Raw genomic sequence first — 115343 nt, 5'->3', positions numbered from 1 at the left:
GGGGGTACTCGGCGGTGAACCAGCCGACGGTCCGGGACAGGTCCACGTCCTCGAAGAGTTCCTCCCGGCCGTGGCCCTCCACGCCCAGCAGGACGGTGTCGCGTCCGCACCAGCGGGCCAGGGTGCGGCCGAGGGCGCCGAGCAGGACGTCGTTGACCTGGGTGCGGTAGGTCTCCGGGACCCGGCGCAGCAGGGCGTCGGTGGTGGGCTGGTCCAGGGTGACGGTGAGGGTGGCGGCGGTGCCGTGGGTGTTCGGTCCGGGGCGTCCGGCGGGCAGCTCGGCGGGGGCCGCGCCGGTGCGGATCCAGTACGGCAGGTCGGCGTCCAGGGCGCCGGAGCGGGTGTGCCGCTCCAGGCGGGCGGCCCAGTGGCCGTAGGGGGTGCCGGGGGCGGGCGGGTCGGCGGGCCGGCCGGCCGCCGCCGCCCGGTGGGCGGCCTCCAGGTCCGCGAGCAGGATCCGCCAGGACACCCCGTCGATGACCAGGTGGTGGGCGGTGACGACGAGTTGGCCGGGACGGTCCGGGCCCCGGTCGAGGAACAGGACGCGGACGACGCGCCCGGCCGTGGGATCGAGGGCGGCCTGCGCCTCCTGGGTGAGCCGCTGGGCCTCGCTCTCCAGCGCCGGGCCGTCCAGCGCGGCCACGTCGTGCCGGGTGAACACGCCGTCCGGGGCCTCGGGCAGCGCCTCCTGGCGCCAGCCGCCGGGGGTGTGGCGGAACCGGGTGCGCAGGGCCGCGTGCGCGCGGACGACCGCGTCGGTGGCCCGCTCCAGTGCCGGGGAGCGGGTTCCGGCGGCGAGTTCCAGGCGCTGGGTCATGGTGAACCGCAGCGGCCGGGCGGGGTCGCGGCCGTCCAGGTACCAGTGCTGGATCGGGGTCAGCGGTGCCTCGCCGGCCTCCTCGACGACCGGTCGGGGCGTGGACTGCTTCGCGCACAGGGCGAGTTCGGCGACGGTCTGGTGCCGGAAGACGTCCTTGGTGGTGAGGGCGTATCCGGCCTGCCGGGCGCGGGAGACGATCTGGATGCTCAGGATGGAGTCGCCGCCTAGGGCGAAGAAGTTGTCGCGGGCGCCGACGCGTTCGACGCCGAGTACCTCGGCCCAGATCGCGGCCAGGCGTTCCTCGGTGCCGGGCCGGGGGGCGACGTACGGGGTGGCGCTGTCGGGCCGCGCGGGCGGGGCGGGCAGGGCGCGCCGGTCGGTCTTGCCGCTGGTGGTGCGCGGGATACGGGCGAGCGGGACGAACGCGGCGGGCACCATGTGGTCGGGCAGGGTGCGGCGCAGCGCGAGGCGCAGGGCGTCGGCGGACGGGACGCGTCCGGCGGCGGGCACCACATAGCCGACGAGCATGAGCCGGCCGGCGTGTTCCCGGGCGGCCACCGCGGCGTCGGCGACATCGGGGTGGTCCAGCAGGGCGGCCTCCACCTCGCCGGGCTCGATGCGGAACCCGCGGATCTTGACCTGTTCGTCCACCCGGCCCAGGAACTCCAGCAGCCCGTCCCCGTCCCAGCGGGCCCGGTCCCCGGTGCGGTACATCCGCTCCCCCGGCGCCCCGAACGGGTCGGCGGGGAAGCGGGCGGCGGTCAGGCCGGGCCGGTTCAGGTAGCCGCGGGCCACCTGCGCCCCGGCCAGGTACAGCTCGCCGGGCACACCGGGCGGCACCGGGCGCAGGGCGCCGTCGAGGACGTAGGCGCGCAGCCTTCCGCCGGGGCGGCCGATGACCGGGCGGTCGGGGCGGTCCGCAACGCGGCCGTAGACGGCGTCGACGGTGCACTCGGTGGGCCCGTACATGTTGTACACGGCCACGCCCGTATCCCGTTCGGCGCGGGCGAGTTCGCGCCAGACCGCCGGGGTGACGGCCTCGCCGCCGACGAGCAGCAGGCGCGGGTGGTGGCGGCCGGGGGCGAGCAGTCCGGCGGCGGTGAGTTCGCGCAGGAAGGAGGGGGTGACGTTGACCAGGTCCAGGCGGTGCTCGGCGACCTGGGCGCAGAACGCCTCCGGGTCCAGGCGGACGTCCTCGTCGATGAGGTGCACCTCGTGGCCGAGGGCGAGCAGCAGGGGCCCCTCCCAGGAGGTGTCGAAGGAGAAGGAGGCGCTGAGCGCGGCCCGCAGCCGCCGTCCGTCCGTGGTGTGCGGGGCGAGCAGGCCCGCGCGGTGGTCGTGGCAGAGGTTGACCAGCTGCCGGTGTTCCACGGCGACGCCCTTGGGGCGGCCGGTGGAGCCGGAGGTGTAGACGAGGTAGGCGGTGTGTCCGGGCAGCAGGGGCCGGATGCGGTCGGCGTCGGTCGGGTCGTGGTCGGGCAGCCGGTCCCAGGGCACCTCGTCCAGGTGGGTCAGCAGGATGTGCGGGCGGGCGTCGGCGAGCAGGAGGTCCTGCCGGTGCCGGGGCAGTTCCGGGTCCAGGCAGAGCAGGGTGGCGCCCGCCTTCAGGACCGCGAGCAGGGTGACCATCAGGTCGGTGGTGCGTGGCAGGCGTACGGCGACGACGTCCTCGGGGCCGGCGCCCTGGGCGATGAGGTGGTGGGCGAGCCGGTTGGCGCGCCGGTTGAGCGCGGCGAAGCCGAGGGTGGTGTCGCGGGCGGCGAGCGCGGTGTGGTGGGGGGTGCGGGCGGCCTGGGCCTGGAAGAGGGCGGGGAAGGTGGTGTCCGGCGCGGGCAGCGGGGCGCCCCGGCCGTGGCGGAGCACCTGGCGGTGTTCGTCGCCGGTCATCAGCGGCAGCCGGCCGACGGGCTGCCCGGGGTCCTCGGCGGCGGCCTCCAGCAGGACGCGCAGCCGGGCGGCGAGGCGTCCGGCGGTGTCGGCGTCGAACAGGCCGGTGCTGTACTCCAGGTGGCCGGTGAGGCCGTCGTCGGTCTCCACGAAGTCGAAGGCGAGGTCGAAGGTGGCGGTGCGGACCGGCGGGGTGACCGGTGTCACCGTCAGGCCGGGCAGCCGGGGTGGTTCGGCGTCGAGGTTGTGCAGGGCGACCATGACCTGGAACAGCGGGGTACGGCTGGTGTCCCGCTCGGGCTGGACGGCGTCCACGACGCGTTCGAAGGGCACTTCCTGGTGGGCGAACGCGTCCAGGACGGTGGTGCGCACCCCGGCCAGCAGTTCCCTGAAGGGCAGTTCGGGGCGGACCCGGGCGCGCAGCACCAGCGTGTTGACGAACATGCCGACCACGTCGTGCAGTTCGGGCTTCTCGCGGCCGGCGGTGACGGTGCCGACGGTGACGTCCTCCTGGCCCGCCCAGCGCGCGAGCAGCACCTGGCAGGCCGTCACCAGGGTCATGTACAAGGTGGCGTCGGCTTCCCGGCCGCGCTCGCGCAGCCGCTCGGTGAGCGCGGCGGGCAGGGTGAACGTCAGCAGGGCGCCGTCCCGGGTGCGGACGGCGGGGCGCGGCCGGTCGGTGGGCAGTTCCAGCGGGGTCACGCCGTCCAGGGTCCGACGCCAGTAGGCGAGGTGGGAGTCGGCGCGTTCGGCGCGGGCGCGCTGCCAGGCGGCGTAGTCGGCGTAGCGCACGGGCAGTGCGGGCAGGGTGGGGCGGCGGTCCTCCAGGGCGGCCGTGTACAGCTCGCCCAGGTCCCGGGCCAGCACTCCGCCGGACCAGCCGTCGGTGACGATGTGGTGGACGGCCAGCACCAGGACGTGCTCGCCGGCGGCGAGCCGGGCCAGGCGGGCCCGCAGCAGCGGCCCGGCGGCCAGGTCGAAGGGGGTGCCGGCTTCCCGCTCCAGGAGGGCGTCCAGGGCGGTGGTGTCCGCCAGGTCGTCCACCGGGAGGTCCACGGGCCGCGGCGGGTGTACGAACTGCCGGGCCTGGCCGTCGTGTTCGGCGAAGGTGGTGCGCAGCGCCTCGTGCCGGGCGACCAGGCCGTCCAGCGCGGTGCGCAGCGCGGTGGTGTCCAGGGTGCCGCGCAGCCGCAGCACGGACAGGGTGGTGTACGCGGTACCGCCCGGCTCGAACCGGTCGAGGAACCACAGGCGTTGCTGGGCGTACGACAGGGGGGCCGGGGCGTCCGGATCGGTGGCCGGGATGGTGGCGGCGGCCGGGTCCGCCCCGGCCACGGCCGCGGTCCGGGGCTCGCCCAGTTCGGCGGCGAGACGGGACAGCGTGGAGTGGGTGAACAGCAGCCGGGGCGAGATGTCCGTGCCGAAGGCGGCGCGCAGCCGGGAGGTGACGCGGACGGCGAGGATGGAGTCGCCGCCGAGGGCGAAGAAGTCGTCGTCGGCGCCGACCTCGCCGGTGTCCAGGACGTCCGTCCAGGCGGCGGCGACCAGCCGTTCGGCGGCGGTGCGCGGCGGGGTCCGGGTGGCGTCGGCGGCGAAGCCGTCGGGGCCGGGCGCAGGCAGGGCGCGCCGGTCGAGCTTGCCGTTGGCGGTGAGCGGCAGCGCGGCCAGCGGCACATACGCGGCCGGCACCATGTGCGCGGGCAGCAGCCCGGCCAGGTGGGCGCGGAGTTCCGCGGCGGGCGGGGGTGGTACGGCACGGTCGCCGGTTCCGGTGCCGACGACGTGGGCGACGAGGCGGCGGGTGCCGGCGGCGTCCTCGTACACGCCGACGGTGGCCGCGCCCACGCCGGGGTGGCGGTGCAGGGCGGCCTCGATCTCGCCGGGCTCGATGCGGTAGCCGCGGATCTTCACCTGCTGGTCGGCGCGGCCCAGGTACTCCAGGGTGCCGTCGGCCCGCCAGCGGGCCCGGTCGCCGGTGCGGTACATGCGGGTGCCGGGCGGGCCGAAGGGGTCGGCGGGGAAGCGGGTGGCGGTGAGTCCGGGGCGGTCGAGGTAGCCGCGGGCCAGGCCCTCGCCGGCGACGTACAGTTCGCCGACGGCGCCGGGCGGCACCGGTGTCAGGCGGCCGTCGAGGACGTAGAGCCTGAGGTCGGGGATGCCGGTGCCGATGGGGCTGGCGGTGCCGGCGCGGGCCGCCGGGGCGTCCAGCGGCGCGTAGGTGACGTGCACGGTGGTCTCGGTGATGCCGTACATGTTCACCAGGCGGGGCGCGGTGTCCGGGTGGCGGGCGTACCAGTCGGCGAGCCGGGCGACGTCCAGTGCCTCGCCGCCGAACACCACCGTGCGCAGCGCCAGCCGCCGGCTCGCTTCGGGGAGTTCTGCGTCGGCGCGGATCAGCGGGTAGAAGGCGGAGGGGGTCTGGTTGAGGACGGTGACCCGTTCGTCGGCGAGCAGGCGCAGGAAGTCCTCCGGGGAGCGGGCGGTGTCCTCGGGGACGATCACCAGCCGGCCGCCGTGCAGCAGCGGACCCCACAGCTCCCACACCGAGAAGTCGAAGGCGTAGGAGTGGAACAGCGTCCACACGTCGTCGGGGCCGAAGCCGAACCAGTCCCGGGTGCGGGTGAACAGCCGGACGACGTTCGCGTGCGGGACGACGACGCCCTTGGGGCGGCCGGTGGAGCCGGAGGTGTAGATGGCGTAGGCGGGGCTGTCGGGGTGCGCGCGGCGGGGCGGGCCGGCGGCCGGGCGGCGGGCCAGGTCGGCGCGCACGTCCGGGTCGTCCAGCGGTACCCGGGGCACGCCGGTGTCCGCCAGGGTCTGCCCGGTGGTGACGAGCGCGACCGGTCGGGCGTCCGCCAGCAGGTGCCGGACGCGTTCGGCGGGCAGGGCGGGGTCGACGGGCAGGTAGGCGGCGCCGGTCTTGAGGACGGCGAGGACGGCCACGACGAGGTCGGTGGAGCGGGGCAGGGCGAGCGCGACGAACGTCTCGGGGCCGGCGCCGAGTTCGGCGAGCCGGTGCGCGAGCCGTCCGGAGCGTGCGTCCAGGGTGGCGTAGTCGAGCCGTTCGCCGCCGCAGGTGACGGCCTCGGCGCCGGGGGTGCGGGCGGCCTGGGCGGTGAACAGGGCGTCCAGGGTGTCGGCGGGCCGGCCCTCGGCGGTGCCGTTCCAGTCCGTGAGGATGCGGTGCCGCTCCTCGGCGGTGGTCCAGGCGAGGGCGCGCACGGGCCGGTCGGGGTCGTCGGCGAGCTCGGTGAGCAGCAGGCACAGCCGGTCGGCGAGGGAGCGTACGGTCGGGGCGTCGAACAGCTCGGGGTCGTAGCCGAGGTCGAAGCCGAACCGCTCGCCCTGCCAAGCGCGCAGCACGAGCGGGTAGTTGGTGGCGTCGCGGGCCGAGACGTCGGCCAGGCGGATGCCGGTCGCGACGGAACGCGCCTGGTCGAAGGGGTAGTTCTCGAAGGCGACCATGCTGTCGAACAGCGGGCTGCCGGCGGGTATGTCGCTCAGCGCGGTCAGTTCGGCGAGGGACACCTCGGCGAACCGGCGGGCTGCGGCCTGCTCTTCCTGGAGTCCGCGGAGCCAGTCGGCGGCGGTGCCGGCGTCGTCCACGCGGACCCGGGTGGGCAGGGTGTTGATGAACATGCCCACCATGGACTCGGCGCCGGGCAGGTCGTCGGGGCGTCCGGAGACGGTGGTGCCGAACAGCACGTCCGGCTCGCCGGCGTAGCGGGACAGCAGCAGGGCCCAGGCGCCCTGCACCACGGTGCCCAGGGTGAGTCCGGCCGCCCGTGCGGTGCGGGCCAGGCGCGCGGAGACCTCGTCGGACAGGGCGGCGGTGTGCACCCGGCCGGAGCGGGTCTCGTGGCCGGGGCGGCGGACGCGGTCGGCGGGCAGCGGGGTGGGGGTGGCGAACCCGGCGAGGACGGTCCGCCAGTGCGCGCGGGCGGCCTCGGTGTCCCGGCCGGCCAGCCAGCGCACGTAGTCGCCGAACGGCCGCCGCGCCGGGGGCCGGGGCGCGGTGCCGGCGGTGAGGGCCGCGTACTCCTCGAACACGTCGGTGAGCACCTGGGCGAGGCTCCAGCCGTCCAGGATCAGATGGTGGGAGGTCCACAGCAGGTGCAGCCGGGCGTCGGGCAGCCGGACGAGGGTGAGCCGCATCAGCGGTGCCGTGCCCAGGTCCAGGCCGCGCGCGAGGTCGTCGGCGCGCAGCCGCTCCAGCCGTGCGGCCCGCTCCCGCGCGTCCAGCTCCCGCCAGTCCGACTGCCGTATGGGTACGGCGACTTGCCGGTGGACGACCTGGAGCGGCACCGGTACGCCCTCCCACACCACCGAGGTGCGCAGTGCCGGGGTGCGGTCGGTGACCCGCTGCCAGGCCAGGGCGAGGGCGTCGGGGTCGGTGACGCCGTCCAGCAGGAGGGCGGCCTGGTCCACGTACACGTCGTCCGGTCCGCCGACCAGCCGGTGGAAGAGCATGCCCTCCTGGAGCGGGGTGAGCGGCAGCAGGTCCTCCACGTCCCGGCCGTCGCCCACGAGACGGTCGACTCCGGTCTGGTCCAGGCGGGCCAGCGGGAAGTCGGAGGGGGTGCGGCCGCCCGCTTCGGGCCGGGCGCAGTGCTCGGCGATGCCGGCGAGCGCGGCCACCATGGCGTCGGCCAGCCGCCGTACGGTGCCGGTGTGGTGCACCTGGTCGCTGTAGTACCAGGTGATCTCCAGCTCGCCGTCGGCGACCAGGGCGGACACGTCCAGGAGGTGGTCCAGGGGCGCGCCGGGGTCCATGTCGGTGCCGGGGACGTCGGCGACGGGCGCGAAGTCGCCTCCGGCGGGCGCCTCCCACTGGCCGTGGTAGGTGAAGCACACCTGGGGCAGCGGGAGCCGGCCGAGCGCCCGGGCCTCGGGCCGGGGCGAGCCGAGGTGGCCGAGGGCCTGGTAGCCGAGGCCGCGCCGGGGCACGGCCCGCAGCCGTTCCTTGACGGCCTTGAGGGTGGTCCCCCAGTCGTCCGGGCCCGCCGGGGTGAGAGTGACCGGGTACTGGGTGGTGAACCAGCCGACCGTGCGGGCCAGGTCGGCGCCCGCGGCGAGGTCCTCCTCGCGGCCGTGGCCCTCCAGGGCGACGGTCACCCGGTCGGTGCCCGTCCAGTCGGCCAGCACCCGGCCCAGCGCGCTCAGCAGCACGTCGTTGACCTGGGTGCGGTAGACGCCGGGCACCTTGCGCAGCAGGGCCTCGGTGGTGGCCCGGTCCACCCGGGTGCGGACCGTGCGCACGGATCCGGCGAGCGGGGCGCCGGGCAGGTCGACGGGGAGCGGGGTGCGCGGCTCGGCGGTCTCCCGCGTCCAGTAGGGCAGGTCGTCGTCCAGGCCGCCGGCCCGGACCCGCTCGGCGAGCGCGCGCGCCCAGGCGGTGAACGGGGTGTGTTCGGGCTCCAGACGCGGCTGCTCGCCCGCCGCCGCCTGCCGGTAGGCGGTCTCCAGGTCGGCGAGCAGGATCCGCCAGGAGACGCTGTCGACGGCCAGGTGGTGGGCGGCGAGGAAGAGTCGCGGGCGGTCCGGGCCGGTGAGCAGGGCGGCGCGCAGCAGGGTGCCGGTGGCCGGGTCCAGGGCGGCGCGGGCGGCGCGGGCCGCCTCGGCGGGCGGGGTGCCGGGGGCGCAGCGGGTCAGCAGCCCGCCGGCCGGGCCGGTGCCGGGGTGCTGCCGCCAGGTGTCCTTGGTGCGGGTGAAGCGGGTGCGCAGGGCGGGATGGCGGGCGGCCACCGCCTCCAGCGCCTGTTCCAGTGCCCGCGTATCGAGGTCGTGGGGCAGGTCGAGCAGCATCGACATACTGAAGTGGCGCAACGGCCCGTGCGTGGCGAAGAACCACTCCTGGACCGGGGTGAGCGGGGCGGGCCCGTCCTCGTGCGGGCGCCGGGGCGCGGGTACGGCGGCGGTGCGGCGGGGCGCGGCGGCGGCCAGGTCGGCGACCGTCTGGTGCCGGAAGACGTCCTGGGAGCCGATGCCGAGCCCGGCGGCGCGGGCCCGGGAGACGGCCTGGATGCTGAGGATGGAGTCGCCGCCCAGTTCGAAGAAGTTGTCGGTGACGCCCACCCGGTCCACCCCGAGCACCTCGGCCCAGATACCGGCGAGGATCTCCTCCTCCGGGGTGCGCGGTGCGGTGAACTCCCGTTCCTCCCCAGGGTGTTCGGGGGCCGGGAGGGCGCGGCGGTCCAGTTTGCCGCTGGTGGTCAGCGGCAGCGCCTCAAGCGGGGTGAAGGAGGACGGCACCAGCGCCTCGGGCAGCACCCGGCGCAGCGCCGCCCGCAGGCCGGCGGGGGCGGGCCGGGCCGCGCCGGGCGCGGGGACGACGTAGGCGGCCAGCCGGGTGTGGCCGTGCGGGTCGGGCACGGGGACGACCGCGGCGGCGGCGATGCCGTCCAGGGCGAGCAGGGCGGCCTCGATCTCGCCGGGCTCGATACGGTGGCCGCGCACCTTGACCTGGTCGTCGGCGCGCCCGAGGTAGTCGAGGCGGCCGTCGGCGGTCCAGCGGGCCAGGTCGCCGGTGCGGTACATCCGCTCCCCCGGCGCCCCGAACGGGTCGGCGAGGAAGCGGGCCGCGGTCAGCCCCGGCCGGCCGGTGTAGCCCCGGGCGAGCTGCGGACCCGCCAGGTACAGCTCGCCGCCGACGCCGGGCGGCACCGGCCGCAGCCGGGCGTCGAGCACATACGCCCGCAGCCCGGGCAGGGGGCGGCCCACCAGCGGGCGGTCGCGGCCGTCGATCCGGCAGGACAGCGCGTCGACCGTGCACTCGGTGGGGCCGTAGAAGTTGTGCGCGGTCACCTCCGGGTGGGCGGCCAGCTCCCGCCACAGCGCGGGTCCGACCGGCTCGCCGCCGAGCATGAGGACGCGGGGGCGGTGCCGGGGGTCGGTGAGCAGCCCGGCGGGCAGCAGCTGCCGCAGATAGGAGGGGGTGAGGTCGAGGAAGTCGATGCGGTGCTCGACCACGTACTCGACCAGGGCGGCCGGGTCCATCCGGGTGTCCTCGTCCACCAGGTGCAGCGGGTGGCCGTCGGCGAGCAGCAGCACGCCTTCGAGGGAGGTGTCGAAGGAGAAGGACGCGGTGAGCGCGACCCGCAGCGGGCCGCCGCCCGCCTCGGCGACGAAGCCGGACCGGTGCGCGGCCAGCAGGTGGGCCGCCGCGCGGTGGGGCACGGCGACGCCCTTGGGACGGCCGGTGGAGCCGGAGGTGTGGATGACGTACGCGGTGTGCTCCGGATCCAGTGGGGCCTGCCGGTCGGCGTCGGTGGGGTCGGTGTCCGGGGCGGTCGCCGGTACGGCGCGCAGCGCGGCCTCGTCCAGCACCAGCGCCGGGCGCACGTCGTCCAGCAGGAACCGGACCCGTTCCTCGGGCAGCGCCGGGTCCAGCGGGAGGTAGCCGGCGCCCGCCTTCCACACGGCGAGGATCGCGGTGATCATGTCGGCGGTGCGCGGCAGCCGCAGCGCGACCAGCCGTTCGGGGCCGGCGCCGAGCGCGATGAGGTGGTGGGCGAGCCGGTTGGCGCGGGCGTTGAGCGTGGCGTAGTCCAGCCGTTCGCCGCCCGCGACGAGGGCGAGGGCGGTCGGGGTGCGGGCCGCGCGCCGCTGGAAGATCTCCGGGTGGGTGGCCTCGGGCACGGTCTGCCGGGGGCCGGCGCTCCAGTCGCGCAGGACGTGCCGCAGTTCGTCCCGCGAGAGCAGCGGCAGGCTGTCCAGCGGGCGGTCCGGTGCCTCGGCCGCGCCCTGGAACAGGCGCAGCAGTTGTCCGGCCAGCCGCTCGGCCGTGCCGGCGTCGAACAGGTCGGTGCGGTACTCCAGCAGTCCGGTCAGGCCGGCGCCGTCCGGCACGAACTCGATGCTCAGGTCGAAGGTGGCCGCCCGCCGGGGCACGGTGACCGGGGTGGCGGCGAGCCCGTGCGGGGCGGTCGCGGTGGGCGGGGCGGGGTGCAGCAGCACCATCACGTCGAACAGCGGGTTGCGGCCCGCCTCGCGGGGCGCGCCGACCGCCTCCACGATCCGTTCGAACGGCGTGTCGCCGTGGGCGAAGGCGTCGCTCACCGTGTCGGCGGCCTTGGCCAGCAGGTCGCGGAAGGAGCCGGAGGCGTCCACTCGGGTGCGCAGCACGACGGTGTTCACGAAGAACCCGACGGTCCGTTCGAGGTCGGTGCGGGGCCGGCCGGGGGTGAGGGAGCCCACGGCGATGTCGTCCTGCCCGGACCAGCGGGCCAGCAGCGCCTGCACGGCGGCGACCAGGGCGGTGTGCAGGGTGCTGTGCCGTTCGGCCGCGAGGTCGCGCAGCCGCGCGGTCAGCGGGGCGGGGACGGTGAAGGTGTGCACGGCGCCCTCGCCCGCCTCCTCGCCGCGCCGAGGCCGGTCCAGGGGCAGCTCGGGGGCCGCCGTCCCGGCCAGCTTCTCCTTCCAGTGGGCGAGTTCGCGGTCCAGGCGGGGCCCGGAGAGCTGGGCGCGCTGCCACACCGCGAAGTCCGGGTACTGCGTCGGCACCGGGGGCAGCCCGGGGGCGGCGCCGCGTGCCAGGGCGTCGTAGGCGGTGCGCAGTTCGTCCAGGACGATGCCCATCGACCATCCGTCGGTGACGATGTGATGGGCCGTCAGCAGCAGGACGTGCGCGGTCGCCGACTCGCGCAGCAGCAGGGCGCGCAGCAGCGGTCCGTGCCGCAGGTCGAAGGGGCGGGAGTACTCCGCCAGCAGGTCCGCGTCGAGGTCGCTGGTGTCCCGGACCGGGAGCGGGACCGGGCCCGCCGGGCGGACGCGCTGCGCCGGGCGGCCGTCGGTCTCCTCGAAGGTGGTGCGCAGGGCCTCGTGCCGGGCCACGACGGTGGCGAGGGCCGCGCGCAGCGCCTCGTGGTCCGGCGCCCCGGTGAAGCGGACCGCGACCGCGCTGTTGTAGCGGGCGTCGCCGGGCCGCAGCCGGTCCAGGAACCACAGGCGCTGCTGGGCGAACGACAGCGGCAGCGGGCGGTCCCGGTCGGCGCGCGGGATGCCCCGCCGGGCGGCCGGGGCGCCGTCGGCGGCCCGGCCGGCGAGGCGCCGCCGCAGTGCCTCCCGCATCTCCTCGGGCAGCGCCTGGGCACGGTCCCGCCGGGACGGACCGGAGGGACGGGCGGGCCGGGAGGAGGGGTCGGGGGTGTCGGAGGAGCCGGAGGGGTTCGAAGGGGTCGAAGACGTCATGGTCGTCGGATCCTCACCGTTCGTCGTGGTCGGGGCCGCCGTACGCGGCGTCTTCGTCATCGGGTCCGCCGTGGGCGGGGTCTGGTCCGTCATCGCCGTACGCGGCCGCTTCCAGTTCGCTCAGCACCTGTTCCTCCACGAGTTCCGCCAGCGCGGCGACCGTGCGGGAGACCAGGACGTCGCGGGGTGTGAGCGCCACGCCGAACGCGTCGTTGGCGCGGGAGGCGATGAGCAGGGCGCGCAGGGAGTCGCCGCCGAGCAGGAAGTAGTCGTCCTCGGCGCCCACGGCCGTCTGGAGGGCCTCCTCCCACAGGGCGGCCAGCGCCTCCTCGGTCGGCGTGCGGGGCGCCACGTACTCCGGCCGCTCCCGCTCCCGGGCCGGTGCGGGGGCGGGCAGCGCGGCCCGGTCGGTCTTGCCGTTCTCGGTGAGCGGGAAGCGGTCCAGCACCACGAACGCCGACGGCACCATGTACCCGGGCAGCGAACGGGCGGCCAGCTCGCGCAGTCCGGTGGCGGTGGGCGGTTCGGCGCCGGGGGCCGCGAGCAGGTGGGCGACCAGGCGCGGCAGGCCCGGTTCGTCCTCCCGTACGGTCACCACGGCGTCCAGTACGCCCGGATGGCGCGTGAGCACCGCCTCGACCTCGCCCGCCTCGATGCGGTGGCCGCGCAGTTTCAGCTGGTGGTCGGTGCGGCCCAGGTAGTGCAGTTCGCCCGCGCCGTCCCGGCGCACCAGGTCGCCGGTGCGGTACATGCGGGTGCCGGGCGGCCCGAACGGGTCGGCGCGGAAGCGGGCGGCGGTCAGTCCGGGCCGGCCTAGGTAGCCGCGGGCCAACGCCGGTCCGCTCAGCCACAGTTCGCCGGGTACGCCGTCGGGGACCGGGCGCAGCCGGGCGTCGAGGACGTAGGCGCCGGTGGCGGGCAGCGGGCGGCCGATGGGCGGTGCCGCGCCGTCCGGCTCCAGCGGGGCGGACCAGGTGGCGACGACGGTGGCCTCGGTGGGGCCGTAGGAGTTGACCATGCGGTGGTGCGGGGCCCAGCGGGCGACGAGTTCCGCGCCGCAGGCGTCGGCGCCGACGATCAGGGTCTTCAGGTCCGGCAGGGTGCCGGGGGTGCCGGCGGGCAGGGTGGCGAGCGCGGCCGGCGGCAGCAGGGTGTGCGTGACGCGTTCGGCGCGCAGTACGCCGGCGAGTTCGGCGCCGAGCAGCGGGCCGGGCCGGGGTACGACGAGCCGGGCGCCGTGCGGCAGGGACATGCACAGCTCCAGCACGGAGGCGTCGAAGCTGGGCGTGGCGAAGGCCAGCACCCGGTCTTGGGGGGCGACTTGGTAGTGGGCGGCCTCGGCGGCGCTGAACGCGGCGAGGCCCCGGTGGGTGACGACGACGCCCTTGGGGGTGCCGGTGGAGCCGGAGGTGTAGATGACGTAGGCCGCGTCGTCCGGGTCGAGCGGGCGGGTCCGGTCGGCGTCGGTGGGCCGGTGTCCGGGGGTGCCGTCCGGCGGGGCGGCGAGCAGGCCGGCGATCTCCTTGGCGTCCAGGGTGAGGGCGGGGGCGGCGTCGCGCAGCATCAGGGCGATCCGCTCCTCGGGGTAGGCGGGGTCCACCGGCAGGAAGGCGGCGCCGGACTTGGCCACCGCGAGCTGGGCCAGCACCATGTCCGCCGAGCGGGGCAGCAGCAGTGCGACGAGGTCGCCGGGCCCGGCGCCCCGGGCGATGAGCCGGTGCGCCAGCCGGTTGGCCCGCGCCTCGGCCTCGGCGAAGGTGAGCAGGGTGCCGGGCGCCTGGAGGGCGGGCTCGGCGGGCCACCGGTCGACGGCGGCCTCCACGAGCGCCGGCAGGGTGGCGGCGGACACCGGGCCGAGCGCGGGCCGGGACGGGCCGCGCAGCAGCCGCCGGCGGTGCGCGGGCGGGAGCACGTCCAGGTCGTCCAGGCGGGCGGTGCCGTCCGAGCCGGCCAGCGCGTGCAGGGTGTGCAGCAGCTGTCCGGCCATCGAGGCGGCGGTCTCCGGCTCGAAGTACCGGGGGTCGTAGCCGAGTTCCACGGTGAGCCGGTCGCCGGGCGAGACGACCACGGTGAGCGGGTAGTTGGTGGCCTCCCGGGCGTCCAGGTCGCGCAGCGCGAGCCCGTGCGCGCCCGCGGTCGCCTCGCCGACCGGATAGTTCTCGAACACCACCAGGCTGTCGAACAGCTCGGTTCCCGGCGGGAGCTGGGTGTAGGAGTGCAGTTCGCTCAGGGGCAGGTGACCGTGGCGGCGGTCCTCGGCCCGCGCCTCCTGGAGGGCGCGCAGCCAGGTGTCGCAGCGGGCCGTGCCGTCGACTTCGGTGCGGGCGGGCAGCGTGGTGATGAACAGGCCGGTGATGGTGTCGGCGCCGGGCAGTCCGGCGGGCCGTCCGGAGACGGTGGTGCCGAAGCAGACCTCCCGTTCCCCGCTCCACCTCGCCAGCAGCAGCGCCCAGGCGCCCTGCACCAGGGTGTTGAGGGTGAGGCGGTGACGGCGGGCGAACTCCTGAAGCCGCCGCGTCCGTCCGGGGTCGAGCCGCCGGGACAGCCAGGTGCCGGAGCGGGCGGTGGCGTCGGGGGCGGGCCGCCGGTCGTACGGCAGCGGGGTCGGGGCGGCGAGTCCGGCCAGGGCGCCGCGCCAGTGGTCCTCGGCGGCGGCGGTGTCGCGGGCGGCGAGCCAGGCGGCGTAGTCCGCGAACGGCCGGCGCTCGGGCAGCCGGGGTCGCTCGCCCCGGGCGAGGGCGGCGTACACGGCCATGACGTCGGACAGGACGTGGAAGACGCTCCAGCCGTCCAGCAGGACGTGGTGGAAGGTCCACACCACCCGTACCGCGTCCGGGCCGAGCCGGACCAGCGCGAGCCGCAGCAGCGGGGCCCGGTCCAGGGCGAGGCCCCGGGCCCGCTCGTCGGCGAGCAGCCGCTCCAGCTCCGCGGCGTGCCGCTTCGCCGGCAGCGCGCTCCAGTCGTGCTCGGTGACCGGCAGGGTGACGTGCCGGTGGACGATCTGGAGCGGCACCGGTACGCCGCGCAGGGCGACGGAGGTGCGCAGTACGGGGGTGCGGTCGACCACGTGCCGCCAGGCCGCGGCCAGCGTCGCGGGGTCGTGGGCGCCGTCGGCCACGAAGGTGATCTGCTCGACGTACAGGCCGTGTTCGGCCTCGTCCAGGCCGTGCATCACCATGCCGGTCTGGGTGGGGGTGAGCGGGTACATGTCCGTGACGCCGGCTCCGTCGCCGACGAGCCGGTCCACGGCCGCCTGGTCCAGCGGGGCGAGCGGGAAGTCGGACGGCGTACGGCCGCCCGCGCCGGGCTCGGCGCAGTGCCGGACGATCGCGCGCAGTTCCCCGGTCAGCTCGGCCGCCAGCCGGGCGACGGTCTCCCGCCGGTGCAGTCCGCGCGAGTACGACCAGGTGAACTCCAGCCGGTCGTCGGTGACTTGGCCGAGGATGTCCAGGAGGTGCGGTCGGCCGGCCGAGCGGTCCATGCCGCCGGTGAGGCCGCCGTGCGGTGCGTGCAGCAGGCCGCCGGGGGCGGGGGTTCCGTCCGGCCGGCCCAGGTAGTTGAAGCAGACCGGCGGCAGGGCGGGCAGTTCACGGCCGGCGGTGCGGTGCAGGTGGCGCAGCGCGCCGTAGCCGAGTCCGCCGTGCGGTACGGCCCGCAGGGTCTCCTTGACGGACTTCAGCGCGGTGCCGGGTCCGGCGTCCCGGGGCAGGTCCAGGGTCACCGGGTACATCGCGGTGAACCAGCCGGTGGTGCGGGCCAGGTCGGTGTCCTCGAACAGGTCCTCGCGGCCGTGGCTCTCCAGGGTCACCGCCACCCGGTCCCGGCCGGTCCACCGGGCCAGGACCCGGCCCAGCGCGGTGAGCAGCACGTCGTTGACGCGGGTGCGGTAGGCCTCCGGCACGTCCTGGAGCAGCCGGCGGGTCTCCTCGGCGTCGAGTCCGGCGGTGACGCTGTCCTCGTCGGCGACGGTGTCGGCGCCGCCGGGGTGGTCGACGGGCAGCGTGGCGTCGGCCGCCGTCCCTTGCCAGTAAGGGAGTTCACCGTCGAAGCCGCCCGCCTCGGTGTGTGCGGCGAGCCGTCGCGCCCAGTCCCGGAACGAGGTGCTCTTCGGTGCGAGGGCGGGCCGGCCGCCGTCCCGCAGCGCGCGGTAGGCGGTGTCCAGGTCCTCCAGGATCAGCCGCCAGGACACGGCGTCCACGACCAGGTGGTGTGCGGCCAGCAGCAGCACCGGCCGCACACCGCCGGCCGGGCGGGCTTCGCCGGCCGGGCGTGCCTCGTCGGCCGGGCGGCACAGCGCGGCCCGCAGCAGCGGCCCGGCGGCCAGGTCGAACCCGGCGCCGAGGGTCTCGGCCACCGCCGCGGGGTCCGCCCCGTGGTGCACCTCCAGATACGGCTCCCGGTCGCCGGGCGCGGTGCCACACTGCCGCCAACCGCCGTCCGCCGCCCGCTCATAGCGCATCCGCAGCGCGTCGTGGTGCTCCAGTACGACGGCCAGGGAGGCCCGCAGCAGGGTCTCGTCGGGGTCGGCGGCCAGCTCGTGGGCGACCGTCTGGCTGAAGTGGGCGGGGTCGCCGGTGAGGGTGGACAGCAGCCAGTGCTGTACGGGGGTGAGCGGGGTGTCGCCGGTCACCGGGCCCTGCTCGGCGGTGACGGCGGTGACCGGCAGCCGTTCGGCCGCGGAGGCCAGTTCGGCCAGGGTCTGGTGGGTGAACAGGTGCCGGGGGGTCAGCGCGAGACCGGCCCGGCGGGCGGCGGACACGATCCGGATACCGAGGACGGAGTCCCCACCGAGCGTGAAGTAGTTGTCGTCCGCGCCGACTTCGGATACGCCCAGCACCTCGGTCCAGATCGCGGCGAGCGTCCGCTCGGCCTCGGTACGCGGCGGCCGCCCGCCCGTCCCGGTGGCCGGCGCGGCCCACTCGGGCACGGGCAGCGCCCGCCGGTCGAGCTTGCCGGTGGCCCCGAGCGGCAGCCGCTCCAGCGGGACGACGAGGGCGGGGACGAGGTGGTCGGGCAGACTGCGGGCGAGGAACGCACGCAGTTCGGCGGTGTCGGGGACGGCCGGGCGGGACTCGGTGGGGCCGGACAGACCGACCCCGCCGGAACGCTCCGCCCCGACGGAGACCCCTGCCACCGGCGCACCGGGCGCCTCGAAGCCGACAGCACCCGGCGCGCCGGCCGCACCGGACGCCTGGGAGTCGGCAGATGCCGGCGCACTCGCCACACCCGACGCCCCGGAACCGACAGCACCCGGCGCACTCGCCGCACCCGGTGTCCCGCCGCCGTCCGCCGGGGCAGGTGTACGTGGCACCACGTACCCCACGAGGCGGCGGTGGCCGGCGTGTTCGACGACCCGGGCCGCCGCCGCGGCCACGGCCGGGTGGCGGGCCAGCGCGGCCTCGACCTCGCCCAGTTCGATGCGGAAGCCGCGCACCTTCACCTGGTCGTCGCCGCGGCCGAGGTAGACGAGGTCGCCGTCGGCCGTCCAGCGGACCAGGTCGCCGGTGCGGTACATACGGCTGCCCGGCGGGCCGAACGGATCGGGCAGGAAGCGGGCGGCGGTCAGGCCGGGACGGCCCAGATAGCCGCGGGCGACACCGGTCCCGGCGAGGAACAGCTCACCGGGCACGCCCACCGGCACCGGGCGCATCCGCTCGTCCAGGACATGGGCGCGGGCACCGCCGAGCGGCCGGCCGATCGGCGGGTCCCGGTCGGGGTCGGCCGGGTCGCAGGTGAAGGCGGTGGCGTAGACGGTGGCTTCGGTGGGGCCGTAGATGTTGCGCACCTCGCAGCCGGGGACGGCGTCGCGGACCCGGCGTACGGTCCGGGCGGGCAGCCCCTCCCCGGCGAGGACGACGGTGTCGGCGGTGATCCGTACGGCGTCCTCGGCGAGCAGCCGGTCCAGGGCCGAGGGCACCGCGCTGAGCAGTCCGGCCCGCCAGGGTCCGGGGCGCTCGGCGAGGGCCAGCAGATCGCGGACGATCTCCACGCAGCCGCCGTTCAGCAGCGGCGCGAAGATCTCGAAGACCGACACGTCGAAGTTGAGCGAGGTGGAGGCCACCACGTGGTCCAGTCCCCGTCCGGCGAACTCGGCCGCCGCCCAGTCGGCGAGGGCGAGCACGGAGGCGTGGTGGACGACGACGCCCTTGGGGCGGCCGGTGGAGCCGGAGGTGTGGATGACGTAGGCGGGGTGGCCGGGCAGCAGGGTGGTGTGCCGCTCGTCGTCGCCGACCGGGGTGTCCGGCGTCCCGGGGCCGGGGTCGCGGTCCAGCAGGATCCGGGTGCAGGGGCCCTCGGGGAGCCGGCCGGCGGTCTCGGCGGCGGTGATCACGGCGTCGGGCCGTACGTCCTCGAAGAGGAACGCGACGCGCTCGGCCGGATACTGCGGGTCGACGGGCAGATAGCCGGCGCCGCTCTTGAGCACGGCGAGGAGCGCCGTGACCAGGTCGGCGGTGCGGGGCAGGCAGAGGGCGACGAAGCGTTCGGGTCCGGCGCCGGCGGCGATCAGCCGCCGGGCCAGCCGGTTGGAACGGGTGTCGAGTTCGCGGTAGGTGAGGCACTCGTCGCCGTGCCGGACGGCCGGCGCGTCGGGGGTGCGCTCGGCCTGCCGCCGGAACGCGTCGGGCAGGGTGCCCCGGGGTGCCTCGGTGGTCCGTCCGCCGAACCGGGCCACCAGTGCCCGCTCCTCGGCCGAATCCAGCAGCGGCAGGTCGGCCAGGCGGCGGTCGAGGCCGCCGGCCATGCCGGTCAGCAGGGTGCGCAGGCTCTCGCCGAGCGCGGTCACCGTGGCGGCGTCGAAGGCGGCCGGGTCGTAGTCCAGATTCACGGTGAGGGTGTCACCGGGAGCCACGACCACGCTGAGCGGGTAGTTGGTCGGCTCCAGGTCCCGTTCGGGCTCCATGGTGAGGCCGTGCCGGGCGGGCGCGCCCGCGTCGAAGGGGTAGTTCTCGAAGACCACGAGGGAGTCGAACAGGGCGGTTCCGCCCGGCAGTTCGCTCCACGACTGCATCTGGGCCAGCGAGACGAAGTCGTGGCGGCGGGCCTCGGACTGGGCGGTCTGGATGCCGCGCAGCCACTCGGGCAGCGGGCGCGAGCCGTCCACGCGGACCCGGGTGGGCAGGGTGTTGATGAACAGGCCCACCATCGAGGTGACGCCGGGCAGTTCGGCGGGCCGCCCGGAGACGGTGGTGCCGAACACCACGTCGGTGCCGCCGCCGTAGCGGGACAGCAGCAGCGCCCACGCGCCCTGGAGCACGGTGTTGAGGGTGAGCCCGGCCCGCTGGGCGGTCTCCCGCAGCCGGGCGGAGAGGTCCGCCCCGAGGGTCATGCGCACGGTTCCGGAGGAGGAGGTGCGGTGGGCCCCGGCGGGCCGCCGGTCGCGGGGCAGTGCGGTGGGGGCCTGGAAGCCCGCCAGGGTGGTGCGCCAGTACCGCTCGGCCCGGCCGGTGTCGCGTCCGGCGAGCCAGCGCAGGTAGTCGGCGAAGGGCCTGCGCCCGGGGGTGTCCGGGCGGCGCCCGGAGATCAGGGCGGCGTACCGCTCGCACACCTCCTCGAAGACCTGGGCGGCGCTCCAGCCGTCGAGCAGGACGTGGTGGAACGTCCACACCAGGCGGACGCGGTCCGGCGCCAGCCGGATCAGGGTGAGCCGCATGAGGGGCGCGGCGGCCAGGTCGATGCCCCGCTCCCGGTCCTCGGCGAGCAGCCGGTCCAGTTCGTGTGCGCGGTGCTCTTCGGGCAGGGCGGACCAGTCGTGGTGGGCGACGGGCACGGTGGCCCGGTGCCGGACGACCTGGAGCGGTTCGGAGGTCTCCTGCCAGACCAGGGCGGTGCGCAGCACGGGGTTGGCGTCGGCGGTGTGCTGCCAGGCTGCGGCGAGCGCGGGCGGGTCGGTGACGCCGGCCAGCACGAGCTGGACCTGGTTGACGTAGGTGCGGCCGACGGGGTCGAGCAGGCTGTGGAAGAGCATGCCCTCCTGCATCGGCGTGAGCGGGTAGATGTCCTCGACGTCCCGGCCGTTGCCGGCGATGCGGTCCACGGCGGCCTGGTCGAGCCGGGCCAGCGGGAAGTCCGACGGGGTACGGCCGCCCGCGCCGGGGCGGGCGCAGTGGGCGACGATGTCGCCGAGCGCGGTGAGCATGCCCTCGGCGAGGGCGGTGACGGTCTCCTCGCGGTGCCGTCCGCCGCTGTAGTGCCAGGTGATCTCCAGCCGGCCGGCCTCGACCCGGGCCACGACGTCCAGCAGGTGCGGCCGTTCGGTGTCCGGCGCCTCGGCGCCGCCCAGGCCGCCGGGGACCGCCCGGACCAGGGCGGCGTCGTCGGCCGTCCAGTCGAAGCGGCCCAGGTAGTTGAAGCTGATGCCGGGTTCGGGGGCGCCGGTGAGCCGTGGGTCGCGGGCGAGGTGGCGCAGTACGCCGTAGCCGAGTCCCCGCTCGGGTACGGCCCGCAGCTGTTCCTTGACCGACTTCAGCGCGGTGCCCCAGTTCCCCGCCGGGACGGTCAGGGCGACCGGGTGGAGCGCGGTGAACCAGCCGACCGTGCGGGACAGGTCGACGTCCTCGGTCCGCCGGTCCTCGCGGCCGTGTCCCTCCAGGCCGACGGCGACGGTGGCGCGTCCGGTCCAGTCGGCGAGGACCCGGCCCAGCGCGGTGAGCAGGACGTCGTCCACGCGGGTGCGGTAGACGCCGGGCACGCGGCGCAGCAGGGCGTCGGTGTGCTCGCGGCCGAGCCGTACGGTGACCTCGCGGATGTCGGCCATGGTGTTGCCGCCGGCGAAGTCCACGGGCAGCGGGTCGGCGCTCGCCCGTGCGGTCCGTTCCCAGTACGGGAGTTGACCGGTGACGTCGAGGTCGCGCAGCCGGCGGGCCCACTCGGCCGCGGAGGTGGTGCGGGCGGGCAGCCGTACGGATTCGCCGGCCGCGGCCTGCCGGTAGGCGGTCTCCAGGTCCTCCAGCAGGATCCGCCAGGAGACGCCGTCGACCACCAGGTGGTGGGCGACGAGCAGCAGCCGGGCGGGCCGCCCCCCGTCGGCGGTGAACAGGCGCGCCACGAACAACGGGCCTGCTTCCAGGTCGAGTCGCGCGTGGGTGGCCGCCGTGACGGCTTCCTCGTCCCGCTGGTCGTGCGGCCGGAGCAGTTCGGGGACGGGACCGTCGTGGGCGGCGATGTCCTGGTGCCAGGCGCCGTCGCGGTCGCGGCGGAACCGGGCGCGCAGGGCGTCGTGGTGGGTCCACAGCGCGGTGAGGGCGCGGCGCAGGGCGTCCTCGTCGACCGGGCCGGGCGTCTCGACCACGACGGACTGGTTGAAGAAGGCGGGCCGCGCGGGCCGCGCGTCCAGGAACCAGTGCTGGATCGGGGTGAGTCCGGCCGGTCCGGCGACCGGTTCGGTGCCGGCGGCGGGTGCCGCGGCACCTCCCGCGGCGGCCAGTCCGGCCACCGTGGGATGCCGGAACAGATCGCGCGGGGTGAGGGTGAGTCCGGCGGCGCGGGCCCGGGAGACCACCTGGATGCTGAGGATGGAGTCGCCGCCCAGCATGAAGAAGTTGTCGTCCACGCCGACGCGTTCGACGCCGAGCAGTTCGGCCCAGATCCCGGCGAGGGTCCGCTCGGCGTCGGTGCGCGGTGCGCGGTGGGTCCGCTCGCCGCCCGCCGACCAGTCGGGGGCGGGCAGCCGCCGCCGGTCGACCTTGCCGTTGGCCGTCAGCGGCAGCTCCGGCATGGTGACGAACGCGGCGGGCAGCATGTAGTCGGGCAGTCCGACCGCCAGGTGGGCGCGCAGTTCGGCGGCGGGGGGCACCTCGGCGTCTTCGGCCGGTACGAGGTGGGCGGCGAGCCGCTTGCGTCCGGCGTCCTCGTACAGGGAGACGACGGCCTCGGTGACGGCGGGGTGGGCGGTGAGGCGGGCCTCGATCTCGGCGGGTTCGACACGGAAGCCGCGGATCTTGATCTGGTCGTCCGCGCGGCCGACGAAGTGCAGTTCGCCGTCGGCGCTCCAGCGCACGAGGTCGCCGGTGCGGTACATCCGGGTGCCGGGCGGGCCGTAGGGGTCGGCGACATAGCGGGCGGCGGTCGCGCCCGGCCGGCCCGCGTAGCCCCGGGCCAGGCCGGCTCCGGCGATGTACAACTCCCCGGGGATGCCGGGTGGTTGCGGCTGGAGTGCGGCGTCCAGGACGTAGACGCGGGTGTTGTCCAGAGGACGGCCGATGGGCAGGACGGCGGGCAGCGGGTCACCGGAGCGGAAGACGCGGCGGGTGGCGAAGGTGGTGGTCTCGGTGGGGCCGTAGCCGTCCACGACGGTCAGGCCGGGGCAGGCGTCCAGGACCCGGCGGACCACCGCGCCGGGCACGGCCTCGCCGCCGGTCCACACCTCGCGGGCGCCGCGCAGGCAGCCGGGGTCCTCCTGGGCCAGCAGCCGGAACAGGCCGGCCGTCAGCCACAGACAGGTCACGCCCCGCTCGGTGACGGCACGGCGGACCTGAGCGGCGTCGAGGCCGGCGGGCGGGGCGAGGACGGCCGTGCCGCCGCGCAGCAGTGGCACCCATACCTCGTAGGTGGCGGCGTCGAAGGCGTGCGGCGAGTGCACGAGGACCCGGTCGTGCCCGGCGAAGACCCGGTCCCGGGCGAGCGCGGCCACGTCCCGCTGGCGCACCGCGACCCCCTTGGGGGTGCCGGTGGAGCCCGAAGTGAACATCAGGTACTGGACGTTGTCGGGGTGGACGGCAGGCATCGGCCCGGCGTCAGGTGCTCCGGAGGTGTCGTCGTCCACCCGCAGGACCCCGCCCCCGGGCAGCAGTTCCCGTGCCGTCCGTTCCCGGCCGGCGTCGGTGAGCAGCAGGTCCGCGCCCGCCTCGGCGAGCATCCGGCGCAGCCGTTCGGCCGGGGCCCTGCCGTCCAGCGGCACGTACACACCGCCGGTGCGCACGAGGGCCAGCTGCGCGACGATCAGGGCCACGGACCGGTCCATGAGCACCCCGACCGGGCGTTCCGGCCGCACCCCGAGCCCGGCCAGCAGGCCGGCCAAGTCGGCGGCGCGCCGGTCGAGTTCGCGGTAGGTGAGGCGCGTGTCCGCGGTGTCCCCGGCCTCCAGGGCCACGGCGTCGGGGGTGCGGCGCACCTGCGCGGCGAAGAGGGCGGCGACGGTGGTCTCGGGCAGGTCGGTGGCGGTGTCGTTCCAGGCGCGCAGCACCTGCTCGCGGCGGTCCGGGGCGAGCAGCGGGAGCCGGGCGGGCGGGCGGTGGGAGCCGGCCGGCAGGTGGGTGAGCAGGACGGTGAGGTACTCGGCCATGCGCTCGGCCGTGCCGGCGTCGAACAGCCGGGGGTCGTAGCCGAGCCGCAGGGTCAGCTCGGGGCCGGGGTAGGCGGTCAGGCTCAGCGGGTAGTTGGTGGTCTCGACGCCTTCCAGGCCGCTCAGGCGCAGCCCGTGGGCGGCGGCGAGGCCGTCGTCCACCGGGTAGTTCTCGAAGACCACGATGCTGTCGAACAGCCCGGTCCGCTCGGGGAGCCCGGTGAACGTCTTCAGCCGGGTGAGCGGCAGGTGGTCGAAGCGGCGGTCCTCGCTCTGGTCGTGCTGGAGGGCGCGCAGCCAGTCCAGCAGGGTGCCGTGGCCGGGGACGGCGGCCCGGGTGGGCAGGGTGGTGATGAACAGGCCGGTCATGGTGTCGGCGCCGGGCAGTTCGGGCGGCCGTCCGGCGACGGTGGTGCCGAACACCACCTCGTCCCGGCCGGCCTGCCGGGCCAGCAGCAGCGCCCAGGCGCCCTGCACCAGGGTGTTGAGGGTGAGGCCGGAGGTCCGGGCCAGTTCCTGGAGCGCCCGGGTGGCGGCCGGGGGCAGCGTGCGGCGCACGGCGTGCGTGGACTCGGCGCGGTGGGCCTCGCGCGGCTCGCGGTCGTAGGGCAGCCGGGTCGACTCGGTCAGTCCGGACAGCCTGCGTCGCCAGTGCCGTTCGGCCGGGGCGGGGTCGCGCTGCCGCAGCCAGGCCACGTACTCGCGGTGCGGCGGGCGGTGCGGGAGGGTGTCGGGGGCTGCTCCGGCGTGGTGGGCGAAGACGTCCGAGAGGACCTGGAACATGCTCCAGCCGTCGAGCAGCAGATGGTGGAAGGTCCACACCACGCGGACGGCGGTGTCGGACAGGCGGATCAGGAGCAGGCGCTGGAGCGGGGCCCGCCCGAGGTCGATGCCCTCCGCGCGGTCCCGGGCGAGTACGTCGTCCAGGCGGGCGCGGCGCTCGTCCCCGCTCAGGTCGCGCCAGTCCCAGTGGGTGACCGGCAGGTCCGCGTGGCGCGCCACCACCAGCAGCGGCTCGGGCACGTCCTGCCAGACGACCCGGGCGCGCAGCGTCTCGGTGCGGTCGGTCACGTGCTGCCAGGCGGCGGCGAGGGCGCCCGGGTCGGGCACGCCGTCCAGGACGAACGTCAGCTGCTGGAGGTAGACACCCCGGTCGTCCGGGGACAGGCCGTGGAAGAGCATGCCCGCCTGGGTGGGGGTGAGCGGGTACACGTCCGCCACCGCCGCCGGGTCCGGGCCGGTGATCCGGTCGACGGTGGCCTGGTCGAGCCGGGCCAGCGGGAAGTCGGACGGGGTACGGCCGGCGGCGCCCGGCCGGGCGGCGTACCGGGCCAGGTCGGCGAGCGCGGCGGCGAACCGCCCGGCAAGGTCCGCGACTTCCTCCTCGCGCTGCGGCCCGTCGGCGTAGAACCAGGTGAACTCCAGTCGGTCGGCGACGAGTTGTCCGACGACCTCCAGGGCGTGCGGGCGGGCGGCGGCCGGGTCGGCGTCCAGCTCCAGCGGGCGTACGGTGCCCCGGTACAGGCCCTCGGGGTCCCGCGGCAGCTCCATCCGGCCCAGGTAGTTGAAGCTGATGTGCGCCTGCGGGGCGGGCGGCGCCGCCCCGGGACCGGCGAGCCGGCGCAGGACGTCGTACCCCAGGCCGTGCCGGGGTACGGCGCGCAGCTGCTCCTTGACCCGCTTCAGTACGGTGTCCCAGCCGGCGTCCTCGGGGACGGCGAGCGCGACGGGGTACCGGGTGGTGAACCAGCCGGCCGTGCGGCTGGTGTCGAGGTCGGGGAAGAGTTCCTCGCGGCCGTGTCCCTCGACGTCGACCAGGACCCGGTCCAGGCCGCTCCAGCCGCACAGGGCCCGGCCGAGGGCGCCGAGCAGGACGTCGTTGGCCCGGGTGCGGTAGGTGTCGGGCAGGGTGCGCAGCAGCGCCGAGGTGTCCTCGGGGCTCAACCGGACGGTGACCGCGCGCTGCCGGGCGTAGGTGCCGGCGGGTCCCGTCGGCAGGGCGGGGCCGGTCTCGGGGAGGGCCCGCGCCCAGTACTCGCGTTCGTCGTCGAAGCCGCCGTCCGCCGCGTGGGCGGCGAGCCGGCGGGCCCACTGGCGCAGCGGCGAGGACTTGGCGGGCAGCGCGGCGGCGCCGTCGCGGCCGGCGCGGCGGGCCCGGTAGGCGCGGTCCAGGTCTTCCAGCAGCAGCCGCCAGGAGACGCCGTCGACCACCAGGTGGTGGACGGCGAGGTGCAGCACCGGAGGCCGGCCGGCGCCGGTGTCGTGCAGCACGGCCCGCAGCAGCGGCCCCCGGGCGAGGTCGAAGGGTCCGAAGTGGGGGGTGTCGGTCTCCGGTCCGGCGTGGCGGGCCAGACGGAGGCGGGGCGCCCGTTCGTCGACCACCCAGGCGGGGGCGCCGCCCGGGCCGTCGGCGGTGAAGCGGGAGCGCAGGGCGTCGTGGTGGGCGACCAGGTCGTTCAGCGCGTCCTGGAGCGCCGCCGGGTCCAGGTCGTCGGGCAGCCGGACGGACAGCGCCTGGGCGAAGTGGCCGGCGCGTTCGGCGGCGGTGTCGAACAGCCAGCGCTGGATGGGGGTCAGGGGGGCGGTGCCGGTGGCCGCCTCCGGTGCGGGGGCGGCCTCGCGCGGGCCGCCGGCGGCGTCCGCGCGGCGGGCCAGGGCGGCCACCGTCTGGTGCCGGTAGACGTCCCGGGAGGTCAGCGGCAGCCCCTCCTGCCGGGCACGGGCCACCACCTGGATGCTGAGGATCGAGTCGCCGCCGAGCTCGAAGAAGTTGTCGTCGACGCCGATCCGCTCCACCCGCAGCACCTCGGACCAGATCGCGGCGAGCACGCGCTCGGTGGGTGTGCGGGGCGCGACATGCCGTACCGCGCGCACGGCGGGCCCGGGGTCGGGGAGCCGGCCGCGGTCGAGCTTGCCGTTCGGGCTGAGCGGCAGGGCGTCCAGTACGACGACGGCCGACGGGACCATGTAGTCGGGCAGCGTCCGGCCCAGTTCCCGGCGTACGGCCTCGGGTTCGGTCCGCCGTCCGGCGGCCGGGACGACGTAGCCGACCAGGCGCCGGTGGCCGTCCCGGTCGGTGGCGGCGGTGGCCGCGGCCCCGGCCACACCGGCGCAGCCGCGCAACGCCTCCTCCACCTCGCCCAGTTCGATGCGGAAGCCGCGCACCTTGACCTGCTGGTCGGTCCGGCCGACGTACTCCAGCGTGCCGTCGGCGCGGCGGCGCACCAGGTCGCCGGTGCGGTACATGCGCTCCCCCGGCGCACCGAACGGGTCGGCGACGAACCGGGCGGCGGTCAGTCCGGGACGGTTCAGGTAGCCGCGGGCCAGCCCACCGCCCCCGAGATACAACTCGCCGGTGACACCGACGGGTCGGGGACGCAGGGCGCCGTCCAGGACATAGGCCCGGGTGAGCGCCACCGGGGCGCCGATGGGCGGGGCCTGGTCGGGCAGGCGTTCCCCGGCGAACCAGGCGGTGGCGTACACGGTGGCCTCGGTGGGCCCGTAGATGTTGGCGACGCGGCAGCCGGGCAGGGCGGCGCGCAGCTCGTGCAGCGTCTGGGCGGGCAGGGCCTCGCCGGCGAGGACGACGGTGCCGGCGGTCACGGGCGCGGTGCCGCCCGCGATCAGCCGGGAGACGACGGACGGCACGCCGCTGAGCAGCCCGGCCCGCCGTGGTCCGGTGCCGTCGGCGAGGGCCGGCAGGTCGGCGACCACCTCGACGGTGCCGCCGGCCGTCAGCGGGCAGAGCAGTTCGAAGACGGAGACGTCGAAGTTGAGGGAGGTCGCGGCGATCACATGGTCCAGCCCCTCGGTGCCGAACCGCTCCCCCGCCCACCGGGCCAGCGCGGCGACCGTGCGGTGGGTGACCACGACGCCCTTGGGGCGGCCGGTGGAACCGGAGGTGTAGATGACGTACGCGGGATGGTCCGGCAGCAGCGGGCGGAGCCGGTCGGCGTCGGTCAGGTCCGTGTCGGGCACCGCGGGGTCGGTGCCGTCCTCCAGGAACAGCGGGTCGCAGTCGGGGGGCAGGGCGGCGGCGGTCTCCCGGGTGGTGACGACGAGGGCGGGCCGGGCGTCGGCGAGCATGAGCGCGACCCGCTCGGCGGGGTAGCCGGGGTCGACGGGGAGGTAGGCGGCGCCCGAGGAGAGCACCGCCCACAGCACGGGCACGAGGTCGGCGGTGCGCGGCAGGCACAGCGCGACCAGGGTCTCCGGGCCCGCGCCGCGCGCGACGAGCCGCCGGGCCAGCCGATTGGCGCGCCGGGCCACCTCGGCGTACGCCAGCCGGTCCGGTCCGCAGATCACCGCCGTACGGTCCGGGGTGCGGGCCGCCTGGGCGTGCAGCAGGCCGGGCAGCGTGGCGTGCCCGGTCTCCCGCAGCCGGCGGGCGGGCGGGTTCCAGCTGTCCACCAGGGTGCGCTGCTCCTCGGCGGAGAGCATGGGCAGTTCGGCCAGTGTGCGGCCCGGGCCGTCCGCCATGCCCTCCAGCAGGCGGTGCAGGTGGGTGGTCATCCGGGCGACGGTCGCCGCGTCGAACAGGTCCGTGTTGAACTCGGCGGTCAGGAGCGTGCCGCCGTCCGGGTCCGGGGTGAACTCCAGGACCAGGTCGAAGCGGGCGGCCGGGCGGGGCAGCGGATGCTCGGCCAGGCGCAGCCCTCCGGCGAGCGGCGGCACGGGCAGCGGGCTCTGCTGGACGACGAGCGCCTGGACCAGCGGGGTGCGGCTGGGGTCGCGGGGCGGGGCGAGTTCCTCCACCACCCGGTCGAAGGGCACACCGTCATGGGCGAAGGCGTCCAGCACGGTCGTCCGCACGCTCTCCACGAACCGGTCCACGGTGGCCCGTTCGTCGACCTCGCCGCGCAGCACCACCGTGTTGGCGAAGAATCCGGGCACCTCCTCCAGGTCCCGCCGGCCGCGGCCGGTGGTGACGGTGCCGAACGCGATGTCGCGCTGTCCCGAGTAGCGGGAGAACAGCAGCGCGGCGGCGCCCGCGAACAGGGTGAAGACCGTGGTGCCGCGTCCGGCGGCCAGGTGGCGCAGCCGGGTCGTCAACTCGGCGGGCAGGGCGTGCCGGTGGGCCGCGCCGGTGGTGGTGCGCACGGGGGGACGCGGCCGGTCCGTGGGCAGCTCCAGCTGCTGGAGTCCCGCCAAGTGCCGTCTCCAGTAGGCGAGATCGGCGGTGTCCGCGTCACCGGCCCGCCGCCGCCGCTCCCACAGCGCGAAGTCCGGGTACTGTACGGCGGGTTCGGGCAGGCCGGCGGGCTCACCGGTGGTCTCGGCGTGGTAGAGGGCGGCGAGTTCGCGGGTGAGGATGCCGATCGACCAACCGTCGGTGACGATGTGGTGCTGGGCCAGGAGCAGGACGTGCTCCTCGGCACCCAGCCGGACGAGCAGGGCCCGGGTGAGCGGGCCGGCCGCCAGGTCGAAGGGTCGGTTCAACTCCGCGGTGAGCAGCGCCTCGACGGCGTCCTCCGCGTCGGGTGCGCCGGAGAGGTCGGCCGTCCGCAGCGGCAGCTCCGGTTCCGGCGCGACCCGCTGCACGCCCTGGCCGTCGGCGGTGGCGAAGGTGGTGCGCAGGGAGGCGTGGCGGGCCGCGAGCCGGTGCAGGGAGCGGCGCAGCGCGTCCGGGTCCAGGGTGCCGCGCAACCGCAGGGCCACGCCGGTGTTGTACTCGGTGCCGCCGTCGGAGAGGTCGTCCAGGTACCACAGTCGTCGCTGCGCGCTGGACAGCGGCAGGACACCCTCGGCCGGGGCCGGCGGGATCGGCTCCGGGGCCGCGGCGGCCGACGGGTCGGCGAGCAGCGGGGCGAGGGCGGCGACGGTCCGCGCGGTGAACACGTCCCGCACGGTCAGCCGGACCCCCAGCTCCTCCCGGACCCGGGCGAGGACCCGGGCGGCGAGGAGGGACTCACCGCCCAGGTCGAAGAAGTCGTCGGTCACGCCGACCGCGTCGACGCCCAGTACCTCGGCCCAGATCGCGGCGAGCGCCCGCTCCGGCGCCGACCGGGGCGCCACCCGCCCGGCCGCGACCGTGCGTTCCGGCGCGGGCAGCGCCCGCCGGTCGATCTTGTGCTGCGGGGTGAGCGGCATCCGCTCCAGCACCACGACGACGGCGGGCACCATGTGCGCGGGCAACAGAGCTGCTACGGCGGCACGGAGGGCGGCGGGATCGATCGGCTCGGCCGTGCCGGCCGGGTCGGCGGAATCGAGCGGTGCGGCGGGGCCGGCCGGCCCGGCGGCAACAAGCGGCACGACAGCACCGGCTGACCCGGCAGAATCAAGCGGCACGACAGCACCGGCCGGCCCAGCAGCATCAAGCGGCAGGACGCCGGCCGACTCGGCAGCGTCGACCCGGCCGGCGGCATCGCGGGGCTCGGTCGTGTCGGCCGGGTCGTCGACGCCGCGCGTCTCGTCGGCGTCAACCGGGTTGACGGCGTCACGCGTCTCGGCGTCGGCCGGGTCGGCGGCATCACGCGCCTCGGCGACGCCGGCCGATGCGGTGGCAGCGCGGGGCCCGGCCGTGTCGGCCATGGCGGCGGCGTCAACCGGGTCGGCGGTAGCGCGCCCCCCGGCAGCGTCGGCCGGGTCGACGACATCGCGGGGCTGCGCCGTGTCGGACGGGGCCGTAGGTGCTGGTCGTTCCACCGTGTCGGCCAGGGCGGTGGGTGCCGGTCGATGCGCCGGGGTGACGTAGGCGACGAGGCGCTGGTGGCCCGGGTCGTCCTCGCGGACCACGACCACCGCCTCGCCCACCGCCCCGCCGCCGGCCCGCCGCAGGGCCGCCTCGATCTCGCCCGGCTCGATGCGGAAGCCGCGGATCTTCACCTGCCGGTCCAGCCGGCCCAGGAACTCCAGTTCCCCGTCGGCGGTCCAGCGTGCCCGGTCCCCGGTGCGGTACAGCCGCGCGCCGGGCGCCCCGAAGGGGTCGGCGACGAAGCGGGCGGCGGTCAGTCCCGGCCGGCCCAGGTACCCGCGGGCCACCGCGTCCCCACCGACGAACAACTCCCCGTCCGCGCCGGACGGCACCGGCCGCATCGCGGCGTCCAGGACGTACACGCGGGTGTGCGGCAGGGCCCCGCCGATCGTCGGGGTGCCCCGGCCGGCGGTGAGCGGCCCGGTCCAGGTGGCGACGATGGTGGCCTCGGTAGGACCGTAGGAGTTGATCATGCGGCGGCCGGGCGCCCAGCGGTCCACGAGCCCCGCCGGGCAGGCCTCGGCGCCCACGATCAGCGTGCGCAGATGGCGCCCGGTGCCCCGCGCGGGGTCGGGCAGGGTGGCCAGCGCGGCGGGCGGGATCAAGGCGTGGGTGACGCGGTGCTCGTCCAGGACCGCCGCGAGTTCGTCCCCCAGCCACGGCCCGTGCGGCGGTACGACCAGCGTGGCGCCGCACAGGACGGACACGCACAGCTCCAGCACGGAGGCGTCGAAGCTCGGCGACGAGAACTGGAGCACCCGGTCGCCGGGGCCCACCGCGTACCGTTCGACGGCGGCCGAGGTGAAGCCGCCGAGGCCGCGGTGGGTGACCGTGACGCCCTTGGGGGTGCCGGTGGAGCCGGAGGTGTAGATGACGTACGCCGCGTGGTCGGCGCCGGCGCCGGCGCCGGCCGGCCGCTCCGTGCCGTCCTCGGCGGCCGACGGCCCGCCCCTCTCCAGCAGTTCGCCGACCCGGCGCGGATCGTCGAGGGTGACGGCGGGACCGGCGTCGGCGAGCATCAGCGCCCGGCGCTCGGCGGGGTAGGCGGGGTCGACGGGCAGGAAGGCGGCGCCCGCCCGCGCGACGGCCAGTTCGGCCGCGATCAGCTCCATGGAGCGCGGCAGGACCAGGGCCACCACCCGGTCCGGTCCGGCTCCGCGTCGTACCAGGTGCGCGGCCAACCGGTCGGCGCGGGCGGCCAGTTCGCGGTAGGTCCAGGTCCGCCGCCCGTCGGTGAGAGCCGGTGCGTCCGGGGTCCGGGCCACCCAGGCGGTGAACAGCTCGCCGAGCGTCGGATGCGCCGGTGCCGCACCGCTCTCCGGCAGGCCGGCGGCGGGGCCGGCCTGCGGCAGGGGGGACGCCGGAGCGGGCTTGTCGTGCAGGTCCGTCATGGGTGAAGTCCTTCGGAGAGCGGGGCGATACGGCGCGGGGCGGCCCCGGTGGTCCCGGGGCGGGGGGGCGGGCGCGGGTCACCGGGAGTGCGTGACGGGGCGACGATGCGGTGCGGCGGTGCCTGGTGTACGGGAGCGGTGACCGGTGTGGGCGCGGGTGCAGCCGGGGCGTCCGGCCGGCCACGGAGCCGCCGGGGTGCGGACCGGCCCACCGGGGCCGGGGGCCGAGGCCGGCTCTGGACCGCCGGGCACGGGGCGGTTCCGGGCGGCCCACCGCCGGTCTCCGGCGACGGCCGAACCCGTCGGGCCGAACCCGTCGGGCCGGACCAGCTCCGGACCACACAGCACCGGCCGAGACCACGACCGGGCCCCGGCCCACGGCAGCCACCGGCTCCCCGCCGGCCGTACCGCGCAACCGGCCACACCGCACCCACGAACCCACAACCGGAACCGAATCCGGAACCCAAGCGAGACTCGCACCGGAACCGGAACCAGAACCAGAACCGGAGCCGCAACCGGAGCCGAAACCGGCACGGCATCAGTCCCGGAGCAGGCCCGAACCGGCACGGCACGGCACCGATACCGGCACCGACCCGGTACCGACGGCGTCCCGCCTCAGTCGTCGTCGGTCCGACGCGCCGTGCGTCCGGAGATCTGTACCCGGTCGACCCGGCCGGTGGCCGGATCGCGGTGGAATCGTCCGCCGGGTTCGAGCCGCCCGGTGGCCGGATCGCGCAGATCGCAGGACAGGTCGGCGTAACAGACCAGCGGCAGGGGCAGGTCCCCGTCCACGGAGAGGGCCGGCGCGCCGTCGGGGCCGGGCGCGACGCGGTAGGTCGTCGTGCCGTTGCGGTACGTGCCCGCGCAGCCGGGCAGGTCGACGGGCCGCCCCCGCTCCACGGGGTGTACGCCGGCCGGCACCGGGATGCCGGTGATCCGGGACACCTCCTCGGCGAGGTCCCGCCACAGCGCGGTCGCGGACGCGGAGTTGCCCGTGAAGGCGACCACGACCCCGCTCTCCGGGTCCGCCCGCAGATGGCAGGACGTGCCCTGGGCGTTGCCGTCGTGGCCGCACCAGACCCGGCCGTCCCGCCGGTACAGGGCCAGTCCCGCACCCCAGCCGTCGGCCAGCGTGCCGGGGCGGGCGGCGCTCTCGGGCCGGCGCATCTCCTTGGCGACGGCGGGCGGCAGCAGGTCCGAGCGGCCGGTGAGCGCGTTGCCGAACGCGGCCAGGTCCAGGGCGCTCGCGAGCAGCGCGCCGGCCGGCGCCTCCAGCGGTGCCAGGTTCTGCCGGGCCGGGCGGGCCTGCCCGGTCGCGGTGTTGACGGCGTGCCCGGCGGCCACGGGGCGGGGGGGCGAGGCGTCGCCGGTGAACGCGGGCCGGATGCCGAGGGGTTCGAGGAGCAGCGCCCGGACCGCATCGGGCCACGGCATGCCGGTGACCGTCTCCACCAGCCGTCCGGCGGCGACATAGCCGGCGTTGGAGTAGGAGAAGTCGGTGCCGGGCGCGAACAGCAGGTCGCTGTCGGTGCAGACGGCCGCGAGATAGCGGGCGGCGGTGGTCGTCGCGGCGGTATCCGAATCGGGCCCGGTGGGCAACCCGCCGGTGTGGGTCAGTAGGTGACGTATCGTCACCTCGGGTATCGCGGCCAGTTCGGGGAGCTGATCGGCGGCGGGTTCGTCCAGGTCGAGGTCGCCGTCGTCGGCCAGGAGCAGTACGAGCGCGGCGGTGAAGGGTTTGGTGAGCGAGCCCAGCGGGACGGCGGTGTCGGCGGTAAAGGGGCTGCCGGTCGTGACGTCGGCCGTGCCGGTGTGCACGGTGATCAGCTCCGTGCCGGTGTCCAGGGCCAGTTGGGCTCCGGGCACCCGGTGGGTTTCGGCGAGGACGTCGAGACGGTCCTGCAACTCCCGGTGCGGTTTCCGCGACTCCCGGGATAACGGGGACGGTGCCCGGGAGGCGGCCGGAGCGGCGGGGATGGTGTACGGCATGAGAAGGGGACTCCGTTGGCTGGGTCTTTGGTGCGGGCGTGCCGGTCCGGCCCGTGACGAGCGGTGCGGGGGCCGGCCGGAGGGCGCTGCACGCGCCGGGACTAGGGTCTGCCGACCTCGACGGGCAGGTGTCGTACGCCGACGATGACGGCCGGGTTCTGATAGGCGATGTCCTCGTAGGAGGGGATCGCCAGCATGCGGAATCGTTCATGCAACATACGCAGGGCGATCCGTGCCTCCAGCCGGGCCAGGGGTGCGCCGAAACAGAAGTGGATGCCGTGCCCGAAGGTCAGATGGGGATTGGGACTCCGGGTCACGTCGAAGACATCGGGATCGGCGAACCGGGCGGGGTCCCGGTTGGCGGCGCCCAGATGGGCCATCAGCAAGGTGTCCGCCGGGAGGTCGTGGCCGGCGAGGACCACGGGCCGGGTGACCCGGCGGCCCAGCTCCGGGAAGGGCGGCAGCCAGCGCAGCATCTCCTCGACGGCGGCCGGGATGCGCGCGGGGTCGGCGCGCAGCGCGGCGTCCGTGCCGGGGTGGCGGTCGAAGGCGACGACGGCGTTGCCGAGCAGCGCGGTGGTGGTGATGTGCCCGGCGACCAGCAGCAGCGCCACGAAGCCGACCATCTCCTCGTCCCGCAGGCGCACGCCGTCCGCCTCGGCGGCGATGAGTCTGCTGGTGAGGTCGTCGCCGGGGTCGGCGCGGCGGGCGCGGATGTGCTCCAGCATGTAGCCGTTCATCTCGCGCACCGTGGGGGCGATGGCTTGCAGCGCCCGCTCCAGGTCGGCCATGTCGGGCGCCTCGCCGAGCTGGTCGCCGCCGAACAGGACGCCCGCCCACTCCTGGAAGAGCCGGTGCTCGCCGGCCGGGATGCCGAGCAGTTCGGCGATGACGATGATCGGCAGCGGGTAGGCCAGCGTGTCGACCAGGTCGAACCGGTCGCGGTCGGCGACGGTGTCCAGCAGCCGGGCGCAGACGGCCTCGATCCGGGGTCCGAGTCCCTGGACGACCCGGGGGGTGAACGCCTGGCTCACCAGGGTGCGGAGGGTGCGGTGCCGCGGCGGGTCCATGCCGACGAAGTTGCCCTGCCGGAAGGTCTCGAAGTCGGGCTGGGCGGGGGTGAGCGCGGACAGGTCCGAGGAGTACGTCGCCGGGTCGGCGAGCACGGTGGCGACCGACGCGTGGTCCAGCACCTGCCAGACGCCCTGTGTCTCGTCGTACCGCACCGGCCCGGCCTCGCGTAAGCCCCGCCAGCGGTCGGGCAACTCCTCCAACAGGGGCCGTTGGCCCGTCGGTTGCTTGCTGATCACCTTGTCTCCTTGCTAGCGGCCGGCGTGCGGGCATGGAGGAGTTCACGCACACCAAGGCCTTCGGGGCGCCGGGCCGGCCGGCTCCGCGAACGGTTCCGGACACGGCTGTGCCGACGCTTTTCCGGACATCGGACCGGGGCGGCGCGTGGTCCGCGCGGCCTTGGCGGTGTGCGGCGGGACGGTCGGTCGCCGTCCGCGGGACGCGGGGGTGGGCCTATGTCCCTCGACACGTGCGGTACAGGACACGGCGGCCGCGCGGCCGGCCACGGCCCCGCGGCGAGCCCGGTGGTGTGGCGCACCAATCCGACATAACCCATCCCCTCGGCGATACCTCCCGCGCGGCGATGACGCGGGACCCTCCCGGCTCCTGTACGGACAGCGGGGCCCCCAGCCCCGGCCGTTCGAAACGAGGTGCGAGATGACGCGTTCTCGGCGTCCGTCATCCCGTGATGAGCGCCTGCCACCCCACGATGGGCATGGTGCACACCCCGGGACACCTTCGTTTCGAGGGAACTCGGCCACAGTCTTCACGGTGCGTCACCCGCAAGCAACCCCCTGAAGTTGAACGGAGAGTACCGAGCAGGTGCTTTTGCGTCATTGTCCGGCCCGCTCCACCGGGCTCTTCACGCGGGAGGGCACGGCGGCCGGATGGCCGCCACCGCGTGTGCCCCGGCGCCTCACCCGCAAACCGGCCACGGGAAAAAAGATGCCGAAGGGACGCGTGTGGGACGTCGTTCGCCGCCCGGAACACCCCGACCGGCGCTTACCGGCCAGTACGACGGGTTGGCCGAACCTTGCCTGATCTGGCGTGACGATTCGGCCATGGGACACGCCGGGCCGTCCGGCCCGGACGACGGCCCGACGCGCCGTGGGGCGGACCCGGCTCTCCGGCGGTCCTCCCGGGCCGACCGCGCTGCCACGACCCGGTACCGGCCCCCTCGGGGACCCGGAACACGTCCGTCCCTTCCTCAGCGCACGTTTTCGGCCATGGTGGCGTGACAAGGGGGCGCGCGGAGGACACCCGTACACCACTCGCGCACCGCCTGCCCGGCCGCGCGCCCCATTCCGACGCGCACGCCCCACCGAGCCGCGCCCCACCGCGCCGGGCCCCTCGACACCGGCCGGCCGCGCGCCCCTTTCCCGACGGCGCCGCCCCTCGTGGAAGCGGCCGGCGCGGTGGGCGGAGCCGGCCGCGTCCGGGCGCCGGGAGCGCTCGCCGTGCGCCGGGCGCCGCCCCGAGGGAGTCTTGTGCCCTGGACGCGGCGCGCGACCGGAGGAGGTGGTCGGCGTGTCCGACGGGCCGGCGCCGGAACCGGCACCCGCGGCCGACGGGGCGACGGCCGCCCAGCCGGTGCTGTCGCTTGCCCTGGTGTCGATGATGCACGAGGTCCACGCGCACTCCGGCGCGGTGTATCTGCTGAGCCCCGACGAACCGGTCCTGGAGATGGCGGTGCACGCGGGCATGCCCCGGGCGTTCGCGGCGCCATGGGAGCGGGTCGGGCTGAGCGCCCCGCTGCCGGTGGCGGACGCGGTGCGCGAACGGCGGCTGGTCTGGGTGGGCGGCGAGGACGACATGGCCCGCTCCTATCCGCGCATCGCGGTGGTGCTGCCGTATCCGTTCGCGCTGGCCGCGCTGCCCGTGGCGACGGAGCGGCAGGTGTACGGCGCGGTGTTCGTGACCTGGCCCGGCGGGCATCCGCCGGAACTGTCCGACGCCGAACGCGACCATCTGCGGGCGGCCTGCGAGCGGCTGGCGCTGCGGCTGGAACGGTCGGCGCCGCGGCACCGGACGTCCGGCCCGGGGGAGGACGCGCAGGCGTCCTCGGTGGCCGGAGCCGCGACGGTGGCGGAGACGCTGGGCTTGGTCGAGGCGGCCCGACTGGTGTCCCGGCTGCCGTACGGCCTGATCTCGCTGGATCTGCACGGCCGGATCGGCTTTGTGAACCCGGCCGCCGCCGAGCTGCTCGGCCGGCCCGCCGGGGACCTGCTCGGCACACCGCTGTGGGCGTCGGTGCCCTGGCTGAACGAACCGATGTACGAGGACCGCTACCGGGCGGCGCTGCTCAGCCAGCAGATGGCGTCGTTCGTGGCGCTGCGCCCGCCCGGGGACTGGCTGTGGTTCCGGCTGTACCCGAGCACGACCGGGCTGAGCGTGCGCGTCAGCCGGGCCCACTCGGTGACGGAGGCCCCGCACGGGGCCCGGCAGGCTGGTCCGGGGCCGTCCCGGCTGGTGACGATCTCCCAGGTACTGAGCCTGGCGGGCGCGCTGACCGAGGCGGTGGGCGTGCGGGACGTGGTGCAGCTGGTCTGGGACGAGGTGGCCCCCGCCGTCGGCAGCCAGGCGATGGCGATCCTCGGCTCGCAGGGCGGGCGGCTGCATGTGCTCGGGCACCGCGGCTACCGGGACCCGCACATCGTGGAGCGGTTCGAGGGGCTGCCGCTGGCCGAGCGGACCCCGGGCACGCAGGCGCTCAGCACCGGGGTGCCGGCGTTCTTCGACTCCCGGGCGCACCTGGAGCGGCTGTATCCGAGCCGGCACGAGACCCCGGACGGCTTCGCGGCCTGGGCGTATCTGCCGCTGATCGCGTCCGGCCGGCCGGTGGGCACCTGCGTACTGGCGTATGCCGAACCGCGTGTGTTCCCGGCCGACGAGCGGGCGGTGCTGACCTCGCTCGGCGGGCTGATCGCGCAGGCCCTGGAGCGGGCCCGGCTCTACGACGCGAAACACAGCCTGGCGCACGGCCTCCAGCAGGCGCTGCTGCCGCACTCGCTGGCGCCGCTGCCCGGCATCGAGGCGGCGGCCCGCTATCTGCCCGCCACCCACGGCATGGAGATCGGCGGCGACTTCTACGACCTGGTGCCGGCCCGGCCGCTGGCGGCGGCGGTGATCGGGGACGTGCAGGGGCACAACGTGACCGCGGCGGGTCTGATGGGACAGATCCGCACCGGCGTCCGAGCGTACACCACGGTGGGGCAGGCGCCGCACGAGGTGATCAGCAGCACCAACCGGCTGCTGATCGATCTCGGCGCCGAGCTGTTCGCCAGCTGTCTGTATCTGCGGCTGGACCCGGCGAACGGGCGGGCCGTGATGGCGCGGGCGGGCCATCCGCCGCCGCTGCTGCGCCGGCCGGACGGGAAGGTACGGGTGCTGGACCTGGCCGGAGGCCCGCTGCTCGGCGTCGACGCCTCGGCCGCGTACCCCACGACCGAGGTGTCCCTGGCCCCAGGCTCGGTCCTCGTCCTGTACACCGACGGGCTGGTGGAGTCCCGCGGCGTCGACATCGAGGACGCGCTGGCGGACCTCGGCGGGCTGCTCTCGGATGCCGGCGACCAGCCGCTGGAGAGCCTGGCGGACGAGGTGCTCCGGCACAGCGCGGCGGCACGGGAACGGGTGGACGACGTGGCGGTCCTACTGCTCCGCGCCCGCGACACCGACTGAACCCTCCCGGCCCCCGGCCCCCGGCCGCCGGCCCCGGTACGGACCGCGACACCACCGGCGCCCGCCCCGCCCCCGGCCGCCCCGGCCCGTGCCCTCCCGCCGAGCCCCCAAGCCCCGGCCCCCAACCCCCGCCGCCCTGGTCCGGCCCTCCCGGAGGAGGGCCGGACCGCTCCCCGCCGGCTGGAACCGAGGGGGGCCGGCCGGGGAGTCCCAAGGGGCGCCGGTCCGCTCAGCGCGTGCCGGTGAGGGACGACGATCCGTCGTCCGCCCCGCCGGAACCGGAGGCATGGGAGGGCACCGAGGAGCCACCGCCCCCCTCGCTCGGGTCACCACCGGCCCCCGCCTGGTCGCCCTCCCCTCCGTCACCCAGGGATGCCCCCGTGGCCTGGAGGGCGGTGGTGACCGGCTGGAAGAAGGTCTCGCCGCCGCCGGTGCAGTCACCGCTGCCGCCGGAGGTGAGGCCGAGGGCGCTGCCGTCCTGGGTGAACAGGGGCCCGCCGCTGTCGCCGGGCTCGGCACACACGTCCGTCCGGATCAGGCCGGTGACGGTGTCGACGCCGTCCGGGTCGGTCTCGCTCTGGAAGTTGACGGTGGCGTCGAGCCCGGTCACCCGGCCGCCGTGCAGCCCGGTGGTGGAGCCCATCCGGAACACGGCCTGGCCTGCGGTGGCTTCGGCGGCCCGGCGGATGGGCACGGTCCGGCCGTCGCCGGCGTCGACCTCGCCGGGCGCCGGGGTACCCGGGTCGTCGTACGTGACGAGGGAGAAGTCGCCCGCGCCGGGGAAGGTGGCCTGGTCGACGGTGGCCATCGGCTCGCCGGCCGCCGCGTCGGACCACTTCCGGGCGGCCACCCCGCAGTGACCGGCCGTCAGAAAGGCGGGGCGGCCGTCGGCGGCGGTGACGTTGAAGCCGAGGGAGCAGCGCACGCTGCCGCCCTGGGCCTGGGAGAAGACGGCGTCGCCGCCCGAGGCGAACGTCTTGAAGGTGCCGGTGGTCTTGTCCAGGGTCGCCATGCCGGGGCCGAGGCCGCGCACGGCGGACCGCAGTCGGGCCCACTCGGCGCCCGTCACGGTGGAGTCGGCGGTGACGAGGACCTTGTTGGTGCGCGGGTCGACGGCCCAGGAGGTGCCCGGGATGGTCGCCTCGGCCTTCAGGGTCCGTGCGGCGGATTTGAGTTCGGCGGCGCTGTGGGCCACCTGGCGGACGACCGCGCCGGCCTTCTTCGCCTGGACGATGACGTTGTCGTCGCCGCCGACCACGTTGACGACGAGCTGCTGCCGGCCGCTGTCGTAGTAGGAGCCGGCGAAGGCGTCGCCGAGGATCTTCCGCAACCGGGCGTCGAGGTCCGGGGCGTCCGTGGCCCGCAGGGTCCTCGTGGTGCCGGTGGTGCCCGACGCCCGGCCGTCGTCCCCCGCGTCCTGGGAGGCGTTGGCGTGGGGCAGCAGGAACGCCGCCGCGCCGAGTGCCGCGACACCGCCCGCCGCCATCGCGGCCTTGCGCCGGGGCATTCGCTTGTGACTCAACCTTCTCGACCTCCCGGGACGGGGAACTTGCCGCTCGCGGGCCGTGCGGACCTGGGCGGGTATCGCGGCGCCTGGATGGCCGTAGGTACGCACCGGCGGCGCGGTGTGTTCAATCCCCCTTCACCGCCGGGGCCGACCGGCCGGTCCGGGAAGGCGACCGCCAATGACCGCCCACAGCCGCCGGCGGTCAATTACGGACAGCTATTAGCCGGTAACGATCAGCTGTCAACGCCAAGTGGAATCCCCCCTTCAGGGAATCTGCACATCGGTTACCCAGGCGCCTCACCGGCCCCAGGGGTTCTGCACAACCGCGCGGTCCACGGCACGCCTTTGGCGAGGAGTGCCGGATTCGCGTTCCGGCACGCAAGACGCCCGTCGCGGCGATGCCGTGCCGCATGTGAAGGAGTCGCCGACACGACGTGCGCACGCCTGCACCAAAGAGCCCCGTCGGGAGCCAAGTGCGCAGGTGAGAGCCCTGGTTGATTGGAAGCGCGCGCCGCGCGCGTGCTTTGATCCATCGCACCGCGGGGGACCGGCGGGCTCCCCGGAGCCGGGTGCCCGGCGCCCGCGGTCGCGGCCGTCCGTCTGTCCCCAGAGGGGGCCGCTCCCCCCTTGTGAAGTCATCCATATGAAGGGAAGTTCCATCATGAACTCCACCCCCCAGGTCGAGACCGTCGAGATCTCGGACGCCGAGCTGGACAACGTCTCCGGCGGTCTGTCCGTGAACACCCTCAACAGCACCCTGGGCACCGTGAACGAGATCGCCCCCGGCGTGACCGGTCTGGTCAACACGGTCGTCGGCACCGTCGAGGGTGTCACCGGCCTGAACACCGCCCCGGTCAACGGCCTGGTCGCCGGCCTCTGACCGCACCCCGGTGCCACCGAAGTCCCGGAGCCGTTTCCCGGCTCCGGGACTCTCGGACGTTCCGAACCGGAGGTGTCACCCCCTACCGGATGTGCCACCCCATGCGTCACCCGATGCGTCTGCCCCACAGGTGAGGGAAGTTCCGTGCAGTTCCGCCAACAGGCCCTCGCCAAGCTCCAGTCACCGGAGGAACTGGACCTCCCGGTGCGGCTGGCCCGTCCGCAGGGCTGGCTCGCGCTCGGCGTCACCGTCGTCGTCATGGCCGCCGCCTCCGTGTGGGCGGTGACCGGCTCGGTCGCCTCCACGGTGAGCGCGCCCGCCATCCTCACCCACGGGCAGGGCAGTTACCTGCTCCAGAGCCCGGTGGCCGGACAGGTCACGGCCGTCCTCGCCCGGCAGGGCGAACGGCTGCCCGCGCACGCGCCCGTCCTGAAGGTCCGTACGGAGCAAGGCGAGACCGTCGTACGGACCGTCGCCGCCGGCCGCGTCACCACGCTCGCCGCGTCGATCGGGCAGATCATCCAGACCGGCACCGACGTCGCCGCCGTCGAGAAGGTCGCCCACCCCTCCGACCCGCTGTACGCGACCGTGTACGTGCCCGCCGAGAACGCCGCCGCCATCCCGGCGCACGCCTCCGTCGACCTGACCGTCTCCTCGGTCCCGGCACAGCGGTACGGTGTGCTGCGCGGCACGGTGAAGTCGGTGGACCGCAACACGCAGTCCGCCCGGTCGATCGCCGCGTTCCTCGGCGACAGCCAGCTCGGCGAGCAGTTCACCCGTAAGGGCCGCCCGGTCGCCGTCCTGGTGGAACTCGCCGAGTCGCCCTCCACCAAGAGCGGTTACCGCTGGTCCAGCGCCGGCGGCCCGCCGTTCCGGCTGGAGTCCATGACCCTCGCCACCGGCTCCGTCCACCTCGCCGACCAGCGTCCCGTCGATTGGCTGCTCCCGTGACCACCGCCCAGGAAACCCGTGGCCGCAGACGGGCGGCCCCCGCCAGGCGGCCGGCCCCCAAGTCCCGTACCGGCAGGGTCCGTACGCCCACCGTGTTGCAGATGGAGGCCGTCGAGTGCGGTGCCGCCTCCCTCGCGATGGTCCTCGCCCACTACGGCCGGCACGTCCCACTGGAGGAGCTGCGCATCGCCTGCGGTGTCTCCCGCGACGGCTCCCGCGCCTCCAACCTGCTGAAGGCGGCGCGGAGTTACGGCCTGACCGCCAAGGGCATGCAGATGGACCTGGCCGCCCTCGCCGAGGTGCGGGCCCCGGCCATCCTGTTCTGGGAGTTCAACCACTACGTCGTCTACGACGGCATGGGGCGCCGCCTCGGCCGACGCGGGGTGTACGTCAACGACCCCGCCAAGGGCCGCCGTTTCGTGCCCATGGAGGAGTTCGACGGCAGCTTCACCGGCGTCGTACTGGTGCTGGAGCCCGGCGAGGGCTTCACCCGGGGCGGGCGCCGCTCCGGGGTGCTCGGCGCGATGCCGGCCCGGCTGCGCGGCACCGCCGGCACCCTCCCGGCGGCGGTGCTGGCCAGCCTGCTGCTGGTGGCGGTCGGCGCGGCCGTCCCCGCGCTCAGCCGCACCTACATCGACACGTTCCTCATCGGCGGGCAGACCTCGCTGCTGGGCGTGCTGTTCACCTCGATGGCCGTCTGTGTGCTGCTCACCCTGGTGCTGACCTGGCTCCAGCAGGCCAACCTGCTGCACGGCCGGATCATCTCCTCCACCCTCTCCAGCGCCCGTTTCCTGCGCCATCTGCTGCGGCTGCCGGTGACGTTCTTCGCCCAGCGCTCCCCCGCCGACCTGGTGCAGCGCCTGCAGTCCAACGACCAGGTCGCCGAGACCCTGGCCCGCGACCTCGCGGCGGCCGGCGTGGACGCGATCGTGGTCGTGCTCTACGCGGTCCTGCTGTACACCTACGACCCCCAGCTGACCTTCGTGGGCATCGCCGTGGCCCTGCTGAACGTGGTGGCCATGCGGCTGGTCGTACGGCTGCGCGCGACCCGCACGGCGAAGCTGCGCGCGGACACCGCTCGGCTCACCACCACCTCGTACACCGGCCTGCAGCTGATCGAGACGCTGAAGGCGACCGGCGGTGAGGACGGCTACTTCCGCAAGTGGGCCGGGCAGCACGCCACCACGCTGGAGGAGCAGCAGCGGCTCGGCGTGCCGAGCGCCTGGCTGGGCGTGGTCGCGCCGACGCTCGCCACCTTCAACAGCGCGCTCATCCTGTGGATCGGCGGACTGCGCGCGGTGGAGGGGCACATCTCGGTCGGCCTGCTGGTCGCCTTCCAGGCGCTGGTCGCCCGCTTCACCGCGCCGCTGACCCGGCTCAACGGCGTGGCGGGCCGCATCCAGGACTTCGCGGCCGACGTGGCCCGGCTGAAGGACGTGGAGAACTTCCGGACCGACCCGCTCTACGCCCGCCCGGACGGCGACTCGGCCCGGCGGCTGCACGGCCATGTCGAGCTGGAGAACATCACCTTCGGCTACAGCCCGCTCGACAAGCCGCTGCTGACCGGCTTCGACCTGACCGTGGGTCCCGGGCAGCAGGTGGCGCTGGTCGGCGGATCGGGGAGCGGCAAGTCCACGGTCTCCCGGCTGATCTCGGGCCTGTACACGCCGTGGGACGGGGTGATCCGCATCGACGGCCGCCGGCTGGAGGACATCCCGCGCGGCGCGCTCGCCGCCTCGGTCTCCTTCGTCGACCAGGACGTCTTCCTGTTCGAGGGGTCGGTCCGCGACAACGTGGCCCTGTGGGATCCGTCGATCCCCGACGAGGCGGTGGTGGAGGCGCTGAAGGACGCGGCGCTGTACGACGTGGTGATGCGCCGGCCCGGCGGCATCCACAGCCGGGTCGAGCAGGACGGCCGGAACTTCTCCGGCGGGCAGCGCCAGCGCCTGGAGATCGCGCGGGCGCTGGTGCGCCGGCCGAGCATCCTGGTGCTGGACGAGGTGACCAGCGCGCTGGACGCGGAGACCGAGCTGGTGGTGATGGACAACCTGCGCCGGCGCGGCTGCGCCTGTGTGGTGATCGCGCACCGGCTGAGCACGGTCCGCGACAGTGACGAGATCGTCGTCCTGGAGCACGGCACGGTCGTGGAGCGCGGGCGGCACGAGGAGCTGGTGGCGCGCGGCGGTGCGTACGCGGCGCTGGTCAGGGAGCGGTGAGATGACGTCCGTGCAGGAAGGCGACCTCGTCCTCGGGGCGCTCGGGTCGCTGGGCACCCGGCTGGACTGCGCCGGCCTCGGCCGCCTGGACCTGGAAGGCCCGCAGGTGGTGTGGCTGGTCGCGGCCGGCGCGCTGGACCTGTTCGCGGTGGACGCCGCCCAGCAGGGCCACTGGCACCACCTGGGCCGGCTGGAGGCGGGCACGCTGCTGCTCGGCCCGGTCGCCGGGCCCCGGCACACCCTGGTGGCCCGTCCGGTCCGGGACTGTGTGGTGCACCGCGTCGGCCTGCGCGAGCTGTACCAGCCGGCCGCCACCCAGAGCTGGTCCTACGACGAGTACGGCACCCCGCAGTACGTGCCGCCGGCCTCCAGCCCGCTGGAGTACGCGGTCGCGCTCGGCGTCGGCCGGGGCCTGTCGGTCCTCTTCCAGGCGCCGCTGGCGGACGAACGCGCCGCCGCGCCCGCCGACGACGACGTGTTCTGGATGCAGGTGCCGCCGGGCAGTGTGCAGTACGGCTCGCTGTACGGCGCGGAGGCCGCGGCGGATCTGCTGATGGACCCGGCGCTGTGGCAGAGCATGGTGGACCAGCAGTACCGGCTGCTGACCGCGCTGGACCGGTGGATCGAGCAGCTGGAGCAGGCGCACGAGTCGCGGACCGCCGCCGGGATCAGGGCCGGCGAGGCGGTGCGCGCGCAGGCCGACCGGACGCTGCTGGCCGCGATCGGCAAGCGCTCGGCCCGCCACCCGACGGCCGCCGACGCGGACGCCACCTACGCGGCCTGCGAGCTCGTCGCCGGGGCGGCCGGGATCGCGCTCGCCGAGCCCGGGCGGAGCGGCACCGCGAGCGAGCGGCTGGATCCGGTGGAGCGGGTCGCGCTGGCCTCCCGGGTGCGCACCCGCGCGGTCCGCCTGGAGGGGCGCTGGTGGCGGGAGAACGCGGGCCCGCTGGTCGGCCACCGGGCGCTGTCCGGCGCCCCGGTGGCACTGCTGTGGCGGCGCGGCGGCTATGTCGCCGTGCACCCGGGCACCGGCCGTGAGACACCGGTCGGGAAGGACAACGCCGGGGAGTTCGAGCCGCGGGCGGTGATGTTCTACCGGCCGCTGCCCGACAAGCCGCTCTCCCCGCTCGGGCTGCTGCGGTTCAGCCTCCGCGGGACCCGCGGCGATCTGCTCAACCTGCTGCTCGCGGGCCTGGTGACGGTGGCCATCGGCACCCTGGTGCCGATCGCGACCGGCAAGGTGCTCGGCGAGTACGTGCCGAGGGCCGAGGAGGGCCTGATCGTCCGGGTGTGCCTGGCGGTGATGGTGAGCGGGGTGGTCGCGGCGGCGTTCACCCTGCTGGAGAACCTGTCCATCCTGCGTCTGGAGGGCCGGATCGAGGCGGCGCTGCAACCGGCCGTGTGGGACAGGCTGCTGCGCCTGCCCACCCGGTTCTTCACCCGGCGGTCGACCGGTGAGCTGGCCAGTGCGGCGATGGGCATCAGCGCGATCCGCCGGCTGCTGGCGGGCGTCGGCCCGGTCGTCGCCCAGTCGGTGACGGTCGGCGCGATGAACCTGGGGCTGCTGCTGTGGTACAGCGTGCCGATGGCGCTCGCGGCGGTCGGGATGCTGGTCGTCGTCGCGGCGGTGTTCGCGGGGCTCGGCCTGTGGCAGGTGCGCTGGCAGCGACGGCTGGTGGTGCTCGGCAACAAGCTCAACAACCAGGCGTTCCAGACCCTGCGCGGGCTGCCCAAGCTGCGGGTGGCGGCGGCCGAGAACTACGCCTACGCGGCCTGGGCCCGCGAGTTCGCGCGCGGCCGGGAACTCCAGCAGCGGGTGGGCCGGATCAAGAACCTGACCACCGTCCTGGGCGCGGTCTACCTCCCCGTGTGCACCCTGCTGATGTTCATGCTGCTGGCGGGCCCGGCCAAGGGCGCGATGTCGGCGGCGGACTTCCTGACCTTCAACACCTCGGTGACCATGCTGCTGACCTCGGTCACCCAGCTGACCGGCGCGTTCGTGTCGTCGGTGGCGGCGCTGCCGCTGTTCGAGGAGATCAAGCCGGTACTGGAGGCCAGGCCCGAGGTCCGGGCGGCGAGCACCCGTCCGGGGCCGCTGTCGGGCGCGCTGGAGGCGCGCCGGCTGTCCTTCCGGTACGCCGACGACGGCCCGCTGGTCCTGGACGACGTGTCCTTCGCCGTCCGGCCGGGCGAGTTCGTGGCGGTCGTCGGCCCGAGCGGCTGCGGCAAGTCCACGCTGCTGCGGCTGCTCATCGGCTTCGACCGGCCGGTCTCCGGCAGCGTGCTGTACGACGGCCAGGACCTGGCGGCGCTGGACCAGTCGGCGGTCCGCCGGCAGTGCGGGGTGGTGCTCCAGCACGCGCAGCCGTTCTCCGGCTCGATCATGGACGTCATCTGCGGCGCGGAGCCGTACACACCGGAGGAGGTGATGGCGGCGGCCGAGCTGGCGGGCCTCGCGGAGGACATCCAGCGGATGCCGATGGGGCTGCACACCATCGTGGCGGGCAACGGCGCGATCTCCGGTGGGCAGCGGCAGCGCCTGATGATCGCCCAGGCCCTGATCCGGCGCCCGCGGATCCTGTTCCTCGACGAGGCGACCAGCGCCCTGGACAACGACACCCAGCGCGTCGTCATCGACAGCACCCGCAAGCTGAACGCCACCCGGATCGTGATCGCCCACCGGCTGTCGACCGTCCTGGACGCCGACCGGGTGATCGTGATGGAGGAGGGCAGGATCGTCCAGCAGGGCAGCCCGGCCGAACTTCTCGCCGACACCGGGGGCCGGCTGCACGAGCTGGTGCGCCGGCAGCTCGCCTAGGGAGCGTCCCGCTCGTCGGTCCCGTCCGTCCACTCCGGCTCGTGGTGGGAGGGCATCCAGTGGTGCTCGGTGAACCAGCGGCCGAACAGGGCACCGCCGTAGATGACGAATCCGACGCCGATGAGCCAGGACTCCACGACGAGGACGGTGCCGACGGCGCCGTAGCTGAGGGCGTTGGTGACGATGAGCGGGGTGAAGACGAGGTGGGAGAAGGCCCGCAGGCCGATCAGGCCGACGACGGTGGCCAGCGCGCCCGGCAGCAGCGCCCGCCAGCGGACCTGGCCGCCCAGCAGGAAGCGTTGTCCCCACCAGAAGAACAGCGCGCCGCTCACCGTCGACAGGGTGATCCGCTGCCCGCCGTGCAGTGCCGTCTTCGTCGCCGCCTCCTGGTAGAGGTACGCGGTCAGCACCACCAGCCAGGTCGCCTGCCGCCACACCCGGTGCCAGGGGCCGGACGCCAGGCCCCAGATCCTTTCGTAGGCGTTCTGCACGCTGGCGCCGAAGGCCACGCCGAAGACGGCGAGCAGGACGCCGCTGAGGACGCTGGTGGTGCCGATGACCTTGCGCGGCGGGCTGATGACGTCCGTGACCGCGTGCGCGGACCGGCCGGACAGGCCCATGCCGTCGGTGAGCCAGGAGGCGAAGCCGCCGCGCACCAGGGGGTCGGCCGCGGCGACCACGATCAGCAGCGGCGCCAGCGTCACCAGGGCCAGGGTGGCGAACCCCATGGCCCGGTGCATCAGCTCCAGTTCCCGCCCGTGCTCGAAGAGGGCCCGGATCCGCAGCCACCGCCACGCGCGGTGCAGGCCGCGCCGCCACCGCCTCACGGCTCCTCCCGTGCTCGCCGCCGACCCGCCGTCGTACCGATGCCCCCGGCCCGGCACGTGCCGGGCTGCTCGCAGCCGCGGGGCGGGCACCGGCACGGCGGGGTGGTACGCACGGGTGACCCGGCCGGCCGGCGGCCGGTTTGGGCGCCGCCGCGGCGGAGAAACGTCAATCCGTGCGGAGCACCGACCACGAGACGCCGGACGGCCGGCGGCGGACGCTGATCGTCAGCGCGAGCATGGGAGCCGGTCACGACACCGTGGCCGCCGAACTCGCGCGCCGGACCGAGGCCCGGGGCGGGCGGGCGCGGGTGGTCGACGTGCTGCGGCTGCTGCCGTACGGCCTGGGCACCGGGCTGCGCCGCGGCTATCAGGCGTCGGTGCGCCACCTGCCCTGGGTGTACGCCGGGATCTACGGCGCGTTCCTGCGCGAGGGCGACGGGCCGCGGCCCAGCGGGGTACCGCTGGCCCGGCTCGCCGGCGACCGGCTGACCGACCTGGTGGAGGGGCTGCGCGCGGACGTGGTGGTGTCCGTCTTCCATCTGGCCGCGCAGCTCACCGGGCATCTGCGGGCCCAGGGGGCGCTGCGGGTGCCGAGCGCCGTGTTCCTGCTGGACTTCGCGGTGCACCGGCAGTGGCTGCACCCGGGCAACGACCGGTACCTGTGCCTGACGGACACGGCGGCGGCGCAGGTGCGCCGGGCGCTCGCCGCGTCCGTGGTCACCACCGGGCCGGTGGTGGCGCCCGCCTTCCGCGGCCCGGCCCTGGGCGCGGCGCGGTGGCGGGAGCGGTTCGCCGCGCGGGCGCCCGGCCGGCCCCCGGTGCTGCTGTCCGCCGGCGCGTGGGGCGCCGCGTCGCGGCCGGCCGCCACCGCCCGGCTGCTGGCGGCGGCCGGCTGGCTGCCGGTGGTGCTGTGCGGCCGCAACGAGCGGCTGTACGCCCGGATGTCCCGGGAGCCGGCCGCGCTGGCCCTGAGCTGGGTCGACGACATGCCCGGGCTGCTGGCGGCGGGGTACGCCCTGGTGGACAACGCGGCCGGTCAGACGGCCGTACAGGCGCTCGCCGCGGGCCTGCCGGTGGTCGCCCACCGACCGCTGCCCGGCCACGGCGCGGAGGGCGTACACCGGATGGCCGACCTCGGCCTGTGCGCCCTCGCCCCGGACGGCCCCGCGCTCCTGACGGCCCTGGACGCCCTCGGGGAGGGCACCCCGGAGCGCGCCGCCCGGGTGGCCCGGGGGCACGCGCTGTTCCGGGGGGACGCGCTGGAGGGCCTGTCGGACCTGTGAGCCGGGCGGTGCCGCGCACCCCCGCGGCGCCGTGCAGGGCTCGCCGGGCCCCCGCCCCGCCGACAGGACACCGGCCCCCCGGCCGGCGAAGGAACACCGGACCTCCCGCACACCCACCACACCCGCACCCATCGGCCCCGGAGTCACGCCCCGCACACCCACCACACCCGCACCCGCCGGGCCCGCGGCCACGCCCCGGCCACGCGCCCACGCCCCCGTACGGCGGAGCCCCCGCCGGCCCGCCTGGCGGGCGCCCGCGCCGGCACCGCCCCGGCACCACGGCACACGCGAGGCCGCCCCCGCCGGTACGACTCCCCGCCGCCGCGCCGCCACGATCACCCCCCGGCCACGGGCTCCGGTACGGCGGTCCGGGGTGCGGGCGGGGCCGGGGCCGTGCCGTGGTCGTGGAGGGGGCCCACCGTCAGGCCCGCCTCCCGGCAGTCCTCCACGATGGCCGGGAGGGCGCCGAGCGCGGCGTGCCAGCAGCCGGGCGCCGAGTACCGGTCGGCGTCGTGCAGCAGCACGGTGCCGCCGCCGCGCAGGTCCGCGGCGACCCGGGCCCGCACGGACCCGGGCGTGGCGTCGGCCGTCCAGTCCCTGCCCCACGCCGACCACAGCACCGTACGCAGCCCGGCCCGCCGGGCGGCCAGCCAGCGGCTGGTGGTGAGGATGCCGTACGGCGGGCGGTACCAGCGCGGGCGCCGGCCGGTGAGGTCGTGGACGACCCGGACGGTCCGGGCCACCTCCTCGGCGTCGCGGGCGAACGCGGGCCGCCAGGGCCGGTCGTGACGCCAGCCGTGCACCCCGAGCTCGTGCCCGCGCCGCACGGTCTCGCGCACCAGCCCGGGATGGCGCACCGCGTGCTCGCCGACCACGAAGAAGGTGGCCCGCGCCCCGAGCCGGTCCAGCACGTCGAGGAACCGCGGGGTCGACTCCGGATCGGGCCCGTCGTCGAAGGTGAGCGCGATGTGCCGGACATGGCCGGTGCCGGCGAGGCCGGGGAAGAGCAGCGGCCGCAGCCCCGGCAGCCAGGTGGCCGCCGGGACGATGTGGGCCGCGGCGGCGGCCGGCAGCAGGGCGGCGGCCGTCCGCCAGGAGCGTCCGGACACGGGGAACATCGGTGGACCTACCTCCTCGGTGTGCGGGGCAGAGCGGTGGGGGAGCCGGGGGCCGCCGCCGGGCCGCCGGTGTCCCACTCCCCGCCGACGGACGGGGCGCGGGCGAGGCCGATGCTGCCCGCGCCGATCAGGGCGACACCGGCCGCCTCCGGCAGCATGCGCAGCCCCAGCTGGATCGTCTCGGCGAACAGCACCCAGCCGAGGATGACGCTGCCGAGCGCGTCGCCGAGGGTGAGGGCGGGCTGGGAGGCCGTGAGCGGTCCGGCGGCGAGCGCGCCCTGGAGGAGCACGAAGGCGACCAGACCGGCGGCCCCCGTGGCGTACAGCGACCAGTGTCCGAACATCGCCGCGGGCCCGACCGCCAGCCGGCCCACGGCCTCCTTCAGCAGCGCCGCCGTGGTGGCGAAGCACAGCGCCGAGGCCAGGCCGAGCAGCATGGCCCGGGAGGCGCCCCGGACCGGACGGGCGGCCAGCCAGAGCAGCACGACGGCGCCGAGCACTCCGCCGCCGCCCAGCAGCCAGGCCCCGGGCCGGGCGATGTCCCGGCCGGCCGTCGGCGCGGCGGCCAGCAGGAACAGGGCCAGCCCGCCGGCCAGGGCGACGAACGCCAGCCAGGTCCGGGCGTCGGGGCGGCGCCGGAAGACGACGCTGCCGACGGCCAGGGTGAACAGCAGCTCGGCGGCGAGCAGGGGCTGGACCAGGGACAGGCTGCCGGTGGCCAGTGCCCCCGCCTGCAGCAGGCTGGACAGCAGCAGCATGCCGGCGCCGGCCAGCCAGCTGCGGCGGCGCAGCAGCTGGGGGATCCGGCGCAGGATGGACAGCCCGGGCCCGCCGCCCTGGTCCGTCTCCTGTACGGCGGCCCGGCGCTGGAGCACCGAGGCGGACGCGTTGGCCAGGGCCGCGAGCAGGGCGAGCAGCACCGTGATCGCGGTCATGGGCGCTCACCCGAAGCGGGCGGCGAGCCGCCGGTAGAGTCCGGGCGCGGCACCGCGCACCAGTACGGGCAGTCGGAGCCACCCGGGGACGTACACCTCGTCCCGGCCGTGCCGTACGGCGGCGCAGACCGCGTCCGCGACCCGCTCGGCGGGCACCGGCCGGGGCCAGGACCGGGTGTAGGGGATGCCCCGCCGGTCGAAGAAGGGGGTGTCGACCACGCCGGGGACGACGTGGCTGACGCCGACCCCGGTGCCGCGCAGTTCGTAGCGCAGGGAGTCGGCGAAGGTGCCCAGGGCGGCCTTCGCCGCGGAGTAGACGGCCTCCCCGCGCACTCCCACGCTGCCGGCCAGGGACCCGATGAGCACGACGCGGCCCGTACCGGCGGCGACCATGGGGGGCAGCAGGGCGCGCACCAGGCGCACGGTGGCCAGCAGGTCGACGCCCACGATCTCGTCGATGCGCGCGTCGGGCATGCCGGTGAAGTCGCCGGCCCACCCCACGCCGGCGCCCGCGACCAGCAGGTCGAGCCGTCCTAGGTGGTCCAGCGCGAGGCCGGCGAGTCTGCGGTCGGCGCCGGGCCGGGCGAGGTCCCCGGGCAGCGCGACCGCGCCGGACTGGGCGGCCACCTGCTCCAGTCGGGTGACGTCGCGGCCGTTCAGCGCCAGCCGCCAGCCGCCGTCGGCGGCCAGCCGGCGGGCCACGGCCGCGCCGATGCCCGAGGAGGCGCCCGTCACCAGGGCGGCACCGCCCCGGCCGGACCGGCCGCCGGGCGGCGGGGTCGCGCGCTCCTCGTGGGCCGGGGCCGGGGCCGGCCGGGTGCCGTTCGACGGTCCTGCGGGAGACGGGGCATGGGACATGTGACGACCTCACTGCGACGGCGTACGGGCTCGCGAACTGTGGGGGCCGAACCCTCGGGGTGTATCCAGGGCGCCACACCCTGAAACACCGCGCACGGCGAGCGCCGCGCCGGCCGCCCGGACGGAGGCGCCCGGGGCCGTGGGCCGGTGCCGGGAGCCGTACCGCCTGCCCGCGCTCGACGGGCCGGTGGGCGGCCGTCGAGCGGACGGCCGGACGCTTGGGACGGCGCCGCCGGGTAACTCGCACAGGAGATCACCCCATCGGCGGAAAGGAGAGGTCATGCCGGGCGGGAACGGCCGTGACGACCATGAAGACCGGCAGGAGTCGGCCCTGGAGGAGGTGCTCCGGGAGGTCGAGCAGGCCGAGAAGCGCGACGAGGACAAGGCCTCGGGCCAGGCCGGGGACGCCATCACCCCGAACACCGGGGCGCAGGAGCAGGCGGAGGGCGAGTGAGCCGACCACGCGAACCGCACCCCTGACCGACGGGCCGACCACGCGAACCGCACCCCTGACCGACGGGCCGACCACGCGAACCGCACCCCTGACCGACGGGCCGACCACGCGAACCGCACCCCTGACCGACGGGCCGGGCACCCGAGCCACACAAGCGACCACCGGGCCGGGTGGGGAGCCGTGCCATGGATCGGTGGGCCGGGTGCGCGGGCCGCGCCACCGTTCGGTGGGCCTGGTGGGCGGGCCGGGCCGTTGATCCACGGTCGGCCGGGTACCCGGGCTTCATGAATCACCACGCGCGAGAACCCCGGCTGCCCAGCCCCCGAGGCCCCCTGTCCACCGCGGTGACCGCGAACCTGCGCGGTTCGGGCCCGCTCCCCGACCCCGCCGGGGCCGGGGCGGCGGACCCGTACGGCGACGACCTCCAGCTCGCCCTGTACGTCTGCTACGAACTGCACTACCGCGGTTTCGCCGGGGTGCCCGCGGAGCGCGAGTGGGACCCGGAGCTGTTGCGTGTGCGGGCCGCGCTGGAGGACCGCTTCCTGTCCGCGCTGCGCGCCGACACCCCGGTCCACGACAGCCTGGACGACGCGCTCGGCGCCCTGCTGGTCGTGCCGCCCGAGGGCACCGGGGTCGCCGGTTTCCTGCACAAGGAGGGCGAGCTGTGGCAGGTGCGGGAGTACGCGGCGCTGCGCTCGCTGTACCACCTGAAGGAGGCCGACCCGCACGCCTGGGTACTGCCGCGGCTGTGGGGCCGGGCGAAGGCGGCGATGGCCGCGGTGGAGTTCGACGAGTTCGGCGGCGGCCGGGCCGACCGGGTGCACGCGCGGCTGTTCGCCGACCTGATGACGGACCTGGGCCTGGACACCGCCTACGGCCGCCATCTGGACGCGGCCCCGGCCGAGATGCTGGCCCTGGTCAACCTGATGTCCCTGTTCGGGCTGCACCGCGGGCTGCGCGGCGCGCTGGTGGGCCATTTCGCCGAGGTGGAGATCACCTCCTCGCCCGCCTCCCGACGGCTCGCCGAGGCGATGCGCCGCACCGGGGCGGGTCCGGCCGCGGAGTTCTTCTACGACGAGCACGTGGAGGCCGACGCGGTGCACGAGCAGGTGGTCCGGCACGAGGTGATCGGCGGGCTGCTCGCCGAGGAGCCGGAGCTGGCGCCGGACATCGCCTTCGGGATCGACGCGACCGAACATCTGGAGGAGCGGCTGGCCCGGCGGCTGCTGGCCGACTGGCGGGCGGGGCGCTCGTGCCTGCGGATACCTCTGGGAACGACGGGGCTGGGGAAGACGGAGCGACGGATTTCCCATACATCCTGAGACGAAGGGCATTCGGACTACGTGAACCTTTTGCTGCTCCCGGGCGTGTACGCCCCGCAGGACGACACGGAGATGCTGGCGGAGGCCCTGCGTGAGGAGGCCCCGCCACCCGGTGCGCGCGTGCTGGACGTGGGCACCGGCAGCGGGGCCCTGGCGCTGGCGGCGGCCCGGCAGGGTGCCGAGGTGACCGCGGTGGACGTGTCCCGGCAGGCGGTGTGGACGGCCCGGCTGAACGCCTGGCTGAGCCGGCTGCCGGTGCGTATCCGGCGCGGCAACCTCTTCGCCCCGGTCCGGGGCCGCGTCTACGACCTGATCCTGGCGAACCCGCCCTATGTGCCGGCCCCCGAGGGCGGGCGCGGACCGCGTGGCCGGGCCCGGGCCTGGGACGCGGGGAGCGACGGACGGCTGCTGCTGGACCGGATCTGCCGGGACGCCCCGGCGCTGCTGCGCCCCGGCGGACTGCTGCTGATCGTGCACTCGGCGCTGAGCGGGCCGGACCGCACCCTGGAACTGCTGCGGGCGGCGGGCCTGACGGCCGAGGTGGTCCGGCGCCGCCGGGTCCCGTTCGGCCCGGTGCTGCGCTCCCGGGAGGACTGGCTGCGCCGGCGCGGGCTGCTCGCGCCGTCCGAGGACAAGGAAGAGCTGGTGGTCATCCGTGCCCAACGACCCCGCTGACAGCGCGCCGCGCGAACCGGCCGGCGAACCGGGAACCCCCGCCGCGCCCGCCCGGCGGGTCACCGTGCAACGGCGCGGGCCCCTCCTGATGGAAGGGCCCGTGGAAGTCGAACTGGAGGACGGGACCACGGTCCGCTCGGACCGGTTCCGCGTCGCTCTGTGTACCTGCCGGCGCAGCCGCCGCTACCCGTGGTGCGACACGAGTCACCGGCGCAAGGCGGATCCGCCGCGCTGAAACCGTACGTTTTTCGCCGCTCCCCGGACGGCCCCCCACGGACCGGCCGGGGAGCGGCTGTGTTGCCCGGAGCCGGCGGGCGGCCCCACTCCGCCCGCCTGCCCCGGTGCGAGATCGCAGGTTCCCCGTCCCAGGGGCCGCACTCCCCAGTTGCGGGCCTGATCCGGTGTTCACGGGGTTCCGTGCGATCCCGGTCCTAGAACGCGAAGAGGCTGCCGCCCACGGCATCCCTCATGCACGCGTTGCCGAAAGTGCGCTCGTAGGAGATGCGCTGGCCCTGCCAGACGCCCTGGAGCGTGACCACGACGGGCTCGTACACCTTGGTGCACATCACGCCGTCGGCGGGCTTGAGGGCGTCGAGGTCGCCATCGAGGCCGCGCAGCTCGGCGCAGGCCTCGGCCGGGGCGGGATGGGTGCCGGAGGCCGTGGGCGCGCAGCTCAGGGTGACGGCGCGGTCCGGAGTGGCCGTGGCCGCGTCGTTGCCGTGGCCGGTGGTGAGCACCAGCGCCGAGGGGGCGTAGAGCGACGACGGGGCGGCGCCCGGTGCAGCGACGGCGGCCCCGGTCAGGGGTCCGCAAACGGCGGCGGCCGTGAGGCCGAGGGCCGCTGCCCAGCGCGCGGTGTTCCGCATTGTGTGCATCCTTCCGCTCGAACAGACGGGTTGCCGGCTCCAGCCCGGTCGGGTGCCGGAGCGGCGTGCGCCACTCTGCCGAGTCCACCGCCGAAACTCACATCGAACCCACGGGTTTCAGTAACCTTTCGTGTTGAATCAGTGGCGTGAAGTCACGGAATTCGAACGCCGGGGCCCCGTAACAGAGCGGTTCCCCCGTCCGGGGGCGGGCCGGATGGCCGAAAAACAGCGTGTTGTTAATCGTCCTGAAACATTCCGACTCCGCCCACCCGAAGTCCCTTCATGACTCCCTGTGTTCATGAAGTGATCACCGCTCGGACGGTTCCTGTCCGGTCGTGACACCGGGCACCGCGCGCTCCCTCGCGCCCCGTGTGAAACGGGCGCGCACACCGGCCGGACGCGTACGCTCCCGAAGAACGCGGACCGGTGGTGGACTGGGCCCGGCCCTCCCCGAAAGGCCCCGCTCCGGCCGGCGGCTGCGGCGGCTTCCCCCGTCGGCCGGAGCGCGGTCAGATCTGCCAGGAGCGGAGCCGGTCGGCGGCGCCGTAGACGTCGGTCTTGCCGGAGATCAGGTCCCGGGCCAGGTCGACCAGAGCGCCGTAGGGCGGGTCGATGCCCGCCCCGCTGACGAACATGTAGGCGACGGCGGTGGCGCAGGCGAAGCGGGCGTTGGCGGCGGGCAGCGGCTTGAGCACGGCGAGGGTGTGCAGCAGGGCGGCGGCCCGCCAGGCCGCGTCGGAGTCGACGCCGAGCCGGGGCGGGTCCACCCGGTGCCGGGCGACGGCCGCGACCAGCGCCGAGAAGTCGTCCACGGCGGGCTGGTCGGGCAGGACCTCCTCGTGCCGCTGGAGCAGCCAGGGAACGTCGATATGGATGACGGAGGGCATCGGTCAGGCGGCCTCGCCCCGGCGGGGGCGCTCGTCGTCGGGGAAGGCCGCCGCGAACTCCTCGGCGTGGCCGGCGAAGAAGCGGCGGAAGGCCTCCGCGCCCTCCTGGAGGGCGCGGTGCCGGGCGATGTCGGCGGCGGCGGCCTCGCGCACCAGCGCCTTCATCGACGTCCCGCGCTCCTTGGCGATCTGGCGCAGGTCCTCTAGTTCCCGTTCGCTGAACTCCACGTTGAGAGCTGGCATGCCCTCACGGTACCGCGCGGGTACTCACGCGTAAATAACCCCAGGTGGGATGGTATACCGCTCGGTACCGGCCGCCCTCACCCAACCGACCGGCCCCCCTGCCCCCGGCCACGTCCGGCCGGCCTCGCCGCCCCCCTCTCACACGTCCAGTCGGCTGATGCGCACCGCTCCCTCCGGGCGGCCCGGGTGGGCGCTGGTGAGGGTCAGGCGCAGGCGGGAGCCGCGCACCGGGGCGAAGGTGAGGACCGTGGGAGTGTCGGACGCGGTGGCCCACCGCACCCGCGCCCCGGTCACCGGGACGTAGCGGCGCCCGTCCCACACCGCGGCCTCCACCCGCGCGGGCAGGGAGTGGCCCGCGTCGGCCGTGAAGGACACGGCCACCCGGTCGACGGTCCGGGCGCGCCCGAAGTCGACCGACACCCAGTCCTCGGGCCGGGCCCCGTCGAACGCGGGCAGCAGCGCGGTGGCCTGCTTGACGAAGGCGTTGGACCAGCCGGTGGCCGGATCGCCGTCCAGCATCGCGGCGGGCGGGGTGTCCGGGCGGCCGGAGTAGCTCGCGTCCGCGTACGGGTAGCCGGGCGGCGCGGGGTGGCCGGGCCGGAACACGGCGGGCGGGGTGGTGGCGGCCCGGCCGGCCGGGGTGGTACGCAGGCGGACGGTCCCCGGGCGCAGACCGTCCACCCGGGCGGTGACCTTGAGGGTGCCGGGCCGCGCGCCGGACCGGACGATGGCGAGCGCCTTGCCGTGGAAGGCGGTGCGGGTGCTCGCCTGGTAGCGCTCGGCGCTCTCCTGGCGGCCGTTGTCGACGCCGGCCAGAAAGCCGCCCGAGACGTCGAAGGCGATTCTGTGTCCGGCGTCGGGCACCACGACCCCGTGCGCGTCGGTGATCTCGGCGGTGACGAAGGCGAGCGAACGGCCGTCCGCGGGGAGGGACCCGCGGTCGGCGGTGAGGCGTACGGCGTGCGGGGCACCGGCCGTGCGCAGGACGTCACCGGCGACGACCTTGCCGTCCCGCCGGGCCACCGCCCTCAGCTCGCCCGGCTGATACGGCACCTTCCAGGTCAGGTGGAGTTTGCCGGCACTGCCGTTGGGGCTGGTGTAACTGCCCGGGTAGGGGCCGTCGGTGAAGGTCTTGTCGTCACCGGTGGCCTCGGTGGTCTCCAGGTAGGTGCGGCCGTCGGTGGTCTCCTTGACGTCGTACTCCCGTACGCCGAGCGACTTTCCGTTGAGGAACAGCTCGACCGTGGGCACGTTGGCGTACGCCCACACCTCGACGGTGTCGCCCTCCTCGTGGTTCCAGGTCATCGGCAGCAGGTGGACCATCGGCTCGGTCGTCCACTGGCTTTTGAACAGGTGGTACATGTCCTTGGGGAAGCCGGCCGTGTCGACGGCGCCGAAGAAGGACGCCTTCACCGGGAACACGTCGTACGGGGTCGGTTCGCCGATGTAGTCGATGCCGGACCACAGGAACTGTCCCGCGAACCACTTCCGGTCCCGGTCCTTCTTGTGCCCGTACTCGCCGCTCATCGTCCAGGAGGCGAGGTTGTTGTCGTAGGAGGAGACCTCCCGCCTGCCCGGGGTGTGGTTCTCGCCGGTGTTGAGGTGCTCGGGCTCCTGGTAGGTGCCCCGGGTGGAGGTCTCCGAGGAGGACTCGGACTCGAAGAGGAACAGGTGCGGGTAGGCGGCGTGCAGGGCGTCCACCGACTTGGCGGTGTTGTAGTTGAGGCCGAGGCCGTCCAGCTTGGCGAGCATCAGGTCGGCCGCCGAGCCCCTGGCGGGGGGCCGCCGGTACTTGTCGGAGCCGATGACGAGCGGCCGGGTGTCGTCGGCAGCCTTGATCGCGCCGATGATCCGGTCCGCCATGGCCAGGCCGGCGGGGGAGGTGGAGTCGGGGATCTCGTTGCCGATGGACCACAGCACCACGGCCGGTGAGTTGCGGGCGGCCATGACCATCTCGGTGGCGTCCTTCTCGCACCACTCGTCGAAGAACCGGCCGTAGTCGTACCTCGTCTTGCCGGTGCGCCAGCAGTCGAAGGCCTCGACCAGCAGCACGATGCCCAACTCCTCGCAGACCCGGATCAGTTCCGGCGCGGGCGGGTTGTGCGCGGTGCGCAGGGCGTTGACGCCCATCGACCGCATGATCCGCAGCTGTCTGCGGACGGCGTCGACGCTGATCGCGGCGCCGAGGGCGCCCTGGTCGTGGTGGAGGTCGACGCCCTTGATCTTGGCGGGGACGCCGTTGAGGGAGAAGCCCTCGTCGGGGTCGAAGCGGAAGGTGCGGATGCCGAAGGGGGTGCGCTGGGTGTCGGTGGTGCGGCCGGCCACGCACAGCTCGGTGTGCAGGGTGTAGCGGTGTTCCGGGGTCGTGAAGTCCCACAGCAGGGGGTCGGGGACGGTCAGTTCGTGGGTCGTGGCGGCCTCCCCGGCGGCGGCGACGCCGATCGCGGTGGCGCTACGGGCCACGGTCCGGCCGTCGGGGCCGGTGATCCGGGAGCGGATCTCCACGTCCGCGGCGGCGCCGGCGTCGTTGCGCGCGGTCGTGCGCACCCGCACCAGCGCCCGGTCCGCATAGACCTCCGGGGTGGTGACGTACGTCCCCCAGCGGGCGACGTGCACCGGCTCGGTGATCACCAGGCGGGCCTCGCGGTAGATGCCGCTGCCGGAATACCAGCGGCTGCTGGGCAGTTGGTTGCGCACCCGGACCGCGAGGACGTTGGGCGTGCTGCCGTCGGTGTGCACCAGGCCGGTGAGGTCGAGGGCGAAGCCGGTGTAGCCGTAGGGGTGGCGGCCCGCCTCGGTGCCGTTGCAGTAGACGTGGGCGTCCATGTAGACGCCGTCGAACTCCACCGCGATCCGCCGGCCGGCGCAGGACCGCGGGAGGGTGAAGGCGAGCCGGTACCAGCCGAGGCCGCCCGGGAGGAAGCCGGTGCCGCCGGTGGTGTGGTGCTCGGTGGTGGGGGTCTGCTCGATGCTCCAGTCGTGGGGTACGGCCACCTCGCGCCAGGCCGAGTCGTCGTACTCCGGGCCGGCGGTGCGCGCCGGGTCGCCGGCCGGGTCCGTGGCGCCGACCGGGTCGCAGAGGTGGAACCGCCAGCCGTCCCGCAGCGGCACGGTGTGGCGTCCGCCGGCGCCGGACACCTCGGCGGCGAGGGCGGCCGGGGCCGCCGTGAGGGCCGGGAGCGTTCCGGCCGCGGGTGCTGCCGTGGCCGCGACCAGGACCGACCTGCGCGTGACCGTCATAGGCGGATCCCCCATCGGGATTCAGGAAACAGGACTCAGGACTCGCGGCTCAGCATGAATCAGAACCGCTCATAATTGATCGTGAACAAACAGATTCTGACGTCCTGCTCCACGCGGTCGTCAAGAGTCCGGACGGGACGTTCGGCCAGTCGGCCATCCGGCCCCGGTGCCGCCGCTCGCCGGAGGGCTTCACGCACTACGCTGGAACCCGAGTGGTGCCACCTGTTCACCGAGAGTGTGCGCTGGGGAGCGGCGACGATGAGCCGGGTCTATCCGTTCGACGACGCGGGCACGGCACGGGCTGTCATCGGCGAGGACGGCACGCTGACGGAGTGGAACGAGGGGGCCGTCCGCCTGCTCGGCCACCCGGCGGACGCCGTCCTGGGCCGCCCCGCCGCCGGACTGCTGGCCGCCGGCGCCCCCGCCCCGGCCGCGCCCCCAGGCCCGCGCTGGGAGGGCACGATCGCCCTGCGCCACCGCGACGGCCGTACCGTCTCCGTGTGGCTGCTCGCCCACCACCGCCCGCCGCGCGACGGCCGGCCGGGCGACTGGCTCGTGGTCACCCCGCTCGCCGGCACCGGACCGTCCGCCGCCGAGGACCCGCTCGCCGAGGCGGGCCTGGTCCAGTCGCCCTGCGCGATCGCCGTGTACGACGACCGGCTGCGGCTGCGCCGGATGAACGAGGCGATGGCCGCCGTCGTCGGGCTGCCCGAGGAGCGGGTCCGGGGGCTGCGGATCGCGGAGATCGGCGGCAAACCGCAGAGCGAGGAGCTGGAACGGGACCTGCTCAAGGTGCTGACCTCGGGCCGGCCGCTGGACGTGCAGACCTTCCTGCGCACCGGCGGCGAGGACCGGGCGCACGCCTGGCTGGCCCGGATGGCGCCGGTGCGGGACCGGGCGGGCCGGGTGCGGGGCGTGTCCCTGGCCGCGCACGACATCACCGACAACCAGCGGGCCCGGCAGCGGCTCCAGCTGGTCAACGAGGCCAGCGTGCGCATCGGGACCACGCTGGACGTCACCCGTACCGCCCAGGAACTGGCCGACGTGTGCGTGCCCGCGCTCGCCGACTTCGTCAGCATCGATCTGCTCGACCCGCCGGACGGCCACAGCGAGCCCCCGGCCCGCGTCACCACGCCGGTGCGGCTGCGCCGGATCGCCCAGCAGTCGGTGCTGCCCGGCGTACCGGAGGCGGTGATCGGCCCCGGGCAGACGGAACGGTACCCGCGGTCGTCCCCGCAGGCGGACGCGCTGGCCGCGGGCCGCACCATCGCCGCCCCGCTGACGGCCGGCGCCATGGACCGGTGGCTGGACTGGCACGACGAGCGCGGCACACGGGCGCGGGAGTACGGCGTGCACTGCGCGATGTCGGTGCCGATCCAGGCGCGCGGGCTGACCCTCGGGGTCGCGGTGCTGTGCCGGCACCGGCGCCCGGACGCGTTCACCCCGGACGACGTGCTGCTGGCCGAGGAGATCACCGCGCGGGCCGCCGTCTGCATCGACAACGCCCGCCGCTACTCGCGCGAGCGGGAGACGGCGCTCGCCCTCCAGCGCAGCCTGCTGCCCCGCTCGCTGCCGCACACGGCCGCGCTGGAGGCCTGCTCCCGGTATCTGCCGGCCGCGCGCGCCGGGGTGGGCGGGGACTGGTTCGACGTGATCCCACTGTCCGGGATGCGGGTCGCGATGGTCGTCGGGGACGTGGTCGGGCACGGCATCCGGGCCTCGGCCACCATGGGCCGGCTGCGCACCGCCGTGCGCACCCTGGCCGACATCGACCTGGCCCCGGACGAGCTGCTGACCCACCTGGACGACCTGGTGCTGCGGCTCTCGGACGAGTCCGGGACCACCAGCGCCGGCGAGGCGGGCAGCCCCGGCGAGGTCGGCGCCACCTGTCTGTACGCCGTCTACGACCCGGTGTCCCGGCGCTGCGCCCTGGCCCGCGCCGGCCATCCGCCGCCCGTGGTCCTGGAGCCGGGCGGCGTACCCCGCGCGCTGGACCTGCCCGCCGGTCCCCCGCTGGGCCTGGGCGGGCTGCCGTTCGAGTCCGCCGAGGTGGAGCTGCCCGAGGGAACGGTCCTCGCGCTGTACACGGACGGGCTGGTGTGGTCCCGGGAGCGGGACCCGGAGACCAGCCGGGAGATGCTCCACGCGGCGCTCGGGGCGTACGCCGGCTCCCTGGACGAGACCTGCGACCGGGTCCTGCACACCCTGCTCCCCTACGGCGGCGCCCCCGACGACGTGGCCCTGCTGCTCGCCCGCACCCGGGGCCTGCCCGCCTCGCAGGTGGCGACCTGGGACATCCCCGCCGACCCGGCGCTGGTCGCGCCGATCCGCAAGCAGGTCGTGGAGCAGTTGTCCGACTGGTCGCTGAGCGAGGCGACGTTCACCACCGAGCTGGTGGTCAGCGAGCTGGTCACCAACGCCATCCGGTACGGCGCCCACCCCATCCGGCTCCGGCTGATCCACGACGCGAACACGCTGACCTGCGAGGTCTTCGACGCCAGTCACACCGCCCCGCATCTGCGGCGGGCCAAGGTCTTCGACGAGGGCGGCCGGGGCCTGCTGCTGGTCGCCCAGCTCACCCAGCGCTGGGGCAGCCGGCACACGGCGGAGGGCAAGACGATCTGGGCCGAGCTGCCGCTGTTCGAGCAGGACCGGTAGGGCGCGTGGAAGCCACCGGTCTACGCCGAGGCGGCCAGCCAGGGCCGTACCCGCTTGCGGGCCTCGTGCAGCCGGGACTTGAGCGTGCCGAGCGGGATCCCGGCGCGTTCGGCCGCCTCGGCGTAGTCGAGCCGGCAGATGTCCCGGTAGACCAGCGGCGCGACCAGCTGCGGATGTTCCCGCTCCAGCCGCTCCAGGGCCTCCAGCAGATCGACCCGGGAACCGGCGATGACGCTGGTGGTGCGCGGGTCGACGGCGTGGCCGGGGTCGATGGCGGCGGGCTGTTCGGCGGCCCGGCGTTTCAGCTCGCGGTACTTCTGCCGGCAGCAGTTGGCGACGACGGTGTACAGCCAGGTGCCGAAGCGGCTGCGGCCCTCGAAGCCCGTGATGTGCCGGGCCACTTGGAGCAGCACGTCCTGGGCGGCCTCCTCGGCGTCCTCCCGGCAGGGCAGGAAGCGGCCGCAGCGGCGCACGGTCTCGGGCCGGATCTCGGCCAGCAGCAGCTCCAGGGCCGTGCCGTCGCCGGCGGCGGCACGGCGGGCGAGTTCCTCGGTCGACGTCCGGTCCGGCACGGCCAGGCCCCCTTCACGTCGGTCTCGGGCCAGGCATGATAGCCGTATGCAGCCCCCGGAGCGGATCGGCCGGTACCGTCTCGAACGGCCGCTGGGCAGCGGCGCGTTCGCGCTGGTGTGGCTCGCCCACGACCCCGAGCTCCAGGCGCCGGTGGCGGTGAAGGTCCTCGCCGAGAACTGGGCCCACCGGCTCGATGTGCGCGAACGCTTCCTGTCCGAGGCCAGGTTGCTGCGCCGGGCCGGCTCCAGCCGGGTGGTGCAGGTCTACGACATCGGCGAACTACCCGATGGCAGGCCGTACTTCGTGATGGAGTACGCCGGCGGCGGGAGCCTCGCCGAGCTGGCGGCGGGCGGTGCGCTGCCGGTGCCCGAGGCGCTGACGCTGACCGCCGAGGCCGCGCGCGGGGCCGCCGAGCTGCACGAGGCGGGCATCGTGCACCGCGACATCAAGCCGGCCAATGTGCTGCTGGGCACCGCCCCGGACGGCTCCCGGCGGGTGCTGCTGGCCGACCTGGGCCTGGCCAAGAGCCTCGCACAGGCCTCGGTGCTGACGCTGGCGGCGGGTTCGGCCGGGTACCGGCCGCCGGAGCAGGCCGAGCCGGGGACGGGCATCGACGCGCGGGCGGACGTCTACAGTTTGGGCGCGGTCGGCTACGAGCTGCTCACCGGGACCGTGCCGGGACCGCCGGGCAAGGTGGTGCCGCCCCGGCGGCTGCGGCCGGAGCTGGGCGAGGACGTGGCGCGGGCGCTGCTGCGCGCGCTGGAGCCGGACCGGGCGCGGCGCTGGCCGGGCGCCCTGGCGTTCGCGCGGGAACTGGACCGGCTGGCCGCGCGGCCCCCGGCACCGTCCGCGCGGCGGCTGGGCCGGCTGCGCGCCCGGGCCGGCCCGGTGACCCTGGCACTCGCCGCGGTCCTCGCCGCCGGCGCCGCCGCGGTCGTGGTGACCGTGGACCCGCACCGGGACGGCGGCGGGCCGGACCGGGTGCGGATCACCGACGCCGGCGGGCGGGTCACGCTGACGGTGCCCGCCGGCTGGGGCCGCGAACTGCGCGGCTCGGGCTGGGACCCGCGGGTGCTCGGGCTGGCGGCGGGGCACGAGCCGGGCCTGGTCGTGGCCGACGACCTCTCCCGCTGGCCCGACCTGACGGCACCCGTGGACGGGGTGTTCGCCGGCGTCAGCGCGCGCGGCGACGTCATCGCCGAGGTCGCGGCGCTCACCCACCCCGGCTGCCGCTACACGGGCGCCCGCGACTTCGCCGACGCCCGCTGGCACGGGCTGGTCCGGTCCTGGAGCGGCTGCCCGGACGGCGGCTCGGTCACCGAGTCCGCGCTGGCCCCGGCGGGCGGTGCCGCCCGGCCGCAGGTGTATGTGCAGATACGCCAACGGGGTGACGGCGACGCGACCGACGGCGTACTGCGTTCGCTGCGGCTGGCCTGAACGGCGCCTGCCGAGGGGCGAATCGGGGAAAAGAACCCGCGTGCCCCGAACTTTTCCGGCGGTCCGCGCATCGGACGGGGAGAAACGGCGCACCCGGCGCACCAGGCACGCACCCCGGTCGCGTGCCACGACCCTTCAGGAGTGTTGAACGACATGGTGCACACCCCCCGGTCCGCGCGGCGCGGGGCCCTGCTCGTGAGCACGGCCGCCATGCTGGGCCTGCTGGCCGGCTGCGGCAACGGCAGCGGCGCGGACGTCCGCAGCGATCCGCCGGCCGGTTCTCCCGGTACGGCCGCCCCCGCGCGGGAGACCCCCGGCCCCCCGGCGTCCGCCCCGGCCACCGCCACCGCCTCCGCCCCGGACACGGCCTCCGCCCCCGGCCGCACCGCCTCGCCGGCCCCGCCGCGGACGACGGCGCCCCCGGACGGTCCGACGGCCGCCGTCCCCGCGACGAGCGCGGGCGGCTCCCGCTGCCACACCTCCGAGCTGCGGGCCTCGGTGGGCCGCAACGACCCGGGCGCCGGCCAGGAGAACTTCCCGGTGGTGCTCACCAACACCTCCGGCCGCACCTGCACCCTGCGCGGCTATCCGGGCGCGGCCTTCGTCAACGCCTCCGGTGGTCAGGTCGGCGCCGATCCCAAGCGGGCACCGGGCACCCCGGTCACCGTCACGGTCCGGCCGGGGCAGAGCGCCTGGGCCGGGCTGACCTTCTCCAACCCGGAGGTCAGCGGGGCGAGGGCGGCCACACCGGCGGGGCTGCTGGTCACCCCGCCGGACGAACGGGACGCGCTGCGGGTGGCCTGGCCGGGCGGCCCGGTCCCGGTCTCCGGCAACGCCTCGTCCGTCCGGCTGACGGTGCTGAGCCCGGGCACGGGCCCCTGACCGGACCCTTACCGAGCCCTGACCGGTCCCTGGCCTCCGGTCTGTTTTCATGGGCGGGCAACCCCGTGATCACTCCCCCGAAGGACTCGCCCTGAACACCCCGCTCGCCGCGGCCCTGTCCGCCGCTTTGCTGGTCGCCGTGCTGGCCTGGGCCGTCGTACGGCCCTTCGGCCGGGCGGAGGCGGTCATGGCCGTACCCGCCGCCGGGATCGCGGTGGCCACCGGCGCCATCTCGCTCGCGCACGCCCGCGCCGAGGCCGAGCGGCTGGGCCCGGTGGTCGGCTTCCTGGCGGCCGTGCTGGTCATCGCCCACTTCTGCGACGTGGAGGGGCTGTTCCAGGCGTGCGGGGCGTGGACGGCCCGGTGGGCGGCCGGCCGCCCGGTGCGGCTGCTGTCCGCCGTGTTCGCGCTGGCGTCGGCGATCACCGCCGTGCTCAGTCTGGACGCGACGATCGTGCTGCTCACCCCGGTGGTGTTCGCCACGGCCGCGCGCACCGGCGTACGGCCCAAACCGCATGTGTACGCCTGCACGCATCTGTCGAACACGGCCTCGCTGCTGCTGCCGGTGTCCAATCTGACGAACCTGCTGGCGTTCGCGGCGAGCGGGCTGAGCTTCACCCGGTTCGCGGCGCTGATGGCCCTGCCGTGGCTGGCCGCGATCGGCGTCGAGTACCTGGTGTTCCGGCGGTTCTTCGCCCGTGACCTCGCCGCGGCGGCCCCGGCGGACCGGGCCGCCGGCACCCCGCCGCGCCTGCCGCTGTTCGCGCTGGTGACCGTGGGCTGCACACTGGCCGGGTTCGTGGTGGCGTCGCTGTTCGGCGTCGAACCGGCCTGGGTGGCGGCCGGGGGCGCGCTGGTGCTGGCCGGGCGGGCGCTGGCGCGGCGCCGGGCGACCCCGCTGACGGTCGTACGGGCGGCGTCCCCGGCCTTCCTGGCGTTCGTCCTGGCGCTGGGCATCGTGGTGCGGGCGGTGGTCGACAACGGGCTCGCGGACGTGCTGGACCATGTGGTGCCGGACGGCACGGGGCTCGCCGCGCTGCTCGGGACCGCCGCGCTGGCCGCGCTGCTGGCCAACCTGATCAACAACCTGCCCGCGGTGCTGGTCCTGCTGCCGCTGGCGGCCCCGGCCGGGCCGGGGGCGGTCCTCGCGGTGCTGCTCGGGGTGAACATCGGCCCGAACCTCACCTACGCCGGATCGCTGGCCACGCTGCTGTGGCGCCGGATCGTGCACCAGCACGAGCACGACGTGAACCTCGGGGAGTTCACCCGGCTCGGTCTGCTCGCCGTGCCGTCGTCCCTCGCGGTCGCGGTGGTGGCACTGTGGGGTTCGTTGCTGGTTCTCTGAGGGGCCGGCGGGTTGCGCTGTCGGAAACGCGGGTGGCGGCGGGAGGTTCGGCGGATGCGGGTGATCGCCTGGCTGGTGGAGGGCACCTGGCCGGCCTGCGTGGACGCGGTGCGCGCGCACGCGCCCCGGGCCGCCGAGGTGGTGCTGCTCCATGTGAGCGGCCCCGAGGTGCCGGCGGTGGCGCACGGGGCCTTCGACGGGCTGCTCGGGCGCGGTCACCGCTCGGGGCACCGCCCGGCCGAGGGCTGGGAGCGGGATCCGGGGGACCGGCTGGAGGCGCTCGGCGGCACGTCGGCGTCCGCGCTGCTGGACGCGGCGGCCCGGCGGCTGGGCCGGCCCTGTGTGCGCGAGGAGCGGTCGGGCCGGGCCGAGCGGGAGGTGGTGGCCGCCGCCGAGGGGGCGGGGCTGCTGGTGCTGGCGCGGGACGGGGACCGGACCCGGCTCGGGCCGAGGAGTCTCGGCCCCGCGGCCCGGTTCGCCGTCGACCACGCGCCCTGCCCGGTCCTGCTGGTGTGGCCGGAACCGGCCCCCGGCCTGACCACGATCCCGCCACCGCCACCGCATCACCGGCCGTGACCCGACGGCCCGATACGACCGTCCCTCACGGGGCGTGAGTCCCCACCGGAGGGCCGGACAGCCGGACGGGCCCCGTGGGGCGGTCGGTGACGGCCGCCCCACGCCGGCTTCACGGCGCGGAGCCGCCGGTCGCGGCCGTCCCGCGCCGCCCGGCGGGCCCACCGGCCCGACCGCGCGCGGTCAGTGACCGCTGACCGCGTGCGGGGTGTACGGCCGCTGCAGCTCCTCGATCTCCTCGCCGGTCAGCTCCAGGCCGACCGCGGCCACCGCGTCCTCGATGTGCCCCGGCTTGGCGGCGCCGACGATCGGTGCCGTCACGGTGTCCTGGTGCAGCAGCCAGGCGAGGGCCACCTGGGCGCGCGGCACGCCCCGGCCGGCCGCGATCCGGGAGACCGCCTCGACGATCGCGCGGTCGCTCTCCGGGTACAGCCCGCTGCCGAACTCGTCGGTGGCGCTGCGTCCGGTGACGGTGCCCCAGTCGCGGGTGAGCCGGCCCCGGGCGAGCGGGCTCCACGGCAGCACGCCGACGCCCTGGTCCGCGCACAGGGGCAGCATCTCCCGCTCCTCCTCGCGGTAGAGCAGGTTGTAGTGGTTCTGCATGGACACGAACTTCGTCCAGCCGTGCCGCTCGGCGGTGTACTGCGCCTTGGCGAACTCCCACGCGTACATCGAACTGGCCCCGATGTAGCGCACCTTGCCCGCCTTGACCAGGTCGTGCAGCACCTCCATCGTCTCCTCGATCGGGGTGGCGTGGTCGTAGCGGTGGATCTGGTACAGGTCGACGTAGTCGGTGCCGAGGCGGCGCAGGCTGTGGTCGATCTCGGTCATGATGGCCTTGCGGGACAGACCGGCCCCGTTGGGACCCGGCCGCATCCGGCCGTGCACCTTCGTGGCCAGCACGATCTCGTCACGCCGGGCGAAGTCCCGCAGGGCCTTGCCGACGATCTCCTCGCTGGTGCCGTCGGAGTAGACGTTGGCGGTGTCGAAGAAGGTGACGCCCGCCTCCAGCGCCTGCCGGATCAGCGGGCGGGACGCCTCCTCGTCGAGGGTCCACTCGTGCGTGCCGCGGTCCGGCACGCCGTACGTCATACAGCCCAGACAGATCCGCGACACGTCCAGGCCGGTCGAACCGAGCTTCACGTACTGCATCGTTGCTGCTCCTGCCGTCGAGACGATGATCAGTGGCGAGCCTACGACGTGGCCCGGGAAGCGACTTGACGACGGCGGCGGACGGACGATTTGATCCTGGGACGTGCCGCGCCGCCCGGCGTGGGCAGGATGGAGCGGACGTGCCCCCCATGGGTGTTCCCCGCGCCCCGGGGTCGCGCAGGGCCCTGGGCGCCTTGGCGGCGGCCCTGGCCGTCACGGTGTCGGCGCTGGCCGGCTGTGCGTCCGGCGACCGGGACGAGGACGGTTCCGGCAGACCCGCCGCGGTGCGGCTGCCCCCGAAGGGTGCCGGTTTCGACTACCAGATCGGCGGCGCCTATCCCCCGCCCCGGGGCGTGCGCGTGGTCAGCCGCGACCGGTCCGACTCCCCCGCCCCGGGCCTGTACAACATCTGCTACGTCAACGCGTTCCAGGCCCAGCCCGCCGAGCGCTCCTCCTGGCCGGCCGATCTGCTGCTGCGCGACGGGCGCGGCGGACTCGTCGTCGACGAGGACTGGGACGAGCCGTTGCTGGACATCCGCACCCCGGCCAAGCGGGAGCGGGTGGCGAAGCGGGTGAACGGCTGGATCGACGGCTGCGCGGACAAGGGCTTCGACGCCGTCGAACCCGACAACTACGACAGCTACACCCGCTCCGACGGACTGCTCACCACGGCCGACGCGACCGCGTTCATGGCCCTGCTGTCCCGGCACGCGCACGCCCGGCACCTGGCCATCGCGCAGAAGAACACCGCGGAACTGGCCGGCCTGCGCGCGCGGGCGGGACTGGACTTCGCGGTGACGGAGGAGTGCGGTCAGTACGACGAGTGCGGGGTGTACGCCGAGGCGTTCGACGACCGGGTGGTGGACATCGAGTACACCGACCACGGCCTGGACGCGGCCCGCGCCCGCTGGGGCGGCCGGCTGAGCATCGTCCGCCGGGACCGGGACGTGTCCACCCCGGGCAGCGCGGCCTACGTCCGCGCCGTGCGGTAGCGGCACGGCCACGGCGGTACGGCGCCCGGGGCCGCCGTACCGCCGTACCCGTCAGGCGGTGCGCTCCCGCACGGTGATCGCGCTGACCGGGCAGGCGCGGGCGGCCTCCCGGACCATCGGGTCGGTCACGCCGTTCTCCTGGCCGGGCAGCAGGGTGCTGTAGCCGTCGTCGTCCTGGGTGAAGACGCCCGGTGCCGCCAGCGCGCACTGCCCGGCGCCGATGCAGACGTCCTGGTCGATATCGATGTCGATGTGCATGAACGAAGCCTCTTACCAGGTCACGGGGAGTTCCAGCATCCCCTGGATCGTGTCGCCCGGTTTGAAGGGAATGTCCTTCGCCGGTACGGCCAGACGGAGCCCGGGCAAGCGGGTGAACAGGCTGCCGAGAGCGATCTCCAGTTCCGCGCGGGCCAGGTTCTGGCCCAGGCACTGGTGGATGCCGAAGCCGAACGCCACGTGGTGCCGGTCGGCGCGGTGGAAGTCCAGGTCGTCCGGGTCGTCGTAGACGGCCGTGTCCCGGTTGATGACCGAGGTGGAGAAGAGGACGCCGTCGCCGGCCCGGATGGTGGTGCCGTCGATCTCGATGTCCTCCAGCGCCACCCGTTGCAGCCCCTCGGCGATGGACAGCATCCGCAGCAGTTCCTCGACGACGGCGGGCAGCAGCGCGGGGTCGGCGCGCAGCTCGGCCAGGCGCTCGGGGTGCTGGAGCAGCGTGTAGGTGCCCAGGGAGATCATGTTGGCGGTCGTCTCGTGCCCGGCGACCAGCAGGATGACGGCGAGCGACACCAGGTCGGTCCGGTCCAGCTCGCCCTTGCGGAGCCGGTTGTGGACGAGCTCGTCCAGGATGCCGTCGCCGGGCTCGGCCTCCTTGGCCTTGGCGTCGATCAGGTCGCCGAGGTACGTCTCCAGCCGGTCCCGGGCGTCCAGGGTGTCGGCGCTGGTCGAGGCGCTCAGCAGTCGGCGGGACTGCTCCTCGAAGAACTCGTGGTCGGCGTAGGGCACGCCGAGCAGTTCGCAGATGACCATGGACGGCACGGGCAGCGCGAAGGCGGACACGAGGTCGGCGACCGGCCCCCGGGTGATCATGGCGTCCAGCAGTCCGTCGACGATCCGCTGGATCCAGGGGCGTAGCGCGGTGGCGCGTTTCACGGTGAACGACGGGATCAGCATCCGGCGCTGCTGCTGGTGCTCGGGGTCGTCCAGTCCGAGCAGGGCCAGCTTGCGGTCGCGTCCGCCCTCGAAGCGGGGGGTGGGCACGGGGAAGCCGTCGCGGCGGCGGTCGGTGGACAGCCGGGGGTCGGCGAGCAGGGTGCGGGCGGTGGCCTGCGCGGTGACCAGCCAGACCTCACGGCCGTCGTAGAGGGTGACCCGGGACAGGGGCCGCCCGTCGCGCAGCGGGTCGTAGCCGGTCGGGGGGTGGTAGGGGCAGGTGCGGTCCTGGGGGAATGCGACGGGTTCGGCCGCGTCGGCCGGGCCGGTGGTGTCCGTCAGTTCCGTCATGGAAAGACCTCGCAGACGAGTGAGGTGCGTCGTGCCGATCTTCATTAGATGCCCCAGGCATCTATAGGTCGACGGGAAGTTCGGCCACTTCGGCGACCTTCGCCTTCTGGCCGAAGTACCCCGGCTCCCGGGGTCGAGAACCGGCCACCGCCGCGGGACCACTGCGCCGCACGAGGTGCGGGTGGCGACGGCCCGTGAGGGAAGCACCGCGCGCGGTACGGATGTTTCCGGCGGCCACGGTTGTTGACGCTCGTGGCGGATGACCGCCGGCCGGATGACATGAAAGGAATCGGATCCCATGCCTCTTGAGGGCGAGTACGAACCCAGCCCGGAACAATGGGTGCGCGAGCAGGTCGAGTTGTACGAGAGCTCCGGCGGGACGAAGGGAACGACGCTGCTTGACACCGGGCTGCCGGTGATCGTGCTGACCACCCGGGGCGCGAAGAGCGGGAAGCTCCGCAAGACGCCGCTGATGCGGGTGGAGCACGAGGGCCGGTACGCGGTGGTCGCCTCCCTCGGCGGTGCGCCCAAGCACCCGGTCTGGTACTTCAACGTCAAGGCCGACCCGCACGTCGAGCTGCAGGACGGCCCGGTGAAGCGGGACATGCGGGCCCGGGAGATCACCGGGGCGGAGAAGGCCGAGTGGTGGGAGCGGGCGGTGGCCGCGTATCCACCGTACGCCGACTACCAGCGCAAGACCTCCCGGGAGATCCCCGTCTTCGTGCTGGAACCGCTTGCCGAGGGCTCCCCCGGCCAGAGCTGATTTTCGGCCGGGAACCGCCGCGTTTCAGAAAAATCTGTTCCGGGCTCGTGTGAACCGGCACGGCTCCGGGCACTCGTCGGTCAGGCCCCGCCGCGTTCCCCCGTCGCGGCGGGGCTTTCCTGTGCCCCGCCCCCGGCACGGTCGGTGACGTCGAGAAAGATCTGGCCGGCGTCCGGGAACGTCCGGGCGAGGGACCGCTTGATGCGGTCGGCGACCTCCTCGACGCGTTCGCTGTCCAGACCCGGCATCAGATCGATGCGGGCCGCGACCAGGGTGGAGTCGAGGCCCAGCTTCATGGTGAACAGCGCCTCCACGCTGTCGATCTCCGGCTGCGCCCGCAGCAGCGCCCGGATCCTGCCGCTCAGCTCCGGGTCGGCGGCCTCCCCGATCAGCTGGTCGCGGGCGTCGCGGCCGAGCCGGTAGGCGACGTAGACCAGCAGCACCCCGATGGCCAGCGAGGCGGACGCCTCCCACACGGCCTGCCCGGTCACCATGTGCAGGGCCATGCCGACCAGGGCGAGCGTCACGCCGAGGACCGCCGTGCCGTCCTCGGCGACCACCGTGCGCAGCGCGGGGTCGCGCAGCCCGCCGAGGCCGCCGCCCTCCCAGCGCACCTGGTGCAGGGCGCGCAGCAGCGAGCCGGCCTCGGCGGCCAGCGCCACACCCAGCACGATCAGGCCCGCCACATAGCCGCCGAACTCCTCCTCGGCGCCGCCGTGCAGCGCCTCCAGGCCCTGGAAGAAGGAAAAGCAGCCGCCCATGACGAAGATGCCCACGGCGGCGAGCAGGGACCAGAAGAAGCGTTCCTTGCCGTAACCGAACGGGTGCCGGGTGTCGGCCGGGCGGCGGCTGCGGCTCAGCGCGGCCAGCAGGAAGACCTCGTTGAGGCTGTCGGCGACCGAGTGCGCGGCCTCCGACAGCAGCGCGGGCGAGCCGGCGAGGACACCGCCGACCGCCTTGGCGACGGCGATCACCAGATTGGCCGCGAGGGCGACGAGAACGGTGACCCGGGTGGACCGGTCGCCCTCGGCGCCGCTCCGGGAGCCGGGGCCTTGGTGGGCAGGGGCGTCGGAGGTGGGGGCGGGGTCGCTGTGACCGCCGGTGTCGCGCCGGTTCGAGGATGTTCCGCTCACCTATCGGCGGTTGCCCCCGACCGGGCCCCTCACACCGTGCGGTCCGCGCGAAACGGGGAACGCGTGGGCCAGGGGGACCGGCCGACGAGGAGGAGACATGGGCGGCGACGGCAACAGCGCCTACGGACACCGGGCGTTCACCAGGTCCCGGAGCCACTTCGGTGACCGGATCACCGCCGACGGCCGGGACGGCTGGTCGGTGGAGGCCGGCCGCTACCGGCTGGTGGTCTCCCGCGCCTGTCCGTGGGCGAGCCGGGCGGTGATCTCGCGCCGTCTGCTGGGGCTGGAGGACGCGCTCTCGCTGGCCGTCGCCGATCCGGTCCAGGACGACCGCAGCTGGCGGTTCACCCTGGACCCGGACGGCCGGGACCCGGTGCTCGGCATCCGGTTCCTGAGCGAGGCCTACGACCGGCGGGAGACGGGCTATCCCGGCGGGGTCAGCGTGCCCGCGATCGTGGACGTCCCCAGTGGGCGGCTGGTCACCAACGACTACCAGCGCATCACCCTGGACCTGGCCACCGAGTGGACCGCCCTGCACCGCCCCGGCGCGCCGGACCTGTACCCGGCCGCCCGGCGCGCGGAGATCGACGAGGTGATGGCCGAGGTGTACGAGGACGTGAACAACGGGGTCTACCGGGCCGGGTTCGCCACCCGGCAGCGGGAGTACGAGGAGGCGTGCGCGGCCGTCTTCCGGCGGCTGGAAGTGATCGGCGAGCGGCTGGCCGAGCAGCGCTATCTGGTCGGTGACACCCTCACGGAAGCGGACATCCGGCTGTTCACCACCCTCGTCCGGTTCGACGCCGTCTACCACGGCCACTTCAAGTGCAACCGCTGGAAGCTGGCGGAGCACCCGGTGCTGTGGGCATACGCCCGTGACCTGTTCCAGACGCCCGGTTTCGGCGACACGGTCGACTTCGACCACATCAAGCGGCACTACTACCAGGTGCACACCGGCATCAACCCCACCGGGATCGTGCCGCTCGGCCCCGATCTCGGCGGCTGGCTCACCGAGCACCACCGGGCGGAGCTGGGCGGCCGGCCGTTCGGTGACGGCACGCCGCCGGGGCCGGTCCCGCCGGGCGAACGGGTGGCCCCCCGGGGACGGCCCGCATGAGGGCCGCCCGACGAGGAAGGAGTCACACATGGCCAAGAACGACAAGCACAAGAAGAAGAAGCTCCCGCTCGTCTACCAGCCGTTCGGCTTCGCGCTCAGCTGGGCGGGCGGCGCGCTGGCCGGGCTGGCGTTCCGCAAGGCGTGGAAGGTGATCCGGCACGAGGACGACGCGCCCGACGCGCTGGACCCGGACCGCGGCTGGGGCGAGATCCTGCTGGCGGCGGCGGTCCAGGGGGCGATCTTCGCGGTGGTACGCAGCGCCGTGGACCGCACCGGCGCGAAGGCCATCGCCCGCTCGACGGGCGTATGGCCGACGACGGACAAGGGCGGCCGCGACTGACCGGCCCCGCCACGGGGCGGCCGGGGTGGGCCGGCGGACGGTGGTGACCGGAGCGGGCCCGCGCCCGGCCGCCCCTCTCCCCCGCTCCCCGCTCCCGGGCTCAGTCGGCGGCCAGCCACCGCCCGTCGCGCATCAGATCGCGGCCGTGGAGTTCGTTCGCCTCCCGCCAGGCCCGGACCCGCTGCGGAACGACCCTGAAGTACAGGTAGCGGTCGGCCAGTCGGCGTGGGTCGAAGCCGGTCTTGCCGGCGAACACCTCGGCGTCCTCCTCGGGGAGGTCCTCAGGGGTCACCGCCTGGGCGACGCCCTCGACCAGGACGACGTCCCGGGTGGGACCGATACCGAGCCGGGCCCTGCCGGTGGCCACGAGGTTCCGGCCGGTGGGGCTGTCGGCCGCGGTGGCGATCAGCAGCGAGGTGCCGTCCCACACGAACGACAGCGGCACGAGATGGGGCGCCGCACCGTCGGGAGCGGCGGTGGCCACCCACGCGTCGACGTCGTTCTCCAGCCGGTGGAGGGTGTCCTTCGTGCGCTGCGCGGCGGAGCGGGCGGGGGGCGGTGTCATGGTGTGCGGCCTTCCTCTTCGCGCTGACCGTTCCGTTCAGTGTGGTCATGAGTCCGCGATGCCCGCCAGGCCGTCGCATCCTGTGCACCGCGTAGGGTGGTCCCCCGTGGGAAGACCGAGCCCCGTCGCATCCGCGGTCACGCTGGCCGTCGTAGCCGCTCTCGCCGCCGGCTGCGGCAGCGGTGGCGGCGACGCGCCCGACGCCGGCCGCGAGCCATCCGCCCGCCCCTCGTCCCCGGCGGCGCGCTCACCGGTCCCGGGCCGTGCCGACAGCATCCCCGGTGACACCGTGACCAAGGCACCGGCCCTGCCCGATGGCGAGGTGGTCGCTCAGGCCGTGAACGCCGTCGGCAGCCGGGAGCTGGATATCAAGGGCGGTCTCAAGAGCGGTGCCCTCGCGGTTCTCGTGCACTGCGAGGGCGAGGGCGGGCTGACGGTGGAGGTCGAACCGGTCGGGCTGCGCTTCCCGGTGGAGTGTGGCGCCGGAGAAGTCGGCAGCGTCTACAACCGGCTGGAGCTGAAGGAGTCCCGGGAGCAGGGGACGGTGAGCGTGACCGCGCCGTCCACGGTCCGGTGGGCGATCACCGTCGGCCACCGGGAGACCCGCGCCGCCGCATAGGTCAGTCGCAGCCGAAGTCGTCCGTCACACGCGGCCAGGCCTCCACGCCGCCGGGCGTGCGGACGTAGGCGGTCTGTTCGCCGTCGGTCAGCCACAGGTGCCGGCCGCCGCGGTGGTAGCCGGTGTCGCGGGCGTCGGCGGGCATGCGGACCTGCGCCCGGTACGGGGCGCGGAGCAGGCCGTAGCCGGCGAGCACGCCATAGGGGTCGCGGGCGTACGTCCTGTCGTCCAGGGTGAGCAGATGGGCGGACTGCCAGTCGCAGTGTTCCGCTCCCGGCGAGCTGTGCAACCTGCCGACCGGCACCCTGCGGCCCGCGCGGTCGGTCCAGATCTCCCAGCCGGTGCCGGCCGTGAAGCTCTCGGGGAGTTCGGCCGGGTCGCAGGAGGCGCTGGTCTCCGGGCCCCAGCCGGGCCTCCCCCGCTGGTCCCTGGCCACGACGACGGCCACCTTCGTGCGGCCGCCGACGTCGTAGGAGTACAGCACCCGGTCCGGCTCTCCGCGCTCCACCCGGTAGCCGTGGTCGGGCAGTTCCGGCTGGACCATGTCGAAGTAGAGGGCCAGCCCCTCCTCGGGGGTGGTGCCGCCGTCCGCCTTGCTCCACTCGTCGGGGCCGAGGCCGTCGAAGATCTCCCCGTCGCACTCCAGTGCCCGGCCGGCCGACCCGGAGGCCAGACGGAGCGCGCGGGGGCCGCTCTCGTCCACTTCCCTGGTGGGCGCGTCGAGCGGGCCGCCGTAGGGGGTGGCCGGCGGGCTCCCTTCCACCACCAGGTCCGGCCGGGGGCCGTCGTCGCAGCCCGCCGCCGTCACGGCGGTCACCATCGTCAGCACCACCGCTGTGATCACCCTGCGCATGCCCGCCCCTGTCCCCTGTGTGTCCCTGTGGTCCGGAGTCTCCGACGCCGGAGCGGGCGGAGACGTTCCGGCGCCGTCGAACAGGCCGCGCTCGACCCGCGCCGACGGTTGACGCCTCGAAGTCGACGACATATGTCAATCGAACATGCTCAAATTCCTCACAACAACGGTAACTTGACGGTCGTAAAACGACGTCGGTGTGTGCGGGTGGGAGGTGGTGCCGAGGTGCGACAGGAACCTGTGTCCCTCACCCGGCAGCTGGGCGTGTACGCCTACCGCGGGCACACGGTGCTGGAGTTCCGGGGCGAGATCGACCTCGTCGCCGCCGCGGAGATCGGCCCGTTCCTCGACCGGGTCACCGGCCGGGCCGGCGTGCGGGCCGTGCTCGATCTGCGGCCGGTGGAGTTCTTCGACTGCTCGGGGCTGCGGTTGCTGTACCGGGCGCGCTCCCGGGTCCTGGAGCGCGGCGGACAGCTGCACCTGGTGTGCACGCACCCGCTGACGCTGCGGGTCATCCGGGTCACCGGCCTGGCGCGGCTGCTGCCCCCGCACCCGGGCCTGGACGCCGCGCTGGACCGTCCGGCGCCCGGCGGGCCGGACCGGGCGCCGTGAACCGAGCCGGGGAGTTGGCGTCGGGGCGGCGGTAGGGCCCGTACGCGCCGGCGCCGACGCCTGGTCCGTACCAGAGTATTGACGCCCCCTTATCTCACCCCTTAAATCAAGACACGCATCCCGCGGGACCCCCCACGACCACCCCCACGAGAAACGGAGAGCCATGGCCTCCCCACGCCTGCTCCGCAGATGTCTCCTCGCCGCCCTGTCCGCCGCGCTGATCGGTTCCGCCGCCGTCGGTCCGGCGCGCGCCGAGAGCGCCGCCCCGGCGGCCGCCGCCGTCACCACCTTCTCCGACACCTTCGACGGGCCCGCGGGCGCGGCGGTCGACGGTTCCAAGTGGACGCTGGAGACCGGCGACAACGTCAACAACCACGAACGGCAGTACTACACCTCGGGCACGAAGAACGCGGCCCTGGACGGCCAGGGCCACCTGGTGATCACGGCCCGCAAGGAGAACCCGGCCGGCTACCAGTGCTGGTACGGCAGTTGCCAGTACACCTCGGCCCGGCTGAACACCGCCGGGAAGTTCACCGCCCAGTACGGTCATGTCGAGGCGCGCATGAAGGTCCCGCGCGGGCAGGGCATGTGGCCGGCGTTCTGGATGCTCGGCACCCCGGTCAACTGGCCGGACTCGGGCGAGATCGACGTGATGGAGAACGTCGGCTTCGAGCCGTCGACCGTGCACGGCACCCTCCACGGCCCCGGCTACTCCGGCTCGGGCGGCATAGGCGCGGGCTACACCCTGCCGAACGGCCAGGCCTTCGCGGACGCCTTCCACACCTTCGCCGTCGACTGGGCGCCCGACTCGATCACCTGGTCGGTGGACGGCAACGTCTACCAGCGCCGCACCCCCGCCGACCTGGGCGGGAAGACCTGGGTGTTCAACAAGCCGTTCTTCCTGATCCTGAACCTCGCGGTCGGCGGCTACTGGCCCGGCGACCCGGACGGCTCCACACAGTTCCCGCAGACACTCGTGGTGGACTCGGTGTCGGTGACGACGGGCGGCAGCGCCGCCGGGGTGCCGATCCGGGGCCTGGCGGGCAAGTGCGCGGACGTGGCCGGCGCGAACCCCGCGAACGGCACCCCGGTCCAGCTCTACGACTGCAACGGCACGAACGCGCAGTCCTGGACCGTCGGTTCGGACGGCACGCTGCGGGCGCTCGGCAGGTGCCTGGACGTCAGCGGCGGCGGCACCGCCGACGGCACCCCCGTCCAGCTGTGGGACTGCAACGGCAGCCCCGCCCAGAAGTGGGCTCTCCCGGCGGCCCGCGACATCGTCAACCCGCAGGCGGACAAGTGCCTCGACGTTACCGGGAACAACCCGGCCAACGGGACGCGCTTGCAGATCTGGACCTGCACGGGCGGCGCCAACCAGAAGTGGACGGTCGGCTGAGCGGTCCGCTCAGCGCGGCCGCCAGGTGTACTTGTCCCCGCCCACGAACCGGATCACGTCCGGGTCGTCGAGATCGTGAATGGTGATGCCGTGAGAGGCCGCCGCCTCCAGGACGTCGGTGACGGTCCTGGCCTCACCGACGACCTGACCGTCGATCTCCATGATCCGGAACGGCGGCTCGCCCGGCTTGCCCGGGCACACGCCGAGGACCAGGATCCGCGGGTGGGAGATGTAGGGAGCTGCTTGTTCGGTCATGGAATAGAGCCTAGAACGCTCGGCGGGCCGACGGGCGGTCCACGGCGGCCGGCCGGGAGACCGCGGCCGGCCGCCCCGGCCGCAGCCGCGCCCGGCCGCTCATGGGCGGCGCCAGCCGTCGCTGGTCAGATGGGATCCGGCCTGCGGGCCCATGCGCAGCATGCCGCCGTCGACGTTCCAGGAGGCGCCGGTGACGTACGAGGCGTCGGGGCTCGCCAGGAACGCGATCACGGCGGCCACCTCGCGGGCGTCGCCGGGCCGGCCGAGCGGCACGCCGGGGCGGCGCACGGTGTGCACGTCGGTGTCCTCCTGGCCGGTCATCGGGGTGGCGATCTCACCGGGCGCGACCGCGTTCACCGTGATGCCGTACTCGGCCAGCTCCAGGGCCATCACCTGGGTGAGCAGACCGAGCCCGCCCTTGGCCGCGCAGTACGGGGCGGCGCCGACCCGGGGCTGGTGCTCGTGCACCGAGGTGACGTTGACGATCCGGCCGCCGTCGCCCTGCTCGATCATCCGGCGCGCGGCCCGCTGGCCCAGCAGGAAGGGGCCGACGAGGTCGACGTCCAGGACCCGGCGCACATCCGCCAGGGTGAGGTCGAGGTACGGCGTCATCGTGCCCGTACCGGCGTTGTTGACCAGGACGTCGATCCGGCCCAGCTCCTCGCACAGCTCGTCCACGGTGTCGGCGGCCTCGGGCAGCCGGGTCAGGTCCAGCCGGGTCACGGCGGCGCGGCGGCCGTGCGCGCGGACCCGCTCGGCCGTCTCCTCGGCGCCCTTGTCGTCGGTGTGCCAGGTGATCCCGACGTCCAGACCCGCCTCGGCCAGGCGTACGGCGGTGGCGCGGCCGATGCCGGAGTCCGCGCCGGTGACGATGGCCGCTTTGGGCATGACCGGCCTCCTCTCGATGAGTGTGGGCATGGCAGTACCCGGGGGCGGGGTGGACAAACGGGGCCGTATCGGGGGTGAGGGAGCATGGCGGGGCGCATGGGTGCTCGTGCGGTCCCCCGCATCCTGGTGTGAACCTGGTGGGATGGAACCCGTCGCCGCTCTCGACCGGATCGCGTTTCTGCTGGAGCGGGCGCTCGCGCCCGCCTACCGGGTACGGGCCTTCCGTACCGCCGCCCGGGCGCTGGCCGCGCTGCCCGGGGACGAGGTGGCCGAGCGGGCCGCCGCCGGGACGCTTCAGTCGCTGAAGGGGGTCGGGCCGAAGACCGCGCAGGTGGTGCGGGAGGCGCTGGCCGGCGAGGTGCCCGGCTATCTGCGCCGGCTGGAGGAGGAGGCCGGGGCTCCGCCCGAGGGCCCGGGGGCCGGGCTGCGGGCGTTGATCCGGGGGGACTGCCACACCCACTCGGACTGGTCCGACGGGGGCAGCCCGATCGAGGAGATGGTACGGACGGCCGCCGGGCTGGGGCACGAGTGGGCGGCGCTCACCGACCACTCGCCCCGGCTGACCGTGGCCCGGGGCCTGTCGGCCGAACGGCTGCGGGAGCAGCTGGCCGTGGTGGCGGAGCTGAACGCGCGCTGGGCGCCGTTCCGGCTGCTCACCGGCATCGAGTGCGACATCCTGGAGGACGGCTCGCTGGACCAGGAGCCGGAGCTGCTGGCGCGGCTCGACGTGGTGGTGGTCTCGGTGCACTCCAAGCTGCGGATGGACGCCCGGTCCATGACCCGCCGCATGGTGACCGCCGTACGCGATCCGCACGCCGACGTCCTCGGGCACTGCACCGGGCGCCTGGTGACCGGCCGGGGGCGCCCGGAGTCGCGGTTCGACGCGGACGCGGTGTTCGCCGCGTGCGCGGAGTCGGGGACGGCGGTGGAGATCAACAGCCGCCCGGAGCGGCTCGACCCGCCGCGGCGGCTGCTGCGGCGGGCGGTGGAGGCGGGGGTGCTGTTCGCCGTGGACACCGACGCGCACGCGCCCGGCCAGCTGGACTGGCAGATCCTCGGCTGCGCCCGGGCCGAGGAGTGCGGGGTGCCGCCCGGGCGGGTGGTGACCACCTGGCCGGCCGAGGACCTGCTGACCTGGACCCACGAGGGCCGCCTGCCGACCCGCGCGACGGACTATTCCTGACCCACTCGGGGCGGCACCTGTCCCCCGGTCCGCACGGCGGATTCCCGACCCGCCCGGCGTGGCACCCGCCCCGGCCGCACAGCGGATCCCCGACCCGCCCGGCGCGACACCCACCCCGGCCGCACAGCGGTCCCCCGACCCACCCGGCGCGACACCCACCCCGGCCGCGCGACGGATCCCCGCCCCCGGGGACGGCGCCTGTCCCGGCCGCGCGGCGGATCCCCGATCCCCCCGGCATTGCACCCGTCCCGGCCCGCGCGACGGGTTCCTTACCCGCCCCCGCGTGGTACCCGTTCCGGCAGCGAGTGCCAGGAAAGGATCCCGCATGGAACGAGCCGCCGTGTTCGACGTGGACGGAACCCTCGTCGACACCAACCACCTGCACGTCGTCACCTGGTGGGAGGCCTTCCGCCAGGCGGGGCACGAGGTGCCCATGCACGCCGTGCACCGGGCCGTCGGCCTGGGCTCCACGGACCTGATCGCCCACCTGCTCGGCGACGGCCGCGACCGGGACCGGGACAGCGAGCTGAGCGCCGCGCACACGGCGCTGTACGGCCAGTACTTCGACCGGCTGCCCGCCCTGCCGGGCGCCGGGGAGCTGCTGCGGCGGCTGCGCGGGGACGGCTGGGCGGTGGTCCTCGCCACCTCGGCGAGCGGCGCCGAGCTGGGCGCGCTGCGCCGGGCGATCGACGCGGACGACGCCATCACGGCCACGGCCAGCTCCGACGACGTCCAGGAGGGCAAGCCGGCTCCCGAGCCGGTGGAGCACGCCCTGGAGCTGGCCGGGGTCCCGGCCTCGCGGGCGGTGTTCGTCGGGGACACCGTGTGGGACATGCGGGCGGGCAGCAAGGCCGGGGTGCGCTGTGTGGGGGTGCTGTGCGGCGGGATTCCCCGCGCGGATCTGGAGGAGGCCGGGGCGGAGGCGGTGTACGCCGACTGCGCCGACCTGCTCGCGCGGCTGGCCGCGAGCCCGCTGGCGTGAGCCGTGACGCACCGGCGCGGGCCCGGACGCCTTGGCGCGGGCGGTGACGCACGTCACGGGAGTGAACGGAACACCCCCAGTGTGGTTGCCCGTTGAACAAGCCGTGGGTGTGGACGGGACAGTGTCCCCGGGCCTCACCATTCGCCCACAGGGAAGATCGTTCGGCTGAAGCCCTGTGGAGCCCTTCGCCGCGAGGCGACCGCCGTCCGCGCCCACCACCGACCGCCCCGGCCGTGAGTCCCCCGTCACGGCCGGGGCGTTTTCCATGCCGGGAGTCGTGGGCTCGGCTCCGGAAGGAGCCGACGGCGTCCGGCCCGCGCCGGTCAGGCCGGGGAAGCGGGGCCGGGCGGCAGGTGGACGGTCATGATCAGGTGGCAGGTCCCGGTGCCCGCACCCCGGTAGGTGTGGGGGACGTCTCCGTCGAAGGCGGCGGTCTGGCCCGCTTCCACGGGGTGCTCGGCGCCGTCCACGATCAGCGTCATCCGGCCGGACGTGACGCTGACGGTTTCCACGACGCCCGCCTGGTGGGGGTGGCTCGGGTACTCCTCCCCCGGCTCCAGCGTCCAGCGCCAGACCTCGACGGGGGCCGGCCCCGGGGTGGTCAGCATGAGCCGGGCCTCACTCCCGCGCGGTCCGCTCCACAGCGGGGTCAGATCGCCGGCGGCCACGACGCGTACGCGTCCTTCGGTGCGGCCCTCCAGGAGGGCGGAGACGGAGACGCCGAGGGTGTCGGCCAGCCGTACCAGGGTGGCGAAGTTCGGGTTGCCCTGGGCCTTCTCCAGCGCGACCAAGGCGCCCTTGCTGACCTGGGCCCGCCGGCCGAGTTCGTCCAGCGACAAACCGGCGCGGGTACGGGCCGCCCGGACGTTGCGCGCGAGCGTCCGCAGGGCCGCCTCGGTCTCTGCCATCCGATCACTTCCTCAATGGGGCACCGCACTGCACCGCTCGGTCGTTCGATTGACACGCTCTGGTCGGTACGTTGTACGGTTCAGTCGTTCTATTGATGGTAAGGGATCGTCTCGCGCACGCTCCGCCGCCGGCCCCTCTCCCTGCCCGCCCCCGACTCGCCCACCCTTGCCCGCCCCGCCCCGCCACCCCGTTCCCGCAGGAAGAAGCGCATGTTCATCCAGCCCTGGGACGCCGCCCTGGACGACGCCGAATGGCGGAACTGGATCGCCGAGGGCCACGACTTCGGCCAGCTCGGCGTCAACGGTCCGCCGGGCCTGCCGCCCGTCGTCGTCCCCACCCACTTCGCCCCGGACGACGGCCGGCTGCTGATCCACCTCGCCCGCCCCAATCCGGCCTGGAAGGCGATCGAGCACGACCCGAACGTCGTCTTCACCGTCATCGGCGACTACGCCTTCATCCCCGGCCCCTGGCGCGCCAAGCCGGACATCCCGCCCACTGACGGCGTCCCCACCAGCTACTACGCCGCCGTCCAGTTCACCTGCCGCGCCCACATCATCGACGACCCCCAGGCCAAAGCCGACCTGCTGCGCCGCCAGATGGCGCACTTCCAGCCCGACGGCGACCACGCCCCCATCGACCCCGACGAGCCCCCGTACGGCCGGATGCTCCCCGGTATCCGCGGCCTGCGCCTGGATGTCGTCGACGTACGGGCCAAGTTCAAGTACGACGACCACAAACCCGTCGAGCACCGCACCGCCGTCGCCGACCGCCTCACCCGGCGCGGCCACGGCCTCGACGTACCCACCGCCCGCCGGCAACTGGAGCGACTGGACCGCGTGGGCACCTGGACCCCGTGACCCCCGCCACCCGCCACCCGCCACCGGCCACCGGCCACCGGCACCCGCATCGGCCACCGGCACCTCGCGCCCCGCGCTGCACCCGCACCCGCGCCCGACCCGCACTCGCACTCGCACTCGCACTCGCACTCGCACTCGCACTCGCACGAAACAGGAACCCGCCCATGACCGCCTTCCGCATCAGCCCCGCCGTCGCGGACGCCTTCCCCGACACGCTCATCGCCCTGGTCACCGTCACCGGTCTGCGCGGCCACGAGCCCTGGCCCGCCACCGTCACCGCCGTCGAGGACCTGGAGCGGCAACTCGCCGCCGGCACCTGGCAGCCGGCCGACGAGACGGACCCGCGCATCGAGGCCTGGCACACCGCCTACCGCTCCTTCGGCACCAACCCCCGCCGCATCCGCCCCAGCGTCGACGCGCTCGGCCGCCGTATGGCCAAGAAGGGCAGCCTGCCGCGTATCAACCCGGCCGTGGACTCCTACAACGCCGTCTCCGTCCGCCACGGCCTGCCCGCCGGCGCCTTCGACCTCGACCACGTCACCGGCGACATCGACATCCGCCACGCGGAAGGGGCGGAGGAGTTCACCCCGCTCGGCGAACCCGGCACGGTGGAGACCCCGAAGCCGGGCGAGATCATTTACGCCGACACCACCGGCGTCCTGACCCGCCACTGGAACCACCGCGATGCCCACCGCACCCGTGTCACCGAGGATTCGGCACGTGTCGCCTTCGTCCTGGAAACCCTCCAGGCCACCCGCGACGGCCACCTCCTCAAGGCCGCCGCGGACGAGCTCCAGGACCTGCTCATCCCCCACACCGACCGGACGGCGGTCCACTTCCTCAGCCCCGCCCACCCCCACCTGACCCTCTGACCGGGGCCCTGGTCCGGTCTCGGCCGGCAGGACGGACGAGGCCCGCCGGCGGGCGGTCGGGACCGCGCGACCCGCCACCGTCCACCCGACGGGCGCGGGTTCGCACCGCCAGGAACGGGCTTCGGGCCGTACCGCCGAGCACCTTCAGTTCCTGGGGGAGGCTCCCCATACTTGGCCCTACTCACGGGGGGAGCGGGCATGGACACAGCGAGCCTGGCATCGGCGGCGGTACCTCTCGTCGTGGCCGCGATCACCGGCGCGGGCACCGCGATCGGCACGCAAACGGTGCAGATGGTCTCCGGCCTGGTCCGGGAGCGTCTGGACGGTTCGGAGCAGGGCCGGGCGGCCCTGACGGGGCTGGACCGCGCCCCCGACGACTCGGCGGCGGCCGGCCGGCTCCACGCCGCGCTGCGGGACGTTCTCGACGCGGACCCGGCGTTCGCGCGGCAACTGCTCTCCCTGTTCGAAGCACCACCGCCTCCCCCGCAACCGCCGGCGCCTGCCGGGAGCGTGGTCATCGGGGACGGCAACCGGTTGCGCGGCAGCAACATCTCCCTCGGTCCGCTGACGATCTCGACCACCCGCGGCGGCCCGGGCGCCCTGCTGGCGTTGGTCGCGCTCGTGATGGGGATCGTGGCGCTCGCCGTGTACGGGGGCGTGCGCGCGATCGGGGTGGACGACTCGCCCGGCCCGGGAAGCGGCACGTCGACACGGCAGGACGCCCTCCGAGAGGGGGGTGTTCCGGGCGCTTCCGCGGACGGCGCGGAGAACGCGCCGGCCGGCGGGCAGCCGCGTCCGGTCCTCGGGGACCGTGACGTGGTGACGTCGGTCCTTCCCGGGCTGGACGCGGTGCCCGGCGGCTGGACACAGGAATCCGCCCCCCGGGTGCTCGACGCCTCCGCGTCACAGTGCCGGTCCGCTCTGCCCGGCGTGCTGTTCTGCGGCGAGGCCACGTACAAGGACCCGTCGACGCGCAACGTCGCCGGATTCGAGATATACGCACTCTCCAGCGTCCAGGCCGCGAAATCGGCCTACCAGGAGATAAGGAAGAAGTCCCCGCCCTCCATGGCGCTGCCGGCCCTCGGGGACGAGAGCCACGCCACCGGCGGCCGGGAGACGTCCTCCGGCAAGACGGTGATGTCCGTGGTCAGGGTCGGCAGCGTCGTGGCCGGCGTCACCTACGGCATCGAGGCGGTGGACTGGACCGAGGCCTTCGGCGGCGACCACCTGGAGATCCTGACGCGCATGCTCGTCGAGCGGGCCCGGCAGGCGGGCGACGGCCAGTCCCCCACCGCCCGGGCGGTGCTGTGAGCCGGGCGGGCGGCGGCAGATGGATCCGCCCGCCGGGTCACCCCCGCTCGCAGATCCGGGGGGCCTCGGCGTCCGGGGACGGCGCGGGTGGGAAAGGCGTCGAGGAGGTCGGCGTACATCCGGCGGACCCCGGCTTGCCGAAGTACTGGTCCTCCAGGACGCGCCGGCTCAGGTCGAGGGTGAGGCGGGGGTACCGGGTGAGGAGCCCGCGGACGATGGCGATGTGTTCGGCCGGGTCCATGGTGGACAGTTCCTCGGCGTCGGTGCCGAGGTCGGCTGGAGGGTGACCGGGATGCCGCGCTTCTCGAACTCCTTCATCATCGGCGCCCACCCGTCGATGTCGCCGAGGCTCGCGGGTTCGTGGTGGTTGGGCAGCAGGGCGCCTTTGACGAGGTCGAGTTCCCCGGCCCAGCGGGCCGAGTGGCGCGGTCGAAGCAGGGGGCGTGGGCGAGGGCCTGGCCGGCGCCGGCCGGTGAGACGGCGACGGCCGCCGCGGCCAGGGCGGTGGCCGGGAGGGCGAGCCGTCCGCGGAAGAGGGTAGGCATGCTGTGCTCCCACGGAGTCGGACCGCGTAGAGCCCGTGACGAGCCGCGACGCGTAGGCGGACGAGACCTCGTGGATTGCGGGCGGCCTCGCGGCCCCGGGCGGGCCGGGCGCGCCGAGCGCGCGCGGCCGTCACCCGTTGGGACCAAACCGGGCGGGCGCCGGGCCGCCGGTGTGCCGACGGCCCGGGCTCGTCCTCCGGGTCGAGCTGTCCTGAGCGGTGGCCTCGGGATATCCCCACCCCCGGTCCGCCGGGAGCCTCCATGTCCCGCGACGACCGTGTTCCGTAGCGTCGGGTCATCGGCTGGGACAGCACGCGAGAGGACGGACCATGAGGCTGCGCGGCGGCAAGCGGCGGACGGCGGACGACCGGCCGGAGCCCCCGGACACACCCGGTCTCGCCGTCGAACTGCGCGGGGTACGGCGGGAGTACGGCCGCGGCTCCGGCACCGTGCACGCCCTCGCGGGCATCGATCTCGCCCTGCCCCGGGGCACGTTCACCGCGGTCATGGGCCCGTCCGGGTCCGGCAAGTCCACCTTCTTGCAGTGCGCGGCCGGGCTCGACCGGCCGACGGCCGGCTCCGTACGGCTCGGCGGTACGGAGATCACGGGCATGCGGGAGAACCGGCTCACCGAGTTGCGCCGCAGCCGCGTCGGCTTCGTCTTCCAGTCCTTCAACCTGCTGCCCTCCCTCACCGTGGAGCAGAACGTGCTGCTCCCGACGCGCCTCGCCGGGCGGCGCCAGGACCGCCGGCGGGCGAAGGAGCTGCTCGCGCGGGTCGGCCTCGCCGACAAGGCCGGGCGCCGGCCCGGCGAGCTGTCCGGCGGCCAGCAGCAGCGCGTGGCCGTCGCCCGCGCCCTGGTCACCGACCCGGACGTGGTGTTCGCCGACGAGCCCACCGGCGCCCTCGACACCCAGACCGCCGCCGGGATCCTCGGCCTGCTCCGGGACGCGGTGGACACCCTCGGGGCCACCGTCGTCATGGTCACCCACGATCCGGCCGCCGCCGCCTGGGCCGACCGCGTGCTCTTCCTCGCCGGCGGGGTCTTCGCCGGCGGCCTCGACCGCGGCACGCCGGAGCGGATCGCCGCGCACATGGCCGCCCTCACCTCCCGTACGGGTGCGACGGCGGTGGCCGTCGCGTGAGGAGCCTCGCCCCCAACGGCCTCGCCCGCGCGGCCGTACGCTGCCGGCCCGCCTCGTTCGCCGGCACCTTCGTGGCGCTGCTGATGGCGACGCTGATCGTCTCCGCCTGCGGCATCCTCCTGGAGACCGGCGTCCGCGCCTCGGTCCCGCCCACCCGGTACGCCAAGGCGCCGGTCGTCGCGGCGGCGGACCAGTACGCCCGCCTCGTCACGGGCAGCGGGGACAGCCGCTCCGAGTCGGCGACCCCGCTGCCGGACACCGCCCGCGTGGACACCGCGCCGGCCGGCCGGGTGGCCCGCGTGCCCGGCGTCCGGGCGGCCGTACCGGACTTCACGTTTCCCGTGCGCCAGGGCGACCACGCGTTCACGGGCCACGGCTGGGGAGCGCACGTCTTCACCGGAGCCGCGCTCCGCTCCGGGACCGCGCCCCGTACCGGGGAGGTCGTCCTCGACGACGCCGCCGCACGGGCCGCCAGGGCCGGCGTCGGCGACACCGTCACGCTCGAAACCGCCGCCGGACGCGCCGGCTTCCGCGTCTCCGGGCTGGCGAGGGCCGGGGACGGCGACCTGGGCGAGGGCCCCGTGGGGTGGTTCGCCGACGCCCGGTCGCCCGCGCTCGCCGGGCATCCGGGCAAGGCCGACGCCATCGCCGTACTGACGGAGGACGGGACGGACACCGACGCCGTCGCCGCCGGTGTGCGGCGGGCGCTGGCCGGCTCCGGCGCCACGGTGCACACCGGTGACGACCGCGGCGCCGTGGAGGACCCCGGGCTCGGGCAGGCCAAGGAGATCCTGACGGGGCTCGGTGGCAGCTTCGGCGGCATCGCCGCCCTGGTCGCCGTCTTCACCGCCGCCGGCACGGTGGCCCTGTCCGTCGCGCAACGGGCCCGGGAGTTCGCGCTGCTGCGCGCCATCGGTGCCACGCCGCGGCAGCTCCGCCGCGCGGTCGCCGCGGAGGCGCTGCTCGTCGCGCCCGTCGCCGGGCTCGCCGGCTGCCTGCCCGGGGTGGGGCTCGCGCACTGGTGGTTCGGGCAGTTGAAGGACCGCGGGGCGGTCCCGGAACCCGTACACCTGTACATCTCCTGGATCCCGTGCGTCGTCGCCGTCGGCACGGGGCTGCTGACCGCGCTCGCCGCCGGCTGGGCGGCCGGGCGCCGGCCCGCGCGGATCAAACCGGGGCAGGCGCTCACCGAGGCCTCGGTGGACGGGCGGCGACCGGGCGTGCTCCGTACGGCGCTGGGCCTGGGCGCGCTGGCCGGCGGCGGGTTCCTCACCGTCCTCGCCGCCCGTTCGGCCGGGGAGGACGCGGCCAACGCGGCCCTCGGCGTCGTGATGCTCTTCATGCTCGCGGTCGCGTTGCTCGGCCCGCTGGTGGCGCGGCTGTGCGCGGCCCTGTCCGGGCTGTTGCTGCGCGGGCTCGGTGCCGCCGCCTCGCTCGCCGCCGCCAACTCCCGTACCAACGCGCGCCGACTGGCCTCCGCGATCACCCCGATCGTGCTGGCCATGGCCTTCGCCTCGACGCTCACCTTCCTGCACACGAGCGAAAGCCACGTGGCCGCCCGGCAGTTGCGCGCCGGCATCACCGCGGACCATGTCATCACCCACCCCGCCGGCCTGCCCACCAAAAACGTCGGCCGCGCCGCCCGTGCTCCCGGCGTCCGGGCCGCGGTGGGCCTGCTCGACACCCGGGTGCTGGTACCCGTCGGATCGGGCGGCGACCGCTGGTTGCGGGACGCGGCGGCCCAGGGCGTCTCCGGTTCCGGCGCACACCTCGCCGAGGTGCAGGACCTCGATGTGCGCGACGGCAGCCTGGACCGGGTCGGCGGGGGCCGGGTCGCCATCGACACCACGCTCGCCGCGTCGGCCGGGGTCACGGTCGGCGACCGGCTGCCGATGTACCTCCCGGACGGCACCGAGGCCGGCCCCGAGGTCGTCGCCGTCTACGGCCGCGGGCTCGGCCTCCCGGCCGTGACCATGGACCGCGCGTCGCTGGCCGCCCACGTCTCCTCGGGCTTCGTCAGCACGCTGCTCGTACGCGGCGGGGACGCGCGCGACCTCGCCCCGCTGGGCGAGGTCGCCGACGGGTCCGGCTACGCGGCGCAGCGGTCCGCGGGCCACGAGCTGAACGCCTGGGCCAACTACACGATGGCCGCGGTCCTGGGCGGCTTCGCCGCCGTGGCCGCCGTCAACACCCTGGTGATGACCGTCCTCGACCGCCGCCGCGAGCTGGGCGTGCTCCGCCTCGTCGGCGCCACCCGGCGCCAGGTGATGGGCATGCTGCGCTGGGAAGGCCTGCTGGTGGCGGTGGCCGGTGTCGTCCTGGGCACGGCCATCGCCGCGGTCACCCTGGTTCCGATGACGCGCGGCCTGACCGGCGCGGACCCGTACGTGCCGCCGCTGGTGTACGGGGCCTTCGCCGGGGGCGCGATGGGGCTGGGCGTGCTGGCGGTGACCCTGCCGGCGCGGGCGGCGCTACGGCGCTGAGCCGGCGGGCGGGGGCCGGCCGCCCGCACGGTCCCGGGCCGCCTACTCGTCCGTCACAATGCGCTCGACGGCCGCCGCCACCAGTCGCTCACGCTCCGCCTCCGTGAAGACGTCCGGCAGGGTGAGCTGCTCGACGATCAGCCAGTTGAGCGCCAGCATGAGGAGTTTGACCGCCATGGCGTCGCCGGGGAGCCCGGACGCCTCGTGATAGGCGACGTTGGCCTCGATGTCGGCCCGGACCCGCTCGGTGAGGACCGCGCGGAGTCCGGGGCGGCGGGTGGCCTCAAGGCGCAGTTCGAGCAGCGCGAGGTAGCCGGTGCGGAAGGAGGACACGCGGCCGACGAGTTCCCGCATCAGCTCCGCGTAGGTCTCCCGGTCGCGGCCGGCCGCCCGCTGACGGGCGAGCGTGGCCTCGTCGGGCTGGAGCCGCTCGTAGACCCGGGCCCCGGCCTGGGTGAGCAGGTCGTCGCGGTCGGCGAAGTAGTTGGACGCGGTGCCGACGGGCACGGCGGCCTCCACGTCGACCGCCCGGAACGTCAGGCCTCGCGCGCCTTCCCTGGCCAGCACCTCGATCGCCGCGTCCACGAGGGCGGCCCGCCGCCGGTCGTTCCGTCTCACCATTGACACCACTCCAGCTGTAGTACTACGGTCAAACCACTTCAACCAGAGTACTACGCAGGGAGTTACCAGCTTGCGCAAGCTCGTGTACTACGTCGCCGTCACACTCGACGGCCGCATCGCCGGCCCCGGCGGCGAGTACGACTTCTTCCCGGCCGGCGACGACCGGCAGGCCGCCGCCTACTCCGCCTGGACCAACGCCCTGTATCCCGAGACCGTCCCGACGGCCCACCGCGCCGCCGCCGGCCTGGACGACGCGCCCAACCGGCACTTCGACACCGTCCTCATGGGTCTGGGCACCTACCGCCCCGGGCTCGACGCGGGCCTCACCAGTCCGTACGCCCACCTGCGCCAGTACGTGGTCTCCAGCACCCTCGCGCCGGACGTCGACCCGGCCGTCACCGTCGTCCCGGGCGACCCGCTCGGCCTCGTCCGCACGCTCAAGCGGGAGGAGGGCACCGGCCTGGACATCTGGCTGTGCGGCGGCGGAAAGCTCGCGGGGGCCCTGCTGCCCGAGATCGACGAACTGGTGATCAAGAACTACCCCGTGGTGGCCGGCGCCGGCATCCCGGCCTTCGACGGCGCCTTCGACCCCACCGCGTTCCATGTCACCGAACGCACCGCCTTCCCCAACGGCGTCACCCTCACCCGCCTCACCCGCCGCTAGCGACACGCGACAGGAGCCGTTTCCGTGAGGGGGCTGTGGGTACGCTGACGCTTCAGGTTACGCATTCCCGTCGGACATCGGTCGCACAGCGCTGGCGGTTGGGACACAGGAGGCCGGGCGCGATGGCCACGAATCACGGCAAGACACAGTCCTCCAGCGCCACGGGCGCCGCCTCCGCGGTCTCCGTGTGCGGTGCACCGTGCTGGGTCAGCCTGACCAGTCACGATCTTGAGGCGTCACAGCACTTCTACAGTGCCGTGCTCGGCTGGCGGTGGCGCCCGGCCGAGGCGGGCGATCACTTCCGCATCGCGCTGGCGGACGACACGCCGGTCGCCGGGATCGCCGTGCTGCCCGCCCTGCGGCAGACCGGCGTCGCCTGGACGCCGTACTTCGCCGTCCCGGACGCGGACCAGGCCGCGGCGCGGGCCCGGGAGCGGGGCGGCACGGCGGGTGTCGGCCCGCTGCGGCTGCCGCCCGGACGGGTGGCCCTCCTCTCCGACCGGCACGGGGCCACCTTCGGGATCTGGGAGGGGGAGCTGTTCGGCCGCTGGGAGGCCTGGCGGCGCGCGGCACCGGCCTTCATCACCCTGCACACCCGCGACGCCTTCGACGCCGCCATGTTCTACGGCGGCGTCCTCGACTGGGCCTCGGACCGTCCCGGCAGCTGCGAGGTCGAGTACGAAGCCGACGAGGTGGTGCTGCGCAGCCGGGGCCTCGTCGTCGCGCGCATCGAATCGGGAGAGTCGGACACCGCCCCCGACCCCTCGGTACGGCCGCACTGGCAGGTCACCTTCCTGGTGACCGATGTGCCGGGGTGCGCGCGGGCCGCGGAGCGGCACGGCGGGAGCGTCCTGGAGGAGGGCGAGCGGGAGGCCGTCCTGCGCGACCCCGACGGCGCCCGGTTCACCGTGACCTCGGCGACCGGGCTGCCGGGCGCCGGCTGAGCGGAGCGGAGGCCCGCGGCGTTCCGGCGGCGTCAGGACTCGCCAGGCGTCCCCGCCGTGGTGTCCTGGGGCTGCTCGTGGGCGTCCGCGTCCAGGGGTGGTGCGGCGTGCCGGCCGGTGCGGTGCCGCTCGCGGGTCGTGGTGAGCCGCCGCCGGGGCGCGCCGGCCGGGCCGGGCGGCACGGGCACGGGCCGGCGGGCCGCGAGACGGCCCACCCAGCGGCGACCGCAGAGCGGGCAGGGCGGAGCGCCCTGGGGTTCGTAGGGGGACGGCACACCGTCGCCGTCACGGGTGAAGTACTCCCATTCGTCGCCGTTCTCGTCCCGGTAGTACTGCACGTCGTAATCGGCGCTCCAGGAGTGCCAGCAGTGGCCGCAGGTGAATTCCACGCGCTCGACGGCCAGTTCGGTGATCATCGGTTCTCCTCCTTCCGACCCGGGCCCGTCTCCACTGCTACCGCCCTCCGCAAAAGCTTGTAAAGAGGTGGAAACCCGCATTTCTTGACAAGCTGGCCTGGGGACTTTATCCAGACTCTCAGTGGCGTGTGTCCGCTTCCGGGGTCTGGCAACGGAGGGAGGAGGAGGGCCATGGCACGCGCGGTAGGAATCGACCTCGGCACGACGAACTCGGTGGTCTCGGTCCTGGAGGGCGGCGAGCCCACCGTCATCGCGAACACCGAGGGCGCCCGCACCACCCCGTCGGTCGTGGCGTTCGCCAAGAACGGCGAGGTGCTCGTCGGCGAGGTCGCCAAACGGCAGGCCGTCACCAACGTGGAGCGCACCGTGCGCTCGGTCAAGCGGCACATGGGTGACACGCAGTGGAGGTTCCCGGAGACCGGGAGCGTCGACGGCAAGCGGTACACGGCGCAGGAGATCTCCGCGCGGGTGCTGCAGAAGCTGAAGCGGGACGCGGAGGCGTACCTCGGCGAGGACGTCACGGACGCGGTGATCACCGTACCGGCGTACTTCAACGACTCCCAGCGCACCGCCACCAAGGAGGCCGGGGAGATCGCCGGGCTGAAGGTGCTGCGGATCATCAACGAGCCCACGTCCGCCGCCCTGGCCTACGGCCTGGACAAGGAGAACGACCAGACGGTCCTCGTCTTCGACCTCGGCGGCGGCACCTTCGACGTGTCCCTCCTGGAGATCGGCGAGGGCGTCGTCGAGGTCAAGGCGACCAACGGCGACACGCGTCTGGGCGGCGACGACTGGGACCAGCGGGTCGTCGACCACCTGGTCCAGCAGTTCAAGAACCACTACGGCGTCGACCTGGCCAAGGACAAGATGGCCGTGCAGCGGCTGCGGGAGGCGGCGGAGCGGGCGAAGATCGAGCTGTCGTCGTCCTCGGAGACCTCGGTCAACCTGCCGTACATCACGGCGTCCGCCGAGGGCCCGCTGCACCTGGACGAGAAGCTCACCCGCGCCCAGTTCGAGCAGCTGACCAGCGATCTCCTGGAGCGGTGCAAGGGCCCGTTCCACAACGCGGTCAAGGACGCCGGGATCAAGGTGTCCGACATCGACCACGTCATCCTGGTCGGCGGTTCCACACGGATGCCGGCGGTGACCGGCCTGGTGCGGGAGCTGACCGGCAAGGACCCGCACAAGGGCGTCAACCCGGACGAGGTCGTGGCCGTCGGCGCGGCCCTGCAGGCCGGTGTCCTCAAGGGCGAGGTCAAGGACGTCCTGCTGCTCGACGTCACCCCGCTGTCCCTCGGCATCGAGACCAAGGGCGGCATCATGACCAAGCTGATCGAGCGCAACACCACGATCCCGACCAAGCGCTCGGAGATCTTCACCACGGCCGAGGACAACCAGCCGTCGGTGCAGATCCAGGTCTACCAGGGCGAACGCGAGATCGCGGCCTACAACAAGAGGCTCGGCATGTTCGAGCTGACCGGTCTGCCGCCGGCGCCGCGCGGCGTCCCGCAGATCGAGGTCTCCTTCGACATCGACGCCAACGGCATCATGCACGTCACGGCGAAGGACCTCGGCACCGGCCGGGAACAGAAGATGACCGTCACCGGCGGCTCCTCGCTCCCGAAGGACGACATCGACCGCATGATGCGGGAGGCCGAGCAGCATGCCGAGGAGGACCGGCGCCGGCGCGAGACCGCCGAGACCCGCAACCGTGCCGAGCAGGTCGCCTACCAGACCGAACGGCTCCTGAGCGACAACGCCGACAAGATCCCTGCCGACATCAGGGGCGAGGTCGACACCGCGCTGGCGGAGCTGAAGCAGGCGCTGAAGGCGGAGCCGGCGGACGGCTCGGCCCTGCGGCAGGCCACGGACAAGGTCACCGCCGCCGCCCAGAAGGTGGGCACCGCCATGTACGCCCAGGCGCAGCAGGACCAGGGCGCGCAGGCGGCCGGCGGCGGTGCGGGCGGCGGCCCGTCCGGTGCGGGCGGCGGCGGGTCCGGTGCGGGCGGGCCGGACGAGGACGTGGTGGACGCCGAGATCGTCGACGAGGACAAGCGACAGGACGGTGCCGGATGACCGGTACGAGCGGCACCGAGCGGCGTCGGGGGCCTTCGCTGTCGGTCGTCGGGGACACCCGGCGACGGGACCCGGGGACCAGCCTGGAGCCCCGCCGCCGTGGCGACGTGGAGCCCGCCCGGCAGCCGGCCGCGCCCTCCGGCGAGGCCGCCGCGCTGCGCGCGCGGCTGCGCGAGTGCACGGCGGATCTGCGGCGCGTGCAGGCCGAGTTCGACAACTACCGCCGACGGGTCGGCCGCGACCGTCTGGCGGTCCGCGAGATAGCGGTGGCCAACGTGCTCACCGGCCTCCTGCCCGTCCTCGACGCCATCGGCCAGGCCCGCGGGCACGGGGAGGTCACCGGCGGCTTCCGGCGGGTGACCGAGGTCCTGGAGAGCGAACTCGCGGCCCTGGGGCTGCGGTCGTTCGGCACGGCGGGCGATCCGTTCGACCCCACCCGGCACGAGGCCGTCTCGTGTACGTATTCCGCCGACGTCCGGCAGCCCACCTGCACCGTCGTCCTCCGCCCCGGCTACCGGGTCGGCGACCAGCTCCTGCGGCCGGCCCAGGTGGAGGTGGCGGAACCGGGCCGGACCTGAACGAGTCGCCGTGAGGAAGGAGTTGTCGCCGTGCTGTCCGCCGTAGTGATCCCCGCGATACTGCTCGCCGCCGTTCTCGCGCCCGGCGTGTACGAGGAATGGAAGGCCTACGTCCGGCAGACCCGGCTGCCGCTGCCCCCGGCACGGCGCTCCGTACGCACCCGGCTGGTCCACGCCACCCGGTCCGCGGCCCTTCGCAGGTGGTTCTGCCGTCAGTGACCCGGCCGGTCAGCCGCCGGCGCCGCGCGTCGCCGGTGTGTCCTGCGCGGGTTCGGCGCCGTCGAGGAACCCGAGCAGCACGTCGGCCTCCGCGCGCAGCCGCGCGGCCCGGTCCGCGTGTGCCGGTGCGGTCAACCGCGCTGCGGCCTCCAGTCGTTCGGCGGCTTCGGCACGTACGACGTCGATCACGTCGTGCTCGCTCAGCTCGCGCCGCGCGGCTTCGGTGGTGCCGGCGCCGAGCGGTGACTGTTCGAGCGCCACGCCACGGAGTGCGGCTTCGCCCACGGGCACCGCCTCGGCGTTGTCCAGCGCGGCCAGGGTTCCGCGCAGGGCACTCACGGCGGCCTTGTCGCGGGCGCGCATCGCTTCCGGCAGTGCCTGACGCATACGGAGACGGAGAGACATGCCGTGACCCTATGTCCGGGCTGCCGCCGCCCACAACGCGACAGGGGCGCCGGCCTGGCGGAACGGCGGGAAGCCAGGGGCGGTGGTGCCGCCCCGCGCCGCGTGTGTGCGCCGGGTGCCCGGGTACCCGGGCGCTCGTCGCAGCCCCGCCCCGCCGACGAGAGGAGCCCAAGGTGAGCAGCTCAGCGGGCAGCAGAGTGATCGTGACCGGTGCCACCGGCAATGTCGGCACCAGTGTCGTGCGCCTGCTCTCCGAGGACCCGGAGGTCGAGTCGGTGCACGGGCTGGCCCGGCGGACGCCCGAGTGGTCGCCGCCGAAGACCGAGTGGTCCGCCGTGGACCTGGGCGCGGACCAGGAGGACCTCGCCGAGCGGTTCGAGGGCGCCGACGCCGTGATCCACCTCGCCTGGGCGTTCCAGCCGACGCACGACCCGGTCAAGACCTGGCGGACCAATGTGCTGGGCGGCATCCGGGTGTTCGAGGCGGTCGCGGCGGCCCGGGTGCCGGTGCTGGTGCACGCCTCCTCCGTCGGCGCGTACTCGCCGGGGCCCAAGGACCACGCGGTGGACGAGTCCTGGCCGACACACGGCTGGCCGGACGCGGCGTACTGCCGGGAGAAGGCCTATCTGGAGCGCACGCTGGACGTGTTCGAGCGCGACCACCCCGAGGTACGGGTGGTGCGCATGCGCCCGGCGTTCCTGTTCAAGTGGCAGTCGGCGAGCGAGCAGCGACGGATCTTCGGCGGGCGGTTCCTCCCCGGCCCGCTGGCCCGGCCGGAGCTGCTGCCGTTCCTGCCGGACATCCCCGGACTGCGGGTGCAGGCGCTGCACACCGACGACGCGGCCGAGGCCTACCGGCTCGCGGTGCGCTCGGACAACGCCCGGGGCCCCTTCAATCTGGCCGCCGATCCCCCGCTGGACGCCACCGTCCTGGCCGAGCTGCTCGGTTCCCGGCCGGTCCGGCTGCCGCGTACGGCGGCCCGCTCGGCGATCGCCGCCGCCTGGGGGCTGCACCTGCTGCCCGCGTCCCCGCACCTGTTCGACGCCGTGCTGCGGCTGCCGCTGATGGACTGCACGCGGGCCCACACCGAACTGGGCTGGCGTCCCCGGCGGACGGCGACCGAGGTGATCCAGGAGTTCCTGGCGGGTCTGCGGCAGGGCGGCGGGATGGAGACCGAGCCGATGCGGGGACGGAAGGCCGGCTGAGCGGGCCCCGGACCGACGGACGAATGGAGGTACGTCATGGCAGTGCGGGAACCCGGATCCGGCGGCGAGGAGCGGCCGGTGCCCAGGGACATGCCCGACCAGCAGGCCGGCGCCGAGGAGGACCGGTGGGACGTCACCGCGCCCGGGCGGCCTGCCGAGGGCGGGCCGGAGACGGACGACGAGGACACCGCGCCGGACACGGACGAGGCCGGCACCGGGCCCCGCGGCGCGCCCCGGACGGGCACGGTGCACCCGGAACACCCCGGCCCGGAGGAGTCACCGGCGTAGGCACGCGGGGCGGGACCCACTCGGATCCGCGCCCGTCCGCCAAAGCCGCCGGGGCCCCGGCCGGGGTCAGCGCGGCGTTCTTTCGCGGAGAGCCGTGTGCCAGGTGGGGAGCGGGGACTCGGTGGCCGGTTCCGGGCGGCGGCCCCCGCTCGCGAAGAAGTCGGCCAGGGGCAGGATCGCGGCGCCGACGGTGACCGCGTCCGGGCCGAGCCGGCCGAGGTCGATGGTCACCTGGCCGCCCGGGTGGCGCAGGGCGTACGTCGCCGCGTGCCTGCGGACGGCCGGCAGGAAGCGGGTGCCCAGCTGGAGGCCCGCCCAGCCGCCGATCAGGATCCGCTCGGGCTGGAAGAGGTTGATCAGGTCGGACAGTCCGGCGCCGAGGTACTCGGCGGTCTCCTCCAGGACGGCCAGCGCGACCGGGTCCGGCGCGGTGCCCTCGGGCGGGTACGCGGCGGCGAGCATCGCGGTGAGCGCGGTCTCCTCGTCGGTGTCCTCGGGCGGCCGGCCGCCCTCCTCGCGCCAGCGGGCGAGCAGCGACTCCGCGCCGGCGTACGCCTCCAGGCAGCCGGGGGCACCGCAGCGGCAGCGCCGGCCGCGCACCCGTACCGTCAGATGGCCCCACTCCACGGCCCGCCCGTGCTCCACCTCGGGCGTGACCAGGCAGGCGCCGACGCCGGAGCCGAACAGCACGACCACGGCGTTGCGGGCGCCGCGCCCGGCGCCGAACCACATCTCGGCCTGGCCGAGGGTCTTGGCGCCGTTGTCGATGAGGTACGGCACCCCCTCCGGGAGCGGGGAGGCGGAGCGCAGCAGCCGCTCCAGCGGGACGGCGTCCCAGCCGATGGTCTGCCCGTGGACGACGGCGCCCTGGTCGGGGGTGTGTTCCACGATGCCCGGGACGCCGACGCCGACGCCGAGCAGCCGGTCGGGGGCCGCCCGCTCGGCGGTGAGGACCTCGGCGACGCCGTCGCGGATGTGGCCGGCGATGACCTCGACGTCGTAGCCCTGCGGGGTCAACGGCCGTTCCACCCGGGCCAGTTCGGTCAGGGCCAGGTCGAACAGCTCGACCCGGACGCGGGTTTCGCCGACGTCGACGCCGATCATCTGTCCGCTGTGCGGGGCGACGCGCAGCAGGGTGCGGGGCCGGCCGCCGTCGGAGTCGACGCTGCCGGCCTCCTCGACCAGGCCGTCGGCGATCAGGTCCGCGACCACGTTGCTGACCGAGCCGGAGCTGAGTCCGGTGGCCGGGCCCAGCTCGAAACGGCTGAGCGGGCCGTCGAAGTACAGCCGCTGGAGCACCGCCGTGCGGTTGCCTCGTCTCAGGTCGCGTACCGTGCGCCCGTTGCGCCCCGCCATATGGCTCCCTTCACGAACCGTGCCCGACCTGCAACATACTCCTTCGGGCAGCGGGGCGCGACATTACCCCACGCCTTAGTTCACGCTATGAGCTAAGCGGAGCGGGGGTGGCGGGCTCACCCGGCCGCGTACACGTCCTCCACGTAACGTCCGTCCGCCACCAGCGCGTCGAGCCACCGCTCGGCCTGCTCGGTGCCGGCGCCGGGCGTGTGGTCCCGGTACAGGGTACGGAACGCCGCGCGGACGCCGGGTGCCATGCGGGCGCCGTCGCCGCACACGTACACCCGCCCCCCGGCGCTCAGCAGCCGCCACACCTCGTCGCTCTCGGCGGCGATGCGGTGCTGGACGAAGGCGGCTCCCTTGACGGGGGCGGCGCTGAAGGCCGGGCGCAGCGTGACCGCGCCGGCCCGCTCGGCGGCCCGCAGCTCGTCGGCGTGCAGATAGTCGGCGTCGGGCGCGTCACAGCCGAAGTACAGCAGCGCGGGCGGGAGTTCGGCACCCGAGCGGAGGGCGGCCAGCCGGTCGGCGACGGCGCCCCGGAACGGCGCGAGACCGGTGCCGGCGGCGACCATCACCACCGGCGCCGAGCCGTCGATCCGGAACGCCTCGCGGCACGGCTGGACCCGGGCGTACACCGTGTCGCCGGGCCGCAGGGCGGCGAGGTGGCCGGAGCCGGTGCCCCGGTAGCGGCCCTTGCCGGAGCGTGCCGGGGCGTCGAGCACGGAGACCATCAGGTCGGCGTGGCGGGCGTCGGCCGCGGGCGCGGAGGAGATGGAGTAGTGGCGCGGGCGCAGCGGGGTGAGCAGGTCGAGCAGGAGGGGCCAGTCGAGGGCGCCGCGCAGCGCGGGGTGGTCCTCGGCCAGTTCCACCAGGGTGCGCGGGTCGTCGCCGGTCAGGGCGGCGAGGGCGGCGCGCTCGGGCGGGCAGGGGTTGGCCCCGGCGAGCAGGGCCCGCTGCCGGTCGGTCGGCCGTTCCTGCAACTCCACATGGTGGGTGAGGAGTTCGCGTACCGTCAGCGGCCGGTCGACGGCGAGGCCTCCCCCACGCTCGGCTTCGCTTGCGCCGGGGGACCCCCATCGGCGCGGCCGGGTGGCCCGGATGTCCAGGACGGCGTCGGCGTCGAGGCCGAACGCGGCGAGTGCCCGGTCCACCAGCTCCGGGGCGTTGGCGGGCAGCACGGTCAGGTGGTCGGCGGTGCGGTAGGTGACGCCCTCGGGCAGGGCGATCCGCAGGAACCGCTTGGTGCGGGGGTGGCCGGGCGCGGTGAGGTCGTAGGCCTCGGTGACGGTCATCGGAACCAGGCCGTGCCGTTCGGCGAGGGCGTCCAGCGGACCGCCGGTCAGGGTGCGTACCTCGTAGGCGTGGGCGGGCTCCTCCACGGTGCCGGGGGCGGCGTCCGGGTCGCCGTACTGCGTGAGCAGCGCGGTGCGCAGGCGGTCCGTGAACTCCCGTACGGTGCCGGTGAGATCGCCGGAGGCGTCGGCGGCGGCGCGCTCGGTGAGCCGGGTGGCGCCGAGTTCGGCGAGGCGGGCGTCGATTCGGGTGGGGACCTGCTGGTAGGTGGCGGCCCAGTTGCGGTCGCCGACGCCGAGCACGGCGTAGGTCGTGCCGGTCAGGTCGGGGGTGCCGTCGAGCCAGGCGGTGAAGGCGGTGGCGTCGTCGGTGGGGCGGCCGTTGTAGGAGGCGGCGGTGATGATCACGGGCCGGTCGGCGGGCAGGCCGTCCGCGTAGGCGTCCAGGGCGGCGACCTCGGTGGCGCAGCCGACGGCCGCGGCCTCGTCGGCGAGCCGGGCGGCGAAGTCGCGGCAGGTGCCGTAGTTGCTGCCGTGCAGGAACAGGGCGCGGGTGCCGGGGCGGACCCGGGCCGGAAGGGTGCCCGGGGCGGGGGTGCCCTGGGCCGGCGCGGGGGCGGTGCCGGGCAGCGGGGCGTGCGCGCGGTCGGCGGCGGTGCGCGGGGTGAGCGTGAGGGTGAAGCCCTCGGGCTTGAGGGTGAGGGTCTCCTTCACGGTGAGCCGGTAGCCGGTGTGGTCGTGCAGCCGGTAGCGGTGGACCAGCAGGGCGAGCAGCATGGTCGCCTCGTGCAGCGCGAACTGCCGTCCGATGCAGGCGCGTTCACCGGTGCCGAACGGCTTGAAGGCGTGCACCGGGCGGGCCGCCTCGGCCTCGGGGGTGAACCGCTCGGGGTCGAACAGCTCCGGGTTGTCCCCCCACACCGGCTGGCGGTGCAGCATCGGCGAGAGGACGGTGACGGCCTGGCCGGCGCGCAGCGGGAGCCGGCCGCCGAGCAGGGTGTCCTCGCGGGCGTGCCGGCTGAACGCGGCGGCCGTCGGCCACAGCCGCAGCGCCTCGTTGAGCACCTGGCGGGTGTAGGTGAGCCGGCCGATGTCGTCGTACGTCGGCTCGGGGTCGGGCGTGTCACCCCACAGCGCGTCGGCCTCGCGCTGGACGAGCCGGAGCACGGCGGGGTGCTTGGCCAGGTAGTACAGGGCGAAGGACATGGCGCCGGAGGTGGTCTCGTGGCCGGCGATCAGGAAGGTGATGACCTGGTTGCGGATGTTGGCCGCGTCCAGGGTGGTGCCGTCGGCGGGGTGCGGGGCGCTGAGCATCAGCCCGAGCAGGTCCTCGGCGCCGCTCTGGTCGGTGCCGGTGCGGACGGCGATGACGTCGTCCACGACCCGGGCGAGGTAGTCGGCGTCGGCCCGGAAGGCGGCGTCGGCGGCCGTGTGGTCCCCGTCCGGGGTGCGGGCCAGGCGGGTCATGCTCCACTCCAGGCAGCGGACCATCGACTCCACGAAGGGGTGCGGTTCGGCGCGCTCGAAGGAGCCGAAGTCGTAGTCGAACCCGGCCAGTCCGATGGTGTCGAGCGTCATGCGGGTCATGTCGTCGGGCACGTCGACGGGCCGGCCGGACCGGGCCGCCCGGTCCCAGGAGTCGATGAGCCGCCGGGCCACCTTCAGCATCACCGGGTGGTAGGTGCGCATCGAGCCGAGCGCGAAGGCGGGCATGAGGATGTCGTGCGCCTTGGCCCAGTTGGGCTCGTCGTTGTAGGCGGTGAACAGGCCGTCGGCGGCGAACTCGCGGACGTTCTCCAGGGCGGGTCCGACGTGCTTGGCGAACCGCTCCTCGTCGGCGAGGTCGGCGACCAGGTCCGCGTCGGCGACGAACAGGGCGTCCCGGCCGTGCAGCCGGCGCACCAGCACCGGGCCGTGCTCGCGCATCAGCTCCATCACCTGCTGGATGGGGGTGCGGCCGGGGCCGGTGGCGGTGATGTCGACAACGGGTACGCCGGGCAGGGTGGCGGCGGGCTCGGGGCGCAGTGTGGTGGGGGGCATGACGCGACAACTGCCTTTCGCGGGATGGGGCTCCTGCGTTCCAGGGTGGGCGACGGGCGGGCCGGACCGGGGCCACGGCACTACACGATCGTGTAGGGATAAGTCGGCGACAGGCCTTGCGCGGCCGCGCGTGACCGGGCCGTGCCACCCGGTGTCCGGCCGGCGCCGGGGACGGCCGGCCGGCACCCGCCGGATGCCCTGCCCGTCCACCGCCCGAGTTGCCGCTGACCTGCCTTTTCCTCTTTGATGGGCGGGCGGCCGGCGGACCGGGAGGTGCGATGGAGGCGGGACGGGCCGACGCGGTGACCTGGCGCAATCGCGCGCTGCTGGTGTTCGACCGCGTGTCGGTACCGGTGGCGGTGTGCGATGTGTACGGCCAGGTGGTGCTGGCGAACCCGGCGATGGCCACGGAGTGCGGTACCACGCCGGGACGGCTGCGCGGTCGGCAGGTGCTGGAGCTGTTCCGGCCGCAGGAGGCCGGTCAGGTGGAGCGGATCGCCGAGGCGCTGCGGCTGCGGCACCGTTCCCGCTACCAGGTGTCGGTGTGCTGGCGGGCGCCCGGCGGGGCGGAGCGGTACGGGGAGCTGACCGCGGACCCGGTGAGCGACAGCGCGGAGGAGACACCGGCGCTGCTGGTGATGCTGCGGGTACTGGGCGAGCGCACCGCGCCCGGGCCGGAGCCGGTGCCCACCACGGAGGTGGAACGGCAGGTGCTGGCGCTGCTGGCCGGCGGGGCCACCACCGCCCGCGCGGCCCGTGAGCTGGGGCTCAGCAAGGACGGCGTCACCTATCACCTGCGGCGGCTGTCGGCGCGCTGGGGCGCCGCCAACCGCACCGAACTGATCGCCCGCGCCTACGCCTTGGGCGTGCTGCTGCCCGGGGTCTGGCCCCCGCGGGCGCGGCCCGAGACGCCCGAGTAGCCCCAACCGGAAAACCATTAGCCCACACGCGTAGAGCTAAATACGATAGTCGCCTGCCTAGGGTCCCTAGGCAGCATGCCGTCGTATCCGGAAGGACCCGCCCCCCATGAGACCGCTCACCGAGCAGGACATCCGCACCTCCTTCGTCAACTGCTCCAAGGGCGAGGCCAAGCGTCTGGCCGTGCCGCGCGACCTCGCTGAGCGCCCCTGGGACGATCTGGACTTCCTCGGCTGGCGCGATCCCGGCGCGCCCGACCGCAGCTATCTGGTCACCGAACGCGACGGCCTGCTCACCGGTGTGGCCCTGCGCTATCCGTCCTCGCAGCGCGGCTTCCTGCACCGCAGCCTGTGCTCGGTGTGCCTGACCACGCATCCCGGCGGCGGGGTGTCGCTGATGACCGCGCGCAAGGCGGGCGCGGCCGGCCGGGAGGGGAACTCGGTCGGGCTGTACATGTGTACCGACCTGGCGTGTTCGCTGTATGTGCGCGGCAGGAAGCTGCCGGAGTCCGGTGTGCGGTTCGAGGAGAGCCTGACCCTTCAGGAGCAGATAGAGCGGACCCGGGGAAACCTCTTCGCCTTCCTGGACAAGCTGTACGTCTGAGAGCCCTCCGGTCCACGCCGTGGCGGGCGTGGCCGGAAACAGCCCGCTAACGGCCACGTTCGACCTGCCCCAGGAACGGGAACAGGCCAAAGGATGATCAACGTACGGAAGTGGACCTCGGGACTGCGGCGGGTGCTGAGGCGCCGCCGGGAACCGGCGGTCGTCCAGACGCTGCGGTCGGCCGGGGCCGCGTCGGTCGCCTATGTCATCGCGCTCCGGCTGAGCCCGGAGCCGGCCCCGCTCACCGCGCCGCTCACCGCGCTGCTGGTCGTCCAGGTGACGTTCTACGCCACGCTGACCAACGGCATCCGCCGGGTGAACTCGGTGGTCGCCGGGGTGCTGGTGGCCATCGCGTTCAGTGTGCTGGTGGGACTGACCTGGTGGAGCCTGGCCCTGCTCATCGTCGCCGCGCTGGCCGTGGGCCGGCTGGTCCGGGTGGACGAGTACACGGCCGAGGTGGCGATCAGCGCCATGCTGGTGCTCGGCGCCACGGTCGGGTACACCGCGTGGGCCCGCATCGTGGAGACGCTGATCGGCGCGGCCGTCGGCACCGCCTGCAACCTGCTGCTGCCACCGCCCGTGTGGGTGGACGAGGCGGGCCGGTCGATCGCGGGCCTGGCCCGGCGGGTGCGCCAGCTGATGCTGCGGATGGGCGAGGAGGCCGCGGGCCGGGTCCCCTGGGAGCGGGCGGCCGAGCGGCTGCACGAGGCGCGCCGGCTGGACCACGACATCACGGGGGTGGACGCGGCGCTGCGGCAGGCGGAGGACAGTCTGCGGCTCAATCCGAGGGTGAAGGAGGGGCTGCTGCACCGGGTGGTGCTGCGCACCGGCCTGGACACACTGGAGATCTGCACGGTGGTGCTGCGGGTGCTGGCCCGCTCCTTCACCGACCTGGCGAAGGCCCGCGGCTCGAAGGACCTGTTCCCGCCCCGGGTGGGGGCGACCGTGGAACAGCTGCTGTCGGAGATCGCCGACGCGGTGGTCAGCTTCGCGGTGCTGGTGACCACTCATCTGAGCGAGGACGCGGAGTCGGCGGAGGCCCGGCTGTCGGCCGAACTGCACACGGCGGCCGGCACCCGGGACCGGCTGGCGCAGCTGCTGCGCGAGGAGATCGCCGAGGACTGGACGGACTGGCAGCTGCTGGGCGCCGTGCTGACCGAGACCACGAGGATCATCGACGAGCTGAACACCGAGCACCGCACCCGGCGGCTGCTGGAGGAGCTGGACCGGGTCTCCCGCGAGCACCGCTCCAAGCTGCCCCGGCTGGCCCGGCTGCGCGACTGGCTCGGCGTCCAGGAGGAGCTGTGGCGCAATCGCGCGGGCCTCGGCAGCCGCTCCCGGTGAGGTGCGCCGGGGCCGCCCGGGCACGGCGACGGCTTGCCCCGCCCGGCGGGCGCGGGTCAAGGTGTCCTGTCAGGAGCGGGCCGGCCGACGACCTGAGGTGGGGCATGGAGACGGAGTCACGGGCATCCGCGCGCAGCCGGGAGCGCGGGGGCGGGTGGACCAGGCGCCGGTTCGTGGGGGCCGTGGCCGGCACGGCGGCCCTCACCGGGTGCACGACCCGGGTGACACCCTCGGCACAGGCCCCGGCCACCCGGGGTACGCCGGAACCCGCGGCGCCGTCCCGGGGGCCGTCGGGGCCGCGCCCGCTGTACGTGGGCACCTACACCTCCGTGGCGGGCGGCGGCACCGGCATCGGCATCGCGTCGTACGACCCGCGGTCGGGCCGGATCACCGGGGCGGGCACGCTCACCGGGGTGGCCGACCCGTCGTATCTGGCCGTGCACCCGGACGGCCGCACGCTGTACGCGGTGGCCGAGCGGCAGGACGGCGCGGTGACGGCCGTGCGCCTCGCGGACCGGCGGGTCCTCGGCACCCGGAGCACCGGCGGCGCGGGTCCCTGCCATCTGTCGGTGCACCCCTCCGGCCGCTGGCTGCTGAGCGCCGACTACGGCTCGGGGAGCGTCTCGGTGCACCCGATCGACGCCTCGGGGGCCCTGGGCGAGCGCACCGACCGGGTCACGCACACCTCCCCGGCGCCCGGTCCCGGCCAACAGGGCCCGCATGCCCACCAGTTCGTCACCTCCCCCGACGGACGGCACGTCCTCGCCGTGGACCTGGGCACCGACACCGTCTACACCTACCGCCTCGATCCGGTGCGGGGCACGCTCACGGAGGCCGCCCGGGCGCACACCCGGCCCGGCGCGGGCCCGCGCCAGCTGGCCTTCCATCCCGGCGGCCGGTACGCCTACCTGGCCAACGAGGTGGACGACACGGTGGCCGTGTGCGCCTACGACCCGCGCTCCGGACGGCTGAGGATCGGCGCGCCGCAGCCGACGGGCTCGGCCGGCGGCACCAACTATCCGGCGCAGATCCTGGTGACGGCGAACGGCCGGTTCGCGTTCCTGGCCAACCGGGGCCACAACAGCCTCGCCCGGTACGCCGTCGAGGCCGCCGGGGCCCGGCTGCGGCTGCTGGGCACGGTGCCGGTGGGCGGGGACTTCCCGCGGCAGATCGCCTTCTCGCCGGACGGCCGGCTGCTGTTCGCGGCGAACCAGCGCTCCGGCACGGTCACCGTCTTCCATGTCGACGCCGAGGACGGCGGACTGCGCCCGGCCGGCGAGCCGTTCGCGTCACCAGTCGCCGTCTGCGCGCTGCCGCTGTAGCGCCCGGGGGCAGCCCGCCGCGGCGGCCTGTGCGAGCAGGGCGTGCATGCGCTCGGTGAGCTGGGGGACGTCGTCGGCGGGCGTGTGGAAGGGCAGTCGTACGTCGCCGTGGGCGCGGGTGCGTTCGATGCGCAGGGTCAGTCCGTGCCGGTCGACGGCGAGCGGCGCCACCCGGGTCGCGGCGTGCAGGCTCTCCGGCCGCACCAGGCGGCTGAGCCGTTCGACGGCGTCCGGGTGGGCGTCGGCGAGGTGGGTGAGCAGCCGGGCCTCGGCCCCGGCGAGGGGGTCGGGCCGGGCGGCGGTGAACTCGTCGAGGTCAATGACGACCGGCCCGGAGGCCCGCCGGAGCACCACCCGGGTGGGGTGGAAGAGCAGGTCGCCCTCGGACGGGGTGAGCCGGCCGGAGAGGAAGAGCCGGGCCCGGACGCGGTGGCGCACCGGCACGGGGGCCACGTCGGCGAACTCCAGCAGGGCGGAGGGTTCCTGGCGCGGGGCGCACAGGGCGGCGGCGAGCAGACCGCTGTCGTCGGGCACCGTCAGCCGCACCCGGCCGTCCTCGGTCACGGTGTGCGCTCCGGCGTACTCCTCGCGCACGCCGTCCGCGGTCACCGCGCACGACCATGCGACGGACAGCACCGAGCGTGCCCGTTCCGCCGCGCAGGGGGCGGCCGTCCAGTCCTGCGTGTCACCCATCCGAGACCTCCTTAGGTAAGCCTTGCCTAACCTATCGGAGTTCGAGGCGCGCGCCAACCGCGCCGCACCGGCGGACGGAATCGTTCCGGGTTACGTAAGGACGCCCAGCAGCGCGCGGGCGCACAGGTCGCGCACCCGCTCGCGGCACAACTGGCCCTCGCCGCTCAGCCATTCCAGACACACGGCGGTGGTGAAGGCGAGCCAGCCGCGCACCGCCAGGCGCACCTCGGGGGCGGTCTCCACGACCGGCCCGAACTCCGGGTCGGCGGCGAACGCGGCCAGAATCTGCCGCTCCTGCGCGGCCAGCGACCGCTGGTAGACACAGCGCACGGCGGGGTCGCCGGCCGCGGCGGCGCGGTGGAAGGCGCGGAAACCGTGCGCGTGCGCCTCGACATAGCCGAGATAGGCGTCGAGGCCGGCGGTCAGCTGCTCGCGCACCGGCACCCCGGGCACGGCCGCCGTCATCCGCAGCATCCGCTCGCTCTCGCGCTCCACGACCGCGGCGAAGAACTCCCGCTTGGTGGGGAAGTAGTGATACAGCAGGCCCCGCGACACCCCGGCGATCTCGGCGACCCGTTCCACCCACACATCGTCGTAGGCGCTCTCCGAGAACAGCTTCGCGCCGACCGACAGCAACTGCTCACGGCGCTCTTCGGTACTGAGCCGGCGCCGGGCGCGCTCCCCCTCGTTCGCGGGCATGGCGTCACTTTACTTGACGCCGGTTCAACAGCGGCACCACACTGAAACGCGTTATTGAACCCACGTCCAACACGCGGGGGCGGCGTCAACCATCCGCTTGATCAAGGGGGATCACGCCATGGCGGAGACGACGAAGACCACGGGGAACCGGCCGCCGAAGGGCTTCCGGAGCGCCGAGCAGGGCTGGCCCGAACTGCACCGCATACCGCACCCGCCGCGCCGGCTGCCGCTGCTCGGCGATGTGCTCGGCGCCGACCGGCACCGCCCGCTCCAGGACTCCCTGCGGCACGCCCGGCAACTGGGCCCGATCTTCCGGCGCCGGGCCTTCGGCCACGAGTTCGTGCTGGTGTGGGGGGCACGGCTGGTCGCCGACCTCGCCGACGAGTCACGGTTCGCCAAGCACGTCGGGCTGGGCGTCGCCAACCTGCGGCCGGTGGCCGGGGACGGCCTGTTCACCGCCTACAACCACGAGTCCAACTGGCAACTGGCGCACGACGTCCTGGCACCCGGGTTCAGCCGGGAGGCCATGGAGGGCTACCACGGCATGATGCTGTCCGTGGCCGGCCGGCTCACCGACCACTGGGACCGGCGGCTCGCGGCCGGGCGCACGGTGGACGTGCCCGGCGACATGACCCGGCTGACCCTGGAGACGATCGCCCGGACCGGCTTCGGGCACGACTTCCGCTCCTTCGAACGCGACCGCCCGCACCCCTTCGTCACCGCGATGGTCGGCACCCTGGCCTACGCCCAGCGGCTCAACACCGTCCCCGTACCGCTGGCCCCGCTGCTGCTGCGCACCGCGACCCGGCGCAACGCGGCCGACATGGCCTGTCTGAACCGCACGGTGGACGAACTGGTGGCGGCCCGGCGCCGGTCCCAGGGCGGCGAGGGGGATCTACTGGACCGCATGCTGGCCACCGCGCACCCGGAGACCGGGGAGCGGCTGTCCGCGGAGAATGTGCGCAAGCAGGTCATCACGTTCCTGGTGGCGGGCCACGAAACCACCTCGGGCGCGCTCTCCTTCGCCCTGTACTACCTCGCCCGGCACCCGGAGATCGCCGCCCGGGCCCGCGCCGAGGTGGACCGCGTCTGGGGCGACACCCCGCACCCCCGCTACGACCAGGTCGCCCGGCTGCGCTATGTCCGCCGGGTGCTGGACGAGTCGCTCAGGCTGTGGCCGACCGCGCCCGCCTTCGCCCGCGAGGCCCGCGAGGACACGGTGCTGGCCGGGGAGCACCCGATGCGCCGGGGCGCGTGGGCCCTGGTGCTGACGCCGATGCTGCACCGCGCGCCGGAGGTGTGGGGTCCGGACCCCGAGCGGTTCGACCCGGACCGCTTCGCCCCGGCGGCCGTACGCGCCCGTCCGCCGCACACCTTCAAGCCGTTCGGCACCGGGGCCCGGGCCTGCATCGGCCGGCAGTTCGCCCTGCACGAGGCGACTTTGGTCCTCGGTCTGCTGCTGCGCCGCTACGAACTGCACGCCGACCCCGGCTACCGCCTGACCGTGACCGAACGCCTGACGCTGATGCCGGAGGGGCTGCGGCTACGGCTGGAACGGCGACGCCGGCGCCCCGAAGCGACGCGGCGCGCGGCGCACCCGGCCCACGACGAACCCGCCGCCGACCCGCGGCAGCACCCGGCGGAGCCCCGCTCAGCCGGCCGCTGTCCAGTGCGCGGGGCGGGTGACTGACGCCGGCAGCCGGGTACCGGGGCCGCCCCGCGCCGCGTTCACCTGCGGCTGGGTGAGGAAGAACGCCCCGGTCAGGTCCGCGTCGGTGAGGTCGGCGTCGCGCAGGTCCGCGCCGATCAGGTCGGCGTCGCGCAGGTCGGCGGCGGTGAGGTCGGCGGCGATCAGGTACGCGCCGCGCAGGCTCGCCCCGCGCAGATCGGCGCCCCTGAGCCGGGCGCCGATCAGGTCCGCGCCCCGCCGGTCCCTGCCCTTCGCCTTCCCCTTGCCCTTGCCGGTGGCGCCGGCCCGGACCAGCTCGCTGGTGCGCAGCAGGAGCACGTTGACCTCCGCCCGGTGCGCGGCCACGTCCAGCGCGGCCAGCTCCTCGGGGCTCTGCCGAGTGAGCCGTTCGGTGTGCTCAAGGGCCTGGCGCAGCCCGGGGTGGACGGGCGCGGCGGCGGGCAGTCCCAGCGCCTCCGTGAGATACCACAGCAGCTCGTGCAGCTGCCGGACGACCGGGAAGGTGTCGAACATGCGGCGCGCGTGCTCCTTCGGCGCGCCGCGCCAGTCCCGCCCGCCGAAGGTGACCTGGGACACCTTCTGGCCGGCGCCGAAGCAGTCGTAGACGGTGCAGCCGGTGAACCCCCGCTGCCGCAGGCGGGCGTGGATGCCGCAGCGGTGATCCTCCTGGAGGTTCGAGCAGGGCGTGCCCGCGGACTTGTCCACCGCGAAGTCGGCGGAGCGGGCGAACGGCAGGGCGACACAGCACAGCCCGAAACACTGTGCGCAGTCGCCCCGCAGGTCGGCGGGGTCGGTGGTCTTCTCCGGCATGGGGACCAGCCTACTGACCTGCGAAAGCCCTTCCGTCAGAGCTCGTCGCGCACCAGGGACAGCAGCCGGTCCAGGACCCGGGGCGCCGTGCGCAGGCCGTCGTGCTCGTACTCGTTGGTGACCCAGGGGCGCAGGCCGCGGATCGCGGCGGCGGTCTCAAGGGAGTGGGCGGCGTCCACGAACATGTCGTCGTGGTAGACGGCCGCGGCGACGGGGACCTCGTTGGCGGCGAGGCGGACCGGGTCGTACAGCGGGCGCCAGTCGGTGCGGGCGGCGAGCAGGCCGGCGGTCTCGCGCAGGGGCCGCAGGGCCGGGTCGGTCTCGAACATCCAGGGGTGGACGGTCTCGCCGGTGAAGAGCACCGGGCCGTCCCCGGCGAGCGTCTTGGCCGCGTCGAACCGCGGGAACTCGGCGCGGACGCGTTCGGCGGCCCAGGCGGTGGGGCGGGCGTCCTGGCCGTAGATCGACTCGTGGACCAGGGCGTAGAGGGGGTGGGCGGCGTACGACAGCAGGGTCTGCGCCTGTTCCTGGAAGGCGTCGGAGAGCTCCGGGCCGGACGGCGTGCGCACGAAGGCGTCCTCCAGCAGGAGGTGCAGCCGGTGGCTGCCGTCGCCCGTGCCGAGCATCAGGCCGAGGGACTGGAAGGCCTCCACGGTGAAGCGGTAGCCGTTCGGGAGGACCACGTCGTGGGTGAGGAGGTGGTCGGCGATCCGGCGGGCCGCCGCCACGTCCTGCGGGTAGCGGTCGTAGTGGGCGGCGACCTTGCGTTCGATGCGCGGGTAGGCGGCCCGGTAGACGTCGTCGGCGTGGGCGTCCAGGGAGGGCAGGCCGCCGGTGACGAGCGCGGTGTGCACGCCCTCGGGAGCCAGGGAGAGGTACGTCACCGTGCAGAAGCCGCCGTAGCTCTGGCCGAGCACGGTCCACGGGGCGCCGCCGGTGAGGCGGGGGCGGATGGCCTCGCAGTCGCGGACGATGGAGTCGGCGCGGAAGTGGGTGAGGTAGTCGGCCTGGGCGGCGGGGCCGCCGCGCAGCGGGAGCGTCTGCCGGGTGGCGGGGGTGGAACGGCCGGTGCCGCGCTGGTCGAGCAGCAGGACGCGGTACTCCTTCAGGGCCCGGTCGAGCCACGACTGACGTCCGACGAAGCGATGCGCCCCGAAGCCGGGGCCGCCCGTGAGGTACACCAGCCAGGGCAGGTCCTGCCCGGCCTTGTCGCTCGCCACCGCCTCGCGCGCGTACAGCTCGATGGTCTCGCCCCCGGGGTCGGCGTGGTCGAGGGGCACGGTGAAGTGGTGGTCGGTGAGGACGACGCCGGGCTGGCGGTAGCTGTGGCTCAACGGGTCTCCCGGGACGGGCGGTACGGACGGGTCCCAGTTCAGCACATGAGCGCGCGCGGGCCCCACCCCGGGATCACGGCCGGGCGCCGGACGGGCCGTCAGCGCGCGACCAGGCTGGAGCGGCGCACCACCAGCTCCGGCTGGAGCACCACCCGGCGGTGCTCGTGGGTCCGCTCGCCCCGCTCGGTCTCCTCCAGCAGCAGTTCGGCGGCGAGGGCGCCCAGGGTGACGGCGGGCTGGCGCACGGAGGTGAGCGGGACGGCCGCCGCGGCGGCGAACTCGATGTCGTCGTAGCCGACGATCGCCAGGTCGTCGGGGACGGTGACGCCCGCCGCGTACATGGCCTGGAGCAGCCCGAGGGCGAGCAGGTCGTTGGCGCAGAAGACGGCGGTGGGACGGTCGGCGAGGCCGAGCAGCCGGGCGCCCGCGTCCCGGCCCGCGGCCACGTCGAGGCGTTCGGTGGGCAGTTCGCGCAGCGCCTCGGGCCCGAGCCCGGCCTCCGCGAGGGCGGACAGCGCGCCGGTGCGCCGGTCGCGGACCTGGTTGAGTCCGGGCGGCCCGCTGACGTAGGCGATCGAGCGGTGCCCGGCGTCCACCAGGTGGCGCACCGCGAGCGCGCCGCCGGTGACGTCGTCCACCGAGACCGAGCACTCGGTGGTGCCCTCGGCGACCCGGTCGACCAGCACGAACGGGATGCCGTGCCGGCGGAAGGCGGCGATGTTGCGGCCGGTGGCATCGGCCGGCGTGAGCAGCACGCCCCGCACCCGCTGCTCGGCGAAGAGCGACAGGTACTCGGCCTCCTCGGCCGCGTCCTGGGCGCTGTTGCACACCATCACGCCGAGCCCCGCCTCCCGGGCGGCCCGTTCGGCGCCGCGGGCCACGTCCACGAAGAAGGGGTTGCCCATGTCGAGCACGAGCAGCCCCATGATCCGGCTGCGGCCGGCCCGCAGCTGGCGCGCCGACTCGCTGCGGACGTAGCCGAGCCGGTCGATCGCGGACAGCACCCGGGCCCGGGTCTCGCCGGCGACGGTGTCCGGGCGGTTGATGACGTTGGACACCGTGCCCACGGACACTCCGGCGGCGCGGGCGACGTCCTTGATACCCACCGACTGGGCCATCGGGCTTCGGACCTCCAGGGGACGGGATGCGGCGGGACGAGCCTCACATTACCGTCACGCCGGCAGGCCGAAGTCGGCCACGTACAGCGGCGAGGGCGTCGTACCGGCGGACTTCTCCTGGTACATGAACGACAGGACGTTGTCCGCCGCGATCCGGGTCTCGTCCACCACCACCTCGCCGAAAGCGTTCAGTCCGGCGCCGTCGAACAGCAGCGTCCAGTCGGTGTAGCCGGAGGCCGCCGAGGCGGTGGCGATCCGGCCGTAGGGCAGCACGGCGTAGGCGTTGTCGTGGCGGTCCAGGACCAGCCTGGTGCGCTGGCTGGAGCGGAGCGGGACGGGGATCTCGGTCTTCAGCCAGGCGCCGGAGGCGGTCTTGCGCAAATGGTGGGCGCGGGCGTGGGCGGTGCGGGCGGCGGCGTAACCGGTGGTCGCCGGGCCGAGGCGGACGGGGAGGTGGCTGATGACCGCGTGCGGCCGGCCGGCCGAGTCGACGCACTGGCTCTCCTGGTTCATCAGGCAGTGGTCCGGGCCCAGCGGGTCCACCACCAGGCCGGTGCCGGTGACGTGGACCCGGTCCGGTCCGCCGGTGGTGCCCACCGCGGCACCGGCGTCGTCGTGCCAGGTCCGGCCGCGGTCGTCGGAGAAGACATAGCCGGTGTCGTGGTTGGTCGGTCCGCCGGTGCCGCGGAGGACGGCCGGGTCCCGCTCCCGCCAGGTGAACAGGGCGTGCTGCCGGCCGCGCCGGTCGTAGTCGAGGCCGTGCGGATACATGCTGCGGGTAGGTGAACCGGTCGGTGAGCGGGAGGCCGTCCAGGGTGGTCCCCACGGCTCCGAAGGCGGACGGGCCCCAGGCGGTGCCGGAGGGGTCGTCCAGGAGCCCCGCGACGGACTTGACGTAGTGGAAGCCGTCGCTGTGGGAGTCGAGGTTCGGGTGCAGGCGGCCGTCCGCCGGGGAGACGCCCACGCAGATGACGTTGTGGGAGTCGTCGGCCTTCAGCCGGTGGGGCAGGGTGACGGCCGACCAGGTGGCGGCGCCGGTCCTGCGGCGGGCCACGACCGCCTCGCGGCTCGCCGTGTACCAGACGGCGTACTGGTGGCCGCGGTGGGTCGACAGGCCGTACTTCTGGAAGGAGTTGGTGTTGACCAGGCCGTCGCAGGAGACGAAGTACAGGGCCCGGGGGTCGAGCAGGGTGCGGGCCGGCCCGGTCGGCGAGAGTCCCATCCGTGCGGCTCCCGGTCAGGCCAGGTGGAACACTTCGGTGAGCGGTCGCATGGCCTCGTCGGGCCGGGCGCCGTCCAGGGACTCGAAGAAGGGTGCCATCTCCTTCTGCCAGCGGGCGTTGACCTCGGTGGCGGCCATCCGGGCCCGGGCGGCGGCGAAGTCCTCGGTCTCCAGATAGCCGACGAGCAGGCCGTCCTCGCGCAGGAACAGCGAATAGTTGTGCCAGCCGGTCGTCTTCAGGGCGTCGAGCATCTCCGGCCAGACGGCCTCGTGCCGCGCCCGGTACTCGTCGAGCCGGTCCGCCCTGACCTTCAGCAGGAAGCACACGCGTCGCATGAACAGGCCCCGTCCCCTCGGAAGTGGTACCCGGCCGATGGCGCGGGCGTCGAACACGGCCGACCCACCGAGGTCGGTCACGCCGTTCCCGCCGGAGGGCGCATGCGGTGCCCGCGAAGGGCCCGCCGGGCCGTCCACCGGGTCATGAAAGGTTTCAAGTGGATTGCCGGGACCGTAGGCACCGCGGCCAGGTCCCGTCAATGGGCCCGTGCCGAAAAAGTGCCGCACCGGGGCGAACTATTGGGCGATGACGGGGCGGTCGCGTCGGGCCGCGTCGGCCGGATCGCTTGACACCCCTGGTGACGGCCCCTAGCTTGCCGTTCTGAATCGTTTCATACGCTCGGTCCGTCCGCCCGCCACCCACAGGAGCCCTGAAGTGACCGACCTCGCCGCGGTGAAGGCCGCGCTCAAGACCCAGGCCGTCGAGACGCCGTCGTGGGCGTACGGGAACTCGGGCACCCGGTTCAAGGTGTTCGCGCAGGCCGGGGTGCCGCGCTCGCCGTGGGAGAAGCTCCAGGACGCGGCGCGGGTGCACGCGGTCACCGGGGTGGCGCCGTCGGTCGCCCTGCACATCCCCTGGGACACCGTGGAGGACTACGCGGCGCTCGCGAAGTACGCCGAGGAGCGGGGGGTACGGCTGGGCACGGTCAATTCCAACACCTTCCAGGACGACGACTACAAGCTGGGCAGCATCTGTCACCCGGACGCGGCGGTACGGCGCAAGGCGGTGGACCACCTGCTGCGCTGCGTCGACATCATGGACGCCACCGGGTCCCGCGATCTGAAGCTGTGGTTCGCGGACGGCACCAACTACCCCGGGCAGGACGATGTGCGCGCCCGCCAGGACCGGCTGGCCGAGGGGCTGGCCGAGGTGTACGCGCGGCTCGGGGAGGGGCAGCGGATGCTGCTGGAGTACAAGCTCTTCGAGCCGGCGTTCTACACGACCGACGTCCCGGACTGGGGGACCGCCTACGCCCACTGCCTCGAACTCGGCGACAAGGCGCGGGTGGTGGTGGACACCGGGCACCACGCGCCGGGCACCAACATCGAGTTCATCGTCGCCACGCTGCTGCGCAAGGACAAGCTCGGCGGGTTCGACTTCAACTCGCGGTTCTACGCCGACGACGACCTGATGGCGGGGGCGGCGGACCCCTTCCAGCTGTTCCGGATCATGTACGAGGTGGTGCGCGGCGGGGGGTTCACCTCCGAGGTCGCCTTCATGCTCGACCAGTGCCACAACATCGAACCGAAGATCCCGGCGGTCATCCGGTCCGTGATGAACGTTCAGGAGGCGACGGCCAAGGCGCTGTTGGTCGACCGGGCGGCGCTGGCCGAGGCACAGGCCTCGGGGGACGTGCTGGGGGCCAACGCGGTGCTGATGGACGCCTACGACACGGATGTGCGGCCGTTGCTTCGCGAGGTGCGCGAGGAGATGGGGCTGGACCCCGATCCCGTGGCCGCGTACGCCCGGTCCGGGTGGGCCGAGCGGATCGCCGCCGAGCGGGTCGGGGGCGAGCAGGCCGGCTGGGGGGCGTGAGCGTCTGCCGGGTTCCTGTGCCGTCGCGGGGTGCGGGCCGTCTTCGGCCGGCCGCGCGGTTCCCCGCGCTTCTTCGTAGCGTCCCCTCTCCTGGAAAGAACCGATAGCCATGACCACCCACCCCTCGGTCGCCGATCTCCTCTCCCGCTCGCACCGCCTCGGCTCCGACCCCCGCAACACCAACTACGCCGGCGGCAACGCCTCCGCGAAGGGCACCGCCGTCGATCCCGTGACCGGAGGTGATGTGGAGCTGATGTGGGTGAAGGGGTCCGGGGGCGACCTCGGGACGCTCACCGAGGCCGGGCTGGCCGTGTTGCGGCTGGACCGGCTGCGGGCCCTGGTGGACGTGTATCCCGGGGTGGAGCGCGAGGACGAGATGGTCGGGGCCCTCGACTACTGCCTGCACGGCAAGGGCGGGGCCGCGCCCTCCATCGACACCGCCATGCACGCCCTGGTCGACGCCCCGCACGTGGACCATCTGCACCCGGACTCCGGTATCGCCCTCGCCTGCGCGGCCGACGGGGAGAAGCTGACCGCCGAGTGTTTCGGGGGCCGCGTGGTGTGGGTGCCGTGGCGGCGGCCCGGTTTCCGGCTCG

At 74.9% G+C, this 115343-nt stretch carries 78 protein-coding genes and 1 pseudogene (2 of these 79 running past the window's edge); 43 read left to right on the top strand and 36 right to left on the bottom strand.

The annotated features are described in order from the left end of the window. The 4 genes from ABD350_RS16430 to ABD350_RS16415 form a co-directional block, all read right to left on the bottom strand. Positions 1 to 11896, bottom strand: partial view of a non-ribosomal peptide synthase/polyketide synthase gene (locus tag ABD350_RS16430; RefSeq protein ID WP_344348844.1) — the 5' portion only. Its footprint begins 8030 nt before the window's first position; the window shows 11896 of its 19926 coding nt (coding positions 1–11896); the start codon lies at positions 11894 to 11896; its stop codon lies off the left edge, out of view. A 13-nt stretch (positions 11897 to 11909) separates the two neighbouring features. Then, entirely contained in the window at positions 11910 to 31262 is a 19353-nt protein-coding gene (locus ABD350_RS16425) for a non-ribosomal peptide synthetase (protein WP_344348843.1), read from the bottom strand. Between the two features lie 615 nt (positions 31263 to 31877). Continuing rightward, positions 31878 to 33251 (bottom strand): serine hydrolase domain-containing protein, encoded by a 1374-nt coding sequence (locus ABD350_RS16420; protein ID WP_344348842.1) that lies wholly within the window; start codon positions 33249 to 33251, stop codon positions 31878 to 31880. 101 nt (positions 33252 to 33352) lie between these two features. Further along, on the bottom strand, positions 33353 to 34561 hold the full coding sequence (locus ABD350_RS16415; RefSeq protein ID WP_344348841.1) for a cytochrome P450: 1209 nt from the start codon (positions 34559 to 34561) through the stop codon (positions 33353 to 33355). 1288 nt (positions 34562 to 35849) lie between these two features. Between ABD350_RS16415 and ABD350_RS16410 the strand changes: the two genes are divergently transcribed. Next, positions 35850 to 38000 (top strand): SpoIIE family protein phosphatase, encoded by a 2151-nt coding sequence (locus ABD350_RS16410; RefSeq protein ID WP_344348840.1) that lies wholly within the window; start codon positions 35850 to 35852, stop codon positions 37998 to 38000. Positions 38001 to 38229: 229 nt separating this feature from the next. Here ABD350_RS16410 and ABD350_RS16405 read toward each other — a convergent pair whose 3' ends face one another. Continuing rightward, complete coding sequence (locus tag ABD350_RS16405) at positions 38230 to 39522, bottom strand: S1 family peptidase (RefSeq protein ID WP_344348839.1); 1293 nt, start codon at positions 39520 to 39522, stop codon at positions 38230 to 38232. A gap of 646 nt (positions 39523 to 40168) precedes the next feature. Here ABD350_RS16405 and ABD350_RS16400 point away from each other — a divergent pair. From ABD350_RS16400 to ABD350_RS16385, 4 genes are all read left to right on the top strand, one after another. Next, positions 40169 to 40387 (top strand): type A2 lantipeptide, encoded by a 219-nt coding sequence (locus tag ABD350_RS16400; RefSeq protein WP_318199951.1) that lies wholly within the window; start codon positions 40169 to 40171, stop codon positions 40385 to 40387. A 144-nt stretch (positions 40388 to 40531) separates the two neighbouring features. Continuing rightward, positions 40532 to 41338, top strand: coding sequence for an HlyD family efflux transporter periplasmic adaptor subunit (locus ABD350_RS16395; RefSeq protein ID WP_344348838.1), 807 nt, complete (start codon positions 40532 to 40534; stop codon positions 41336 to 41338). Next, positions 41335 to 43554: an NHLP family bacteriocin export ABC transporter peptidase/permease/ATPase subunit gene (locus ABD350_RS16390; protein WP_344348837.1), complete on the top strand. Its 2220-nt coding sequence runs from the start codon at positions 41335 to 41337 to the stop codon at positions 43552 to 43554. Before ABD350_RS16395 ends, ABD350_RS16390 begins: the two co-directional genes overlap by 4 nt. 1 nt (position 43555) lies before the next feature. Continuing rightward, on the top strand, positions 43556 to 46372 hold the full coding sequence (locus ABD350_RS16385) for an NHLP bacteriocin export ABC transporter permease/ATPase subunit (RefSeq protein ID WP_344348836.1): 2817 nt from the start codon (positions 43556 to 43558) through the stop codon (positions 46370 to 46372). On the opposite strand, the gene ABD350_RS16380 is transcribed toward ABD350_RS16385, so the two are convergent. Continuing rightward, positions 46369 to 47199, bottom strand: a complete 831-nt coding sequence (locus ABD350_RS16380; protein ID WP_382466775.1) for a ribonuclease BN — start codon at positions 47197 to 47199, stop codon at positions 46369 to 46371. The genes ABD350_RS16385 and ABD350_RS16380 overlap by 4 nt on opposite strands. Positions 47200 to 47435: 236 nt before the next feature. On the opposite strand from ABD350_RS16380, the gene ABD350_RS16375 reads away from it, so the two are divergent. Beyond that, a complete protein-coding gene (locus ABD350_RS16375; protein ID WP_344348921.1) occupies positions 47436 to 48482 on the top strand; it encodes an MGDG synthase family glycosyltransferase in 1047 nt (348 codons plus the stop codon). Between the two features lie 335 nt (positions 48483 to 48817). On the opposite strand, the gene ABD350_RS16370 is transcribed toward ABD350_RS16375, so the two are convergent. From ABD350_RS16370 to ABD350_RS16360, 3 genes are read right to left on the bottom strand one after another with little or no spacing between them, the layout of a single operon-like run. After that, positions 48818 to 49600, bottom strand: coding sequence for a polysaccharide deacetylase family protein (locus ABD350_RS16370; protein ID WP_344348835.1), 783 nt, complete (start codon positions 49598 to 49600; stop codon positions 48818 to 48820). Positions 49601 to 49608: 8 nt separating this feature from the next. Further along, on the bottom strand, positions 49609 to 50535 hold the full coding sequence (locus ABD350_RS16365) for a DMT family transporter (RefSeq protein ID WP_344348834.1): 927 nt from the start codon (positions 50533 to 50535) through the stop codon (positions 49609 to 49611). 6 nt (positions 50536 to 50541) lie between these two features. Then, positions 50542 to 51393 carry an SDR family NAD(P)-dependent oxidoreductase gene (locus ABD350_RS16360; RefSeq protein ID WP_344348833.1) on the bottom strand — a complete coding sequence of 284 codons (852 nt, stop codon included), beginning with the start codon at positions 51391 to 51393 and terminating at the stop codon, positions 50542 to 50544. A 280-nt stretch (positions 51394 to 51673) separates the two neighbouring features. On the opposite strand from ABD350_RS16360, the gene ABD350_RS16355 reads away from it, so the two are divergent. The 4 genes from ABD350_RS16355 to ABD350_RS16340 all read left to right on the top strand — a co-directional run bounded on the left by ABD350_RS16355 (position 51674) and on the right by ABD350_RS16340 (position 54079). Next, positions 51674 to 51847, top strand: a complete 174-nt coding sequence (locus tag ABD350_RS16355) for a hypothetical protein (protein WP_344348832.1) — start codon at positions 51674 to 51676, stop codon at positions 51845 to 51847. A 284-nt stretch (positions 51848 to 52131) separates the two neighbouring features. Further along, on the top strand, positions 52132 to 53169 hold the full coding sequence (locus tag ABD350_RS16350; RefSeq protein WP_344348830.1) for an iron-containing redox enzyme family protein: 1038 nt from the start codon (positions 52132 to 52134) through the stop codon (positions 53167 to 53169). A 21-nt stretch (positions 53170 to 53190) separates the two neighbouring features. Then, positions 53191 to 53844, top strand: coding sequence for a HemK2/MTQ2 family protein methyltransferase (locus ABD350_RS16345; RefSeq protein WP_344348829.1), 654 nt, complete (start codon positions 53191 to 53193; stop codon positions 53842 to 53844). Beyond that, positions 53825 to 54079, top strand: coding sequence for a CDGSH iron-sulfur domain-containing protein (locus ABD350_RS16340; RefSeq protein ID WP_382467082.1), 255 nt, complete (start codon positions 53825 to 53827; stop codon positions 54077 to 54079). Before ABD350_RS16345 ends, ABD350_RS16340 begins: the two co-directional genes overlap by 20 nt. Positions 54080 to 54275: 196 nt before the next feature. On the opposite strand, the gene ABD350_RS16335 is transcribed toward ABD350_RS16340, so the two are convergent. The 4 genes from ABD350_RS16335 to ABD350_RS16320 all read right to left on the bottom strand — a co-directional run bounded on the left by ABD350_RS16335 (position 54276) and on the right by ABD350_RS16320 (position 59080). Beyond that, positions 54276 to 54710, bottom strand: coding sequence for a subtilase-type protease inhibitor (locus tag ABD350_RS16335; protein WP_344348828.1), 435 nt, complete (start codon positions 54708 to 54710; stop codon positions 54276 to 54278). 509 nt (positions 54711 to 55219) lie between these two features. Beyond that, on the bottom strand, positions 55220 to 55597 hold the full coding sequence (locus ABD350_RS16330; protein ID WP_030607468.1) for a hypothetical protein: 378 nt from the start codon (positions 55595 to 55597) through the stop codon (positions 55220 to 55222). A 3-nt stretch (positions 55598 to 55600) separates the two neighbouring features. Further along, on the bottom strand, positions 55601 to 55840 hold the full coding sequence (locus ABD350_RS16325) for a hypothetical protein (protein WP_344348827.1): 240 nt from the start codon (positions 55838 to 55840) through the stop codon (positions 55601 to 55603). Between the two features lie 138 nt (positions 55841 to 55978). Next, positions 55979 to 59080 carry a glycoside hydrolase family 2 TIM barrel-domain containing protein gene (locus tag ABD350_RS16320; protein ID WP_344348825.1) on the bottom strand — a complete coding sequence of 1034 codons (3102 nt, stop codon included), beginning with the start codon at positions 59078 to 59080 and terminating at the stop codon, positions 55979 to 55981. A 258-nt stretch (positions 59081 to 59338) separates the two neighbouring features. Between ABD350_RS16320 and ABD350_RS16315 the strand changes: the two genes are divergently transcribed. Then, the gene (locus tag ABD350_RS16315; RefSeq protein ID WP_344348824.1) at positions 59339 to 61738 is read left to right on the top strand and encodes a SpoIIE family protein phosphatase; all 2400 of its coding nucleotides are present in this window, start codon (positions 59339 to 59341) and stop codon (positions 61736 to 61738) included. Positions 61739 to 61758: 20 nt separating this feature from the next. Here the strand turns inward: ABD350_RS16315 and ABD350_RS16310 are convergent, their stop codons facing one another. Beyond that, entirely contained in the window at positions 61759 to 62310 is a 552-nt protein-coding gene (locus tag ABD350_RS16310) for an RNA polymerase sigma factor (protein WP_344348823.1), read from the bottom strand. 46 nt (positions 62311 to 62356) lie between these two features. Between ABD350_RS16310 and ABD350_RS16305 the strand changes: the two genes are divergently transcribed. The 4 genes from ABD350_RS16305 (at position 62357) to ABD350_RS16290 (ending at position 66551) form a co-directional block, all read left to right on the top strand. Beyond that, on the top strand, positions 62357 to 63748 hold the full coding sequence (locus tag ABD350_RS16305) for a serine/threonine-protein kinase (RefSeq protein ID WP_344348822.1): 1392 nt from the start codon (positions 62357 to 62359) through the stop codon (positions 63746 to 63748). A gap of 153 nt (positions 63749 to 63901) precedes the next feature. Then, a complete protein-coding gene (locus tag ABD350_RS16300; RefSeq protein ID WP_344348821.1) occupies positions 63902 to 64630 on the top strand; it encodes a DUF4232 domain-containing protein in 729 nt (242 codons plus the stop codon). 49 nt (positions 64631 to 64679) lie between these two features. Further along, the gene (locus ABD350_RS16295; protein WP_344348820.1) at positions 64680 to 65975 is read left to right on the top strand and encodes an SLC13 family permease; all 1296 of its coding nucleotides are present in this window, start codon (positions 64680 to 64682) and stop codon (positions 65973 to 65975) included. Between the two features lie 54 nt (positions 65976 to 66029). Further along, on the top strand, positions 66030 to 66551 hold the full coding sequence (locus ABD350_RS16290) for a universal stress protein (protein WP_344348818.1): 522 nt from the start codon (positions 66030 to 66032) through the stop codon (positions 66549 to 66551). 180 nt (positions 66552 to 66731) lie between these two features. Here the strand turns inward: ABD350_RS16290 and ABD350_RS16285 are convergent, their stop codons facing one another. Next, complete coding sequence (locus tag ABD350_RS16285) at positions 66732 to 67700, bottom strand: aldo/keto reductase (protein ID WP_344348817.1); 969 nt, start codon at positions 67698 to 67700, stop codon at positions 66732 to 66734. A gap of 149 nt (positions 67701 to 67849) precedes the next feature. On the opposite strand from ABD350_RS16285, the gene ABD350_RS16280 reads away from it, so the two are divergent. Beyond that, positions 67850 to 68692, top strand: coding sequence for an endo alpha-1,4 polygalactosaminidase (locus ABD350_RS16280; protein WP_344348816.1), 843 nt, complete (start codon positions 67850 to 67852; stop codon positions 68690 to 68692). Positions 68693 to 68743: 51 nt separating this feature from the next. Here the strand turns inward: ABD350_RS16280 and ABD350_RS16275 are convergent, their stop codons facing one another. Beyond that, positions 68744 to 68944, bottom strand: coding sequence for a ferredoxin (locus tag ABD350_RS16275; protein WP_189989789.1), 201 nt, complete (start codon positions 68942 to 68944; stop codon positions 68744 to 68746). An 18-nt stretch (positions 68945 to 68962) separates the two neighbouring features. Then, a complete protein-coding gene (locus tag ABD350_RS16270) occupies positions 68963 to 70192 on the bottom strand; it encodes a cytochrome P450 (protein ID WP_344348814.1) in 1230 nt (409 codons plus the stop codon). A 298-nt stretch (positions 70193 to 70490) separates the two neighbouring features. Between ABD350_RS16270 and ABD350_RS16265 the strand changes: the two genes are divergently transcribed. Continuing rightward, positions 70491 to 70955 (top strand): nitroreductase family deazaflavin-dependent oxidoreductase, encoded by a 465-nt coding sequence (locus ABD350_RS16265; protein WP_344348813.1) that lies wholly within the window; start codon positions 70491 to 70493, stop codon positions 70953 to 70955. Between the two features lie 80 nt (positions 70956 to 71035). On the opposite strand, the gene ABD350_RS16260 is transcribed toward ABD350_RS16265, so the two are convergent. After that, positions 71036 to 72088 carry a cation diffusion facilitator family transporter gene (locus tag ABD350_RS16260; protein ID WP_344348812.1) on the bottom strand — a complete coding sequence of 351 codons (1053 nt, stop codon included), beginning with the start codon at positions 72086 to 72088 and terminating at the stop codon, positions 71036 to 71038. A 97-nt stretch (positions 72089 to 72185) separates the two neighbouring features. Between ABD350_RS16260 and ABD350_RS16255 the strand changes: the two genes are divergently transcribed. Further along, positions 72186 to 73202, top strand: a complete 1017-nt coding sequence (locus ABD350_RS16255) for a glutathione S-transferase family protein (protein WP_344348811.1) — start codon at positions 72186 to 72188, stop codon at positions 73200 to 73202. Positions 73203 to 73230: 28 nt separating this feature from the next. Further along, on the top strand, positions 73231 to 73542 hold the full coding sequence (locus ABD350_RS16250) for a DUF4235 domain-containing protein (protein WP_344348810.1): 312 nt from the start codon (positions 73231 to 73233) through the stop codon (positions 73540 to 73542). Positions 73543 to 73642: 100 nt separating this feature from the next. Here ABD350_RS16250 and ABD350_RS16245 read toward each other — a convergent pair whose 3' ends face one another. After that, a complete protein-coding gene (locus ABD350_RS16245) occupies positions 73643 to 74107 on the bottom strand; it encodes a pyridoxamine 5'-phosphate oxidase family protein (protein WP_344348809.1) in 465 nt (154 codons plus the stop codon). Between the two features lie 106 nt (positions 74108 to 74213). On the opposite strand from ABD350_RS16245, the gene ABD350_RS16240 reads away from it, so the two are divergent. Then, positions 74214 to 74726 carry a hypothetical protein gene (locus tag ABD350_RS16240; protein WP_344348808.1) on the top strand — a complete coding sequence of 171 codons (513 nt, stop codon included), beginning with the start codon at positions 74214 to 74216 and terminating at the stop codon, positions 74724 to 74726. Position 74727: 1 nt separating this feature from the next. Here the strand turns inward: ABD350_RS16240 and ABD350_RS16235 are convergent, their stop codons facing one another. Then, positions 74728 to 75579 carry a hypothetical protein gene (locus ABD350_RS16235; RefSeq protein ID WP_344348807.1) on the bottom strand — a complete coding sequence of 284 codons (852 nt, stop codon included), beginning with the start codon at positions 75577 to 75579 and terminating at the stop codon, positions 74728 to 74730. A gap of 225 nt (positions 75580 to 75804) precedes the next feature. On the opposite strand from ABD350_RS16235, the gene ABD350_RS16230 reads away from it, so the two are divergent. Together ABD350_RS16230 and ABD350_RS16225 are read left to right on the top strand one after the other, a co-directional pair. Beyond that, on the top strand, positions 75805 to 76191 hold the full coding sequence (locus ABD350_RS16230; RefSeq protein WP_344348806.1) for an anti-sigma factor antagonist: 387 nt from the start codon (positions 75805 to 75807) through the stop codon (positions 76189 to 76191). Positions 76192 to 76354: 163 nt separating this feature from the next. Continuing rightward, complete coding sequence (locus tag ABD350_RS16225; protein ID WP_344348804.1) at positions 76355 to 77587, top strand: ricin-type beta-trefoil lectin domain protein; 1233 nt, start codon at positions 76355 to 76357, stop codon at positions 77585 to 77587. A gap of 9 nt (positions 77588 to 77596) precedes the next feature. Here ABD350_RS16225 and ABD350_RS16220 read toward each other — a convergent pair whose 3' ends face one another. Both ABD350_RS16220 and ABD350_RS16215 read right to left on the bottom strand, forming a co-directional pair. Further along, a complete protein-coding gene (locus ABD350_RS16220) occupies positions 77597 to 77842 on the bottom strand; it encodes a hypothetical protein (protein WP_344348803.1) in 246 nt (81 codons plus the stop codon). 99 nt (positions 77843 to 77941) lie between these two features. Continuing rightward, positions 77942 to 78730 carry an SDR family oxidoreductase gene (locus tag ABD350_RS16215; RefSeq protein ID WP_344348802.1) on the bottom strand — a complete coding sequence of 263 codons (789 nt, stop codon included), beginning with the start codon at positions 78728 to 78730 and terminating at the stop codon, positions 77942 to 77944. Between the two features lie 142 nt (positions 78731 to 78872). Between ABD350_RS16215 and ABD350_RS16210 the strand changes: the two genes are divergently transcribed. Both ABD350_RS16210 and ABD350_RS16205 read left to right on the top strand, forming a co-directional pair. Then, complete coding sequence (locus tag ABD350_RS16210; protein ID WP_344348801.1) at positions 78873 to 79913, top strand: PHP domain-containing protein; 1041 nt, start codon at positions 78873 to 78875, stop codon at positions 79911 to 79913. Between the two features lie 325 nt (positions 79914 to 80238). Then, on the top strand, positions 80239 to 80895 hold the full coding sequence (locus tag ABD350_RS16205) for an HAD family hydrolase (protein ID WP_344348800.1): 657 nt from the start codon (positions 80239 to 80241) through the stop codon (positions 80893 to 80895). Positions 80896 to 81218: 323 nt separating this feature from the next. Here ABD350_RS16205 and ABD350_RS16200 read toward each other — a convergent pair whose 3' ends face one another. Beyond that, positions 81219 to 81803, bottom strand: coding sequence for a helix-turn-helix domain-containing protein (locus ABD350_RS16200; RefSeq protein ID WP_344348799.1), 585 nt, complete (start codon positions 81801 to 81803; stop codon positions 81219 to 81221). 210 nt (positions 81804 to 82013) lie between these two features. Between ABD350_RS16200 and ABD350_RS16195 the strand changes: the two genes are divergently transcribed. From ABD350_RS16195 to ABD350_RS16185, 3 genes are all read left to right on the top strand, one after another. After that, on the top strand, positions 82014 to 82661 hold the full coding sequence (locus ABD350_RS16195; RefSeq protein WP_344348798.1) for an FMN-binding negative transcriptional regulator: 648 nt from the start codon (positions 82014 to 82016) through the stop codon (positions 82659 to 82661). Between the two features lie 164 nt (positions 82662 to 82825). Next, positions 82826 to 83533 carry a B3/B4 domain-containing protein gene (locus ABD350_RS16190; protein ID WP_344348797.1) on the top strand — a complete coding sequence of 236 codons (708 nt, stop codon included), beginning with the start codon at positions 82826 to 82828 and terminating at the stop codon, positions 83531 to 83533. A 198-nt stretch (positions 83534 to 83731) separates the two neighbouring features. Then, positions 83732 to 84844 carry a hypothetical protein gene (locus ABD350_RS16185; RefSeq protein WP_344348796.1) on the top strand — a complete coding sequence of 371 codons (1113 nt, stop codon included), beginning with the start codon at positions 83732 to 83734 and terminating at the stop codon, positions 84842 to 84844. 37 nt (positions 84845 to 84881) lie between these two features. Here the strand turns inward: ABD350_RS16185 and ABD350_RS16180 are convergent, their stop codons facing one another. Then, the gene (locus ABD350_RS16180; protein WP_344348795.1) at positions 84882 to 85085 is read right to left on the bottom strand and encodes a hypothetical protein; all 204 of its coding nucleotides are present in this window, start codon (positions 85083 to 85085) and stop codon (positions 84882 to 84884) included. 633 nt (positions 85086 to 85718) lie between these two features. On the opposite strand from ABD350_RS16180, the gene ABD350_RS16175 reads away from it, so the two are divergent. Both ABD350_RS16175 and ABD350_RS16170 read left to right on the top strand, forming a co-directional pair. Beyond that, positions 85719 to 86534, top strand: coding sequence for an ABC transporter ATP-binding protein (locus ABD350_RS16175; protein ID WP_344348794.1), 816 nt, complete (start codon positions 85719 to 85721; stop codon positions 86532 to 86534). After that, the gene (locus tag ABD350_RS16170) at positions 86531 to 89017 is read left to right on the top strand and encodes an FtsX-like permease family protein (protein WP_344348793.1); all 2487 of its coding nucleotides are present in this window, start codon (positions 86531 to 86533) and stop codon (positions 89015 to 89017) included. The genes ABD350_RS16175 and ABD350_RS16170 overlap by 4 nt, the downstream gene beginning before the upstream one ends. A gap of 42 nt (positions 89018 to 89059) precedes the next feature. Here ABD350_RS16170 and ABD350_RS16165 read toward each other — a convergent pair whose 3' ends face one another. Beyond that, positions 89060 to 89638, bottom strand: coding sequence for a TetR/AcrR family transcriptional regulator (locus tag ABD350_RS16165; RefSeq protein WP_344348792.1), 579 nt, complete (start codon positions 89636 to 89638; stop codon positions 89060 to 89062). A gap of 70 nt (positions 89639 to 89708) precedes the next feature. Between ABD350_RS16165 and ABD350_RS16160 the strand changes: the two genes are divergently transcribed. Next, complete coding sequence (locus ABD350_RS16160; protein WP_344348791.1) at positions 89709 to 90302, top strand: dihydrofolate reductase family protein; 594 nt, start codon at positions 89709 to 89711, stop codon at positions 90300 to 90302. A 122-nt stretch (positions 90303 to 90424) separates the two neighbouring features. Then, complete coding sequence (locus tag ABD350_RS16155) at positions 90425 to 91246, top strand: VOC family protein (protein ID WP_344348790.1); 822 nt, start codon at positions 90425 to 90427, stop codon at positions 91244 to 91246. A gap of 32 nt (positions 91247 to 91278) precedes the next feature. On the opposite strand, the gene ABD350_RS16150 is transcribed toward ABD350_RS16155, so the two are convergent. Beyond that, positions 91279 to 91662 carry a hypothetical protein gene (locus ABD350_RS16150; RefSeq protein ID WP_344348789.1) on the bottom strand — a complete coding sequence of 128 codons (384 nt, stop codon included), beginning with the start codon at positions 91660 to 91662 and terminating at the stop codon, positions 91279 to 91281. 171 nt (positions 91663 to 91833) lie between these two features. On the opposite strand from ABD350_RS16150, the gene dnaK reads away from it, so the two are divergent. From dnaK to ABD350_RS16135, 3 genes are read left to right on the top strand one after another with little or no spacing between them, the layout of a single operon-like run. Beyond that, positions 91834 to 93738 (top strand): molecular chaperone DnaK, encoded by a 1905-nt coding sequence (dnaK, locus tag ABD350_RS16145; protein ID WP_344348788.1) that lies wholly within the window; start codon positions 91834 to 91836, stop codon positions 93736 to 93738. After that, complete coding sequence (grpE, locus tag ABD350_RS16140; RefSeq protein WP_344348787.1) at positions 93735 to 94316, top strand: nucleotide exchange factor GrpE; 582 nt, start codon at positions 93735 to 93737, stop codon at positions 94314 to 94316. Before dnaK ends, grpE begins: the two co-directional genes overlap by 4 nt. Positions 94317 to 94346: 30 nt before the next feature. Continuing rightward, positions 94347 to 94535: a hypothetical protein gene (locus tag ABD350_RS16135; RefSeq protein ID WP_344348786.1), complete on the top strand. Its 189-nt coding sequence runs from the start codon at positions 94347 to 94349 to the stop codon at positions 94533 to 94535. 9 nt (positions 94536 to 94544) lie between these two features. On the opposite strand, the gene ABD350_RS16130 is transcribed toward ABD350_RS16135, so the two are convergent. After that, positions 94545 to 94898 (bottom strand): GatB/YqeY domain-containing protein, encoded by a 354-nt coding sequence (locus ABD350_RS16130; RefSeq protein WP_344348919.1) that lies wholly within the window; start codon positions 94896 to 94898, stop codon positions 94545 to 94547. A 215-nt stretch (positions 94899 to 95113) separates the two neighbouring features. Between ABD350_RS16130 and ABD350_RS16125 the strand changes: the two genes are divergently transcribed. Together ABD350_RS16125 and ABD350_RS16120 are read left to right on the top strand one after the other, a co-directional pair. Then, positions 95114 to 96145 carry an SDR family oxidoreductase gene (locus tag ABD350_RS16125; protein WP_344348785.1) on the top strand — a complete coding sequence of 344 codons (1032 nt, stop codon included), beginning with the start codon at positions 95114 to 95116 and terminating at the stop codon, positions 96143 to 96145. A 36-nt stretch (positions 96146 to 96181) separates the two neighbouring features. Then, positions 96182 to 96433 carry a hypothetical protein gene (locus tag ABD350_RS16120; RefSeq protein ID WP_344348784.1) on the top strand — a complete coding sequence of 84 codons (252 nt, stop codon included), beginning with the start codon at positions 96182 to 96184 and terminating at the stop codon, positions 96431 to 96433. A gap of 66 nt (positions 96434 to 96499) precedes the next feature. Here ABD350_RS16120 and ABD350_RS16115 read toward each other — a convergent pair whose 3' ends face one another. Beyond that, positions 96500 to 97789, bottom strand: coding sequence for an ROK family transcriptional regulator (locus ABD350_RS16115; protein WP_344348783.1), 1290 nt, complete (start codon positions 97787 to 97789; stop codon positions 96500 to 96502). 116 nt (positions 97790 to 97905) lie between these two features. After that, the gene (locus tag ABD350_RS16110; protein ID WP_344348782.1) at positions 97906 to 101121 is read right to left on the bottom strand and encodes a cytochrome P450; all 3216 of its coding nucleotides are present in this window, start codon (positions 101119 to 101121) and stop codon (positions 97906 to 97908) included. 278 nt (positions 101122 to 101399) lie between these two features. Here ABD350_RS16110 and ABD350_RS16105 point away from each other — a divergent pair, with 278 nt between their 5' ends. The 4 genes from ABD350_RS16105 (at position 101400) to ABD350_RS16090 (ending at position 105308) form a co-directional block, all read left to right on the top strand. Next, positions 101400 to 102041, top strand: a complete 642-nt coding sequence (locus ABD350_RS16105) for a PAS domain-containing protein (protein WP_344348781.1) — start codon at positions 101400 to 101402, stop codon at positions 102039 to 102041. A gap of 106 nt (positions 102042 to 102147) precedes the next feature. Continuing rightward, a complete protein-coding gene (locus ABD350_RS16100; protein WP_344348780.1) occupies positions 102148 to 102642 on the top strand; it encodes an FBP domain-containing protein in 495 nt (164 codons plus the stop codon). Between the two features lie 93 nt (positions 102643 to 102735). Then, positions 102736 to 103986: an FUSC family protein gene (locus tag ABD350_RS16095; protein ID WP_344348778.1), complete on the top strand. Its 1251-nt coding sequence runs from the start codon at positions 102736 to 102738 to the stop codon at positions 103984 to 103986. A 104-nt stretch (positions 103987 to 104090) separates the two neighbouring features. Further along, positions 104091 to 105308 (top strand): lactonase family protein, encoded by a 1218-nt coding sequence (locus ABD350_RS16090; protein ID WP_344348777.1) that lies wholly within the window; start codon positions 104091 to 104093, stop codon positions 105306 to 105308. Here the strand turns inward: ABD350_RS16090 and ABD350_RS16085 are convergent. Then, complete coding sequence (locus tag ABD350_RS16085) at positions 105276 to 106001, bottom strand: DUF2470 domain-containing protein (RefSeq protein WP_344348776.1); 726 nt, start codon at positions 105999 to 106001, stop codon at positions 105276 to 105278. The genes ABD350_RS16090 and ABD350_RS16085 overlap by 33 nt on opposite strands. Positions 106002 to 106091: 90 nt before the next feature. Continuing rightward, on the bottom strand, positions 106092 to 106700 hold the full coding sequence (locus tag ABD350_RS16080; protein ID WP_344348775.1) for a TetR/AcrR family transcriptional regulator: 609 nt from the start codon (positions 106698 to 106700) through the stop codon (positions 106092 to 106094). 118 nt (positions 106701 to 106818) lie between these two features. Between ABD350_RS16080 and ABD350_RS16075 the strand changes: the two genes are divergently transcribed. Beyond that, the gene (locus ABD350_RS16075) at positions 106819 to 108390 is read left to right on the top strand and encodes a cytochrome P450 (RefSeq protein ID WP_344348773.1); all 1572 of its coding nucleotides are present in this window, start codon (positions 106819 to 106821) and stop codon (positions 108388 to 108390) included. Here the strand turns inward: ABD350_RS16075 and ABD350_RS16070 are convergent. From ABD350_RS16070 to ABD350_RS16050, 5 genes and pseudogenes are all read right to left on the bottom strand, one after another. Beyond that, complete coding sequence (locus ABD350_RS16070) at positions 108352 to 109200, bottom strand: pentapeptide repeat-containing protein (protein WP_344348772.1); 849 nt, start codon at positions 109198 to 109200, stop codon at positions 108352 to 108354. The two genes, ABD350_RS16075 and ABD350_RS16070, sit on opposite strands and share 39 nt — an antisense overlap. Positions 109201 to 109235: 35 nt before the next feature. Then, complete coding sequence (locus ABD350_RS16065) at positions 109236 to 110534, bottom strand: alpha/beta fold hydrolase (protein WP_344348771.1); 1299 nt, start codon at positions 110532 to 110534, stop codon at positions 109236 to 109238. A 98-nt stretch (positions 110535 to 110632) separates the two neighbouring features. Then, the gene (locus ABD350_RS16060; protein WP_344348769.1) at positions 110633 to 111652 is read right to left on the bottom strand and encodes a LacI family DNA-binding transcriptional regulator; all 1020 of its coding nucleotides are present in this window, start codon (positions 111650 to 111652) and stop codon (positions 110633 to 110635) included. 54 nt (positions 111653 to 111706) lie between these two features. Continuing rightward, positions 111707 to 112874: pseudogene (locus ABD350_RS16055) on the bottom strand (BNR repeat-containing protein). Positions 112875 to 112889: 15 nt separating this feature from the next. Continuing rightward, the gene (locus ABD350_RS16050) at positions 112890 to 113210 is read right to left on the bottom strand and encodes an L-rhamnose mutarotase (RefSeq protein ID WP_344348768.1); all 321 of its coding nucleotides are present in this window, start codon (positions 113208 to 113210) and stop codon (positions 112890 to 112892) included. 376 nt (positions 113211 to 113586) lie between these two features. On the opposite strand from ABD350_RS16050, the gene rhaI reads away from it, so the two are divergent. Together rhaI and ABD350_RS16040 are read left to right on the top strand one after the other, a co-directional pair. Then, complete coding sequence (rhaI, locus tag ABD350_RS16045) at positions 113587 to 114747, top strand: L-rhamnose isomerase (protein ID WP_344348766.1); 1161 nt, start codon at positions 113587 to 113589, stop codon at positions 114745 to 114747. Between the two features lie 109 nt (positions 114748 to 114856). Then, positions 114857 to 115343, top strand: the start of a protein-coding gene (locus ABD350_RS16040; RefSeq protein ID WP_344348765.1) for a bifunctional aldolase/short-chain dehydrogenase. It continues 1553 nt past the right edge of the window; 487 of the gene's 2040 nt are visible here — the first part of the coding sequence; its start codon is at positions 114857 to 114859; its stop codon lies off the right edge, out of view.

This window comes from Streptomyces nogalater (assembly GCF_039532885.1).
GTDB classification, from domain to species: Bacteria; Actinomycetota; Actinomycetes; order Streptomycetales; family Streptomycetaceae; genus Streptomyces; species Streptomyces nogalater.
Note: the sequence above shows the minus strand (reverse complement) of the source record. Positions and strands in the feature narration are given on the sequence as shown.

Bases quoted from the DNA above. Each gene is read 5' to 3' on its own strand.
- ABD350_RS16425 (WP_344348843.1), bottom strand. From the start codon at position 31,262: ATGACGGACCTGCACGACAAGCCCGCTCCGGCGTCCCCCCTGCCGCAG.
- ABD350_RS16420 (WP_344348842.1), bottom strand. From the start codon at position 33,251: ATGCCGTACACCATCCCCGCCGCTCCGGCCGCCTCCCGGGCACCGTCC.
- ABD350_RS16400 (WP_318199951.1), top strand. From the start codon at position 40,169: ATGAACTCCACCCCCCAGGTCGAGACCGTCGAGATCTCGGACGCCGAG.
- ABD350_RS16385 (WP_344348836.1), top strand. From the start codon at position 43,556: ATGACGTCCGTGCAGGAAGGCGACCTCGTCCTCGGGGCGCTCGGGTCG.
- ABD350_RS16375 (WP_344348921.1), top strand. From the start codon at position 47,436: ATGGGAGCCGGTCACGACACCGTGGCCGCCGAACTCGCGCGCCGGACC.
- ABD350_RS16370 (WP_344348835.1), bottom strand. From the start codon at position 49,600: ATGTTCCCCGTGTCCGGACGCTCCTGGCGGACGGCCGCCGCCCTGCTG.
- ABD350_RS16365 (WP_344348834.1), bottom strand. From the start codon at position 50,535: ATGACCGCGATCACGGTGCTGCTCGCCCTGCTCGCGGCCCTGGCCAAC.
- ABD350_RS16360 (WP_344348833.1), bottom strand. From the start codon at position 51,393: ATGTCCCATGCCCCGTCTCCCGCAGGACCGTCGAACGGCACCCGGCCG.
- ABD350_RS16355 (WP_344348832.1), top strand. From the start codon at position 51,674: ATGCCGGGCGGGAACGGCCGTGACGACCATGAAGACCGGCAGGAGTCG.
- ABD350_RS16350 (WP_344348830.1), top strand. From the start codon at position 52,132: ATGAATCACCACGCGCGAGAACCCCGGCTGCCCAGCCCCCGAGGCCCC.
- ABD350_RS16335 (WP_344348828.1), bottom strand. From the start codon at position 54,710: ATGCGGAACACCGCGCGCTGGGCAGCGGCCCTCGGCCTCACGGCCGCC.
- ABD350_RS16330 (WP_030607468.1), bottom strand. From the start codon at position 55,597: ATGCCCTCCGTCATCCATATCGACGTTCCCTGGCTGCTCCAGCGGCAC.
- ABD350_RS16325 (WP_344348827.1), bottom strand. From the start codon at position 55,840: ATGCCAGCTCTCAACGTGGAGTTCAGCGAACGGGAACTAGAGGACCTG.
- ABD350_RS16320 (WP_344348825.1), bottom strand. From the start codon at position 59,080: ATGACGGTCACGCGCAGGTCGGTCCTGGTCGCGGCCACGGCAGCACCC.
- ABD350_RS16315 (WP_344348824.1), top strand. From the start codon at position 59,339: ATGAGCCGGGTCTATCCGTTCGACGACGCGGGCACGGCACGGGCTGTC.
- ABD350_RS16305 (WP_344348822.1), top strand. From the start codon at position 62,357: ATGCAGCCCCCGGAGCGGATCGGCCGGTACCGTCTCGAACGGCCGCTG.
- ABD350_RS16300 (WP_344348821.1), top strand. From the start codon at position 63,902: ATGGTGCACACCCCCCGGTCCGCGCGGCGCGGGGCCCTGCTCGTGAGC.
- ABD350_RS16295 (WP_344348820.1), top strand. From the start codon at position 64,680: ATGGGCGGGCAACCCCGTGATCACTCCCCCGAAGGACTCGCCCTGAAC.
- ABD350_RS16290 (WP_344348818.1), top strand. From the start codon at position 66,030: ATGCGGGTGATCGCCTGGCTGGTGGAGGGCACCTGGCCGGCCTGCGTG.
- ABD350_RS16285 (WP_344348817.1), bottom strand. From the start codon at position 67,700: ATGCAGTACGTGAAGCTCGGTTCGACCGGCCTGGACGTGTCGCGGATC.
- ABD350_RS16280 (WP_344348816.1), top strand. From the start codon at position 67,850: ATGGGTGTTCCCCGCGCCCCGGGGTCGCGCAGGGCCCTGGGCGCCTTG.
- ABD350_RS16270 (WP_344348814.1), bottom strand. From the start codon at position 70,192: ATGACGGAACTGACGGACACCACCGGCCCGGCCGACGCGGCCGAACCC.
- ABD350_RS16265 (WP_344348813.1), top strand. From the start codon at position 70,491: ATGCCTCTTGAGGGCGAGTACGAACCCAGCCCGGAACAATGGGTGCGC.
- ABD350_RS16255 (WP_344348811.1), top strand. From the start codon at position 72,186: ATGGGCGGCGACGGCAACAGCGCCTACGGACACCGGGCGTTCACCAGG.
- ABD350_RS16250 (WP_344348810.1), top strand. From the start codon at position 73,231: ATGGCCAAGAACGACAAGCACAAGAAGAAGAAGCTCCCGCTCGTCTAC.
- ABD350_RS16245 (WP_344348809.1), bottom strand. From the start codon at position 74,107: ATGACACCGCCCCCCGCCCGCTCCGCCGCGCAGCGCACGAAGGACACC.
- ABD350_RS16235 (WP_344348807.1), bottom strand. From the start codon at position 75,579: ATGCGCAGGGTGATCACAGCGGTGGTGCTGACGATGGTGACCGCCGTG.
- ABD350_RS16225 (WP_344348804.1), top strand. From the start codon at position 76,355: ATGGCCTCCCCACGCCTGCTCCGCAGATGTCTCCTCGCCGCCCTGTCC.
- ABD350_RS16220 (WP_344348803.1), bottom strand. From the start codon at position 77,842: ATGACCGAACAAGCAGCTCCCTACATCTCCCACCCGCGGATCCTGGTC.
- ABD350_RS16215 (WP_344348802.1), bottom strand. From the start codon at position 78,730: ATGCCCAAAGCGGCCATCGTCACCGGCGCGGACTCCGGCATCGGCCGC.
- ABD350_RS16210 (WP_344348801.1), top strand. From the start codon at position 78,873: ATGGAACCCGTCGCCGCTCTCGACCGGATCGCGTTTCTGCTGGAGCGG.
- ABD350_RS16205 (WP_344348800.1), top strand. From the start codon at position 80,239: ATGGAACGAGCCGCCGTGTTCGACGTGGACGGAACCCTCGTCGACACC.
- ABD350_RS16200 (WP_344348799.1), bottom strand. From the start codon at position 81,803: ATGGCAGAGACCGAGGCGGCCCTGCGGACGCTCGCGCGCAACGTCCGG.
- ABD350_RS16195 (WP_344348798.1), top strand. From the start codon at position 82,014: ATGTTCATCCAGCCCTGGGACGCCGCCCTGGACGACGCCGAATGGCGG.
- ABD350_RS16190 (WP_344348797.1), top strand. From the start codon at position 82,826: ATGACCGCCTTCCGCATCAGCCCCGCCGTCGCGGACGCCTTCCCCGAC.
- ABD350_RS16185 (WP_344348796.1), top strand. From the start codon at position 83,732: ATGGACACAGCGAGCCTGGCATCGGCGGCGGTACCTCTCGTCGTGGCC.
- ABD350_RS16180 (WP_344348795.1), bottom strand. From the start codon at position 85,085: ATGGACCCGGCCGAACACATCGCCATCGTCCGCGGGCTCCTCACCCGG.
- ABD350_RS16175 (WP_344348794.1), top strand. From the start codon at position 85,719: ATGAGGCTGCGCGGCGGCAAGCGGCGGACGGCGGACGACCGGCCGGAG.
- ABD350_RS16165 (WP_344348792.1), bottom strand. From the start codon at position 89,638: ATGGTGAGACGGAACGACCGGCGGCGGGCCGCCCTCGTGGACGCGGCG.
- ABD350_RS16155 (WP_344348790.1), top strand. From the start codon at position 90,425: ATGGCCACGAATCACGGCAAGACACAGTCCTCCAGCGCCACGGGCGCC.
- ABD350_RS16150 (WP_344348789.1), bottom strand. From the start codon at position 91,662: ATGATCACCGAACTGGCCGTCGAGCGCGTGGAATTCACCTGCGGCCAC.
- dnaK (WP_344348788.1), top strand. From the start codon at position 91,834: ATGGCACGCGCGGTAGGAATCGACCTCGGCACGACGAACTCGGTGGTC.
- grpE (WP_344348787.1), top strand. From the start codon at position 93,735: ATGACCGGTACGAGCGGCACCGAGCGGCGTCGGGGGCCTTCGCTGTCG.
- ABD350_RS16130 (WP_344348919.1), bottom strand. From the start codon at position 94,898: ATGCGCGCCCGCGACAAGGCCGCCGTGAGTGCCCTGCGCGGAACCCTG.
- ABD350_RS16120 (WP_344348784.1), top strand. From the start codon at position 96,182: ATGGCAGTGCGGGAACCCGGATCCGGCGGCGAGGAGCGGCCGGTGCCC.
- ABD350_RS16115 (WP_344348783.1), bottom strand. From the start codon at position 97,789: ATGGCGGGGCGCAACGGGCGCACGGTACGCGACCTGAGACGAGGCAAC.
- ABD350_RS16110 (WP_344348782.1), bottom strand. From the start codon at position 101,121: ATGCCCCCCACCACACTGCGCCCCGAGCCCGCCGCCACCCTGCCCGGC.
- ABD350_RS16105 (WP_344348781.1), top strand. From the start codon at position 101,400: ATGGAGGCGGGACGGGCCGACGCGGTGACCTGGCGCAATCGCGCGCTG.
- ABD350_RS16100 (WP_344348780.1), top strand. From the start codon at position 102,148: ATGAGACCGCTCACCGAGCAGGACATCCGCACCTCCTTCGTCAACTGC.
- ABD350_RS16095 (WP_344348778.1), top strand. From the start codon at position 102,736: ATGATCAACGTACGGAAGTGGACCTCGGGACTGCGGCGGGTGCTGAGG.
- ABD350_RS16090 (WP_344348777.1), top strand. From the start codon at position 104,091: ATGGAGACGGAGTCACGGGCATCCGCGCGCAGCCGGGAGCGCGGGGGC.
- ABD350_RS16085 (WP_344348776.1), bottom strand. From the start codon at position 106,001: ATGGGTGACACGCAGGACTGGACGGCCGCCCCCTGCGCGGCGGAACGG.
- ABD350_RS16080 (WP_344348775.1), bottom strand. From the start codon at position 106,700: ATGCCCGCGAACGAGGGGGAGCGCGCCCGGCGCCGGCTCAGTACCGAA.
- ABD350_RS16075 (WP_344348773.1), top strand. From the start codon at position 106,819: ATGGCGGAGACGACGAAGACCACGGGGAACCGGCCGCCGAAGGGCTTC.
- ABD350_RS16070 (WP_344348772.1), bottom strand. From the start codon at position 109,200: ATGCCGGAGAAGACCACCGACCCCGCCGACCTGCGGGGCGACTGCGCA.
- ABD350_RS16060 (WP_344348769.1), bottom strand. From the start codon at position 111,652: ATGGCCCAGTCGGTGGGTATCAAGGACGTCGCCCGCGCCGCCGGAGTG.
- ABD350_RS16050 (WP_344348768.1), bottom strand. From the start codon at position 113,210: ATGCGACGCGTGTGCTTCCTGCTGAAGGTCAGGGCGGACCGGCTCGAC.